Consider the following 111,789-nt stretch of genomic DNA (forward strand, 5'->3'; position numbering starts at 1 on the left):
ATCGCGGCCGTCGCCGCCGACGACCTCAGCGCCGACTACATCGTGCCCAGCCCGCTGGACCCGCGGGTGGCGCCCGAGGTCAGCGCGGCCGTCGCGAAGGCGGCGCGGGCCGACGGAGTCGCGAAGGCATGAGCAATAGAAGCTGTTGCCACCTGACCGGACGGCGGTAGGTTCGGTTGGCGTGCAGCGGGGCCGGGGGAGCCAGCAGCGGCTCCCCCGGCCCCGTCGCATCGGCGGCGGCAAACGGATTTCGGTTGTCGGCGTCATCATGTCGGGCGACGGCTGTCACCACTCCAGGGAACCGGTCAGATGCCCCGGCACCATGGCGTTACCGCGGGTGCATAGACCGGTAAGGTCGGCCGCACGGATCGCTGTGTCTCACGTCACTCGTCAGTGGCGGATCCGGCGTCCGGAATAGGCGGCCGCGCGGCCGCCACGCAGGAGGGGTGCAGTTGACCGAGCGGAGCGAGCGGAACCGGACGGCCTCCGGTGGTCTCGGGCTGGCCGGCGCCTGCGCCGAAACGTTCGAACTCGTCCCGCTGCCGGCCGCACCGGCCCTGCTGAGCACCGCGGACGGCATCGTGGTGCGGGCGACGGAACAGGCCGCGACACTCGCCGGCGAGACCGGCCCCGACGCGCTGATCGGCTGCCGCCTCGCGGACCTCGTGTCCCGCGATGGCGTGGTGTCGATGCTGCGGACGCGCACCGGCCGGATCCCGGTCCGCCCGCTGAGCTGGCCGCACGCCGACGACGAGCAGCTGCGCGTCACGGTGCTGACGGACGTCTCCGACCTCACCGAGGCGGCACCGGCGGCGGCCGACGCCGCCAACTCCAACGAGCGGCGCTGGCTGATCGAGGCGCAGCGCATCGCCAAGGTCGGCAGCTGGGTGTTCTACCCGGAAACCGGTGAGCTCTACCGCAGCCCGGTGCTCGCCGAGTTCCTCGGCGGCTCGGGCGCCGAGAACGCCACCGACGCCGGCTCGATGATCTCGGCGACCCATCCCGAGGACGTGGACCGCGCCGCCCAGTTCTACGCCGACGTGCTCTCCGCGCCCGAGGGCGAACTGCTGGAGGTCGAGCTCCGCGACCTGCCCGGCAAACGGATCTACTTGTGCACCGGCCGCGCCGAGTACAACCGCTCCGGCCGGATCGAGCGGGTGCAGGGCACCGTCCAGGACGTCACCGAGCACCGGGCGCTGGAACGCCAGCTCCGCGACGAGCGGCGCAAGCTGCAGGACGCGCAGCGGATCGCCCGGCTCGGCACCTGGGAGTGGGATCCGCGGGCCGACGCCATGCGGCTGTCCCGGATGCTGCACGAGATCATCGGCAAGCCGACCACCGCGCACGTCACCTTCGACACCTACCTGGAGCGGGTGCACCCGGACGACAAGGACTGGGTCCGGCAGGCGTGGGAACCGCTGATCGACCGGCGCGAACCGATCGAGGTCGAGCACCGCTACGTGCGGATCGACGGCACGATGCGGATCCTGCGGCTGCACGGCACCGCGATCAAGGACGCCGACGGCGAAGTCGTCATGGTCGGCACCGTGCAGGACGTCACCGAGCAGCGCGCGGTGGTGACCCGCATGGAGCGGTCCAGCCAGCGCTTCAGCGACCTGGTCAACATCACGCCGGTCGGGATCGGGCTGTTCGACCGGGCCGAGCGGCTGGTCGACGCCAACGACGCGCTGTGCGACCTGCTCGGCTACCGGCTGGAGCAGCTGCGCGGCATGTCCGTGCCCCAGATCACCCACCCCGACGAGCGGCAGACAGGCCTGCCCACGCCGAGCGAGCGGCCCGGCCTCCGACGCCGGGTGCCGCAGCGGGTGCTGGTGCGCTCCGACGGCGAGCCGGTGTATTGCGAGCTGCACACGTCTTCGTCGGTGCAGGACGACGGCACCCAGTTCTGGCTGGTGGTCTTCCAGGACATCACCGAGCGGCGGCGCGCGGCCGAGGCCCTGCGCTACCAGGCCACCCACGACGACCTGACCGGGCTGCCGAACCGCGCGGCGGTGAAGGACCTGCTGCTCGGGTTGCTCGGGCGCGCCGACTCGCACCGCGTCGCGGTGCTGTTCTGCGACATCGACAACTTCAAACGGGTAAACGATTCACTGGGCCACGACGCCGGGGACGAACTGCTGGTCGCGCTGGCCCGGCGGCTCGAAGGCGGGCTGCCAGACGGCTGCACGGCGGCCCGGTTGTCCGGCGACGAATTCGTGATCATCTGCCAGGACATCGAGGCCGTCGGCGGCGTCGACTCGCTGGCGACCCGGGTGTCCGGGCTGCTGCGCACCGCGGTGCCGGTGCACGGCCAGCTGATCCGGGTCTCGTCGTCGATCGGCGCCGCGGTGCCCAACGGATCGGGGGCCGGCGGCGAGGACCTGCTGCGGTTCGCCGACGCGGCGATGTTCGAGGCGAAGCGCCGCGGCACCGGCAAGGTCTCGCTGGCCAGCCCCGCGCTGATGGCCTCGGCGGACCGGCAGCTGCAGCTGGAGGGCCAGCTGCGGGAGGCGCTGAACAACGACGGGCTCGTCCTGCACTACCAGCCGGTGGTGAACTCCGAAGGCGTGGTGGTCACCGCCGAGGCGCTGGTGCGCTGGCCGCACCCGGATCGCGGGATGCTCGCGCCGGACGCGTTCCTGCCGGTCGCGGAGCAGGGCGACCTCCTCCGCGAGCTGGACCGCTGGGTGCTGCGGACCGCGCTCCGGGAGGCGGCGACGTGGCCGGCCCGCAACGGCCGCCCGGTCGGCGTCGCGGTGAACCTGGCGGGCCTGGTGCCGGGCGGCCCGGAGTTCGTCGACGGGGTCGCCGACATCGTCGCCGAGACCGGCATCGCCTGGAACCGGGTGATCCTGGAGCTGGTGGAGACGGCGCTGGTGGACCTGCCGTCGCGGACCCGGCACGAGATGGGCGAGCTGGTGGCGCGCGGCGTGCGGTTCGCCGTCGACGATTTCGGCACCGGCTACTCGTCGCTGGCCCGGCTGAAGGACCTGCCGGCGCAGATCATCAAGGTGGACCGCCGGTTCGTCGCCGGCGTCGGCGGCGACGCCTCGGACTTCGCGGTGGCGCGGGCGGTCGTGGACATGGCGCGCGCGATGGGCCGCCAGTGCGTCGCCGAGGGCGTGGAGACCGCGACGCAGTTCCACGTGCTCTGCGGCGTCGGCGTGGACGCCTACCAGGGCTGGCTGTTCTCGAAGGCGATCCCGGCCCGCGAGTTCCGCGATCTCCTCGAACGCGGCCCCGTGCCGATCCCGGGAGCCTGACCGCAGCAGCGTTTCCGCAGGTCCGGGGTCGTGAGCGTGTTGGATCGCGATAGCGGTCCAACACGCTCACGACCCCCGTTACCAGCGGAAACGCTGAACGTCCTGGTGTCCCAGGGGATGCAGGGCCGTTACGGTGTCGCGGCGCGGAGCAGGTCGGCGATCCGGTGGCGGGGCAGGTCGATCAGGCGCAGTTCGAGGTCGGCCGCGTTCGGGGCGAGCGCGGCGACCCGTTCCCTGGCTTCGCGCTTGGTCAGGTCCGCCTCGGAGCGCGCGATCAGCGCCTCCCGCCAGACGTTGCCGACCTTGCCATGCGCCCGGGTCAGCAGGTGGTGCGCCACCGTCGGGGTGTCGACCAGGTCCGCCACCAGGATCGCGTGCTTCGAGTCCGGGCTGCTGCGGTGGAACCGCAGCCGGTACTTCCCCGCGACCAGCTCGGAAATGGCGTGCTGGGCGCGTTCGCTGGTGATGTCCGGGTGGTTGTTCGGCACCACAAATCCGGCGCGTTCGGCGTTGCAGGCCAACAACATCCGCAGCAGCCACGGCCCCGGATCGGCCCGCAGGTCGAACACCGGCGCGCCCTGCTGCTGCCGGATCGGCCGGGGCCAGCCGGGGTCTCGCAGCGACGTGACCGGGCCGCCGACCCGCTCGCCGATCGCTTCCAGGAACTCCGCGGGCGCGGAGGCTTCCAGCGCCTCCACCGACTGCGGGCCGTGCGTGTAGATCCCCGGCGCCTGGCGCAGCGCCAGCTTGCGGGTGTGCGCGGTCGGCTGGCACACGTACAGGTCGCTGGCGCTGCCGATGGCCTGCGCGCCGAAGTACCGGTGGAACCGGGGCAGGATCGCCTCGAACACCATGCCCAGCCGCAGCAGTTCCTGCTGCACCTTGTGCCCCAGCGCCGGCGTCCGCGGGCTGTAGCCGTAGGCGATCAGCAGCCGGCTGTTCGGGCCGGCCAGGCACTCGGCGGCCCGGGTGGCGAACAACCCGATGCCCTCCGGGGTGTAGGGCGGATCGGTGAACACCAGGTCCGCGCTGCTCTCCAGCACCGGCGGCACCCCGAACCGCAGGTCGGCGTGCATCGTGCGGACGGCGAAGCCGTGCTCGGCCGAGACCGAGTCGATGTGCTCCAGGATGCGCTCGTCGACGTCCACCACGGTCACCGACGCCGACGGCACGACGATGCTCAACGCCAGCGAAGTCAGGTCGTGGTCGCCCAGGCAGAGCACCTGCGCGCCGCGCAGGTCGTAGGTGTCGCGCAGCCATTCGGCGCGGCGCAGCGCCGTTTCCGGCGTAGCGGTCACGTGGTCGAGCGCCGCCGTAGGCGCCGGCCCGCTCTCGACGAACTCGCGCATCTTCGCCAGCTGCTCGGCGCCGGTGGGCGCGGCGGGGCGCAGCTCGTCCAGCGCGAAGCGCTGCCGGTAGCGGTCGCGGGCCTCCGGCGTCAGCCGGTACGTCTCGCCGGAGGCTTCGACGTCGGGGCCGGCGGTGGCGATCAGGTCTTCGACCGTGCGCCGCGTGACGGCCGTCCGGCGGATCAGCTCGTCGAGCGGCAGCGCGCCTTCGGCGAGCTGGGCGAGGACTTCGCGCAGCCGTCGGGCGAGGACTCCGGCTTCGGCGAGCACCGCTTGCACGGCGTCGACGGGCTCGGGAGTTGCGGGGTGCTGAGCAGTGTTCATCGGGTTCTCAACCTTACGGCGTGCCCCGCGCGGCCGCTGCCGCGCAGGTTCCCAGAGCGTGGGAGCGCGCTGTCGAGAAGATCACGCGATGGTCTCAGCCGATCGCACGATTCGGCCGATCGAGCTAGGGTCGGCCAGGTTTGGGGGACCGCGACGATCTACGAGGGGGCTCGGTTGATCGAGTTCCAGGCCGTGCGCAAGCAGTACGACAACGGCACTGTCGCCGTCCAAGAGCTGAGCCTGTCGGTGGGGGCTGGCACGATCACCGTCCTGGTGGGGCCGTCCGGGTGCGGCAAGACCACCCTGATGCGGATGGTGAACCGGATGATCGAGCCGTCGTCGGGAACGGTGCTGGTGGGCGGCGAAGACGTCCGCCGGCGCGATCCCGCGCAGCTGCGCCGCGGCATCGGCTACGTGATCCAGCAGGCCGGGCTGTTCCCGCACCGCAACGTCCTCGACAACGTGGCGACGGTGCCCGTGCTGGACGGTCGCAGCAAGCAGGAGGCGCGGCGGCGCGCGAGCGAGCTGCTGGAGCTGGTGGGGCTGTCGCAGGAGCTGGGCAAGCGCTACCCGGCGCAGCTCTCCGGTGGTCAGCAGCAGCGCGTCGGGGTGGCCCGGGCGCTGGCCGCCGATCCGCCGGTGCTGCTGATGGACGAGCCGTTCAGCGCCGTGGACCCGGTCGTGCGCGAGGGCCTGCAGGACGAGCTGCTGCGGTTGCAGGACGAGCTGGACAAGACGGTCCTGTTCGTCACGCACGACATCGACGAGGCCGTGAAGCTGGGCGAGAAGGTCGCGGTGCTGCGCCAGGGCGGGCACCTCGTCCAGTACGCCGCGCCCGACGACCTGCTCGCGGAGCCGGCCGACGACTTCGTGACCTCCTTCGTCGGCAAGGACCGCGGCTACCGCCGACTGTCCTTCGTGGACTCCGACGGGCTGAGCCCGAAACCGGTGGCCACGGTCGAGGTGGGGACGCGGGTGGCGCCGGAGCAGCGCTGGCGGCTCGCGCTGGACGGCGACGGCCGGCCGCGCGGCTGGCTCCCGCCGGGCTCCACTGTGGATGGTGAGCTGGCCGAGGAGCAGCTGGTCGCCGGCGGCTCGCTGCACACCCGGCACACCCCGCTGCGCGGAGCGCTGGACGCGGCGTTGTCCACGCCGTCGGGTCTCGGCGTCGTCGTCGACGGCGACGGCCGGTACGTCGGCGTGATCACCGCCGACCACGTGCTCGGCCTGATCGAGCAGCACCGCCGCGCGGACGGCGAAGGGCTGACATGATCGACTTCTTCGGCAGCCCCAGCAACCGGGAGATGGTGCTCGAACAACTCGGCCAGCACATCTACCTCTCGCTGCTGCCGCTGCTGCTCGGCGTCCTGGTGGCGCTGCCGCTGGGCCGCCTCGCGCAGCAGGTGCGCTGGCTGCGCGGCCTGTTGCAGGGCAGCGCCAACATCTTCTACACGATCCCGTCGCTGGCCCTGTTCGTGATCATCCCCGGGCTGCTGGGCACGCCGCTGCTGTCCTCGATCAACGTGATCATCGCCCTGACGCTCTACACCGCGGCGCTGCTGGTGCGGCCGGTCCGGGACGCCCTGGAATCGGTGCCCGCGCACATCGTCACCGCCGCGACCGCGATGGGCTACCGCTCCGGCCGGCGGTTCCTGGCCGTGGAGCTGCCGCTGGCGGTGCCGGTGCTGGCGTCCGCCGTCCGGGTCGCGTCGGTCAGCAACATCAGCCTGGTCAGCGTGGGCGCGCTGGTCGGAATCGGCGGCCTCGGGCGGCTGTTCACCGCCGGGTTCCAGCTGGACTACCCGGAGCAGATCATCGTGGGCATCGTGCTGACCGTGCTGCTGGCGCTGGTGGTCGACCTGCTGCTGGTGGCGTTGTGGCGGCTGCTGACGCCGTGGGCGCGGGCGGGGGTGAGCGGCGCATGATCGGCTCGCTGATCGCCTGGCTGACCGACCCGGCGCACTGGACGGGGCCGGGCGGAATCGCGGCGCAAACGCTGCTGCACCTGTACTACTGCGTGCTCTCGGTCGCCGTCGCGTCCGTGGTGGCCGTCCCGCTGGGTGTCTACATCGGACACACCGGGCGCGGCGCGGTGTTCGTGGTGGGGATCAGCAACGCGATGCGTGCGCTGCCGACGCTGGGCGTGGTGACGCTGCTGGTGCTGGGATTCGGGCTAGGGGAAGGCCCGGCGCTGGCCGGGCTGGTCATCCTCGCCATCCCGGCGATCCTCTCCGGCGCCTACGCCGGGGTCCGCAACGCGCCCGCCGACGCGGTCGACGCGGCCAAGGGCATGGGCATGACGCCGATGCAGCGGCTGTGGCAGGTGGAGCTGCCGACCGCGCTGCCGCTGCTGCTCGGCGGGGTGCGCAGCGCGATGCTGCAGGTGGTCGCCACCGCGGCCGTCGCCGCCTACGTCGGGCTCGGCGGGCTGGGGCGGATCCTGCTGGACGGCCTGAAGATCAGCAACTACGCGCAGATGGCCTCGGCCGCGATCGTCATCGCGGTGCTCGCGGTCCTGCTCGACCTGGTGTTGGCCGGCGCGACCCGGCTGTTGGTGCCGCGCGGTCTGGTGCTGGCCGCCCGACGAGGAGGTAAGGATTGATGAAGCGGTTGCTGGTGTGCGCCGCCGCGGCGGCGCTGCTGCTGACCGGCTGCGGTTCGCAGGACCCGTTGCAGGCCAACCGGGACGCCGCCGGTGGCGCGCTGGTGGTCGGCTCGGCGGACTTCGCCGAGAGCGAGCTGCTGATGCACGTCTACGCCGAGGCGCTGAAGACCACCGGCGCCGAGGTGGAGACCCGGCCGCGCATCGGCGCCCGGGAGTTCTACGTGAACGCGGTGCGCAACGGCGAGCTGGCGGTGGTTCCCGACTACACCGGCAACCTGCTGCAGTACCTGGACCCGCAGTCGCCGGCGACCGAGACCCAGCAGGTCTACGACCAGCTGAAGAAGGTCGTGCCGGGCGAGATGGAGCTGCTGGAGCAGTCCCCGGCGGAGGACTCCGACGTGCTGACGGTCACCGCGGCCACCGCCGGTACCGGGGTGCGCTCGATGGCCGACCTCGGGCCGCGCTGCGGCGAGTTCGTGCTCGGCGCGCCCGCGGAGTGGAAGTCCCGCTGGGAGACCAAGATCGCGGAGGACTACGGCTGCCGGTTCAAGGAGATCCGCCCCGTGGAGGCGGGCACCATCACGGTGAACGCGTTGACCGCCGGGCAGATCCAGGTGGCGAACCTGTTCACCACCTCGTCGCAGATCGCGGCGAACAACCTGGTGAAGCTGGACGACCCGAAGAACATGTTCCCGGCGCAGAACGTGGTTCCGCTGGTGCACAAGGGGAAGCTGACCCCGCAGCACGCGGAAGCGCTGAACAAGGTGTCCAAGGCCCTCGACACGGACAAGCTCACGGAGCTCAACCGCAAGCTGGAGGTCGAGAAGGCCAACCCGGCGGACGTCGCCAAGGAATTCGTCGCCTCGGCCGGCCTCTGACATTTCAGGTGTGCCAGGCTCGCTTTGCGTGGCGGTGCGGGTGGCGGCCCCCCTGCGGGAATTACAGGGGCCTTCTCGCTGTGGGATCCCCGACTCATGAATGCCAAGTCGGGGCTGTCCTCGCGAGAAGGCCCCTGAGAACCCGCGGCGGTGCAAGCTGCGAGGGTGGGCTAAGCGGCTGCGCCGCTTCGAAGGCGGAGATCAACGCCGCCCAGGCGGTGCGGCCGCTGATCCTGGTGGCTGCGAAAGTGGGTCCAGATCGCTTTCGCACTCATGACCGGTCAAACGGCTTGGATCGCGCAGCGCACGAGTCCGGCCTGCGCGAGCAGGCCCTTGTCCCGCGTGAGGAGAGGGGCGCCGAGATGTTCCGCTGTCGCGACGTAGGCGGCGTCGTAAGCCGTGAGGTTGCCGCGGAGCTCCCACGCCCTCGGTAGCAGGTCGGCCGTGGGAACGACTTCGATCGCCATTTCCCGGATGACGTTGAGCACCGCCGATGCCTGGACGTCGCTGAGGTCGTTCCGCGCATGACGGCGCAGGACGTTTGCGATTTCCAAGCGCAGGTGTTCAGGCGCGGCGAGTTTCGTGTACGACTCGAGCGCTGCTCGCGCCGCCGCGCGGCGTTCGCCGGGCAGCAGCGCGTCGCACCAGACGCTGGCGTCGATCACAGCGGTGCTCATGAGTGCCCCTCGGCGCGGTCGGCGTCGCGCGCGTCTTGTTCGTCCCGAAGCTCGCGGACTGCTTCTGCGGCGTCCTTGGTCAGCATCGGCTCGTCGCCGAGAACCGCGTCGAGCTGAGCGAACATGTTCCGCATCCGGGTTCGCGCCGTGTGCTCTTCCAGCACGGAAAGCAGATGCTGCTGGAGCGACAGCCCGTGTTCCTCGGCTTCAGCGCGCAGCGCGTCCATGACGTCGTCGGGAACATTTCTGACCTGCACGCTAGTCATGCGTCCACGCTAGCATGCATTTGCTGCATGCATCCGTGCCGTCAGGCGGTGCGGCCGCTGATCCTGGTGGTCAGCTCCGTTGCCGCGTGGTGGACCTGGGCGGCCAGGTCCGGCCAGGTCTCGGCGCAGGGTCCGCCACCCGGGGTGTCGCAGAAGTGGCGGAACGTCACGCTGATCGCCGCGATGGGACGTGCGCCGTGGTCGAACACCGCGCACGCCACCGAGGCGAAGCCCGCCGTCACGAAGCCGTCCTCGACCGCCCAGCCGCGGCGGCGCTCCGCCGAGAGCAGCCGGCGCAGTTCGGGCAGGTTCCGCGGGCCGCGGTCGGTGCGCAGCACGAACCGCTCGCTGGACGGCAGGAGTGCGCGCACGTGCGCGGCGGGCAGGTGCGCGAGCATCGCGCGCCCGGACGCCGTCAGCTGCGCGGGTAGCCGGACGCCCACGTCGGTGACCAGCGTCTGCGGCTGCGACGGCCGCTCCTTGATCAGGTACAGCGACTCGCCGCCGTGCAGGACGCCCAGGTGCGCGGTGCGGCCGACCTGGTCCACCAGCCGCCGCAGCAGCGGCCCGGCGAGGCGTTCCAGCGGGTCGTGGCGCAGGTAGGCGGAGCCGAGCTCGAAGGCCGCCATGCCCAGCCCGTAGCGCCGCTCCTCCGGCAGGTGGGTCACGAAGCCGGCGGCGACCAGCTCGGCCAGCAGGTGGTAGGTCGTCGACCTGGGCAGGTCCAGGTCGCGGGCGATGACCCCGGCCGACACCGGCCCGGCGCGGCCCGCGAGGACCCGCAGGATGGCCAGCCCGCGCCGCAGCGCCGGCACGTCGCTGCTACCGCCCACGACCGCCTCCATTCGGGTTCCGGTCTCGTATTCCAGACATTCTCACCCCATCCGGGCTTCTGCCGGTAGCGCCGTCGCGCTGGTATGGAGATATGCAGGACGACATGCTGAATGTTGGTCCGGAGCCGTTGCACCGCGAGCAGGTCGTGGCCGTCGCGCGCGCCGCGACGCGGGTGGAACTGACCCAGCTCGCCGAACAGGGCATCGTCGCGACGCGCAAGCACATCGAGGCCCTCGCCGCCGAGAAGCGCCCCACCTACGGGGTGTCGACCGGCTTCGGGGCGCTGGCCGTGCGGCACATCCCGGCCGATCGGCGTGCGGCCCTGCAGCAGTCCTTCGTCCGGTCGCACGCGGCCGGCGCCGGTCCGGCGGTGGAGCCGGAGGTGGTGCGGGCGCAGATGCTGCTGCGGCTGCACACGATCGCCACCGGGCGCACCGGCGTCCGGCTGGAAACCGCGCACGCGCTGGCGGCGATGCTCAACGAGGGCATCGTGCCGGTGGTGCACGAGCACGGCTCCCTCGGCTGCTCCGGCGACCTCGCGCCGCTGGCGTCCGTCGCGCTCGCGCTCACCGGCGAGGGCGACGTCTTCGACGCTTCGGGGCGGCTCCGCCCGGCCGCCGAAGCGCTGGCCGACGCCGGGATCGAGCAGGTCGTGCTGGTGGAGAAGGAAGGCCTGGCGCTGACCAACGGCACCGACGGCATGCTCGGCATGCTGGTGCTCGCGCTGCACGACCTGTCCGCGCTGCTGGACGTGGCCGATGTGACCGCGGCGATGAGCGTGGAGGCGCTGCTGGGCACCGACCGGGTGTTCGCCGCCGACCTCCAGCGCCTGCGCCCGCACCCGGGGCAGGCGGTGTCCGCGGCGCGGATGTCGGCGCTGCTGGCGGACTCGCCGATCGTGGCGAGCCACCAGGGCCCCGACTGCACGCGCGTGCAGGACGCGTACTCGCTGCGGTGCGCGCCGCAGGTGCACGGCGGGGCGAGGGACACCGTCGCCCATGCCGAGGCCGTGGCCGACCGGGAGCTCGCGGCAGCCATCGACAACCCGGTGGTCCTCGACGACGGCCGGGTCGAGTCCAACGGCAACTTCCACGGCGCGCCGCTGGCCTATGCGCTGGACTTCCTGGCCATCCCGCTGGCCGACGTCGCCAGCATGTCCGACCGCCGCACCGACCGGATGCTCGACGTCGCGCGCTCGCACGGGCTGCCCGCGTTCCTCGCCGACGACCCGGGCGTGGACTCCGGGCACATGATCGCCCACTACACGCAGGCGAGCCTGGTCGCCGAGCTGAAGCGGCTCGCCGCGCCCGCGTCGGTCGACTCCATCCCGACGAGCGCGATGCAGGAGGACCACGTGTCGATGGGCTGGTCGGCGGCCCGCAAGCTCCGCCGCGCCATCGACGGCCTGACGACCGTGCTCGCCGTCGAGCTGCTCACCGCCGCCCGCGCCCTCGACCTGCGCGCGCCGCTGCAGCCGGGCCCGGCCACCGGCGCCGTGCGGGACCTGCTGCGCACCCGCGTCCCGGGCCCCGGCCCCGATCGCCACATCGCGCCGGAGATCGCGGCGGCCGAAGCGCTGATCCGTTCCGGCGCGGTGCGCGACACCGCCGCCGGCTTCACGAACTCCACAGTGGACCGGAGGTTGCCATGAGCGAAGCCCGACCCGTGCGCGCTCCGCGCGGGAGCACGCTGACCGCGCGGAGCTGGAGCACCGAAGCACCCTTGCGGATGCTGCAGAACAACCTCGACCCGGAGGTCGCCGAGCGGCCCGACGACCTCGTCGTCTACGGCGGCACCGGCAAGGCGGCGCGGAACTGGGCGTCGTTCGACGCGATCGTCCGGGAACTGACGACGCTGCGCGAGGACGAGACGCTGCTCGTGCAGTCCGGCAAGCCGGTCGGCGTGCTGCAGACCCACGAGTGGGCGCCGCGGGTGCTGATCGCCAACTCCAACCTCGTCGGCGACTGGGCGAACTGGCCGGAGTTCCGGCGCCTCGACGCGCTCGGCCTGATGATGTACGGCCAGATGACCGCCGGATCGTGGATCTACATCGGCACGCAGGGCATCCTGCAGGGCACCTACGAGACGTTCGGCGCGATCGCGGCCCGCCGCTTCGGCGGCAGCCTAGCGGGCACGCTGACCATCACCGCCGGGCTCGGCGGCATGGGCGGCGCGCAGCCGCTGGCCGTGACGATGAACGAGGGCGTCGCGCTCGTCGTCGAATGCGACGCCGAACGCGCGCACCGCCGCGTCCGGCACGGCGGCTACCTCGACGAGGTCGCCGACAGCCTCGACGACGCCATCGAGAAGGCCGTGGCGGCCAAGGAAGCGCGGCGCGCGTACTCGGTCGCGGTGATCGGCAACGCCGCCGAGCTGCTGCCCGAGATGCTGCGGCGCGGCGTGCCCGCCGACATCGTGACCGACCAGACCTCCGCGCACGACCCGCTGTCCTACCTGCCGCTGGGCGTCGACGTGGACGACTGGGCCGACTACGCGGCGAAGAAGCCCGACGAGTTCACCGAGCGGGCGCGCGACTCGATGGCCAAGCACGTGGAAGCGATGGTCGGATTCCTCGACGGCGGCGCGGAGGTCTTCGACTACGGCAACTCGCTGCGCGGCGAGGCCCAGCTCGGCGGCTACGAGCGGGCGTTCGCCTACCCGGGTTTCGTGCCCGCCTACATCCGGCCGCTGTTCTGCGAGGGCAAGGGCCCGTTCCGGTGGGCGGCGCTGTCCGGCGACCCGGCCGACATCGCCAAGACCGACCAGGCGATCCTCGACCTCTTCGGCGAGGACGAGCACCTGGCGCGGTGGATCCGGCTGGCCGGCGAGCGGGTGTCCTTCCAGGGGCTGCCCGCGCGGATCTGCTGGCTCGGCTACGGCGAACGCGCCGAGGCGGGCCTGCGGTTCAACGAGATGGTGGCCTCCGGCGAGCTCGCGGCGCCGGTGGTGCTCGGCCGCGACCACCTGGACTGCGGATCGGTGGCCTCGCCGTACCGGGAGACCGAGGCGATGGCCGACACCTCGGACGCGGTCGCGGACTGGCCGCTGCTGAACGCGCTGGTCAACACGGCCTCCGGCGCGACGTGGGTGTCGCTGCACCACGGCGGCGGCGTCGGCATGGGGCGGTCGCTGCACGCGGGTCAGGTGACGGTCGCCGACGGCACCGAACTCGCGGCGCAGAAGCTGGCGCGGGTGCTGACCAACGACCCGGGCATGGGCGTGATCCGGCACGTCGACGCGGGCTACGACCGGGCGGAGCAGGTCGCCGCCGAGCGCGGCGTCCGCACGCCCCTGGTCGGCTGAGCACTCGTGAGCGTTTTCGTCGCAACGCTCACGAGCTCTGGAACTGACGGGTTGCTGCCCGGGACGCGGGTGTTCGGGAAGGAGCGGGTGTGGCGGGACCGAACGAGTTGATGGCGGCCATCGCCGATGTCGGCGCGGACCGGCGCCGGGGCGGGTACTCCCGGCACGTCTTCGACGACGCCGAGCGGGAGCTGCGCGAGTGGTTCGTCGAGCAGGCCGAGGCTCGCGGCCTGCGCGTCACCACCGACCAGAACGCGAACATCTGGGCGTGGTGGGGCGAGCCGGGCGATGACGCGGTGGTGACCGGCAGCCACCTGGACTCGGTGCCCGGCGGCGGCGCGTTCGACGGCCCGCTCGGCGTGGTCAGCGCACTGAGCGCGGTGGATCTGTTGCGGGCCAAGGGTTTCACGCCCCGGAAGCCGCTCGCGATGGTCGTCTTCGCCGAGGAGGAAGGCGGCCGGTTCGGCGTGCCGTGCCTGGGCTCCAGGCTGCTGGCCGGGACCATCGACGCGGACCGGGCCCGCGCGCTCCGCGACCCGAACGGCGTGACGTTCGCCGAGGCCATGCGGTCCTTCGGCGCGGACCCGGCCAGGCTGGGGCGCGACGACGCGGCGCTGCGGAGCATCGGGCAGTTCGTCGAGCTGCACGTGGAGCAGGGCCGGGGGCTGATCGACCTGGACCGCCCGGTGGCGGTCGCGTCGTCGATCCTGGCGCACGGCAGGTGGCGGTTCCGGTTCAGCGGCCAGGGGAACCACGCCGGCGCGACGCTGATCGCCGACCGCCACGACCCGATGCTGCCCGCGTCGCGGCTGGTCCTCGAAGCCCGCCGGATCGCGGCGGGCGTCGACGGCGGCCGGGCGACGGTGGGCAGGCTGGTCCCGAACCCCGGCGGCACCAACGTCATCGCGTCTACTGTGGACATCTGGCTGGACGCGCGGTCGCCGGACGACCGGTCGACGCGGTCCATGGTCGAGGACCTGTCCGGGGCGGCCGCGGAATTCGCCGCATCCGAGGGCTGCCAGGTCGAGGTGACGGAGGAGTCTTACGGCGACACCGTGCACTTCGACGCCGCGTTCCGCGACCGGCTCGCAGGCCTGCTCGGCGACGCCCCGGCGCTGCCGACCGGAGCCGGGCACGACGCGGGAATCCTCGCCGCCGAGGTGCCGACGGCGATGCTCTTCGTGCGCAACCCGACCGGCATCAGCCACGCCCCGGAGGAACACGCCGAGCCCGGCGACTGCGATTCCGGCGCGCACGCGCTCGCCCAGGTCCTGGAAGACCTGGCCGGGTGAGGCGGTTGACCACCTACTGGTGCGAATGGGCCTGGCTGCCGAGCGGACCGCAGCGGGGCGTGCTCTTCGAAGTCGACGCCGGCCGCATCGCCGCCGTCGGCTCCGCGCAGAACCCGCCGGAGCACGCCGAACAACTCCCGGGCATGACGCTGCCCGGCATCGCCAACGCGCACTCCCACGCGTTCCACCGCGCGCTCCGCGGCGGGGACGACGGCGCGCGCGGCACCTTCTGGACCTGGCGCGAACAGATGTACCGGGTGGCGGAGGTGCTGGACCCGGACAGCTACTACCGGCTCGCCCGCGGCGTATACGCCGAGATGGCGCTGGCCGGGATCACCTGCGTCGGCGAATTCCACTACCTGCACCACGCCGCGAACGGCACCCGGTACGACGACCCGAACGCGATGGGCCAGGCCCTCGCGCAGGCCGCGAGGGACGCGGGGATCCGGCTCACCCTGCTGGACACGTGCTACCTGGCGGGCGGTTTCGGGCGGCCGCTGGACGGCGTGCAGCTGCGCTTCTCGGACGGTTCGGCGACGAGCTGGATCGACCGGATCGACCGGTGCACTGTGGACGATGGCCGGGTTCGCCTTGGTGCGGCGCTGCATTCGGTTCGCGCGGTGCCCGCGGAAGAGATCCCGGAAGTGGCCGGCTGGGCGCGCGAGAACGAAGCACCGCTGCACGTGCACCTGTCCGAACAGCGCGCCGAGAACGAAGCGTGCCTGGCGGCGCACGGCTGCACGCCGACCCAGCTGCTGGACTCGCGCGGCGCGCTGGGGCCCGGCGTGACGGCGGTGCACGCCACGCACCTGGCCGCGTCCGACGTGGCGCTGCTGGGCGGTAGCGCGACCGGGGTGTGCCTGTGCCCGACGACCGAAGCCGACCTGGCCGACGGGATCGGCCCGGCGGCGGCGCTGGCCGTCGCGGGGAGCCCGCTTTCCGTCGGCAGCGACGGGCACTCCGTGATCGACCCGTTCGCGGAGGTGCAGGCCGTCGAGTCCTACCTGCGGCTGGACACCGAGACCCGCGGGCACTTCGCGGCCGCCGAGCTGCTGGCAATGGCCACCGAGACCGCGCACCGGTCCCTGGGCTGGGCCGACGCGGGCCGGCTCGAAGCCGGTGCCCGCGCCGACTTCGTGGCGGTGGACCTCGGCTCGACCCGGCTGGCCGGAGTCGTGCCCGAGGCCGTCCCGGCGGTCGCGCGGGCCGACGACGTCCGGGTGGTGATCGCCGACGGGCGCAGGATCGTGCAGGACGGCAAGCACGAAGCGATCGACGCGGCGGGCGAGCTCGGCGAAGCGATCGCCGCGCTGCGCGCATGAGTACTACGAACGAGGATCAGGAAGCGATGACAAGCACTGTTATTACTGGAATCGGCGAGCTGACGACGAACGACGACGAGCTCGGCACGCTCACCGATGCCGCGCTGGTCATCGACGGTGACCGGGTCGTCTGGGCCGGCCCCGCGGCCGCCGCGCCGGAAGCCGACGAGCGGTTCGACGCGGCCGGGCGAGCGGTCCTGCCCGGCTGGGTCGACAGCCACACGCACCTGGTGTTCGCCGGCGACCGCACCGCGGAGTTCGCCGCCCGGATGGCCGGGCAGTCCTACCAGGCGGGCGGGATCGCCGTCACAGTGGAAGCGACGCGGGCCGCCACCGATGAGGAGCTGGCCGCCAACCTGCGCAAGCACATCGCCGAAGCCGCCGCGCAGGGCACGACGTGCATGGAGACCAAGACCGGCTACGGGCTGACGGTCGCCGAGGAGCTGCGCGCCGCGAAGATCGCCGCCGAAGCCGACGAGGTGACGTTCCTCGGCGCGCACCTGGTGCCGCCGGGCGAGGACGCGGACACCTACGCGGACCTGGTGCGCGGGGAGATGCTCGACGCCGTGGCACCGCACGTCGGCTGGTGCGACGTGTTCTGCGAGCAGGGCGCGTTCGACGCCGACCAGTCAAGGCGAATCCTGGTGGCGGCGAAGGAACGCGGGCTGGGGCTGCGCGTGCACGGCAACCAGCTCGGCCCCGGGCCGGGCGTTCAGCTGGCCGTCGAACTCGGCGCCGCGAGCGTCGACCACTGCACCTACCTCACGGAGTCCGATGTGGACGCGTTGGCGGGTTCGGGCACCGTGGCGACGCTGCTGCCCGCCTGCGACCTGTCCACGCGGCAGCCGCTGCCGGACGCCCGAGCGCTCATCGAGGCCGGTGCCACGGTCGCCTTGGCGTCCAACTGCAACCCCGGCTCGTCCTACACGTCGTCGATGGCGTTCTGCGTGGCGACGGCAGTGCTGCAGATGCGGATGACCATCGAAGAGGCGGTGCGGGCGGCGACCTGGGGCGGCGCGCGGGCGCTGCGCCGGGAGACCGGCGACGGCGCGGTCGGCGTGCTCCGGCCCGGCGCGCGTGCGGACGTCCACGTCCTCGATGCCCCGAGCACGACCTGGCTCGCCTACCGGCCGGGCGTGCCCCTCACCCACGCCGTCTGGCGCAAGGGCGCGCGCGTCGGCTGACGCGCGCGAGCAAGGGAACTTTCCTGTCACCGGCCTTTGCTCACACCTCCAGGAGGCGTGAGCAAGGGCACTTTCCTGTCGCCGCGCCGGCGTGTTGACCTCCAGTTAAGTCGAAGTCGGAGGCTGTTGGCAGTCAACGGAGGAGAGCGATATGCGCGTGGTGCAGGTGAAGGAATTCGGTGGGCCGGAAGTGCTGGCAGTGGCGGATGTCGCGGATCCCGAACCCGGCGCGGGGCAGGTGCTCGTGCGAGCGTCCGCAGTGGACATCCTGTTCCTGGACACCCAGCTTCGCGAGGGGTGGGGCAAGGAGTTCTTCGGTCAGGCGCCGCCGTACGTGCCCGGTGACGGCGTGGCCGGAGAAGTGGTGTCGGTCGGCGAATCCGTCGACCTGAGCTGGATCGGGCGGTCGGTGGTCGCCAGCACGAGCAACGGCGGCACCTACGCTGAGCTGGTCGTCGTCGACGAGTCCGAGCTGCTCCCGGTGCCGGATGGGCTGGGCGAGCGCGAAGCGGTCGCGCTGCTGCACGACGCCACCACGGCTTTGTTCCTCGCCGAGCACGCCCGGATCCAGCCCGGCGAACGCGTCCTGGTCAACGCCGCCGCCGGGGGAGCGGCCTCGGTGCTGGTCCAGCTGGCGCGGGCGGCCGGTGCCCACGTCATCGGCGCGGCGCGCGGCGACGCGAAGCTGAACCTGGTTCGCGAGTTGGGCGGCGAGCCGGTCGACTACGCGAAGCCGGACTGGGAACAGCGGGTGCGGGAGCTGACCGGTGGCGTCGACGTGGTCTTCGACGGTGTCGGCGGCGCACTCGGGCGCGCGGCGTTCGAGACGACGAACAACGGTGCGCGGTTCTACTCGTACGGCGCGGCCAGCGGCGACTTCACCGAGATCGACCCGGCGGAAGCGCAGCGGCGCGACGTGGCCGTGGTGGGGCTGCTGGACGTCCAGCCTTCCCCGGAGCAGAAGAAGCGGGTGACCGAACGCGCGCTGGCGGAGGCTGCGGCAGGGCGGATCAAACCGACCATCGGCCAGACCTTCCCGCTGGAACGGGCCGCCGAAGCACACGCGGCGATCGCAGCCCGCACCACACCGGGCCGAACCCTGCTCCTGCCCTGACGCGTCGGTGACAGGAAGGTTCCCATGCTCGCGTCGCGTCGGTGACAGGAAAGTTCCCATCCTCGCGTCGCGTCGGTGACAGGAAAGTTCCCATGCTCGCATCGCGTCTCTCGAAGCCCGCTGATCCCCAGGGCCGAGCAGCGCCGCCCGCAGCGTGAGCATGGGAACCTTCCTGTCATCCCAGGTCTGGATCGCAGCATGGGAACTTTCCTGTCACCCCTGGCGCAGGTGCGCAAGCATGGGAACCTTCCTGTCATCCCAGGTCTGGATCGCAGCATGGGAACTTTCCTGTCACCCCAGGCGTGACGAAGGTTCGGAAGGTGGGTGGGCCTAGCGGTCCTTGCTCGTCAGCAGCGCGTTCAGCACGACGCGGACCAGCGGGTGCTCCTCCCGTCCGCACTGGACGGCGGCGAAGACCCGGCGGGTCGGCGGCTTGCCCGCGACCGGCAGTGCGACCACGTCCAGGCCGGCCGCGATGGCGGTGCGGGGCACCAGTGCGACACCGGTGCCCGCCGCGACCAGCGCCACCACCGCGTGGAAGTCGTCCGAGGTGTGCGTGATGTTCGGGACGAACCCTGCGTTCTCGCAGGACACCTGGGCCACCGCGCGGCACGGGTTGCCCGGCAGCGGCGCGATCCAGTCGTCGTCGCGCAGCGCGTCGAGCGCGATCTCCGCGGCAGAACCGAGCGGGTGGTTCGGCGGCAGCACCACGTCGAACGGCTCGGCGTACAGCGGGAACCGGCTCACCCGGCGAGCATCCGCCTGCAGCGTCGACGTGTACTCCATCGAGATCGCGATGTCGATCTCCCCGGCCAGCAGCATCATCAGGCTGTTGTGCGCCTCGGCGTCGCGCACCAGCACCCGCACGTCCGGCGCCTGCTGTCGCAACGCGACGATCGACGGCGCCACGACCTGCGTGATCGCCGAGGCGAACGATGCCACCTCGACCGTGCCGACGGTGCCCGCCGCGCACGCCGCCAAGCTAGCCTCCGCGCGCTCCAGCTCCGCCAGCACCGCCTTGGCGTGTTCGACCAGCAGCTCACCGGCCGCGGTCAGCCGCACCCGGCGGCCCTGCCGGACCAGCAGCGGCTGCCCGACCTCGTTCTCCAGCGCGGTGAGCTGCTGCGACACCGCCGACGGCGTCAGGTAGAGCTTCTCCGCCGCCGCGCGCACGGTGCCGTGGTCGGCGAGCGCGCGGAGCACCTGGAGCCGCCGGGGGTCTATCACCGGGCGATGGTACCCATCCGATCGCGGGCCGCCACGAACGCCGACACCGCCCGCTCCACGTCCTCGGTGCTGTGCGCGGCCGACATCTGGGTGCGGATGCGGGCCTTGCCCTTGGGCACCACCGGGTACGAGAAGCCGATGACGTAGATGCCCTCCTCCAGCAGCAGGTCCGCCATCCGCGCCGCCTCCGCCGCGTCGCCGATCATCACCGGGATGATCGGGTGCTCGCCGGGCAGCAGGTCGAAGCCCTCTTCGGCCATCCGGCGGCGGAACAGCGAGCTGTTGTCCCGCAGCCGCTCCCGCAGCTCCGGTTGCGCGGCGACCAGGTCCAGCGCGGCCAGCGAAGCGGCCACGATCGACGGCGCGAGGGAGTTCGAGAACAGGTACGGCCGGGAACGCTGCCGCAGCAGCTCGACGATCTCGGCGCGCCCGGACACGTAGCCGCCGCTGGCGCCGCCGAGCGCCTTGCCGAGCGTGCCGGTGATGATGTCGACCCGGTCGGCGACGCCGAACAGGTCCGGCGTGCCCGCCCCCTTCGGGCCCGTGAACCCGACCGCGTGCGAGTCGTCGACCATCACCATCGCGTCGTACTTCTCGGCGAGCGCGCAGATCTCGTCCAGCGGCGCCAGGTAGCCGTCCATCGAGAACACGCCATCGGTGACGACGAGCTTGCGCCGCGCGTCGGAGTTCTCCTTGAGCAGCCGTTCGAGATCGGCCATGTCCCGGTTCCGGTACCGGCCGCGGCGGGCCTTGGACAGCCGGATGCCGTCGATGATGCTCGCGTGGTTGAGCTCGTCGGAGATCACCGCGTCCCGGTCGTCGAGCAGCGTCTCGAAAACCCCGCCGTTGGCGTCGAAGCACGAGCTGTACAGGATCGTGTCATCGGTGCCCAGGAACTCCGCGAGCCGCCGCTCCAACTCCTTGTGCGGGGCCTGCGTGCCGCAGATGAACCGCACCGACGCCATCCCGAAACCCCACTTCGCCAGCGCCTCCTCGGCGGCGGCGAGCAGCGCGGGGTGATCGGCCAGCCCCAGGTAGTTGTTAGCGCAGAAGTTCAGCAGCTCGGCACCGCCGACGCCCACCCTCGCGCTCTGCGGCGAGTCCAGCACCCGCTCGTCCTTGTACAGCCCGGCGGCGCGGATCTCGGCCAGCTCGGCGCGGACGTCGTCAGCGATCGTGTACATCAGGCGGACCCCTTCGTTGTCCAGTCGAGGATGACCTTGCCGCAGCGGCCGCTGCGGGCCGTCTCGAACGCCTCGGCGTGCTGCGTGTACGGGAAGCGGTGCGTGATCACCGGGCTCAGGTCCAGCCCGGACTCCAGCAGCACCGACATCGAGTACCAGGTCTCGAACATCTCGCGGCCGTAGATGCCCTTGACGGTGAGCATCTTGAACACCACCGCGCTCCAGTCGAGCGGGAAGTCCTCGGCGGGCAGGCCCAGCATCGCGATCCGGCCGCCGTGCGCCATGTTCGCCACGGCCTCCCGCAACGCCTCGGGCTTCCCGGAGACCTCCATCGCCACGTCGAAGCCCTCGCTCATGCCCAGCTGCTGCTGCGCGTCGGCGACCCGGGTCTGCGAAACGTCCACGGCCAGATCCACCCCGACGCGGCGGGCCAGCTCCAGCCGGTGCTCGCTGACGTCGGTGATCACCACGTGCCGGGCGCCCGCGTGCTTGGCCACCCCCGCGGCCATCAGCCCGATCGGCCCGGCACCGGTGATCAGCACGTCCTCGCCGACGACGGGGAAGCTGAGCGCGGTGTGCACCGCGTTGCCGAACGGGTCGAAGATCGCCGCCACGTCCGGATCGACGTCGCCGCGGTGCACCCAGACGTTCTGCTCGGGCAGCACCGCGAACTCGGCGAACGCGCCGTTGCGGTGCACCCCGAGACCCTGCGTGTGCGCGCACAGGTGGCGGCGGCCGGCGAGGCAGTTGCGGCAGCGGCCGCACACCAGGTGCCCCTCGCCGCTGACGAAGTCGCCGACCGATGCCCGCGTGACCGCGGCGCCGATGGCCACCACCTCACCGGCGAACTCGTGGCCGACCACCAGCGGCGTCGGCACGGTGCGGGCGGCCCACTCATCCCACGACGCGATGTGCAGGTCCGTACCGCAGATCCCGGTGCGCATCACCCGCACCACGACTTCGTCGGGGCCCGGGGTCGGGTCGGGGAGCTCGGCCAGTTCCAGGCCGGGCGCGGGTGAGGTCTTCACCAGAGCGCGCAAGGTTCCTCCGCTCTCGATGCTTGTCGCAGTGGAGTCTGGCCCGGTGCCGCAGCGCAGGTCCATCGCGACTTTCTGCACTGGCTGGTTAGCGGTGCTGCACAGCGCACGGCGCCCCACCCGCCTTCGACGAATGGGGCGCGGCGTTGGCGGCTGGTCAACCGTTCGACGACTGCTCGTGCGTGTGGGAGAAGCCCTGCTGCCCATGCGGGGAAGAGGTCTTCACGTGGTGCTGGTTCACGTGGTGGTGCTTGTGCTGCTCGTTGTGGCTCACCTGGGTTTGCTGGTTCGGCCCCTGCGGGCTACCGACGATCGCGGCGAGGAACGGGTCCGACGCCGACGGTTGGGGGCCATCGGCGGCAGCGGCCGTTCCGGCGGCGCCCAGCACGGCGAGACCGGTGAGCAGGGTGCTGGCAAGCAGACGTCGCATCGATTCCTCCGTAGTGCGGTGGCATTGCCAGCGCAGAGGCGATCACACATCGGCCTCGGGCGCCGCGCACGTCACTCCGTGGGGGATCACCCCGCATCCCCGGCCACCCGGCCAGGGGAGCCGCCCAGAACACCCCGCCGAGCCCCGGGCGAGAGGACGGGAACCTTCCTGTCACCAGCGGTCGCGGCGGTGGTGCGAGCAAGGGAACTTTCCTGTCACGACGAAGCCCGCACCAGCCGTTGTGAGGTGTGGAAGGGAACCTTCCTGTCACCCCGGGCGCCGCGGAGCGGGGCTGCGAGCAAGGGAACCTTTCTGTCACCAGCCGTCGTGGAGGGCTGCGAGCATGGGAACTTTCCTGTCACGCGCGGCGGCCGGTGGGCTCGCGGCGGCGAGGACTTGACTTCTACCTAGGTGGAGGTTCGAGGATCGTGTCGAAGCCGATGATCACGAGGAGGCCCGATGACGACCGGCCACACCGAAATGCCCGACATCACCCGATCCGACGTCGGCACGATCCTGGTCAGCCCGTGGCTCGTGGGCACCCCGCAGCGGCAGCGCGACGCGGTGGACTCGACGATCGCGGAATGGCGCGTCGCGCCGTGGCCGCCGGCATTCCTGTCCTTGAACTGCTTCATGAGCGACGACGGCACCACGGTGCTGAACTACGCGCAGTGGACCGACGACGACGCCCACCGCGAATTCGTCCGGACCTACCGGCCGACGCTGGTCCGCGGCATCGACGAGGCCGTGCCGGGCATCGAACGCCCCGGCCTCGTCAGGTACCGCCTGCACAGCAGCGTCGTCGCACCAGAGCCCGGACGCGGCGATCTGGTCGCGGTTTTCACCTACGACACCGAGGACATCGAGCAGGCGCGGCAGCTGGCCGACGATGCGCGCGGCCGGATCACGCCCGAGCTGCCGCCGGGGCTCATCGCCGCGCACTTCCACATCAGCGTCGACGGCACCCGGGTGCTGATCTACGAGGAATGGGCCGACGAGGCCGCAGTCGCCAGCAGCACCCACCACCCGGAAACCGTTGCCGCCGGCGACCTCTACCGGCTGCACCGCAGCCTGACCCGCTACCGGGCCTGACGGGGAGAGCAAGGGAACCTTCCTGTCACCAACGTGCGGGACGTGCGGTGGGGTGGCAGGAAGGGAACCTTTCGATCATCCGCCGGCCCGACGGCCGTGGCAGGAAGGGAACTTTCCTGTCACCGGCAGGCCGGCGCTTGCCTCTGGAACGGCCCGGGGCGAGGGGATGGGAACCTTCCTGTCACCAACCGGTCGCCCCGGTGCTGGTCGAACCTCGGGGCTGGTTACTCGTCGTCGGCGTCGTCGCGGGCGAGGAACGTGGCGAGGCGTTCGGTGGCGTCCTCGAAGTCGGGGTTGAGGTCGACGAACGCCCGCATTCGGTCGGCGACCCAGGCCAGCGTGACCTCGTCGTCACCGCGACGATCTTCGAGTTCCTCAATGCCGCGGTCGGTGAAGTACACCGTGTCCTCCTAGTTGTTTCCGTCCGTGACCGGTGCGATCGGGGTTGGCAGAACAGCAGAGTACGAAACGCAATTCCGGCGGCGACGGGAACCGCCCCGAACGGCGGGAAGGTCGTTGTGCTTGCGAAGCTCCGGGGCTGAACGCCACAAGGCCGGAGCAGGACTCTAATCCGACGCGGCCAACCGCATCGAGCCGGGGCCGTGGAGCATGGGAACCTTCCTGTCACCGTTCCACGTCGCGGTGCGGGTCAGGCGGTCCCGGCCTCCGAGAGGCCGTCGAGCGCCGTGGACCAGCTGTCGGGGGAGTGGAAGGCGCGCGGGTCCTGCAGGCGAGCGGAAAGCGCGTCGGTTTCCGCCCGGGAGTTCTCCGGTGAGTCGAAGCGCACCGCGTACCAGTAGAGGAACTCCAGGAAGTCGCGCAGCGAACTGTTCACGACCTCCGCCTCGCCGCCGCCGGAGGTCAGCGCCATGAGCACCACGAATCCGTCGCGCTCGTCGAGGAAGAACCGGGCCTGAAGTCGTCCTCCGGCCCGCCGATGAAGATGACCCTGTTTCGCCACGCCGTTCGCCGTGAATTCCTCGACGTCGAAGAGCCGGGGCCGGCCGACGACCTCGGTGGTGAACAGCTCACCGGCGAAACGCGGCAGGCCGACCTGGGTGAGGATCTGCCGGTCGGCATCGGAGAAACCGGCGGCCGCGGACACGTCCAGGCGGACGAGGTTCTCCTCCTCGAAGACCTCGGCGAGGTCCTCACGTGCGATCATCCGGCGGGCTCCCCCGAAGCAAGCTTTGCGGCAACCGGATCCGACGGTATCCAGCGCAGCGTTTCCGGAAATCCGCTGCAGCCGCAAAAAACGGGCCGCCGGTTCCGGGAGGGAACCGGCGGCCCGCTTCAGCCGTGATCAGGCGAAGGCGTTGCGCACGACCTCGGCCTGCTCGACCTCGTGGACCTTGGCCATACCGGTGGCCGGGGCGGCCATCGGACGGCGCGAGACCCGCTGGAGCTTGCCGACCAGCTGCGGGAACAGCTCAGGCAGGGCCAGGCCGAGGAACGGCCACGCACCCTGGTTGGCCGGTTCCTCCTGCGTCCACCGGATCGAGGTGGCGTTCGGGTACCGCTCGAACAGCGCGCCCAGCTTGCGGTGGGGCAGCGGGTAGAGCTGCTCCAGCCGGACGATCGCGGTGTCGGTGATGCCCTCCTTGTCGCGGTGCGCGGCCAGCTCGTAGTAGAGCTTGCCGGTGCACAGCACGATGTTGCGCACGTTGGCCGGGTCCGGCTGCGCCGGGTCGTCGATCACCGAGGTGAACTTGCTGCCGTTGGTGAAGTCCTCGACCGGGCTGGTCGCGGCCTTCAACCGCAGCATCGACTTCGGCGTGAACACCACCAGCGGGCGGTGGATGTTGTCCAGCGCGTGCCGCCGCAGCAGGTGGAAGTAGTTCGCCGGCGTCGACGGCATCGCGACGGTCATCGAACCCTCGGCGCACAGCTGCAGCCACCGCTCGATGCGGGCCGAGCTGTGGTCCGGGCCCTGGCCCTCGTGGCCGTGCGGCAGCAGCATGACCACGTCGGACCGCTGGCCCCACTTGGCCTCACCGGACGAGATGAACTCGTCGATCACCGACTGGGCGCCGTTGAAGAAGTCACCGAACTGCGCTTCCCACAACACCAGGGAATCCGGGTTGCCGACCGAGTAGCCGTACTCGAAGCCCAGGGCCGCGTACTCCGACAGCGCCGAGTCGTAGACCAGGAACTTCGCCTGGTCGTCCGACAAGTTCTGCAGCGGCGTGTACTCGGCGTTCTCCTTGCGGTCGATGAGCACCGAGTGCCGCTGTCCGAACGTGCCGCGCCGGCTGTCCTGACCGGTCAGGCGGACCTGGCGGCCCTCCATGACCAGCGAACCGAACGCCAGCAGCTCGCCGAACGCCCAGTCGATGCCGCCCTCGCGACCCATCTTGGCGCGACGCTCCAGCACCGGCTTGACGCGCGGGTGCGGGGTGAAGCCCTCCGGCAGGTTGATCTGCGCCTCGGCGATGTGCTCCAAGGTCTCCTGCGAGATCGCGGTCGCCAGTCCGCGCGGCACCTGCTGCTCGGACTCCACCGACGGGCTCGGCGACGGCGGGTGCTTCTCCAGCTCGCGGACCTCGTTGAACACGTGCTCCAACTGGGCCGCGTAGTCCTTCAGCGCCTTCTCCGCCTCTTCGACGGTGATGTCGCCGCGGCCGATCAGGGCCTCGGTGTAGACCTTGCGGACGCTGCGCATCTTGTCGATCGCGTCGTACATCTTCGGCTGCGTCATCGACGGGTCGTCGCCCTCGTTGTGACCGCGGCGGCGGTAGCACACCATGTCGATCACGACGTCCTTGCCGAACGCCTGGCGGTACGCCACGGCCAGCTTCGCGACCCAGACGCAGGCCTCGGGGTCGTCGCCGTTGACGTGGAACACCGGGGCGCCGATCATCTTCGCCACGTCGGTGCAGTACTTGCTGGAGCGCGAGTGCTCCGGCGCGGTGGTGTAACCGACCTGGTTGTTGACGATCACGTGCACCGTGCCGCCCGTGCGGTAGCCCCGCAGCAGCGACAGGTTCAGCGTCTCGGCGACCACGCCCTGACCGGCGAACGCGGCGTCGCCGTGCAGCAGCACCGGCAGAACGGTGAAGCCCTCCTGGCCCTTGTCCAGGATGTCCTGCTTGGCGCGGACGATGCCCTCGAGCACCGGGTCGACGGCTTCCAGGTGCGACGGGTTCGACGTCAGCGACACCTTGGTCTCGCCGTCACCGAACATCCGGAAGTACTTGCCCTCGGCGCCGAGGTGGTACTTGACGTCGCCGGAACCGTGCGCCTGGCCCGGGTCCAGGTTGCCCTCGAACTCCCGGAAGATCTGCGAGATCGGCTTGCCGACGATGTTGGCCAGCACGTTGAGGCGGCCGCGGTGCGGCATGCCGATGACGACCTCGTCGAGCTCGTGCGCCGCCGAGGTGTCCAGCACCGCGTCCAGCAGCGGCACCACGGTCTCGGCGCCCTCCAGCGAGAAGCGCTTCTGCCCGACGTACTTGGTCTGCAGGAACGTCTCGAACGCCTCGGCCGCGTTGAGCTTCGACAGGATGTACTTCTGCTCCGACGGCTCCGGCTTGGTGTGCGGCTTCTCGACCCGCTGCTGCAGCCACTCGCGCTCGTCGGGCTCGAGGATGTGCATGTACTCGACGCCGACGGTCCGGCAGTACGAGTCGCGCAGCACGCCCAGCACGTCGCGGAGCTTCATGTGCTCCTTGCCGGCGAAACCGCCGACCGCGAACTCCCGGTCCAGGTCCCAGAGGGTGAGGCTGTGCGACAGGACGTCGAGGTCCTCGTGCCGCCGCTGCCGGTAGTTCAGCGGGTCGATGTCGGCCATCAGGTGGCCGCGGGTGCGGTAGGCGTCGATCAGCTCGAGCACGCGGGCGGTCTTGTCCACCGCGCCCTCGGGGATGTCCTGCGTCCAGCGCACCGGCTCGTACGGGATCCGCAGCGACGCGAAGATGTCGTCGAAGAACCCGTCCTCGCCCAGCAGCAGCTGGTGCATCTTGCGCAGGAAGTCACCGGACTCGGCGCCCTGGATGACCCGGTGGTCGTAGGTGGACGTCAGCGTCACGATCTTGCTGATGCCCATGTCGACCCGCGCCTTTTCGCTGGCGCCCTGGAACTCCGCCGGGTAGTCCATCGCGCCGACGCCGATGATCGCGCTCTGGCCCTTGGTCAGCCGCGGCACCGAGTGGTTGGTGCCGGACGGGCCGGGGTTGGTCAGCGAGATCGTGGTGCCGGCGAAGTCGTCGGCGGTCAGCGCGTTGTTGCGGGCCTTGCGGATGATGTCCTCGTAGGCCTGCCAGAACTGCTGGAACGTCATGTCCTCGCAGCCCTTGATGGAGGCGACCACGAGGTTGCGCGACCCGTCCTTGCCCGGCAGGTCGATGGCCAGGCCCAGGTTGATGTGCTCCGGCGTGACGGCCGCGGGCTTGCCCTTGGCGTCCTCGCCGTAGTGGCGGTTCATGTTCGGGTAGTCCCGGACCGCCCGGACCAGCGCGTAGCCGATCAGGTGCGTGAAGGAGACCTTCCCGCCCTTGTTCCGCTTGAGGTGGTTGTTGATGACGATGCGGTTGTCGAACAGCAGCTTGGCCGGCACCGCGCGCACGCTCGTCGCGGTCGGCACGGTCAGCGACTGATCCATGTTCTTGGCGATCGCAGCCGCGGCCCCGCGGAGCGTCTTCACATCGCCACCGGCCTGGGGCTCCTTCACCGGAGCGGCCTTGGCGGCTTGCTGCGGGGACGGCTTGGGTGCGGCGGCGGGCTTGCTCGCCGGGGGCGCGGTCGCAGCGGCGGCCGGCGGGACCTGACCATTGGTCTCACTCGGGCGCGTCGCGGTGGCCGTGGTCGTCGGGGCCGCTGCAGCGGCGGCAGCAGCGGTGTTCTCGGTGGCTGCCTGGCCCGGCTTGTAGTCGGCGAAGAATTCGTGCCACGCCGAGTCTACGGAAGTGGGATCGTTGAGGAACTGCTCGTACATCTCCTCGATCAACCACTCGTTGGGGCCGAACTGTGACGCAGGGCTGCTGGACACGGCTGGCGTTCGCCTCGATCCATATGCTCGTGATTTACAGACACACTCAGGTACCAGGCTAGCGGTCCGATTCGCGCGGTTGACACACAGGACGGCCGTTCGGCCGACGAGCTCGGTCACAAAATCGATCAGGAAAGCCCAGCTCGCGGGGAACGGGCCCCGTCCGGCTCGGACGAACGATCATCGACCGCACTTCGGCATGCACCACTCAAGATCGGCGTTGCTCGGTACTACTCCATCCGGGTTGTCGTCCGACACCAGTATGACGTTTCATCGACACGCTGTGTTCCCTCTCCGTAAATGGACATTCGCGGAGTTCGGGCCTCGGCGACACTCCGGCCCCACTCGTCCCGAGCAGGTGTGACGACAGGCGGCCGCGGTTGCGGAGCGTGTCTGAAATGTTCCTTTCCGTGTACGCGAGTGGGCGGCGTTGTGCGGTTCGGTGGCAGAAAGGTTCCCTTGCTCCGCCCTCCGACCAGGGCGTCTGCCAGGAAGGTTCCCTTCCTCACACCGCAGGGCCCGGCGATGACAGGAAAGTTCCCTTCCTCTCAATCCGCGGCGGCACGGCAGGCCGGGGGATGACAGAAAGGTTCCCTTCCTCACGTCACAGGGCTCGGTGGTGACAGGAAGGTTCCCTTGCTCACATCGGTCAGGCGATGTTGGTCGCGTCGATGTCCCGCTCCCGCTCGCCCGGCGCGCCGTCCGCTGCCCGCCACAGGCGTGCGTAGTGGCCGTCGTCCGCGAGCAGTTCGGCGTGGCTGCCCTGCTCGACGATCCGGCCGTCGTCGATGACCACGATGCGATCGGCGCGCGCCGCCGTCGCCAGCCGGTGCGCGACGACGAACGTCGTGCGCTGCGCCGCCACCCGGTCGCTGGCCGCGACCACCATCGACTCCGTCGCCGGGTCGAGCGCGGCGGTCGCCTCGTCGAGCAGCAGCACATCGGGGTCCACCAACTCGGCGCGCGCCAGCGCGACCAGCTGCCGCTGACCCGCCGAGAGGCCCCGCCCGCGCTCTCCCACCTGCTGCCGGAAGCCGCGCGGCAGCATGGCGATCCCCGGCAGCGCCCCGACCGCCCGGGCCGCGGCCTCGACCTCCGTCGGATCGGCGTCCGGCTGCGCGTAGGCGACGTTGCTGGCGATGTCCCCGGTGAACAGGTGGCCTTCCTGCGGGACGACGGCGAGCCGCCGGTGGAACGCCGCGAGGTCGTAGCGGCGGATGTCCTGCCCGTCGATCAGCACGGCGCCGTCGGTGGCGTCGTAGAACCGCGCGATCAACTTGATCAGCGTCGACTTCCCGGCACCGGTCGCCCCGACCAGCGCCACGGTCTCGCCGGGCCGCACCCGCAGCGCGATGTCGCGCAGCGCGAACTGCTCCGTGCCCGGGTAGCGGAACGACACCGACCGGAGCTCGACGCCCCCTTCGAACCGCTCCGGCACGGGAGCGGGATCGGCTGCGGCGGGCACCGAGGTGGGCGTCCGCAGCAGGTCCCCGATCCGCTGCAGCCCCACCTTCGCCTGCTGGTAGCCGTCGAACACGCCGGACAGCTGCTGCACGGGAGAGAAGAACAGGCCGAGGTAGAGCAGGAACGCGACCAGCACGCCGGCGGTCAGATCGCCCGACGCGACTCGCGCCGCGCCGACGCCCAGCACCGCCGCCTGCGCGATCTCCGACAGCAGCGCGACGAACGGGAAGTAGGTGGCGATGTAGCGCTGGGCGCGCAGCCTCGACCGCCGGTAGGCGTCGCTGCGCTGCGCGAACACCTTCGCGGCGTGCCCCTCGCGGCGGTGCGCCTGCGCCACCCGCATCCCGGAGACGTTCTCCTGCAGGTCCGCGTTGACCGTGCTCACCCGCTCGCGCGCTTCGGCGTAAGCGGTCGACGAGACCTTGCGGAAGATCACGGTGGCCACCAGCAGGAACGGCAGCACCGCCATCGCCACGAGCGCCAGCGACACGTCCGTGACCAGCAGCGCGCCCGCGATGCCGAACAGCGTCAGCACGCTGACCACGAACGTCGCCAGCCCGGTCTGCAGGAACGTCGACAGCGCGTCGACGTCCGTGGTCATCCGGGTCATGATCCGGCCGGCGAGCTCCCGTTCGTAGTAGTCCAGCCCGAGCCGTTGCAGGTGCGCGAAGCTGCGCAAGCGCAGCAGGTAGAGCAGCGTCTCGCCGGTGCGCGCGGTGATGACGGTCTGCAACCTGACCACGAGCCAGCCCGCCACGACGACCACGACGCCCAGGCCGGTGGCGACCCACAGCGCGTCGGTGTGGCCCGAGCTCACCCCGCCGTCGATGCCGTGGCGCACCAGCGACGGCAGCGAGATCGACGTCAGCGCATCCCCGGCCACCAGCAGCACGGTCAGCAGCAGGCCCCAGCGGATCGGCCGCAGCAGCCGGGACAGCTTGAAATCGGGGTCGGGCGCCGTGGCGTCTTCGCCCCGCAGATCGGGCTGATCGGTCGCGGGCGGGAGCTTCCGGATGCCTTCGGCCAACTCGGGTGTCGGCGGCATCGTCATGCCGCCCATGCCGCGCGACCCGGGCATCGTCGCCGCGTCGACGGCTGCCGATTCGGCGTCGTCCACCGGCGGCCAGAGCTCCGGGGTGATGCCGTCCGGCCCGGCCACGACATGGCCGTCGCTGCGGTTGTCGATCGACTCCCCGGGACCGGCCAGCAGCGACCGGAACAGCTCGCACCGCTGGTTCAGCTCGTCCTCGGTGCCGACGTCGACGACGCGCCCCTCGTCGAGCACCGCGATCCGGTCGGCCAGCGCCAGCGTCGACCGGCGGTGCGCGATCAGCAGGGTGGTGCGCTGCGCGGTCACCGACCGGAGGGTGTCGTGGATGGCGGCCTCGGTCGCCGGGTCCACCGCCGACGTCGCGTCGTCGAGCACCAGGATCCGCGGGTCCGAGAGCAGCGCCCGCGCGAGCGCCACGCGCTGGCGCTGCCCGCCCGACAGCGTCAGGCCGCGCTCGCCGACCGTCGTGTCGTAGCCGTCGGGGAGGCTGGTGATGAACTCGTGCGCTTCCGCGGCTTTCGCCGCGGCGATCACGTCGGCCTCCGAAGCGTCGGGGCGGCCGTACGCGATGTTGCCGCGAATGGTGTCGGAGAACAGGAACGCCTCCTCGAACACCACCCCGACCGCGGCGCGCAGCGAATCCAGCCGCAGGTCGCGGATGTCGTGGCTCGCGTCGCCGTCCTCGGCCGGCCCGATCCGGATGCTCCCCGCGTGCACGTCGTAGAAGCGCGGCAGGAGCAGCGAAACCGTCGATTTTCCCGAACCCGCCGGGCCCACCAGCGCCACGGTCTCGCCGGGGCTGACGAGCAGCGACGCATCGCGCAGCACCGGCTGATCGCGGGTGTAGCCGAAGCTCGCGTCGTCGAGCCGGACCTCCAGCGGCCCGTCGGGCAGGGTCGCCGCGCCGGGCTTCTCCTGCACCTCGGGCTGGGAGTCGATCAGCTCGTGGATGCGCTCGACACCGGCGCGGGCGAGCTGCGCCTGGATCATCACGCTCGACAACATCCGGGCCGGACCGGCCAGCATCGCCACGTACCCGGCGAAGGCGACGAACGTCCCGAGGCTCACCTGGTCCTGCAGCACCATCCAGCCGCCGAGGCCGAGCACCCCGACCTGCCCGGCGGAGGGCAGCGCGGCCAGGCTCGCCGCCGGTTTCGACGTCATCCTGGCGGCGCGCAGCCGCTCGGCGAACAGCCGCCGCGCGCGGCCCTCCAGCCGCCCGACCTCGCGGTCCTCCTGGCCGAAGCCCTTCACGACCCGGACACCGGTGACGGTTTCCTCGACGTGCTGCGCGATGTCCGCGGCGCGCTGCTGAGCCGACCACGTCGCGGGGAACAAGCTCTTCTTGCTGCGCGCCGAAATCACCGCGATCAGCGGCGCGACGATCAGCGAAACCACCGTGAGCAGCGGTGACAGCCACAACATCACCACGATCGCGAACAGCGCGAGCACCGCAGTACCGGCCGCCAGCGGCAGCATCGACAGCAGCGAGTTCACCATCTGCAGATCGCTGATGGAGCGGGACACGACCTGGCCGGTGCGCAGCGCGTCCTGCTTCCCGCCGTCCAGCCGCTGCATCGCGGCGAACACCGCCCGGCGCAGGTCGTGCTGCACGTCGAGGGCCAGCCGCCCGGCGCTGTAGCGGCGGACGAACGCCGACGCGAACCGGAACACGCCGAGCCCGAGCAGCGCGATCACGATCCACCACAGGCGGTCGGTGCTGCGCGCGACGGCGTCGTCCACCGCCAGCTTGGTCAGCAGCGGAACCAGCGCCTCCAACCCGACCGCCGTGACGGACGCACCCATCGCCAACGTCAGGGCCACGGGGTGCCGGCGACAGGCGGCGAAGAGGCGACGGATCCAACCGCCGGAAGTCGGGCGGGGATTACCGGAGTCGCTCACCTCGCCAGGTTATGCCGCCCCACCGACGGCGCAGCCCGGCCGGACGGTCGCTGTGACCCCCGCCAAACCGGGGAGGCAGTGCGAGCATGGGAACTTTCCTGTCACCACGACGGCCCAGACCGAGGCCGGACTGACAGGAAGGTTCCCATGCTCACGTCATCGAGGGCCTCCGCTGCGTGGGATGACAGGAAGGTTCCCATGCACCACCCATCGGTTCCTGGGGTCGGGCTGCGGGCCTGCCGGGAGGCGCGATGGCAGGAAGGGAACCTTTCTGTCACCGGCGCCGCAGTGACAGGAAGGTTCCCTTCCGCAGGTGGTGCGCGTCAGGCGATGTCGCGCCGGCGGCCGGCCAGCCAGCCACCGGCGATGAACACGGCGGCGTAGCCGACGAAGGTGAGCAGGCTCGCCCACCACGGATGGCCGTAGCTGCCGCCGAAGAAGAAGTGCAGGATCTCGAAGATCGCCCGCGGCGTGTCCGGCTCGTCGGGCCCGGCGACCGCGGAGACGAACAGCGGCACCGCCATGTTCGCCACGATGCCGTTGCCGGCCGTCCCGGGCAGGTACGGGCTGACGCCGGAGATCGGCGATCCGATCAGGACCAGCGACAGGATGAATTCGACCATGAATTTGTAGATCAGCGGCAGGATGATCGCGAGCACGGCGTTCGCGACCAGCGCGCCGAACCCGACGCCCAGCACCGTCCACAGCACCATCGTCAGCACACCGGCCGCGCCGACGCTGAGCCAGTCGGCCAGGCTGCCGAAGGTGCCGAAGTCCATGCCCGCGCCCACCAGGCTGCCGAGGCTCGCGGACAGCACGTTCGTCACGCCGTAGATCAGGCCGATGCCCGAGTAGGCGAGCAGCTTCGCCGCCAGCACCGCACCGCGCGGGTTGCCGGTGAGGTACGTCGTCGAGATGGTCCTGTTCCGGTGCTCGCCGGCGAACGCCATGGCCCCGAACAGCCCCGCGAAGATGGTGCTGAAGTTCGTCGACATCGAAAGCGACAGCAGGCCCAGCGGGACCGGCCGGTCGAGCTCCTTCACCGAGTCGATGAGCGCCGCCATGGGGCCGCCCAGCGAGCCCGCGCCGAAGCCGAGCAGCACCACCGGCGCGAGCATCCCCCACCACAGGCTCGTGGTGAAGATCTTGCGGAATTCCGCCTTGACGAGCGCGACCATCATGCGGTCCCCCCGAATCCGCGGGCGTCCGGCGCGGCCTGCGCGCCGTGCTGCTGGATGCCGGTGTACTGGCCGTGGGTGAGCTGGAAGAACAGCTGTTCCAGGCCGATCCGCTCGTCCTGCATCGCGTACAACGCGATCCCGGCCTCCAGCGCCAGGTCCGCGACCGTGCGGGAGTCGGCGCCGGTCACCGCGAGCCGGCCGTCCGGGATGTAGTCGACGCTCAATCCGGCCGCGTGCAGCTTCTCGATCAGCTTGCGGGGGTCGGCGGCCTGCACGAGCGTCCGCGATCGTTGCGCGGCGCGCAGCTCGTCGAGGTGGCCGTCGAAGACGCAGCGCCCGCGGCTGATGATCACCAGCTGGTCGACGGTGTGCTCGATCTCCCGGAGGAAGTGGCTGGACATCAGGACCGTCCGGCCGCTCGCGGCGAAGGCCTTCAGGAAGTTCCGCAGCCAGGCGATGCCCTCCGGGTCCAGCCCGTTGGCCGGCTCGTCCAGCACCAGCACCTGCGGGTCGCCGAGCAGCGCGGTGGCCAGCGCCAGGCGCTGCCGCATGCCCAGCGAGAACGTGCCCGCTTTGCGCTTCCCCGCGGAGCCCAGCCCGACGAGTTCGAGGGCCCGGTCGACCTGCGTGTCCGGCACGTTCATCGCGGCGGCGTAGCACCGCAGGTGGTGGCGGGCGGTGCGACCGGGGTGGAAGCTCTGCGCGTCGAGCACGGCGCCGACCACGCTCGCCGGGTTCGGCAGCTGGTGGAACGGCAGGCCGTTGATGGTGGCCGTGCCCGAGGTGGGCATGACCAGGCCGAGGAGCATCCGCAGCGTCGTCGTCTTGCCGGACCCGTTGGGGCCGAGGAAGCCGGTCACCGCCCCGGGGCGGACCGTGAAGCTCAGGTCCTGCACCGCGCTGACCGGGCCGAAGCTCTTGCTGAGACCCTCAACGACGAGCCGGCCACTGCCGTCGTGCACACGCCCTCCATCATCACCCGTTCAACCGACGGGGCCCATCCTGCCGGACAGGCCCGGGTGGTCAGGTGCGAAGGAGCGTTTTCCCAGCTTGTTCTCAGCGCCGGGCGTGTTCGCGGCCCTGCGGTGTGACGGACATCGCCACGTGCGGGCCCTAGGGCCAGCGGATGGACCGGTCGATCACGGCGGCCCGGTAGATCGTGCCGCGATCCGCATCGAGGTGACCGGTCGCCAGCGGCGGGGTCGGGTCCGTGGTCAGGTCGGGGCGGAGGAATTCGTTGGTGTCCCAGTCGCTGGGCCCGGGGCCGGTCGAGGAGATGATCGGCTCGGGTATGACCGCGATGTCCTTCGCCTCGTCGTCCCGCCTGCGCCGCAGCCTCCGGCGCAGCGCGTCCAGACCGCTGCCGCGGGCGTGCGCGGGCTCGCCGGTGTGGTCCCCGATCAGCAGCCGGTGCGCGGTCACCCAGATCGTGCACGGCCACGGTCGGCTGCGGAGCGTGCCCTGGCAGGACCGGCACCTGCCGTCCTCGGCCGGTTCGTGTTCGTCGAGCAGGGCGCGCAGGCCCTCGGTGAGCCGGTAGAGCTCGGAGCGGGCGAGCGGCAACAGCACCTCGGGTGCGTTGTCTTCGGATGCCAGATCCACCCTGTCGAGTCGGTCGAGGACAGCTTTCCGCAGCGCCGTGTCCGTCACTTCGTCTCCCACCGTCGAACGTTGCGAGTGCGTCGGTGTTGCCGGTGGAGATCGCGGAGCGGAGCACTCCGACGACTCCCATCGGGTGACATCGGCAGTCGAGGCGCACGCCTGCACATCCACCACTCGAGGCTCACTCCATCGAGTGGTTATCGATTCGGTCCGAAATTGGCGGTCGAGCGGGGGCTCGCTGCTTCGGCAAATGGGCGATCGTGGCCTACACTAAAAGTGGCGGCCTGCTCCCGGTGACCCCCAGGCTGGTTGAGCGGGCCGCCCCGTTCGGCTGTGTGAGCGCATCACCTGTTCGGTGCATCCGCGGCGACGATCCGAGAACACGTCCCAGAACGGGCTCCCGCATGCGAAAACGCCGCGAGCGGGGGAACCGCCCTGCCGCGCGGTGACAGGAAGGTTCCCCCGCTCGCAGGCGAGATCAGGCGAGCACGCTGCTGATCGGGGTGCTGGTCAGCCCGTGCGCCTCGGCGACCGGCTCGTTGACCAGCTTGCCGTCGTGGGTGTTGAGGCCACCGGCGAGCGCGTCGTCCGCGCGGCAGGCCTGCTGCCAGCCCTGGTCGGCGATGCGCAGCACGTACGGCAACGTGACGTTGGTGAGCGCGTGCGTCGAGGTGTTCGGGACCGCGCCCGGCATGTTCGCCACGCAGTAGAACACCGAGTTGTGCACCCGGTACGTCGGGTCGTCGTGCGTGGTCGGGCGGGAGTCGGCGAAGCAACCGCCCTGGTCGATGGCGATGTCGACCAGCACGCTGCCCGGCTTCATCTCGGAGACCAGGTGGTTGGAGACCAGCTTCGGGGCCTTCGCGCCCGGGATCAGCACGGCGCCGATGACCAGGTCGGCGGCCCGCACGGCCTGCTCGACCGAGTAGCGGTTGGACGTCACGGTGCGGATCTGGCCGTGGAAGTCGCGGTCGATCTCGCGGAGCTTGTCGACGTTGGTGTCGAGCAGCTCGACGTCGGCGCCCATGCCCAGCGCGACGCGCGCGGCGTTGAGGCCCGCGACGCCACCGCCGATCACCACGACCCGCGCCGGGTGCACGCCGGGAACACCGCCCGGCAGCACGCCGCGGCCGCCGCAGGGACGCATCAGCGAGTAGGCGCCCACCTGCGGGGCGAGGCGCCCGGCGACCTCGCTCATCGGCGCGAGCAGCGGCAGAGCGCCGTTGGCCGTCTGCACCGTCTCGTAGGCGATGCCGGTGACGCCGGACTTCAGCATCGCGTCGGTCAGCTCGGCGGAGGCCGCCAGGTGCAGGTAGGTGAACAGCACCTGGTTCCGGCGCAACCGCGGGTACTCCTCGGCGATCGGCTCCTTGACCTTGAGGACCAGCTGGCCCTCGCCCCACACCTCTTCGGCGGTGGGCAGCACCTTCGCCCCGGCGGCGAGGTAGTCCTCGTCGGGGATGGAGGAACCGGCGCCGGCGTTCGTCTCGACGAAGACGTCGTGACCGCGGGTGGTCAGCTCGTGCACGCCCGCAGGTGTGATCGCGACCCGGTACTCGTTGTTCTTGATCTCGCGCGGCACTGCGATCTTCACGGCGGAATCCTTTCGTCTCCTGTTGCGCACCACGATCCGCTGCCGCCGAAAGGGGCGCATCATTCCCGCGGGATGAGATTGCCCCGCGCGCCTTGTGCCCGCAGCACAAAGCCCGCGGCGGCGAAGTCAACGCGTCGGCAGGGGCCGAAACGGCGCGGTGAGGACGCCGGGGTGACAGGAAGGTTCCCTTGCTCGCGGCCACCCGAGCGGCCGGTGAAAGCAAGGGAACTTTCCTGTCATGCGGTGGCAGGAAGGTTCCCTTCCGCACGTCACCGGGGGTGCGTCACGGGCCTGGTGGTGACAGGAAGGTTCCCTTGCTCGCAGCCGGCGGGGGCGCGGCTCGGCGGGGGCGGGGTGACAGGAAAGTTCCCTTGCTGTCAGCCGTGCTGGGCCCAGCGGTCGGCGAGCAGTTGCACGAACAGCGCTGCGCGGACGTTGGGGCTCTCCAGGTCGATGTCCACGAGTTGGGTGAGCCGCTTCATCCGGTAGCGGAAGGTGTTCGGGTGCACGCGCAGCTCTCGGCTCGCCTGCCGCGGGTCGCCCGGGTGGCGCAGCCACGCGTGGAGGGTTGCCAGGTATTCGGTGCCCTGCGTTCGGTCGTGCTCGCGCAGCACCGGCAGCGGGCCCAGGGAGCCGACGCCCGCGTCGGTCGACGCACCGGCCATCCGGCTGAGCACCACCAGGTGCCAGTTGTCCTCGTACACCGCCACCCGGTCGCGCAGCTGGCCGGTGCGCAGCAGGCCGACCAGCTCCTCGGCCTGCGCGCGCGACTGGGGCAGGTCGGCGACCGCCACCGCATTGCCCACCGCGATCAGCGGGCGCGGCGAAGCGTCGTGGGACATGAGCGCTTCTCGCAGGTCCGGCCAGCCGCCCGCGCCCGCCCGGTCCGGCACCAGGGCGTAGAGCATGGTGCCGATCTCGGTGACCAGCGGGCGCCGCCCGATCCCGCGCGTGATCCACTCCCACATCGCCAGCCGGTGCCCCTCCGCGGGCCCGGCGGACGACGGCATTTCGATCGCGACGACCCGATGCGCCTCGTTGGGCACGGCGAGCTCGTTCACGGCCACCCGCCAGCCCTCGCCCCCCTCCAGCAGCAGCCGCACCTGCTCGGCGGACCGGCGGCGCTCCGCGTCCGCCACCGCCCGCCACCGCAGCAGTTGCAGCGCGACCAGCGGCGCGGTGTCGGCGAACGCGGTGGAGCGCTCCTCGGAGACCTCCCCGGGCACCACGGCCCACATCGAGCCGAGCAGCTCGCCGCCCATCCGGATCGGCACCACCAGGCGGGGCAGGGTGCCGTCCTGCTGGGCGGGCACGAAGATCGCCGAACTGCCCTTGCTGAGCTGGCGGAACGTGCCGCGGGCCCGGAACTTGGCGAGCACCTCGTCGGGCTGCTTCCGGCCCATGATCGTCGACACCCGCGCCGGGTCGGTCAGGTCCTGCCGGGCGGAGTAGGCCAGGACCTGGGAGTGCGCGTCCTCGATCGTGACCGGCGCGTCCACCACGTCGGCGACCGCGTCGGCGAGGCGGAACAGGTCGCCGACCCCGGTGCCGCGCGCGTCGGCCTCCTCGATGCCGGTCCCGGCCAGCGCCGCCCGGATCAGCCACACCAACTGCGCCCAGCCGGTACCCGGCCGGACCTCCACCAACGCCACTCCGGCTTCCTCGGCCGCCGCGGCCACCGCGTCGTCCGCCGAGATCGGCGGCTTGAGCAGCACCGCTGCCGCGCCCTGCGCGCCGCAGGCCCTCGCCAGCCGCTTCGCCTGCTCGCGATCCGCGACGGCCACGCCCAGCACGAGGTCGCCGCCCGCCGCGGTCGGCGGCTCATCGGGTTCGGCGATGACGACGTCCCCTACGCAGACCGTCGGCTCTGGGCTGACCACGGTGCGCAGCAGTGTGGGGCCGACCCGTTCGACCAGCGCCCGGATGTCCAGCATCACCGGCCTCCTGAGTGCTTCGGGCCGCCGCCGGTCAGGTGGGGGAGGGCATTGACACCAGGGCTGGCCCGTTTATCGTTGCTGAGCACATCGACAATCGCATACCGGCCGTCGACCCCGTGCGGGAGAGACCTTGAGGGCTCACGCCGAGCCGTCAGGGCGCCGAAGGAGCAAGACTCCCCACAAACTCTCAGGCACCCATGACCGTTCGGGCGAGGCAACTCTGGAAAGCGCGCGTCATCCCTGACGCTCCACCCACGGTGCAAGCCGCGAGAAACCGCGGCGAAGCTCTCAGGTTCCGAAACAGAGGGGGAGGCCCAGCCCCGCTCGGGCATCCCTGCCCCCGAAAGCCTTGGAGCCTCCCGCCATGTCCCTGCCTGCGAACCTGCGCTATACCGAAGAGCACGAGTGGATCGAGGACCGCGACGAGCTGGTCCGGATCGGCATCACCCAGCACGCCGCGGACGCGCTCGGCGACATCGTCTTCGTGCAGCTGCCCGAGGTGGGGGAGCAGATCGAGGCGGGCCAGGCCTGCGGCGAGCTGGAGTCCACGAAGTCCGTCAGCGACCTGTTCGCGCCGGTCACCGGCGAGGTCGTGGCGATCAACGAGTCCGTCGTGGACGATCCGGCGCTGGTCAACTCCGAGCCCTACGGCGAGGGCTGGCTGCTGGAGGTGCGCACCTCCGACACCGGTGCTCTGCTCACCGCCGAGCAGTACGCCGCGGTGATCGCGGAGTAGCGGGGATTAGGCGAGGGAGGAGACGGTCAATGGCGATCAGCGTCTTCGACCTGTTCTCGGTCGGTATCGGGCCGTCCAGTTCGCACACGGTCGGCCCGATGCGCGCGGCCCGGCTGTTCGTGCAGCGGTTGCACGGCGAGGGACGGTTGCCGCAGGTCAAGCGGATCAAGGCGGAACTGTTCGGGTCGCTCGGCGCGACCGGGCACGGGCATGGCAGCCCGAAGGCGGTGCTGCTCGGCCTCGAGGGGCACAGCCCGGAGACCGTCGACCCGGCGGCGGTGGAGGGCCGGGTCGCCGAGATCCGGGAGACCGGGCGGCTGCGGCTCGACGGCGTGCAGGAGATCCGGTTCACCGTGGACCGCGACCTGGTGATGCACCGGCGCAAGTCGCTGCCGCTGCACCCCAACGGGATGCGGTTCACCGCGACCGGCACCGACGGGGTCGAGCTGGAGAGCGCGGTCTACTACTCGGTCGGCGGCGGTTTCGTCGTCGACGAGGACGCCACCGGCACCGATCGGATCAAGCCCGACGCGACCGCGGTGCGGTACCCGTTCCGGACCGGCGCGGAACTGCTCGCCCGCACCGAGGAGTCCGGGCTGCCGATCAGCGGCGTCATGCTGGCCAACGAGCTGTCCTGGCGCGGCGAGGACGCCGTGCACAAGGAGCTGCTGGGCATCTGGCAGGTCATGCGCGAATGCGTGGACAACGGATGCCGGAACTCCGGTGAACTGCCCGGCGGGCTCAAGGTCCGGCGGCGGGCGGCGGAGCTGGCCGCTTCGCTGACCGAGCACGACGATGCGCTGGAGTGGGTGACGCTCTTCGCGCTCGCGGTGAACGAGGAGAACGCGGCCGGCGGGCGCGTGGTGACCGCGCCGACCAACGGCGCGGCCGGGATCGTCCCCGCGGTGCTGCACTACTACATGCGGTTCGTGCCGGGCGCCGACGACGCCGGCGTGGTGCGCTTCCTGCTCGCGGCCGGTGCGGTCGGCGTGCTGTTCAAGGAGAACGCATCGATCTCCGGTGCCGAGGTCGGCTGCCAGGGCGAGGTCGGGTCGGCGTGCTCGATGGCGGCCGCCGGGCTCGCCGAGGTGCTCGGCGGGACCCCGAGCCAGGTGGAGAACGCCGCGGAGATCGCGATGGAGCACAACCTCGGGCTCACCTGCGACCCGATCGGCGGTCTCGTGCAGATCCCGTGCATCGAGCGCAACGCGGTCGCGTCGGTGAAGGCGATCACGGCGGCGCGGATGGCGCTGCGCGGCGACGGCACCCACTTCGTCTCGCTGGACAAGGTCATCAAGACCATGCGCGAGACCGGCCGGGACATGAAGGTCAAGTACAAGGAGACGGCTCGCGGCGGCCTCGCCGTCAACGTCATCGAGTGCTGACCCGCCGCACGCCCGGTGAGTGCATGGGAACTTTCCTGTCACCACCGGGCCGTGTGGTGCGTGCATGGGAACTTTCCTGTCACCACTAGGCCGTGCGGTGCGAGCTCGGGAACTTTCCTGTCAACAGGCCGGTTCCTGCGGTGCGTGCATGGGAACTTTCCTGTCACCACCGGGCCGTGCGGTGCGTGCATGGGAACTTTCCTGTCAACAGGCCGGTTCCTGCGGTGCGTGCATGGGAACTTTCCTGTCACCGATGACCCACCGGGCGCCTTTGTGGAGCCGTTCCGGCCGTCGGCTCCGGTGCGAGGATGGGAACCTTCCTGTCACCGCTCCCCGCCGCGCACCGGCCAGATGCCGTGCACCGGGGACCAGTCGAGGAGGCGCCGCGCCGCTTCGCTGCTCACGCGGTGCGATGGTTCGGCGGCCTCGTCCGGGGCCTGCCCAGGGGCCGGGCTGCCGTCCGCGCGGGCCAGCTCGCGGTAGTAGTCCGCGACCCGGACGGGCTCGTCGGCGATGTTCAGCGTCTCTCCCGCGCAGCCGCGCTCCAGCGCGCCGACCACCGCCTCCGCGTAGTCCCGCGCGTGCACCATCGCCGCCCACGACCGCCCGTCGCCCGGGATGGGCAGCTGCCCGGCGCGCAGCCGGGCCCGCTGCTGGTCCTGCACCGTCGCGGGGCCCACGAAGCGTCCGCCGCGCAGGATGCTCCACGCGATCTCGTCGGCGGGCAGTTCGCGGACCGCGGCTTCCATCGCCTGGACCGGGGCGACGATGGTCGTCCGTTCCGGCCGGTGGTCGAACGGCGCCGTCTCGGTCAGCGGGGTGTCGCCGCCGTCCGCGTAGGCCATCGTGATGCTCATCTGGACGAAGCGCCCCACCCCGGCTTCCTGCAGCGCGTCGGTCACCACCGCGGTTCCGGTGCTGCGCAGCGCCGTGTTCAGCGCCCAGCTGCCCGCGGTCGGCGGGACCGCGGTGGCCGCGTTGACCACCGCGTCGACGTCCTTGAACTCCGTCGCCAGCAGTCGCCCGGCGACCGGGTCGAGCAGCGACGCCCGGATTCGGCGGGCTTCTTCCGGCAGGCGGTCGAGGCGGTCTCCGGGCGCCATGGCGGTCACGTCGTGTCCGCGGCGCAGCAGCATCGGGACGAGGTGGCGCCCCAGGACCCCGCTGGCCCCGATGGCGAATACGTGCATCGGTTCCCCCTTCAGTTCCGCAGTTGCTCGGCGAGTCCGGCGGCGAACGACCGGTAGTCGCGCGGCGGTCGGCCGGTGATGTCGGCGACCGCCGTCGTCACCACCTCCGCCTCGCCTGCCCGGTAGGTGGCGTAGAGCTGGAGGCGCGCCGCCACCGCCCAGTCCGGCACTCCCGCCGATCGCATGGCTGCCGCGACCTCGGCGGGTGCGGCGTCCACGTGCCGGATCGGGCGTCCGGCCACTTCGGACAGGATCTCGGCCACCTCCCGGTACCCGAGGGCTTCCGGCCCGGTGAGGTCGTAGTCCCCGGCCGCGACGTCCGCGGTCAGCAGGCTCACCGCCGCGAGGGCGATGTCCTCGACGTCGATCATGCTGACCCGTGCCGCCCCGACCGGCAGCACGATCGCGTCGCGCGCCCGGATGGTCGGCAGCCACTGCAATGCGTTCTGCATGAAAGCGTTGGGGCGCAGCACCGCGTGCGGAATGCCCGCGGCGCGCAGCGCATCGTCGCCGACACCGTGCTGGTGGTGGATGCTCGACTCGGCCCCGGGCTGTGCTCCGAGCGCGGACAGCTTCACCACCCGGCTCACCCCCGCCTCGCCGCTGGTCTCGATGAGATTCCGTTGCAGCACAAGCTGTTCCGGGTGGAACGGGGTGAGCATGAACAACCGGTCCACGCCGCGCAGCGCGTTCAGGGTCGACGTGCGGTCGGTGAGGTCGCACTCGACGACCTCCGCGTCGGGCGCGCGGTTCGGCGAGCCGGGGCGCACCAGCGTGCGCGGGCGGTGGCCGAGCCGCACGAGTTCCCGCGTCACCGCGCGCCCGACGGCGCCCGATGCGCCCGCGACGGCGATGACCGGCCTGCTCACGCCGCCCCCAGCGCGTGTGCCCCGGCGAGCTCCAGGTCCGCCGGGAGCCGGTCGTGCACCGCCGAGTCCGCGAGCAGCTCGCCCAGCTCCGGGGCGAACTTGAACAGGTTGTGCCCGGCGATCGCGGTGACGCCGGGGGCGTGCCAGGCGCGGAGCGCGTCGCTGCCCGCGGGCAGCTTGCTCATGATGCACACCCGCACCCCGATCGGCTCCGGGATCAGCCCCGGCAGGGCGCGCTCGACGTAGCCGGTGACCCGGCGGACGTGATCCTCCATGCCTTCCTCGCCGGTCAGCGCGCCGCGGGCGTCGAACGGCACGTCGACGCCGTCGCCGATGAGGCCCAGCACGTACTGGTCGGTGTAGGGGATCACCGAGCCGTACACCATCTCGCCGAACTGGCCGGACTTGTCCACCCAGCACGGCGTCGGCGCGCCGCGCAGCTCCTCGCGGATCCGGTAGTGCGGCCGGGCGTGCAGCGCGCAGTCCAGGGGGATGTCCCAGCCGAGGCGGGCGGCCAGGCGCGGCGTGTCGACGCCGGCGCAGAGCACGACGTGCCGCGCGTGGTAGATCGCGTCGGCGGTCTGGAACTCGACCTTCCCGTTGTCGAGCACCAGGAGGCTGTGGATGTCGTTGGCGATGATGTGGTCGCCGACCCAGCCGGTCAGCGTCTCGATCACGTGGTTGACGCGCAGCGCCCCGGCGGTCGGGTCGACCAGCAGCGGGCCCTCGATGGGCCCGAGTGCGCCGAACACCTCCGCGCGGTCGGCCGCCGGCGCGTAGTGGTGCGGCACCTGGTGGATCTTCAGGCCGGTGGTGTCGGCGGGGGTGGTGCCCAGGTACGCGCAGCCCTCGGTGCCCACCATCTCGACGCCGGAGCGGCGCTCCCACTCGCGGTAGCCGGCCAGGCCGCGCGCGGCCAGGTCGACGATGTGCGGATCGTCGTGCCGGTGCCGGAAGGTGCGGGACAGCCCGCCCGACTGGCCCGACCCGGGCCGGCGGCCGTCGAAGCACTTCACGTTCGCGCCCCGCCGCAGCAGGGCCTCCGTGGTGGACAACCCGAGTACCCCGGCGCCGATCACCGCGATGTCCAGTTCCCTCTTGTGCTCAGCCATCTTTCCGCTCCTCCAGCCGTTTGCCGGCGTCTGGTTCTCCTTGCGGCAGCCGGACCCCAGCATGCTTCGCCCGGCCCGGCCGCGACATCACGTGTTCTCGGGAGCCGGTCGCGAAGCGAAGATGCCGCCTCGCTCGGGCGAGGCGGCATCTTCCGGGGAAGGAAAGGAAATCGGATCGTCTACAGTGGCCTGTCAACCCTCCACGAATTTCAGGCCGGCGATGCCGACCACGATCAGTGCCAAGAAGGCCAGTCTCGAGAAGGTCACCGGCTCGCTCAGGAAGATCATCCCCACCGCAGCGACTCCGACGGTGCCGATGCCGACCCAGATCGCGTAGGCGCTGCCCACGGGAAGGTCCTTCAGCGCCACCGAAAGCATGCCGAGGCTGATCATGGCGACGCCGATGCCCAGCACCGCCGGCCACAACCGCGTCATGCCCTCGGCGTGCTTCAGCGCCAGCGACCAGATGATCTCGAGCAGGCCCGCTGCGACGAGGATGACCCAAGCCATTGCTGTTTCCCTTGTTCCAGGAGGTCGGAGCAACGCCGTCAGGCGTTGGCGCCGCCGTCGACGAGGATGCCGGTGCCGGTGATGTTGCGGCCGCCCTCGCCGGCCAGGAACGCGACCGCGGCCGCGATGTCCGCCGGGTCGTTGTAGCGGCCCAGGGCGGTCAGGGCGCGCTCGCCGTCGGCCTCTTCGCCGTCGGCCGGGTTCATCTCGGTGTCGGTGGAGCCCGGGTTCACCAGGTTGACCGTGATGCCGCGCGGACCGAGGTCGCGGGCGAGGCCCCGGGTGAAGCCGGTCAGCGCCGACTTGCTCAGCGAGTACAGGCTCAGGCCGGGGCCGGGGGTCCGGTCGGCGAGGTTGCTGCCGACGCTGATGATCCGGCCGCCCTCGGGCAGGTGCTTGACCGCGGCCTGCACGGCGACGAACACCGCGCGCACGTGGATGCCGACGGTCTCGTCGAACTGCTCCAGGGTCAGCTCGTCGATGGGGGCCCACGGGAAGATCCCGGCGTTGTTGACCAGGATGTCCAGCCGGCCGAACTCGGCGACCGTCTGCTCAACAGCGCTGGTCACCGCCGCGGCGTCGGTGGCGGGGGCCGCGAACGCGGCACCGCGCCGGCCCGCCTCCTTGATCTTGTCGACCACGCCGTTGGCACGGTCGGCCGAGGTGTTGTACGTGATCGCGACGTCGGCGCCGTCCGCGGCCAGTCGCTCGGCGACCGCCGCACCGATGCCGCGTCCGCCACCGGTGACCAGCGCGACCTTGCCGTCCAGACCTGTCATGAGCCCCTCGCTTTTCTGTGTCGAACGATATATAAATGGCTATCATCGCTACTCTCGGGTGTCAACAGGGGAAGGCCCGGTGCGAACCGGCGCCATCCGGGGAGGAGGGAAGACGATGTCGCCACGCGGACGTCCGCGCAGCTTCGACCGGGAAGCCGCCCTGCGGACCGCCATGGAGCTGTTCTGGGAACGCGGCTACGAGGCCACGTCGCTGAGCGACCTCACCGGCGCGATGGGCATCAGCTCGCCGAGCCTTTACGCGGCGTTCGGGTCCAAAGAGGATCTTTTCCGGGAGGCCGTCGCGCTCTACAACAGCGCCGATGAGGCGGTCGGCGACCGGTCGCTGCAGAGCCAGCCGACGGCGCGGCGCGCGATCGAGGCGATGCTGCGCGACAACGCCGACGCCTATGTGGATCCGGACACGCCGCGCGGCTGCATGGTGGTGCTCGCGGCCACCAACTGCACGCCGGAGAACGAGCGGATCTGGGATTTCCTCGCGGAGTGCCGGAAGGACGACTTCCGGGCGGTGCTCGCGCGACTGGAGCGCGGCGTCGCCGACGGCGACGTGCCCGCCGGCGCGGACCTGGAGAAGATCGCCTCGTTCTGCCTGACCGTCCTGCAAGGACTGTCCATTCAGGCCAGGGATGGGAGCTCCCGCGAGGCCGTGCACGCGGTCATCGACTGCGCGATGCTGGCCTGGGACGGGATGATGGCCGCGCCGGAGGTGCGTCGCGATGACGCCGTGCCCGCCTGATCCGGGCGCGTCGACCGGGCACCGGCGCAGGCCGGTGCCCGGGGTGCGCGCCCGCCGCGGTGGGGCGGCCGGACTATTCGATGCCGTACTTCTCCGACGCGATCCGCATGGACCGTTCCACATCGGCCTCGAATTGGCTCGGCGGCGGCGCCGGCTGACCGGGCACCGCCTCCACGCCGACCTCCAGGAAGAATTTCTCGAACCCGCTCGGAACGAAAAGCATGAGCATTCTCGCGGGCGTATCGGAAATATTCTTGAACCTGTGCGCCGAACCGCGCGGAAGATAAATGAAAGAACCCGGTTCGGCGGTGAATTCACGGTCCCCGTCGAACACCTGGAGGCTTCCTTCGACGAGGTAGAAAGCCTCGTCCTCGTACTGGTGGACGTGCAGCGGCGGGCCGCTGCCCGGCGGGATCTCGCCCTCCATGACCCCGATCATTCCGTCCGTGTCCTCGGCTCCGACCTTCAGCGTGTAGCGGTCGCCGCTGAAGGCCCAGACGCTTTGGCCCGCGCCGGGCGGGACGTGGATCACCCGGCGGGTGACCTCCGGTGCGCTCATGTTCAGACTCCTCTCGACCAGCGGGTGCGCGCTGTCGAGCCTCGGCGATCGGGCCGGGTGCGGGCATCACGTCATCGCGGGATTCCCATTGACCGGCCGTTCCCAGCCGACCACCCCGCGAGATGTGGCCAAGATCACTCAATTCTGGGGTGTCCGCGCCGCGCTGGGCCGAACGGTGGCGCACGATTCCGCCGACGGGAATTCACCGGATGCTTCGCGGCGGATATGTCGTGAAAAGGAAATGGACGGGGGGTTACGGACTTTGATACCAAAAAAGCCTCGCGCGGTAAAGATCTACCGGCGGCTTCCTCCTGCGACACTCGGGTGAATGCATTCCCTTTGACGCTTTTGGAACAACCCGCCTCCTGCTGATTGTTCGGGTACTGTCGCGTCAGCTATCTGCGTTCGTCTGATGCTGCTCACCGAGGGGAACACACGATGGACACTGATGCGTTACCGCTGATCGGCCGGGAACGTGTCTTAGGTGAATCGCGCGAGTTATTGCTGCAGGTCGCCGAGGGAGCCGGGAACTGCGTCGTCGTGGAGGGGTCGGCCGGCATCGGCAAGAGCCGACTGCTGCAGGAAGTGGAGGCCGAAAGCCACGCACTGGGTCTCGGAGTCATCTCTTCGCAGGCCGTGAAGCTGGACAAGAACACGCCGTTGATCACATTGCGTTCGTTGTTCAGATCTTGCCATCTGCTCGGACCGCAGATCCCGGCGGGCCCCGAGCTGAACACCTCCACCCTGTGGGCCGTGGACCAGGTCGGCGAGATGATCGCGCAACAGGCCCGGAAGCAGCCGATGCTGATCGCCCTCGACGACGCGCACTGGGCCGACGAAGCGACCGCGCTGGCACTGCGCGTGCTCGTGCCCGCCCTCCGCTCGGAAGCCGTGCTCTGGTACTTCACCCGCCGCCCCTACCCCATTCGCAGCTGCGCGCAGGAAGCGCTGGACTGGCTGATCGGCGACGGGGCCCAGAAGCGGCAGCTCGAACCGCTTTCCGACGGCGCGGTCGCGCAGCTGTGCGCCGAGGTGCTCGGCGTCGAACCGGACGAGGCGACCCTGGCCTACGCGGCGCGCAGCGGCGGAAATCCCTTCCTGCTGCGGGAGATGCTGCGCGGGCTGACGGGCGACGGCCCGCAGGAGCCGCCCGCGGCGATGACGCCGACGTTCTTCGACGCCGTCGGCGAGCGGATGCAGGACCTGCCGGAGGACACCCGCCGCGCGCTGGACGCGATGACGGTGTTCGGCCGGCCCTTCGGGGTGCACGAGGTCGCCGCGCTGCTCGGGCGCCCGGCGGTGGACCTGCTGGGCACCGTCGCGATGCTCGTCGACGCCGAGGTGCTGGTCGAGCAGGGCGCGAAGCTGAGCTTCCGGCACGAGCTGATCCGCGAGGCGCTCTACCACCGGATGCCGGAGCCGACCCGGGCGACGCTGCACCAGGAGGCCGCGTCGGTGCTCGCCCAGCACGGCCGGTCGGCCACCGAGCAGGTCAAGCACCTGCTGCTCAGCGGCGGCGGCTGGGTGGACGTGGCGACCGTGGTGAAGCGCGCGGTGCAGGAGATCGCCCCGGCGGCGCCGAACACCGGCGCCGACCTGATCCTCCGCAGCCTGCCGCTGATCGCCGAGCGCAGCCCGATCCGCGCGGAACTGGCCGCCGAGGCGGTGCGGCTGCTGGTGCTGGCGGGCCGCCCGGCCGAGGCGATCGAGCTCGGCCAGCGCTTCCGCGGCAGTGGGCTGCCGCCGAACACCGAGGCGATGTTGCTGCTCGGCCTGACCGAAGCGCTGCACACCGTCGGCGAGCACGCAGCGGTCATCGAGCACACGGTGCTCGCCCTGCCCCGCGCCAAATCGGATTCGATGGTGCGCGCCGAACTGCTGGCGATGCACGCGCACGGGCTGGTCGCGGTCGGCGACATCGAACCGGCGGCGGCCGCGGCGACCAACACCGTGCACGTCGCCAACCGGGCCCGCACGCACGGCGCGCTGGTGTGCGGAACCGGCGCGCGGAGCCGGGTTTCCCTCGCGCAGGGCGATATCGCATCGGCCATCCGGTACGCGGCCGAAGCGGTGCGGCTCGGCGACCGCGCGGGTGACATCGGGCGCACCCGGCACCCCCGGCTGCACCTGGCCGCCGCGCTGACGGCCGCGGACCGCCTCGGCGAGGCGGAGGAAGAGCTGTGCCGGGACGAGCAGGACGTCGCCGAGCTGGAGACGGTGTGGTCGCAGCCGCCGCGCTACCTGTGCCGGGCCGAGCTGCTGTTCGCCACCGGCCGGCTCAACGACGCCGCGGCCGAAGCGGAAGCCGGAATCCTGCTCACCGAACAGCTTTCCGCGGAAGCGCTGGCCGTTCCGCTGCTCGCGCTCCGGGCCGTGGTGGCGCTGCGGGCCGACGGCGTGTCGGCCGCGTGGCGGCACCTCAACCGTGCCCAGGAGATCGTGGAGACCGGGCGGCGGAGGATGCCGGACCTGCTGGTCTGGGCGCGGCTGCTCGCCGAAGGGGTGGAGGGCGATCCGGACCGGATCCGGCTGGAGCTGGTGGAAGTCCTCGACCGGCTCAAGCGCAGCAGGTCGCTGCTGGTCGGCTCGCCCGAACGAGTCCCGGTGCTGGTGCGGCTGGCCATGCGGGTCGGCGCCGACGACGCGGCGGCCCAGGTGATCGCCGCGGCGGTCGAGCTGGGCCGCCGCAACCCCGACGTGCACGTGTTCCTCGGCGCCGCGGCGCACGGTGCCGGCCTGCACCGCCGGGACGTGCGGTCGCTGCGCACCGCCGTCGAGCACTACCGGGCGGGCTCGCAGCCGGTGCTGCTGGCGCACGGGCTGGAAGACCTGGCGGCCGCCGAGGCGGACCTCGGCAACCTCGACCAGGCCACCGAGCTGCTCATCGAGGCCGAATCCGGGTACGCGCGGTGCGACGCGTTGCTGGACGCCGCCCGGATGCGCGGGCTGCTGGCCCGGACCCCGAACCTGCCGGAGCCGCGGCGGCAGAGCACCCGCAAGACGGGCTGGGGCAGCCTGACCCGCGCGGAGCTGCGCGTGGTGCGGCTGGTCGCCGAGGGGCTCACCAACCGGGAAGTCGCGAACCGGCTGTACCTGTCACCGCACACTGTGGACAGCCACCTCCGGCACAGCTTCGCGAAACTGGGCATCACCAGCCGCGTCGAGCTGGCGCGACGCGTGATGACGCACGACCAGCCGGCAACTCACGCGAACACGTGATGACCGTCGGCGGCCCGGGCGGGGATGCTGGTTGCGAGCCGGTCGGAGACCCGCCGAAGAAGGCGGAAGTCCTTTCCACCGGCCCCAATCACCCGATTCCCGTTAGGAGCTGTGGTGTCCACAAACGTAGTCGGACCGGACTTCCTGACCCTGCAGGTGCGCGACCTGGAGCGGGCGCGGCGGTTCTACACCGAGGTCGTCGGATTCTCCACTGTGGAATCCAAGGTGCCCAACGCGGCGGTGCTGGCCGCCGCGCCCATCCGAATCGCGCTGCGCCAGGCCACGATCGACCTCGACGAGGTCGCCAAGGTCGGGCACGGCGTCGTCGTCTGGATCAAGGCGGAGAACCCCGACAAGCTGCACGAGCAGCTCACCGCCGCCGGCGTGCCGATCAGCAAGCCGATCTGCGACGGTTCCTGCGGCCGTGAGTTCATCTTCGAGGACCCCGACGGCTACCTGATCACCGTCTACGAAGGTCAGCCCGGCTAGCAGGCTCGTCCTGCGCGGCGGTGCGGGTGGCCGAACCTCAGGGGCCTTCTCGCCGCGGCTTCGCGAGAAGCCCTCTGAGAGATTGTTTCCAAACTCGTTCTGCGTAGCTGTGTGGGTGGCGGAACCTCAGACGCCGCCTGGCTGTGGGATCCCCGACTTGTCCAATACGCGGCTTCGGGGCTGTCCTCGCCAGGCGACGTCTGAGAACCCGCGGCGGTGCGAGTTGCGCAGGCGGGCCGAGCGGCTTCGCCGCTTCGAAGAACAAAGCCTGCGGTACCACACCCGACTGCACCACTTCCAGAACAGCCTCTGAGAACCCGCGGCGGTGCAGGCCTGGTCCCGCGCCGCCGAAGAAGCAAGGCATTGTCCCCTGTGGACGATTGTGCCCGTCGGCGCGGCCCCGTTCGCGGTGCGCCGTGCCGTTTCCTCCTGCCGTCCGCCCTGGCCGGTTCGCGCCCCGGGCGGTCCCCGAAGGAGCACCAGCATGATCGCACTCGAGAACATCCGTCCCGACGCGCGCCTTCCATTACCCGCGCGGCTGAAGTTGCTGCTGGACCGGGAACTGGGGATGGGCAACTTCCTGGACCGCGCGGCGGCGCACAACCCCGCCCCGGACCGGGCGTTCCTGTTCGCCCAGCGGCCGGAAGGCGAGATCGAGGCCTACAGCCTCGCCCGGCTGGTGGAGGTGCGCAACGCCTACGCGGCCTGGTACCACGCGCACGGCGTCGGCAAGGGCGACGTGGTGGGCGTGCACGTCCCGGAAGGCGTCGACTCGTTCCTGCACTTCCTGGCGTTGACCTCGCTCGGCGCGATCGCCGCGCTGGTCAACGGCCGGATGAAGCCGGAGGTCGCGGCCGAGTACCTCGGCCGCATCGGCGCGCTCGGCGTCGTGGCCGACGGGCCTCGCCTCGAGCGGCTGCGCGACGCCGGCCTGGACACCGAGCGGCTCGCGTTCCACACCGAGCCGGCCGCGTTGCCCACCACGCCCGCCGCAGACGCCACCCATCCCGGCGTCTTCCCGTACGTCCACGCCGACGACGACCTGGTGATGGTCTGCCACACCTCCGGCACCACCGGCCCGCCGAAGGCCGCCAGCTTCGGCCACCGCCAGTTCTTCCTCGGCAAGCGCGGGCGGCTGTGGAACTTCCCGCCGGCGGCCCGCAACCGCCTGCTCACCGCGCTGCCCCAGTCGCACTCGGCGGGCATCAGCTACCTGATGACCGCGACCCTGCTCGGCCTGCCGACGCTGGTGATGGCCGACACCGGGGGCCCGGCGGTGCGGGCGGCGATGCGCCGGTTCCGGCCGACCATCATCGCCGCGTTCCCGCAAACCTGGGCCGACCTGGCCGAAATCGGCCTGGACGCGGCCGACGCCCGGCACGTGCACACGTGGATCAACACCGGCGACGCCGCGCACGAGGCGCACATCAAGGCGCTCATCCAGCACGGCCGCCGCCCCGGCCTGCTCCGGTCCCGGCCGGGCAGCCGGTTCATCGACGGGCTCGGCTCGTCGGAGATGGGCATGGCGCTGTTCCGCAAGGTCAGCGAGCTCGGCAGCACCGACTACGGCCGCTGCGTGGGCACGCCGATCAAGGTGGTGCGCCGCGCCGTGGTCCTGGACGACGACGGCCGCGAGCTCGGGCCGGGCCGCGCCGGGCGGCTGGGCGTGCTGACCCCGACCCGGACCCCCGGCTACTGGAACAACACCGAGCAGACCGTGAAGTCGTCGTTCGCCGGCTACTGGCTGACCGGCGACGTCGTCTACCGCGACGAACGCGGCCGGTTCATCCACCTCGACCGGGTGCCCGACGTGATCCGCACCTCCGGCGGCCCGGTCTACAGCCTGCCGCTGGAGGAGGCGATCCTCATCGGCTGCCGGTTCGCGGCGGACTGCTCGGTGATCGGGGTCAGCGATCCCCGCTCGCCCGGCGCGCAGGTGCCGCTGGCCGTGGTGCGCCTGCACCCCGACGCCGTGCCGGTGGCGGACCTGACCGCGTCGATCAACGCGGCGCTCACCGCCGCCGGACTGTCCGAAGTGCACGGTGCGGTGGTCGCCCGCGACGACGCGGACTTCCCGACCGGCGCCACCGGCAAGGTCCTCAAGCGGCAACTCCGCGAACGCTTCGCCGACCACCTGATCACCACCAACGTCTGACGCCCGTTCTACGAGCGGCGCAAACCGTTTCTCGATCACTGCGCCCGGGCGTGCCTGCGCCCGGATGGGGAAGGGGAGTCATGAACGAACCCGGCTCGGCGACGCCCTACGGCGTGCTCTCGGAGGGAACGCAGGCGCCGCCCGCGGTCCGCATGTACGAAATGCTCTACAGCTCGCTGGTCAGCCAGCTGCTGATCGCGGTGGCCGAGCTCGGCGTCGCCGACGCGATCCACGGCGAGCCGACGCACGTCGACGACATCGCCGCGCGCGTCGAGGCGGACGCCGACAGCCTCTACCGGGGCCTGCGGGCGCTGGCCAGCGTCGGGGTGTTCACCGAGGTCGAGCACCGGGTGTTCGACCTGACGCCGCTCGCGGCCACGCTGCGCAGCGACGGCGAGGGCTCCATGCGCGCCCTGGCCCGCTACGTCGGGCTGCCGGAGCGGCAGCGCTCCTTCGGCGCGCTCGCCTACAGCCTGCGCAGCGGCCGCCCGGCCTTCGAGCACGTGCACGGCCGCGGGTGGTGGGCGCACTTCGCCGACCACCCGGAGCTGGCGAAGCTGTTCAACGACGCGATGGGCAGCATGGCCCGGATGGTGAACTCGGCGATGCTGGAGGCCTACGACCTGACCGGCGTGCGGCACCTCGTCGACGTCGCGGGCGGGCAGGGGCACCTGGTGGCCACCATCCTGGCGCGCTACCCGGAGATGACGGCGGAGGTCTTCGACCTGCCGCGGGTGGTGCCGGAGGCCGAGGAGGTGCTGCGGGCTGCGGGCCTGTCCGACCGCGCGAAGTGCGTCGGCGGCGACTTCTTCGACTCGGTGCCGACCGGCGGCGACGTGTACGTGCTGTCCTGGACCATCCACGACTGGAAGGACGAGGACGCGATCAGCATCCTGCGCAACATCCGGGCGGCGATGTCGCCGGAGAGCAAGCTGCTGGTGATCGACGAGGTGCTGCCGCCCGGCGACACCCCGCACTTCGGCAAGTTCGAGGACATCGTGATGCTGAGCCTGCTGTCGGGCCACGTCCGGACGGAGCCGGAGCTGACGGCGCTGTTCGAGAAGGCGGGCCTGCGCCACGAGGAGACGCGGGCGACGAGCTCCCCGACCAGCGTGCTGGTGGCGTCCCCCGCCTGACCGTTCGCGAGGACCGTGCCCGGCCGGGCACGGTCCCCGCTCGGTCATGTGTCCTATGTGGATTGCCCGCACCGGATCGCACATTCGGCTTCCTGGCGGTACTTGCTAGGGCTGACGCCGTGGAACCGCTTGAAAGCCGCGCTGAAGCCGAAGGCGTCCGCGTATCCGACCCGATGCGCTATCGCGGCGACCGGGTCGGTGGATTCGGCCAGCAGGTCGGCGGCCAACGTCATCCGCCAGTCCGTCAGGTACGTCAGCGGCGGCTCGCCCACCAGCTTGGCGAACCGGCCGGCCAGCGTCGTGCGCGACACCCCCGCCTCGCGGGCCAGGGCGGCGAGCGTCCAGGGCTTCTCCGGTGCGGCGTGCATCGCCCGCAGCGCCGAGCCGATCGCGGCGTCGCCCAACGCCCGGATCAGGCCGGGGGCAACGGATTCCGGCCGGTCGAACCAACCCCGCAGCGTGCACACCAGCAGCCAGTCGAGCAGCCGGTCGAGCACCACCTGCCGTCCCGGCGGGCTCGCGGCGATCTGCGAGTCCAGGAAACCGCGGATCGACGCGCAACCGTCCCCGTCGGGCACCACCAGACGGGCGGCAGCACGCCCAGCAGCCGTTGCGACACCTTGCCCCGCACGCGGTAAGTCGCGGTCAGCAGCACCGTGCGATCGGCTGACGCCGCGCGCCCCGGTTCGGGCCGGTCGGAGATGGCGAAGGGCCCCGGGCCGCGCGCGATCGCGGCGTCACCGGCCCGCACCAGCCGCGGTTTCCTGCCGTCCCCGAAGGAAATCCAGCCTGCGGCCCGCAGCGGCGCCACCAGCGTCAGGGATTCCGCGTCCCCGAACCGCAGCGCCCACGGCGGGGAGAGCTCCGTTCGGCTGAAACCGGCGCCGTCCGCGCGGACGCCCCGCAACAGGTCGTCGAACGGGTCCATGAACTCCACGATAGCGGCGGACGATCGGACATGTTCCGCGTACGACGAGCCATGGCCGCCCCGCGCCGCCGCCGGTTGACTGCTTCCCATGACGACACAAGCAGATTCGATCCTGGTGCTGGGAGCGACGGGCAAGACCGGACGACGGCTGGTGAGCACGTTGCGCGCGGCGGGCGAACACGTCCGGGCCGCGTCCCGCTCCGGCGAGGTGCGGTTCGACTGGGCCGACCGGGGAACCTGGCCGGTCGCGCTGGACGGGGCCTCGGCGGTCTACCTCGTGGCTTCCGAGAACCCTGCGCTGACAAGGCTTTTCGTCGAAAATGCGGTCGCGGCGGGTGTCCGCCGCTTCGTGGCCCTGTCCGGGCGCGGCATCGGGCTGGTTCCCCCGGAACCCTTCAAGAACGTGGTCGCGGCGGAAGAGGCAGTGCGCGACTCCGGCGCGCAATGGTCGATCATCCGGCCGAACAACTTCAACCAGAACTTCGACGAGGGCCTGTGGCGCGCGCCGCTGCGAGCAGGTCTGCTGGCCCTGCCCATCGGCCCCGCACCGGAGCCGTTCATCGACGTCCAGGACGTCGCCGACGTCGCGGCGGCCCTGCTGACATCGGACGGCCACCACGGGAAGGTGTACGAGCTCTCGGGGTCTCGGGCGCTCACCTTCGGGGAGGCCGTCGAGATGATGGCCGATGCCGCGGGGCGGTCCATCCGCTACGCGGAGCTCACGCCCGAGGAGTACCGGGCCGAGCTCGTGGCCGGGGGAGCGTCGGAGGACGAGGTCGAGGAGGTCGACGCGATGTTCGCCGCGATGCGCGCCGGGCACCTCGCCGAGCCCACCGACGCGGTTCGGCAGGTGCTCGGGCGCGCACCGGTCGACTTCGGCGACTACGTCGCCCGGGCCGCCGCGGCGGGCGCGTGGTCGTAGTCGCGAGGCCGGGTCCCGTTGTCCGGGGAGGCCGAACGGAGCAGCCACCGAGAGTGAGTCAATCACGTGATCACGTGATGTCTTTTGGCGCAGGGATCTACACGATTGGGTGTAGCCGCCCGTGATCGACGCTGCGGCCGCGACTCTGCGTCATCCGTCCTTTGCTCCATGAGGTCGATGCCGGTCCGGCCTGTCCGCGGATCGCGACGGCGCAGGGGACCAAGTCACTCTCGGAGGAGTTCGCATGAGCGCGTTATCGCGCCGCAACCTGCTCACCTGGACTGCGGCGCTCGGCGGCTCGGCCGCCGTCCTCTCCACCACCGAAGCACTCGCAGCACCAACCGTCCCGCAGCAGGTGGGACCGGCCGCCAACCCGGCCATCACCGTCGGCCCCACGGACGTCCGCTTCGCCGGCCTGACCCGGGGCCAGAACCAGCGATTCGTGAGCAACCCCGAAAGCGTGTGCCTGCCGTCCACGACGGAGCAGGTGGTCGCGGCCGTCAGCGACGCGGCGCGGCGCGGCAAGCGCATCGGCGTGCGCAGCGGCGGGCACTGCTACGAGAACTTCGTCGACAACCCCGACGTGCGGGTCCTCATCGACATGACGCAGATGAACGCGATCGCCCACGACACCAAGATGAACGCGATCATGGTCGAGGCGGGCGCGGAGCTGGGCGACGTCTACGACACGCTCTACAAGCGGTGGGGCGTCTGCCTGCCCGGCGGCTCCTGCTACACCGTCGGCGTCGGCGGGCACGTCACCGGCAGCGGCTACGGGCCGCTGAGCCGCCGGCACGGCTACATCAGCGACCACGTGTACGCGGTGGAGGTCGTGGTGGTCGACGCCGGCGGGAACGCGCGGGCGATCGTCGCGACCCGGGAGGCCAACGACCCCAACCGCGAGCTGTGGTGGGCGCACACCGGCGGCGGCGGTGGCGCTTTCGGCGTGGCCACGCGGTTCTGGTTCCGCGCCCCGAACGCGACCGGCACCGACCCGGCGAAGCTGCTGCCGGTCCCGCCGCGGGAGGCGTGGATCCACCGCCGCGAGTGGGCCTGGGACCAGATGACGCCCGAGCGGTTCGCCCGGCTGCTGCGCAACTACGGCACCTGGATGGAGCGCAACAGCGGCCCGGACAGCCCCTACACCGGGCTGTTCTCCCGGCTGGAGCTGACGACCCGCGCGTACGGCCCGTTCCACCTGGTCGTGCAGATCGACGCGGGCCTGCCCAACGCGGCGCGGCTGCTCAACGACTTCCTCAACGCGGTCGGCGAAGGTGTCGGCGTGACGCCCACCGTCACCGACCACCGGAAGCTGCCGTGGCTGCACGCGACCGGCTGGCCCGGGATGTGGATGAGCAACCCGACCGACCGCTACAAGTACAAGTCCAGCTACCACCGCAAGGGCTTCACCGACGCGCAGATCGCCGCGCTGTACGAGCAGCTGACCAACACCGACTACGCGCAGCTGCCGTTCGTGGTGTCGATCGCGTCCTTCGGCGGCAAGGTCAACACCGTCGCGCCCGACGCGACCGCCAACCCGCACCGCGACTCGGTGATGAAGCTGCTGTGGGGCACCGCCTGGCAGGGCGCCGCGGACGACGACCGCCACGTGGGCTGGCACCAGCGGTTCTACCAGGCCGTCTACCGGGACACCGGCGGCGTGCCGGTGCCCAACGACGTCACCGACGGCTGCTTCATCAACTACTGCGACATCGACATCAGCGACCCGGCGTGGAACGCCTCGGGCGTCCCGTGGCACGACCTGTACTTCAAGGGGAACTACCGGCGCCTGCAGCAGGCGAAGAAGGCCTACGACCCGAGGGACGTGTTCAAGCACGCCCAGTCGATCAGGCTGCCCTGACCGATGCGGCGCGGCCGCGAGTGGCGCCACCACCCGCGGCCGCGCCGTCGTTTTCAGCGTTCACGGCCTGTCGTCTGCTCGTGCTGGACCGGCTGGGGCAGGACGCCCGTGGTGGATTGGAAGTCGGTGGCGTGGTCGATCACCCATTGCCGGAACGTCCGAGCCGGTGTGCCGGTCACCGCCTCGATCGTGGTGGTGATTTCCGGTACGGGCCACGTGATCATCGTGGCGTAGGCGTCGAGCAGAACGTCCACGAAGGACGGTGGGAAGCCGTCGGCGACCAGTTGCTGCCGGGCGTCCTGCGGGGACAGTTCCTCCCAGCGCAGCGGGCGGCCGATCGCCTCGCCGATGATCCGCACCTGCTCGGCTTGGGAGAGCACCTGGGGTCCGGTCAGGCGGTAGGTCGCCCCGTCGTGCCCGTCGCTGGTCAGGGCCTGCACCGCCACGGCGGCGATGTCCGCTTCGTGCAGCATCGCCAGGGGGAGCTCGCCATATGCGCCGCGCACGACGTCGCCGGCCCGGATCTGCTTGGCCCACCACAGCGCGTTCACCGCGAACGTGCTCGGCCGGATGACCGTCGACTCCAGACCGCGCTGCTCGATCAGCTGCTGTTGCTGGTCCATGGTGAGGTCGCCGACACCGCCCGAGCCGAGGAACACCACGCGGCGGGCCTGCGTCGCGATCACCTCCAGCACCGCTGGCAGCACCTCGCCGGTGTGCAGCGGCCACATGAGGAACACCGCGTCCACCCCGCGCAGGCAGCCGTGCAGGGACTCCGGCTCGGCCAAGTTCCCGCGTACCACCTCGACGCCGTCCGGCAGGTCGGCCATCGCCGGGGTGCGGACCATCGCGCGAATGGCGACATCGGGCTTGGCGAGCAGGTGGGCGAGTATCTGCCGCCCCACATTGCCGGTCGCCCCAGTAACCAGAATCGTGGCTCGTGCTGTCATGACGTACTCCTCTCGTCGTCACGACAACGATCGCCACAGGTGCGATCCTCCGTCGTCTATCAGGCATTTCGCGGCGGTTTCCGTCGTGAACTAGCGTGATCAGATGGAATCCGTCACCCTTGACGACGTCGATCGCGGAGTGGTGCACGCGTTGCAGATCGACGGACGGGCCCCGTTCAGTGCGATCGCCGGTGTGCTCGGAGTATCGGAGAACACCATCGCCCGCCGTTACCGACGCCTCCGCTCGGCTGGCGTGCTCCGGGTCGTCGGCTCCGCGAACGGGTTCCTGCTCGGGTACACCTCGTGGACCATCCGCGTGCGGTGCACCCCGGATGCCGCCGGCGCGATCGCTGCCGCTCTTGCCCGGCGCCCGGACACTTTCTGGATCCACATCCTCTCCGGCGGCACCGAGATCTCCTGCAACGTGCAAGCACGCAGTGACTCAGACCGCGACACCCTCCTGCTGGACAAGCTGCCGCGCACCAGCCGCGTGCTCGATGTCAGCGCTCACGCTCTGCTCGGTGGCGGTTCCCGGCCGGGCGAGTGGACTGGTGCGCACGCGCTCACCGCAGACCAGGTCGCCCGGCTCCGGCCCATGCCACCCGCACGCACCCAGGACGCGGGCACGCTCGACGCGGGCGACCACGCCCTTCTGACGGCCTTGTCCCATGACGGCCGCGCCCCCTATGCCGAGCTCGCCGCCGCCACCGGCTGGTCGGAGTCCACCGCGAAGCGCCGCCTGAACCACCTCCGCCGCACCGGAATCCTCGTGCTCGACCTCGACATCGCGCCCGCCGCGCTCGGCTACCGCGCGGAGGCCCGGCTCTGGATGACCGTGCGGCCCGCCGCACTCGTGCGAGTGGCCGACGCCATCGCCGGCCACCCCGAGACCTCGTTCGTCGCCGTCACGACCGGCCGGACCAACCTCGTCGCTGCCACCATCTGCCGAGACAGCCGCCATCTCTACCGCTACCTGACCGAACAAATCGGATCACTGGACGACATCCACACCGTGGAAACCGCCCCGCTGATCCGCACCGTGAAACGCGCGGGCGCGGTCCTGCCCCTCTAGCGGACGACGTCGGGGCACCTGCGTCCTCGTAGGTCGAACGCGCAGTTGTTGAGCAAGCTCCAGCGCCCGACCACCCCCCGCGGCGCATGGTCGCGGTGTGCTAACAGGACGGTCGTAAAGGGCGATCGCCCTGGAGGAGGAGTGCGATGACCTCTCCGTGCTCCTGCATCGCGGGCTGGAAACAGACCGGGACCCGGGTCCACGGCGGCCGTGCTGCGCAGGCTTGTCAGCTGACTCCAGTGGCGGCGTGGGCCGTTCCGAGCGAGGAGCGAATCATGGAGATCGCCAAGAAGGTGCGACCGCCGAAAGGACTGAGCCGACTGCTGTTCCGGCTGCCGATCCACCTCTACCGGTGGGGTCTCGGGTGGCTGTTCGGTAGTCGCCTCGTGCTCGTCAACCACGTCGGCCGGGTCACCGGCAAGCCACGCCAGGTCGTCCTCGAAGTCGTCTCCCGGGATCGGGCCGCAGCTGGCAGGTCATCGTGGTGACCCGCCTGTAGCAACGCTTGCCCGGGCTGCTGCTCGCCGAAGTCCATGCGGCGCTCGCTGGTCGTCGGTGGCATCCCAGCCCTCAAGCGGGCGGCCCGTATTCGTCGAGCGCCCGTTGCACGAACCAGGACGCGGCGCCGAGGTAGTTCTGCGGGGCGAGCAGCTCCCGCACCGCCTCTGCGTCCACATCGGACTCCCGGAGCTCGGGTGCGTCCGCGAGCAGCTGGTCGAACGTGCCGCGCCCGGCGGCGGCCTCGGCCGAGATGCGGGCCAGCACCTGCTTCGCGCGGGCCTTGCCGAGCACCGGGGCCAGCGCGACGTTGACCCGCTCGGCGACGATCGCGCCACCGGTCTGGTGCAGGTTCTCCAGCATCCTGGCGGGGAACACCGCGAGGCCCTCGGCCAGTTCGGCGGCCGTGTGCGCCGCGCCGCCCGCCGCGCGCAGGCAATCCCGCAACGGCTGCCACTCGGCGTGCCAGGCCCCCGCCGGACGTTCGTCCTCGGCGAGCATGCACTGGGCCAGCACCCCCGCCGCCGGGGCGACCTGCCGGGCGGCGGCCACGACCAGCGTCGACAGCACGGGATTGCGCTTCTGCGGCATCGCCGACGAGGCCCCGCGCCCGGCCGGGCCCGGCTCGACGGCCTCGCCGACCTCGGTGCGGCACATCACCTGCACGTCCGCGCCGAACTTGCCCAGCACCCCGGCGACGACGCTGAGCGCCCAGCCGAGATCCGCCAGCGGCACCCGCTGCGTGTGCCACGGCACGGCCTGCATCGCGAGCCCGAGTTCGCCCGCCATGCCCTCGACGAGCTCGCCCACGAGATCGGCGCCGGTGGCAGCCTGCGCATATGCCGCGTAGGCGGCGGCGGTGCCGCCCGCGCCGCCGATCGACACCGGTAGCCCCTCGGTGCGCAGCCGGTGCACCCGGCGGCGCGCCTCGCCGACCCCGGCCAGCCAGCCGGCCGCCTTGAGCCCGAACGTCGTCGGCACGGCGTGCTGCGTCAGCGTCCGGCCCGCCATCGGCGTGTCCCGATGCCGCTTCGCCAGCTCGGCGAAGGCGGCCGCGCAACGGTCCAAACAGGACTCGATCTCGGCGAGCGCCCGCCTGGCGACCAGCATGGACGCGGTGTCCAGCACGTCCTGGCTGGTGCAGCCGCGGTGCACGTGGTCGGCGGCCGCCGGGCTTTCCGCGGCCACCAGCGAGGTCAGCGTCGACACGAGCGGCACCACCGGGTTGGCGGCCTCGCGCGCCCGCACGGCCAGCTCGCCGAGGTCGAACCGCTCCGGCCGGGCCACCGACTCGATCACCGCGACCGCGGATTCCGGGAGCACCCCGAGCCGCGCCTGCACCCGCGCCAGCGCCACCTCCACCCGCAGCATCGCCGCCAGCCACGCGCCGTCGGAGGTCGCGGCGTGCACGGGAGTGCCCGCCCACACAGGGGAAAGCAGGCCCGCATCCACCCCGGGTCTCATCGGGCCGCCCCCTCACGCGCTCGCCGCGGCGCGCTGGTCGGCAACCAGGCGAGCGGATTGTGGTAGTCGGCGTACAACGCGGCCCGCCGCGGGCCGGGCTCGCTGCGCGGCACCGACAGGCACGCCCGCGCGACGCTGTCCGCGTCGGCCAGGCTCACGGAGTTCACGCCGGGCCGCGCCCCGGCCGCGGTCACCCAGTGCACGGCCTCGGTCGGCACCCCGAACGCGAAGCGCCGCGGATGCGGGCGACCGGCGGCGTCGATCAGGTGGTACGGGCGGCGCGTCACCGCCAGCCCACCGGTCCGGAAAGCGCCGTCCGGATCGGCGATCCGGTACGCCACGCACTGCCCGGTCCGGCGCAGCCAGCTCAGCAGCGGATCGGCAGAACGCCCCAGGTCCGGCTCCGGCAACCGGGCCTCGATCAGCGTCGTCACCGGCACCGGCGGCGCCGCCACGCCGCGCGCGGAGACCACGAACGACGCATCCACGGCCGACACCCGCATGCCGGGGCCGAGCACGTGCACCACGCCCGCCTCGACCAGCGCGATCAGCTCGGCGATCCGCCGCGCCGGCGGGCCGATCGACAGGAACGCGTTCTCCCCGGTGTACCAGCGCTGCACCTCGTCCCGGTAGGAGCCGCCTGCGATCCCGCCGTGGTCGATGACCAGCCGGATCTCGTTGCGCAGATCCCGCAGCACGTCCAGCGCCGCCTTCAGCGGCCCGGCGACGTTGCCCAGCTCGGCCTCGACCAGATCGCGTTCCAGGTGCTCCAGCAGCCAGCCGTGGAACTCGTCGCGATCGGCGAAGACCCGCCCGGCGCAGGGGCGCGTCACCCGGTCCCAGTCCCACCACTCGCCCGGCGGCACGCCGTAGCGGCGCAGCACCCAGCGCTCGGCGATCTCGTCGTCGATCGCGCGCAGGTAGTCCCGGCGGAAGACCCGGGCGGTGCTCGCGCTGCGGTGCTGCCCGATCCAGGTCGTGTAGTACACCGCGCGGACCTCTTTGGACACCAGCGGCCACACGTCGTCCAGGAAGCCCGGCGCAGCGCCCTCGGCGGCCCGCTGCTGAAGCCCGGCGATCACCTCCGGTGTCAGGAACAGCGGTTCATGCCGCCCCGACACGCCCTTCTGGTTCCGCCCGCGCGCGTGGTACGGCACGCCCCGGCGCGAACCGGCGTACAGCACCGGCTCGCGGCCGGAAGGGATGTAGCGCAGCTTCCCGCTGGCCGGCACGAACCGGCCCCCGCGCCCGGCGGTCAGCAGCGCCAGGTAGTCGAAGAAGTTCAAGCCCAGACCGCGAAGCCCGACCGGTTCGCCAGGGACGATCGACGAAAGGTCCACTTCGGACGGATTGCTCGGCGGCACGTAGCGCAACCGGTACCGCCGCGCGAACTCCGCGAGATCGCGCGGCGCACCGGCGGACTCGGCGTCGACGTGCCCCTGCGCGAGCACCACGGCATCCGCGGTCAGCACGCTGCCGTCGGCGAGCCGGACCCGCTGGTGCTGCGCGTCGTCCTGCAGCGCAACGGCGGTCTCGGCGTGCAGCCGGACGGTCACGTTGGGCGGCGCGGTCGCGATCACGTGGTCCAGGAACCACGCCAGGTAGCGGCCGAAGGAGGCGCGCGTCGGGTAGTCGTCCGGCCCGAGCGGCACCTCGTCCGGATCGGCGCGCGCCCACTCGTGCAGGCTCGGCCCGGGCCGGATCGGCCCCTCGCACTCCACGCTGTCGTCGGTGAACACGGTGACCTGCGAGGCGACCGTGTTCATCAGCAGCAGCGAGCTCTGCCCGGTCCACCACACCCGGCCACCCGCACCCACGTGCGGATCCACCAGGTGGACCTCGACCGGCTCCGCCGGGCCGACGAGTTCGCGGCTGTTGGCACAGATCCGCTCCAGCACCATCAGGCCCCGCGGGCCCGCACCGATCACGCAGATCCGCATCGGAGTTCCCCTCGATCGCACGGCATCCTCGAATCTCCCGGCCGACAACGCACCGCCCGATTCAACGCCCGCGAGCACGCCCCGCGCAGCACGTCTTTCCGTGATATCGCGCGGCAAATCAGCCCGTCACCACGACAATCACGTGTTCCCGCGATGCCCCTCGACGAAGCGGTCGATTAGAAAGATGTTGCACGACAGAACGTTTCGTCCCGGCGTCGGCTGCGGCGCGCCCCCGCGATGAGGTGTCGATGAAACCATTGGTGCAGAAGTACGGCGGCACCTCGCTGAGCACCGCCGAACACGTTCGCCGGGTGGCCGAGCGCATCGACGCCGCCCGGCAGACCGGTCGCCCGACGGTCGCGGTCGTCTCGGCCCGCGGCGACACCACCGACCGCCTGCTGGCCGACGCCAAGCAGCTACACCCGCACCCCGCACCGCGGGAAACCGACCAACTGCTGGCCACCGGCGAGGTGGCCTCGGCCGCCCTGGTGGCCACCGCCCTGCACCGCCGGGGCACCCGAGCCGTCTCGCTCACCGGCGCGCAGGCGGGCATCCGGACCACCGGGCCGCACGGCGCCGCCCTGATCGACACCATCGACACCCGGGCGGTGCGCGCCCACCTCGAACGCGGCTCCGTCGTGGTCGTCGCCGGCTTCCAGGGCATCGACCCGGCGGGGGAGCTGTTCACGCTGGGCCGCGGCGGCTCCGACACGACCGCGGTGGCGCTCGCCGCCGCGCTCGACGCCCGGTGCGAGATCTACACGGACGTCGACGCCGTCTACACCGCCGACCCCAGGCTGGTTCCGCAGGCGCGTCCGCTGCCGGAGATCGCGGCGCCGCTGATGGCCGAGATGGCCTTCGCCGGAGCGCGGGTGCTGCACGCGCGAGCCGTGGAACTCGCCGCGGTCCGCAACGTGCCGCTGCTGGTGGCGAGCGCCATGCACGACCGCCCCGGCACCACGATCACCGGAGGGAGCCCCATCGGCATGCTGGAGAAGGAAGGCTTCGTCGCCGCGATCACCCACGACGCGGACATCGCCCGGTTCACCATCCGGCTCGACCCCGACGACCCGGAACGACCGCACCGCGCACTGCGCGCCATCGCCGACCAGATCATCCCGGTCGACCTGGTGACCTGGGCGGACGACCGGCCGGCGCTGAGCTTCACGGTCGCCGGCGCCGCCGTCCACCAGGCGCGGCGGCAGGTGGAACTGGCCGTGCCGAACGCCGGCCGCGACGTGGCGGTGCAGCGCGAACTCGGCAAGATCTCCTTGCTGGGCACCGGAATGCTCACCCGGCCGGAATACGCCGTGCGGGTGCTGCGCACCCTCGAAGAGCTGGGCGTGACCGCGAACTCCTTGCACACCAACCAGTTGCGCGTCTCGGTGCTGGTACCGGCCGAGCACACCGCGGCGGCGGTGGCCGCGCTGCACGACGAATTCGAACTGGACCGACCCCGCCCCGATCCCGTCCCCACCTCGTGAACAGGAGGACCCGGTGTCCACCACCCGATCGTTCGGCGCGCAGCTGAGGCTCCGGCGGATGTCGCGAAACGGCGACGACCGCCTGCTCCTGGTGCCGATGGACCACTCCGTCACCGACGGCCCGTTACCGACGCCCGGCGGCCCGGCGAACCTCACGCCGCAACTGGCCGCCAACGGCGTCGACGCGATCGTGCTGCACAAGGGCGCGCTGCGCTACATCGACCCGGCGGCGTTCGTGAACATGTCGCTGATCGTGCACCTCAGCGCCAGCACGGCGCACGCGCCGGACCCCGACGCCAAGTACCTCGTCGCCAGCGTGGAAACCGCGCTGCGGCTGGGCGCCGACGCGGTGAGCGTGCACGTCAACCTGGGCTCGACGGAGGAACGCCGCCAGGTCGCCGACCTCGCCGCCGTCGCGGAGGCGTGCGACGCCTGGAACCTGCCGCTGATGGCGATGATCTACCCGCGCGGCCCGCAGATCACCGACCCGCGCGACGTGCGGCTCGTCGCGCACGCCGCCACCCTCGCTGCCGACCTGGGCGCGGACCTGGTCAAGACCGTCTACCCGGGAACGGTCGAGGCCATGGCCGAAGTGGTGGACTCCTGCCCCGCGCCGATCGTCGCGGCGGGCGGCCCGCGCGTCGACGACGAAGCGAAGGTCCTCGCCCACGTCGAGGGAGTGCTGCGCGCAGGCGCGGCAGGCGTGGCGATGGGGCGCAACATCTTCGAGGCCCCGGACCCCGGGGAGCGGGCCCGCCGGGTGGCGGCGCTGATCCACCCCGCCCGCGAGTTCACCGACGACCTGGTGCCGGAACTGGCCTCCTGACCAGCCCGGCCCCACCCAGCGCGGGGGACCGCCTGCGCGAACCGAGTTCCGCCAACAGTCACCGAGACCTGACCGAGGAGCGCGTGATGAGACTGACGTGGTTGGACATCCGAGGTGTCGACGCCGAGATCAAGACCGCCATCGTCGAGGAGGCGGTGCACCAGCGGGTGAGCGCCATCGTGGCCGACGAGCCCGGCGAGCTGGTCGACCTGCCGCCGACGGTGCGCAAGGTGCTGCTTCCCCGCGGCCCGCTGCCCGACGACCTGGGACCGGCGGACGTGGACGTGGTGATCGTCGACCCGGAGCGCCACGGAGACCCGGCGGTGCTGGCGGCCCGCCACCCGGGCGTCGAGTTCGGGCCGTTCGTGGAGATCGTCGACGCGCCGACGCTGGAGGTCGCCTGCGAGGCGGCGCGCACCCAGCGGTGGAGCGTGCTGTGGTTCCGCGACCCGACGAAGATCCCGCTGGAGATCGTGCTCGCCGCCGCGGCCGGCGCCTCCGGCAGCATCGTCACGGTCGTCGAAGACGTGGAAGAGGCCGAGATCGTCTTCGGCGTCCTGGAGCACGGCTCGGACGGCGTGCTGCTCAAGCCGCAGCGCGTCGGCGACGCCACCGACCTGGTCGCGGCATCTGCGGGCGGTTCGGCCGACCTGGAGCTGACCGAGCTGGAGGTGGTGCGCACCGAGCACGTCGGCATGGGCGAGCGGGCGTGCGTGGACACCTGCACCTACTTCCGCGAGGACGAGGGCATCCTCGTCGGCTCCCACTCCAAGGGCATGATCCTCTGCGTCAGCGAAACGCACCCGCTGCCGTACATGCCGACCCGTCCGTTCCGGGTCAACGCCGGGGCGATCCACTCCTACACCGTGTCCCACCAGGGCCGCACCAACTACCTGAGCGAGCTGAAGTCGGGCAGCAAGGTGCTCGCGGTGGACACCAAGGGCCGCACCCGTGTGGTCACGGTCGGCCGCGTCAAGATCGAGAGCCGGCCGCTGATCTCGATCGAGGCGGTCAGCACGACGGGCCAGCAGGTGAACCTGATCCTGCAGGACGACTGGCACGTCCGGGTGCTGGGGCCGGGCGGCGTGGTCCTCAACAGCACGGAGCTCAAGCCGGGCGACCGGCTGCTCGGCTACCTGCCGGCGGAGGACCGCCACGTCGGCTACCCGATCAAGGAGTTCTGCCTGGAGAAGTGACCTGACGCAGGTGAAGGGCCCTCGCCGCCGGCTCCCGGCGGCGAGGGCCCTTCGCTGCGCGGGGTGGGGTGACAGGAAAGTTCCCATGCTGTCAGCCAGGCCGCGGGTGGGTCCGGTGACAGGAAAGTTCCCATGCTCACAATCGGTGGTGCACAACTGAGTTGTGCACAACTAAATTTCGCGCTACCTTGTCGATGTGGATGAGTCGAGGTTGGCGTTGGACCGGCAGGTCTGCTTCGCGCTGTACAGCGCTTCGCGGGCGTTCACCGGCCTGTACCGGCCGGTCCTGGAAGAGCTCGGGCTCACCTACCCGCAGTACCTCGTGATGCTGGTGCTGTGGGAGCACGAGTCGGTGACGGTCAAGGAGCTCGGCGCCGCCCTGCGGCTCGACTCCGGCACCTTGTCGCCGCTGCTGAAGCGGCTGGAGGCGCGCGGCCTGATCACGCGTCAACGCAGCTTCGCGGACGAGCGGTCCGTGGCGGTCGCGCTGACGGCGGACGGTGCGGAAATGCGGGCGCAGGCCCGGTGCATCCCGGACCGGATGGTGGCCGCGACCGGACTGCAGGTCGACGAGCTCGTCCAACTCAAGTCCACATTGGAACGCCTGACGGCCGCCCTGGATTCGGCGGCGCAACAACAGGCGGAAGACAAGCGGGAGGGTCAGCGATGACAGTGCTCTACACGGCCGAAGCGACGGCGACCGGCGCGGGCCGGGACGGCCGGACCCGGTCCTCGGACGGCGTCCTGGACCTCGACCTCGCGGTGCCGAAGGAGATGGGCGGCCCGGGCGGTGCGGCGACCAACCCCGAACAGCTCTTCGCCGCCGGGTACGCGGCGTGCTTCCACGGCGCGCTCCAGGTGGTGGCGCGCCGCGCCAAGGCCGACATCGCCGATTCGTCGGTCACCGCCCAGGTCGGCATCGGCCGCAACGACGCCGGCGGATTCGGCCTCAGCGTCGGTCTGGTCGTCGACCTGCCGGGCGTGCCGCGCGAGCAGGCGCAAGAACTCGTCGCCGCGGCGGACCAGGTCTGCCCGTACTCGAACGCGATCCGCGGCAACGTCGAGATCGAACTGCGGGTCGCCTGACTCAGGAGAACAGCACGTAGATCAGGCCGGAGCTGCCGGCGAGCACCGCCAAGACGGCGACCGCCGCCGGCAGCGCCCCGCCGGGCAGCGGGGTCTCGGCGTGCAGCCTGCGTTCGCCCCGGAGGTGCCGGTGCCAGACGAGCCAGCTGATGGCAAGCCCGAGCGGCAGGGTGAGCGCGGCGCAAACCGCTGCCGCGATGACGCTCTCGTGTGCGAGGAGCCGCAGGAGCACCAGCATTCCGACGACGAACGCGAGCGCGGTGCGAAGCCACGCGAGGGTGGTCCGCTCGACCTGCAGCCCCGGATCCCAGGGCCCGTCGGGGCGCGCCACGTCAGAACCCGGTCACGAACAGGAGCACGCAGGCGGCCACGCCGATCGCGCCGAGTCCGTAGCCGAGGACCGGCGCCAGCCGCGGCGCAGGCAGCGGTCGGCCGCAACGCAGCGCCCGCTCGGTGGTCCACCAGCGCGTGAAAGCCGTTGCACTGCAAAGCACCCCGGCGAGCAGCAGCAGGACCGCCAACGCGGTCCGCAGTGGACTCGGCTGACCGGTGGCCGCACTCAGCGCCTCGACGCCGACGCCACCGGCCATCAGCGCCAGCGCGGTGCGGATCCACGCCAGGAAGGTGCGCTCGTTGGCCAGGGTGAACCTCGGGTCGGGATCGGAGCCGTCCCGGTACAGCCGCCGCGGCCAGCGGGAATCGCAGTCTTCTCGATCGGTCGCCATGGGGTCACGGTAACCCGAACGGCGGTAGGGCGAGAGCGCGTGTTCCGCAGGTCACGGCACGCGTCGGGCCCCGCACGCAGCGGGGCCCGACAGCAGCCTCAGAACGAGAACACCTTGCCGGTCGCGGCTCCGGCGACGCATTCGTTCGAGTAGGTCTTCTCGAAGGTGACCGGCTTGCCCTGCCACCTGCCCTGCGCGGTGAGCGTCACCGGTCGGTACACCAGCGGACACGTGGAGTTACCGGTGCTGAGCAGGTTGAAGTCACCGTTGACGTCTCTGAGCGCCGAACACGCGTCTTGCGCGTGCGGATGCGAGCCGCCGGCCGGCTCGCACATCAGGAACGCGCTCCGGAGGTCGTCGCGGCCTTCGCCGCGGACCGAGAGGTTCATCATGCTGCCGTGCGCGGCCGACGCGGGTTCTGCGTGGGCGAGCGCCGGGGCCAGCGCGGTGCCGGCCAGCGTGGCGGCGGCGAGCAAGGTTCGGCCGATGAGCCGTTTTGCAGCCATTTCGTCAATCCTCCTGGGTTGGTGAAGCAGACGATTCGCTTCTCTTTATCGCCGAGGTCGAGCGAAATGCGGCAGATGCGACGGCGGATCACTGAAACGTGGTTCGCCCGAACCGGTTTCCATCACGACCCGTCACGAAAAGGCGATGCCCCACAGGGCGGGAAGTCGCCCACAAGCGGTGCGCTGCTCAATAAGGTGGTGGACCTTTTGTCGATCACTGGTCATTGTGGTGCGGAACCACGTGACGCCGGGCGGCTCTCCGGTGTCCGCAACAGACGGGAGGCCTGATGGCGACGGTACCTGCGGGGCCGGACACCGCCACGGTGCGCAAGGCGGCGTTCGCCAGCGCGGTGGGCAACACCATCGAGCTCTACGACTTTCTGATCTACGGCACCGCCGCGGCCGTGGTGTTCAACAAGCTGTTCTTCCCGGCGGGAGATCCCTGGGTGGGGGCGTTGCTCGCGTTCGCCACCTTCGGCGCGGGCTTCCTCGCGCGACCCCTCGGTGCGGCGGTCATCGGGCATTTCGGCGACGTGGTGGGCCGCAAGCTGATGCTGGTCATCACGCTGAGCGTGACCGGCGTGTGCACGGCGGCGATCGGGTTGCTTCCGACCTACCAGCAGGTCGGGGTCTGGGCGCCGGTGATGCTCGTGGTGCTGCGGCTCGTGCAGGGCTTCTTCCTCGGCGGCGAGCAGGGCGGTGCGGTGCTGATGGCCGTCGAGCACGCGCCGCCGCACCGCCACGGCTGGTACGGCGGGTGGACCTTCCTGGGCTCCCCGAGCGGCATGTTCCTGGCGACCGGGGCGTTCGCCGGCGCGACCGCGATCTCCGGCGACGCGTTCCTGACCTGGGGCTGGCGGATCCCGTTCCTGGTGAGCTTGGTGCTCGTGGGCGTCGGCCTGTACGTGCGGCTGCGGCTGGCCGAAAGCCCGGAGTTCGCGAAGATCCGGGAACGCGGACAGCGGGCCCGCCTGCCGGTCGCCGAGGCGTTCTCCAGCTCCTGGCGGCAGATCCTGCTGTCGGCGGGTGTCAACCTCGGCTTCAACACGTTCATCTTCATCCTGACCACGTTCCTGCTGACCTACGGAACGGAGAAGCTCGGCGTCACCCGCGACGTGATGCTGCTCGGCAGCCTGTGCGGATCGGCGGCGCAGATCGCCGGAATCCTGCTGTTCTCGCACCTGTCCGACCGGCTCGGCCGCACCAAGGTGATGCTCGGCGGCGGCATTTTCCTGGCGCTGTACGCGTTCCCGATGTTCTGGCTGCTGGACAGCGCGAACCCGGCGCTGATCGTGCTGGCGATGACGCTGGGATACGCGGGCTCGGCGGCGGTCTTCGGCCCGATGGCGGCGTTCTGCGCGGAACTGTTCGCCACGAAGGTCCGCTACACCGGCGTGTCCCTGGGCTACCAGAGCGGCTCGGTGCTGGGCGGCGGGCTGTCGCCGGTGGTGGCGACGGCACTGCTGACCGCCTCCGGCGGAGCGTCCTGGCCGATCGCGGTCTACCTGGTGATCGGCGCGCTGATCACGGTGACGTGCTTGGTCATCACCGGCGAACCGACCCGCTGGGCCCGTGAAGCGGAACCCGCAACGGCCTGACCGGCCGCCGCCGGGCGGCTGGTGCGGAACCAGCCGCCCGGCGGCGTCAAGACAGGCGCCGGAGGTGCCGGTGACTGAACCCGGGCTTGTCGTCACGGTGACGGAAGGTGTCCACCCCGGACCGCCACGGGCCTTGGTGACAGAAAGGTTCCCATGCTGCCAAGCCACAGGGCCGGATGACAGGAAGGTTCCCATCCTCGCGGCCGTCATGAGCCGTGGTGACAGAAAGGTTCCCTTGCTGTCAGGCGACAGGAAGGGAACCTTTCTGCCAAGTGGCCGGGCTGGAAGTGACAGGAAGGTTCCCGTGCTCGCACCGCAGGGACCGGGGTGACAGGAAAGTTCCCATGCTTTCGCTGCCGGGTCAGTCGCCGTAGAGCTGGTCGATGATGTCGGCGTACTTGTCGTGGATCACCCGGCGCTTGAGCTTCAGCGTCGGGGTCAGCTCGCCGCCTTCGATGCCCCACTGCTGGCCGAGGATCCGGTAGCGCTTGACCTGTTCGGGCCGGTTCAGCCGTTCGTTCGCGGCCCGCACCGCGGCCTCCACTTCGGACCGGACCGCGGGATGCGCGGCGAGGTCGGCGCGGTCCCGGAAGGCGATGCCGCGCTCGCGCGCCCACTTCGGCGCGGTGTCCTCGTCGAGCACCAGCAGCGCGACGAGGTACGGGCGGCCATCCCCGAACGCCAGCGCGTGCCCGATCAGTGGATGTGCCGTGAGCGCGTTCTCCACCGCTGTGGGCGCGATGTTCTTGCCGCCGGCCGAGATGATCAACTCCTTCTTCCGGCCGGTGATCGTGAGGAAACCGTCGGCGTCCAACACGCCGACGTCGCCGGTGCGCAGCCAGCCGTCGGCGTCGGCGGCCGGCCGGATCACCCCGTCGGGCTGCAGATATCCCGCGCACACCAACGGGCCGCGCACCAGCACCTCGCCGTCGGGCGTGGTGCGGATCTCCACACCGGGCACGGCGCGGCCCACGGTGCCGGGGCGGCGCGCGCCGGCCGAGTTGGTGGTGACGCAGCCGGTGGTTTCGGTCATGCCCCAGAGCTCGAAGATGTCCAAGCCGATCGTGCTGAAGAACTCCAGCAGGCCGGTGTCGATCGGGGCGGCGCCGCTGGACGGCCACAGGGCGCGGTCCAAGCCGATGCGGGCGCGCAGCGCCTGCTGGTTGGCGCGCTGTTCGGCCGGGATCTTCTGGAGCGCTGCGGCGAGCTTCTCCCAAATCCGGGGAACGCCGAAGAAGAGCGCAGGTCGTGCGTGGGTCAGCGCGGCCAGGATCCGGCTTTGATCGGCGCAGAAGTGCACGTGCGCGGCGTCGTGGATCGCGGCGTAGAGCCCTACCATCCGCTCCGCGATGTGCGCCAGCGGCAGGTAGCACAGGCGCGGCGCGTGCCGCTCGGGCTGCGTGATCTGGTGCAGCGCTGCGGCCGCGAAGCAGATGTTCCGGTGCGTGAGCACCACGCCCTTCTGCTCGCCGGTGGTACCGGATGTGTAGAGGATCGCGGCCGGGTGGTCCGGCGCGATCGCCGCCGCCGTCCGCTGCACCAGGTCCGGATCATCGCGCAAGCGCTGTTCGCCGAGCACCCGCAAGCGCTCCCAGGTGCGGAACCGGTGATCCGCGGACACCATCGCCGCCTCGTCCAGCACCACGACGTGCTCGATGGTGGACACGTTGCGCAGCACTTTGGACCAGCGCCGCAACTGGTCGGCGCCGTCGAGCACGACGACCCGGGCCCTGCTGTGCTGGGCGATGTAATGCACCTGGTCCTGGCTGAGCGTGGGGTAGAGGGTGCTCGGCACCGCGCCGATGTGGGTCGCCGCGACATCGATCAGCCAGTGCTCGGCGCGGTTCGCCATCATGATCAGCATCGTTTGGCCTGCTTGCAAGCCCAATGCCGCGAGCCCGGCGGCCAGCTCGTGGACCTCGTGGCGCGCTTCGGCCCAGGTCCAGGCGCGCGGCTCGCGCCCGTTGTCGGTGAGCGCAGGGCGCTGCGGGAACTCCGCGGCGTTGCGCGAGAACAGCTGCGGGATGGTCGTCTCCGACGCGGCCGTGGCCCAGGCTTCCGAGGCGCTCATCGCATCCGGTCTCCCCTCCGCGCATGCTCGGGTGTGGCATGCGTCACGACGAGATGAAACCTCATGGGAGGTGTCGTTGGCCAGCGCCGAAAGCCGGAATCGGTTGCCCGATCCGGTCAATTCAGACGTGGTCGCGGATCACGTCGTTGACGGCGCGCTGGAATCCGTTGACCAGGACCTGGATGGTCAGCGGTCGCAACTGGTCGGTCGCCGCGCGGACCCGCTCGCGCTCATCTTCCGGTCGGCCGCGCTCGACGTAGGGGCGGAGCACGTTCGCGGCGAACAGTTCGCGCAGCTCGGTCGCGATCTGCGCGGTGTGCTGCTCCACGATTCCCTTGGCCTGCAACAGCATTTCCAGCGGCAGGTCGAGGTCCAGGATCTGCAGGCCGACGCCCAGCATCGCCGGGCTGGGCAGCCGGAGCCGCGTCGAATCCGGAATCCGTTGCAGCATTCCGAGTTCGATGAGCTGCTCGACCAGCCGGTCGTCGAGGTGCCGGCCGGCGCGGCGATCGAGCTCGTGGCGCTCCAGGTCCTCGGCGTGGTCGTCCGTCCACGGCGCGATCAGCGCGCGCTGCAGCGCGAGCTCGTCCGGCGAGGCATCGGCCGGGATGCGCTCCAGGTGGCGCTCGATCGCCGACAGCGTGAAGCCGAGTGCCTGCAGTTCGCGGATCAGGTCGAGCCGGGCCAAGTGGTCGCCGCCGTAGAGGCCGAGCCGGCCGCGCAGCCTCGGCGGCGGCAGCAGGCCGCGAGAGGAGTAGAACCGGACGGTGCGCACGGTGACTCCGGCGCGGGCGGCCAGTTCGTCGATGGTGAGCTCTTCGTCCGCAGTTCGGAGCATGGCCGCAACGTTACTCCTTGACCGCTGTAACACCAACGGTGTCTCATCGACGCTGTGATCCCGGCTGTCCGGGTTCAAGCAGGTCGGACTACGTTCTTGCGGGTTCTGATCGCGGTGTCCGAAGGTGCCTGCCGCCTGCTGTCCGCCTCCGGATCTTGGTCGATCGTCATGCGGATGGCCTGTTCTCGCGTCTGCGAGAGCGGGCCATCCGCATGAACGGGCCACCGGCAGTCCTAGCCGACCCGCAGCGTCGGGGCCTCGCGTCCTCGTTCGATGTCCGGGCCGCGGTAGAACCCTTCCGGGATCTGCGCGAGCCTGGACGGGTGCACCTGCGGTCCGAGCCCGTAGAACTTCTGGAAGCTCATGATCAGCGGTCGCCACGCGTCCGGGTCGATGCGGTCGCTGGTTCCCTCCATGCGGATCTGCTCGTGCACGTGCACGCGCTGGATGCGCACCTCGAGGGCCACGATCCCGCCCCGCTGCGCCTCGTCGTCCTCGGCCACCGGGTGCTCTGCCTCGACGACGGCTTCCATCGCCACCGGGCACTCGGCCACTCGCGGCGGCGACACCGTTTCGGAGACGACCGGCGTGAGTCCCGCGCGGCCGAACTTGTCGTGCTCGGACCGGTATCCGCGTTCGTACTTGTAGGGCGGAACCGGATCCGAACCCGTCGTCAACGCCAGCCGGTCAACGGTGGACGCGAGCGAATCGGACGGCAGGTTCAGGACGCATTCGCCGGTCCGCCGCATGTTCTGCATGGTCTTCGAGTGGGCGCTCATCCCGAGCATGCCCCGCCAGCCGAGCCAGAAGGCCGATGACATCGGGGCGAGGTTGGCGGATCCGTCTTCGTTCAGCGTGGAGATCAGCACTACCGGTGTCCCGAAGTAGAGGATGCCGGGTTCGATCCGGGTATGCGTCGAGGTTGTTGCCGTCATGCGATCCATCCTTGTGGCGGGAGGGCCACCGGGCTGGCGGCAAACGGACCTCTCGTTCCGCGTGCCGACGGCACCGCTGCGGGCGCTGCGTGGGAGCCGAGTGCATGTTTCGTGTGCTGTGATGCATGTCTGCTCGAACCTGCCCGAACGCAGGGCTTTCGGGGCAGGTCAAGGCCTTGACCGCTGTAACACCAACGGTGTAACACTAAATGCGTCGCGATACTTGTGGTGCGTGACACAGGCTGCGGAGAGGTGTGGCGTGACGGGAACAGGCGGGCCGCTGGCAGGGATCAAAGTCGTCGAACTCGCCGGGATCGGGCCGGCGCCATTCTGCGCGATGCTGCTGGCCGATCTCGGTGCCGACGTGGTGAGAGTGGACCGGCCCACTGCCGCCGGAGGCAAGACCGACCTGCTCAACCGCGGCAAGCGATCGGTGCAGGTGGATCTCAAGCACGAACGCGGGGCGGAGGCGGTGCTGGCGCTGGCCGAGCGGGCGGACGTGCTGCTGGAAGGACTGCGCCCCGGGGTCACCGAACGCCTGGGCGTGGGGCCGGAGCAGTGCTGGGCGGTCAACCCGAAGCTGGTCTACGGGCGGATGACCGGCTGGGGCCAGCACGGGCCGCTGGCGCCGACCGCAGGGCACGACATCGACTACATCTCCCTCGGCGGCATGCTGCACGCCATCGGCCGCGAAGGCGGGCCACCGCAAGTTCCCGCGAACCTGCTCGGCGACTTCGGCGGCGGCGCGATGTACCTGGCGGTCGGTGTGCTGGCGGCGCTGCTCGAAGCGCGCACCAGCGGCCGCGGGCAGGTCGTCGACGCGGCCATTGTGGACGGTGCCGCGCACCTGGGCACCATGCTGTTCAGCTTCCTGGCGACCGGCGGCTGGAAGACCGACCGCGGCACCAACCTGCTGGACACCGGTGCGCCCTACTACGACGTCTACGAAACCTCCGACGGCGAATACGTCTCGGTCGGTGCGCTGGAGCCGCAGTTCTACGCCGAACTGCTGGACCGGCTGGGGCTGGCGGGCGAGGTGCCCGACCGCGACGACCCCGCGAACTGGCCGGCACTGCGCGAACGGTTCGCCGCAACCTTCCGGCAGCGCACCAGGCAGGAGTGGGCCGAGCTGTTCGCCGGCTCCGACGCGTGCGTCGCGCCGGTCCTGTCCATGACAGAAGCCGAAACCCACCCCCACGTCGCGGCCCGGGAAACCCTGGTGCGACGCGACGGTGTCTTGCAGCCGGCACCGGCACCGCGCTTCAGCCGAACCCCGAACCCGCCGCCCGGGCCGGTTGCCGAGGCGGGCGCGGACACCGAGGAGGTGCTGCGGGACTGGAAGGTCCCGCCGGAACTGCTCGAATCCGGCGCGTACGGCTCGAGGGGCCGATGAGCGGCGCCGCCGTGACCGCTCGCCGCGTGGGCGGAGGATGGCAGAAAGGTTCCCATCCTCGCACCCGCCGGCAACCGGCGCCCGGGCCCGAAACCGCGACCCGCCCCCGCCGGTCGGTGACAGGAAGGTTCCCATCCTTCCGTCCAGCTGGGGCTGTGGTGACAGGAAAGTTCCCATGCTGTCGTCCCGCCAGGGCCGTGGTGACAGGAAAGTTCCCTTCCTCCCACGCCCGGCGTGAACATCGAAAGGAGGCGTGAACCGATGCGCAGGGAGTTGTTCGAGCCCGAGCACGAGGCGTTCCGCGAGACGGTGCGCACCTTCGTCAACAAGGAGCTCGTGCCGCACGTCGAGGAGTGGGAGGCTGCCGGGGTCGTCAGCCGCGAGTCGTGGTTGGCCGCCGGAGCGCAGGGGCTGCTCGGCTTCGCCGTCGACGAGCAGTACGGCGGCGGTGGCGTCGACGACTTCCGGTTCAACGTGGTGTTCGACGAGGAACTCGTCGGCGCGGGCATTTCCGGCTTCGGCTCGCCGCTGCACAACGACATCATCGCGCCGTACCTGATCAGGCTGGCCACCGACGAGCAGAAGCAGCGCTGGCTGCCCGGGTTCTGCAGCGGCGAGCTCATCACCGCCATCGCCATGACGGAGCCGGGTGCGGGCAGCGACCTGCAGGGCATCCGCACCACCGCGGTGCGCGACGGCGACGACTTCGTCCTCAACGGGCAGAAGACGTTCATCAGCAACGGCATCCTCGCCGACCTGGTGATCGTGGTGGCCCGCACCGACCCGGACGCCGGGTACGAAGGCATCAGCCTGCTGGTCGTGGAGCGCGGCATGCCCGGCTTCGAACGCGGCCGCAACCTCGACAAGATCGGCCAGAAGTCGCAGGACACCGCGGAGCTGTTCTTCAACGACGTGCGGGTGCCGGCGCGCAACCTGCTCGGCGAGGAAGGGCAGGGCTTCATCTACCTGATGCAGAACCTGCCGCAGGAGCGGCTGTCGATCGCGGTCGCCTCGGCCGCCACCGCCGAGAAGGTCCTGGCCATCACCAAGGACTACTGCCGAGACCGCACGGCGTTCGGCCGCCCGATCGGCAAGTTCCAGCACATCCGGTTCGAGCTGGCGGAGATGGCCACCGAGGTCGAGATCGGCCGGGTGTTCACCGATCGTTGCGTCATGGACCACGTTCGCGGTGAACTGGACAACGAGCACGCCTCGATGGCCAAGTGGTGGCTCAGCGAACTGAACAAGCGGGTCGTGGACCGCTGCCTGCAACTGCACGGCGGCTACGGATACATGACGGAATACCCGGTCGCCAAGGCGTACCTGGATTCCCGGATCCAGACGATCTACGGCGGCACCACCGAGATCATGAAGGAAGTCATCGGGCGGTCGATGGGATTCTGACGGCCGTGGGCGCACACGCCCACGAGAGAGGCAGGGCGCCATGGACTGGATCGTCGCTCCCGACGACGACGGGCGCGCACTGCCCGACGTCCTCCCGTCGCTGCTCGGTGCGATGGGCGTGGCCGGGTTCTCCGACACCATCGGGTTCCCGGCCTGCCGCACCGCGGGCGTGTTGCTGATCGACGGGCTCGGCCGGGACCTGCTGCGCGAACACGCGGTAGACGCGCCGTTCATGGCCGGCCTGCTGACGTTGCCGCCGCTGAAGGCCGGTTTCCCGACGACGACGGTCACCAGCATCACCTCGCTGGGCACCGGCCGGTGCGCGGGTGAGCACGGTCTCGTCGGCTACAGCTTCGCCGAGCCCTCGGGCGGCCTGCTGCACCCGCTGAGCTGGGGAACCCACGGCACGACGCGCGATTCCGCCGGAGGCCGTCGGAGCCTGCTCGACCAGTGGCCGCCGGAACAAGTCCAACCGACGCCGACGGTGCTGGAACGAGCGGCCGCAGCGGGCGTCGACGTCCGGACCGTCGTGCCCGCGGAATTCGCGAACACCGGGCTGACCAGGGCCGCGTTTCGCGGCGCGGATTTCCGGGGCCTGCGCGCCCTGGGCGATCTCGCCGCCGAACTGCTCGCCGCGCTGGGCGCCGACGGCCCGGCGCTGTGCTACGGCTACCACGGTCACCTCGACTTCCTCGGGCACGTCCACGGCCCCGGCTCGTTGCCGTGGCGCCTGCAGCTGACGGTCATCGATCGCCTGGTGGCGATGCTGGCCGAGCGCCTCCCGCGCGATGCGGTGCTGACCGTGATCGCCGATCACGGCATGGTCGAGATCGACCCCGGCGAGGCGGTCGACGCCGACACCGACCCGGCATTGCGAGCCGGTGTCCGGCTCCTCGGCGGCGAGGTCCGCGCCCGCCACATCTACGTCGAACCCGGTGCGCTGGCCGATGTGCACGCCGCCTGGCGGGAGACGATCGGCGATCGCGGCATGGTGCTCACCGGCGAGCAGGCGATCGACGAGGGCTGGTTCGGCCCGGTGGTCGCCGATTCGGTGCGACCGCGCATCGGCGACGTGCTGGCGATCATGCGTGATTCCGGGGTGATCCGGTCGGTGGTCGAGCCGGGGGAGTCCGCGCTGCGCGGTCACCACGGCTCGCTCACCTCGGCCGAACAACTGGTTCCGGTGCTGATGTTGGGCGGGTGACGGGCGGATGCGCGACGAGGGGTTGTTCGGGCCGCAGACCGTGACCTGGCAGCTGCACGCCGACCCGGCGATGTGGATCGCCGGGATCTGCAGCCTCTACCTGCAGGCGTTGCACCCGCGCGCGGTGGCGGCCGTCGTGCAGAACTCCCGGTTCCGGGAAGACCCGCTGGGACGCCTGATGCGCACCGGGAACTTCGTCGCCACGACGACCTACGGCACGACGGCCGAAGCCGAATCCGCGGGCGAACGGGTCCGCCGGGTGCACCGCATGCTCAGCGCGACCGATCGGAGAACCGGCGCCGAGATCCGCTTGGACGACCCGGACCTGCTGCGCTGGGTGCATTGCGCCGAAGTCGCATCGTTCGCCGGTGTCGTGCGGCGCGCGGGATTCCCGCTCACCGAGGCGCAGCTCGACCGGTACTTCGACGAACAGCGCCGGGCGGCCGCCCTCGTCGGGCTCGACCCGGCGGAGGTGCCCGGCTCGACCCGCGCGATGGCGGAGTACTTCGAGCAGATCCGGCCCGAACTGCAGCGGACGGCCGACTCCGACCTGGTCTACGACTTCCTGCACCGGCCGTTCGCGCCGTGGTGGCTGCTGCCGGTGAACCTCGGCTACCTGCCCCTCGGACACCTCGCGTACTCGGTGCTGCCGGGGTGGGCGCGGAAGCTGCACGGCCGCCCGGCGTACCCGGCGCCAGTGGTCGCGGTCGGGCTGTGCGGGTTCCGGACGACCGGCCTGGCGGTGCCGGACCAACTGCGCTTCCGCTACCCGGGCGATCACGTCCAGCGCGCGGTGGACCGCCTGGGCAAGACGGCCATGCCGTCGATCAAAACCCTCGCCCGGCTGTGACACGGCGAAAGCATGGGAACTTTCCTGTCACCACGGCGGCGGCCGGAGTGCAGTACGGGAACCTTTCTGTCACTCCGCCCGCATAGCAGCGCAGCATGGGAACTTTCCTACCATTGCCGACGGCGTGAAGCATGGGAACCTTCCGGTCACCACGGCCCGACTGGCGCCGCAGCATGGGAACCTTCCTGTCAGCCGCGACGCCTGCGGCGAAGGGTCACTGCCGGAGCAGGAGGTTGGAGCCGTCGGCGAAGTCGATGGAGGCGAACGGCGCTCCGAAGAACGCTCGCCCCAACAACACGTCGCGGACGCCGCGCACCGCGTTCGAGGGCTGCTCCCACCAGGTGACCAGGGGCGCTGCCGGTTGGTCGACGAATTGGGCCGGGATGACCACGGCCACGCGGTGCGTGGTGGCGACCAACCAGGCGTAGCCGTTGCCTGCCGTCAACATGTCGGCGACCTGCACGGCGAGCTGGTGTCCGACAGCGGCCCTCGCCCACCCGCGAACCCCGCGGTCATGCACCCACTCGTCGCCGAGGTGCTCGCCTCGCGCTACGAGCTCCGACGGTTTGAGGTAGTCCTCCGGCACTGCTTGGGCGCACTTCGGTACCGAGTTGACCGGAACGTGCGGTGCCTTCGCATTGCCGGCCACTGTGGATGCTAGAAAGCCGGGTCGCCGTTCGAAGACCCGGTGCAACGACTCGCCCTGGCGCAGCCAGCCCTGCGCAGCCAACTGTGCGAGTTCGTTTGGTGTTGCTACCAACTGCTGCCCCCATTGCCGCGCACCAGCCCGAGAACCCGGTTCGGATCGGTCTTCACCGGGATCCGCAGATCGAGCAGAGAACCATCGATGAAGTTGATTCGCAGGTAGGGGCGGTGGCGGTGTTCCTTCTCGTATCCGAGCCAGCGGAACTCGCGTTGCACGACGTCGCAGTTGACGATCTGGTCCGTTTTTACGCAAGCCCGTTCGACGATTTCAAGGGCGCGGGTCTGCCCCTTGTGGTCGAAGGCGCGTCCTTTGCCGTTGATGGTGGAGTTCATGGTTCCCGCGAAGTCGTCCGCGAGCCTGCCGACCGGACCAGTGACCTTCATGACCGTGTCCATGGCTTTGTCCAGGACGTCCAGCGAGCCCTCGGGGTATTCAGGAAGCTCGAGCAGCGCCAACCGCTGTGGTGTGGCGATGAGGACTCCCGGTAGCGCCCCGGGGATGGCATCTCCTGCGGTACCTGTCATCCGGACGGCCAGCGTGTCGGCACTCCGTGCTGACACCACAGCCGAGGGTTGACTGCGGTCGTCGGCGGGTTCGTCACCCCAGCTGATCAGCGCATTGACACGGAACGGCAGAGCTCCCACTTGGAACGCGGCGCGAGTGAGGATGCTGCGACGCTTCTTGCCGTGTTCGTCGAGGCCACCGACCTCGAACAGCGGAATGTGGTACGGGTCGGGCATCGCCCAGAGGATGGGTTCACCCGGCTCGCACCACCACGACCGCGCGCTGAGGATCAGGTGTTCTTGGTTCATTCAGCTCGCGGCTCCCGCCAGGTCACGAGAATCCCTTCTCCTGCGCAGCCTTGCTCTCCTCCGGTGAGAGCTGCCCGCTGATCCGCTGGTTGGCCTGGTCGTACATCTGCTTGGGGATTTCTTTGATCGCTTGCCCTTCGACGGTTTCCACAACGCCGGACAGTGCAGCCTTGCCCAGGCTGGGTTTTCCGCCGAGCACCTCGCCGATCACCTTACCGCCGATGTTGGCGGCCAAGGCTTCCTCGCCGGTCTTCCCCATCCCGTGGCGGCCCATGAACAAGTTGCTGGTCTTGGAGGTGAAGCCCGTCGTGCCATCCGGGTTGGTGATCTCCTTGCTCTTGGACACTCGGTTGGCCAGGAACTTCTGCAACCCGCCCTTGCCTCGCATCTTGTTGAGCAGTTCTTCCAGCTTCTTCAGCCACTTGAAGAGCTGGGCCTGGACCTTGGCGACCTGCGTCGCAATTCGGCCACCGGTGATGCCGACCGACGCGGTGGTGGTCGCACCGGCCGCGCCCACCGAGGCGCCTGCGGTGATCCACGACGCGGCGAGCGCGGCGAGCCACTGGATGATCAGGCTGATGATCAGCTCGGTGAGGATGTTGATGACCATCTCGACGAACATGTCGAACATGTCCGCAATGCCGTCCAGGGTTTCCTTCAGCCCGCGGACGTCCTGCGCCAGGGCCTTGGTCCCGTCGCCGAACTCGGTCATCTGCTTGCGGAAGGCGTCGCCGTCCTGACCGACCCACGTCCCGGCGGTCGCCTCGGCGCGCTGGGGCTCCTGCTCGGCGACCGAGTCGAGCCACTTCGCGACGTCTTCCCAGCCCTTGCCGGTGGCACGCATCTGCTCGGGGTCGCCGATGGCCTGTTCGGCGATCTCGATCAGCGGCGTCATCACGATTGACACCAGGAAGCCGAGGCCGTTGTCCAGCAGCGCCTGGCCGGGATTGGACAGCAGGTCCATCTGCTCCTGGCGTGCCGCGATGACCGCGGAGGTCCACTCGGGCGCGGCGGAGCCGTCGGCGAGGCTGCCGCCGTTGGTGTTGGCGGCCGCGTCCTTCAGGTCGGAGGTGGCGCCGGCGATAGAGGAGCCGCGGGTCAGGGTCTGCTCGGCCCAGTTCTTGCGAGTGGAGTCGCCCTGGTTGAGCTCGGTGAAAGTTCCCGGGCCGGTCATCCCGCGAGCCCCTCTCCGGCCTTGTTCAGCATCTCGATGATCTGCTGCTCGGTCTCGTCGTAGTCCTTGATGGTGTCTTCGAGGGCCTGCTTGGTCTCGGTGAGGAACTGCTGGGCCTTCTGGGCACTCTCCTGGCAGCCCTGCAGCGTTTCGAAGTACTTGTCGCTGATGCCGACGGCGTTTCCGATCGGACCGAAGCACTGGTCGTCGGTGCGCGCCTGCTCCAGAAGCTGAGCGAGCTGCCCGAACTTGTCGGCGAGGCTCTCGCAGCCGGAGCCGTGCTCGGTCAGCGTCCCGGGCGTCATCTGCAGATTGCCACCCACTGCGGCACTTCCCCTCAGCGTGATTTGACTGGTTGTCGACCCTACGTCGTGTTTGACGTTGATGAGAAGTATTCGGTTCCGCTCGTTTTGAGACGTCTTCCGCTTTCGTCCCGTTGACCGCGGCGCTCGCCTCCGGACCTCGGCATTCGCGGCGGTGCGAGCATGGGAACTTTCCTGTCATCCGGCGGCCCGGAGGGCGTGAGGATGGGAACCTTCCTGTCATTTCTCGCCCGGCGGCGGCTCGTCTTGCGGTGGGAGTGACAGGAAGGTTCCCTTGCTCTGGTCACGGCGGGAGCCGAGCGCGATCCTGGTGCTGTGCGCGGCGGCGGAACATCTTGTCCACCTCTTGTATCTATGTTGTGAACAACCTAGGGTTCCCGATGACCGGAAGGGGCATTCCGTAAAACGGAAGTAACCGGGAGGCTGAGCATGCAGTCGACCAGCACCGCGACCGAGCCGGCGCTCGACCAGGTCGTGCAGCGGTTCCACGCGGCACTGCCGCCCAATGCGGTGATCACCGACCCGCAGCGGCTGCGCACCTACGAATGCGACGGGCTGGCGAGCTACCGGGTCGTGCCGGCCGTGGTGGTGCTGCCGGAAACCGCCGAGCAGGTCCAGGAGATCGTCCGGATCTGCGCCGAGCACCAGGTCCCGTTCGTGGCCCGAGGTTCCGGCACCGGACTGTCGGGTGGGGCGCTCCCGCACGCTTCCGGCGTGCTCGTGGTGACCTCGAAGATGCGGCGGATCCTGGAGATCGACCTGGCCAACGAGCGGGCCGTCGTCGAACCGGGCGTGATCAACCTCGACGTCACCAAGGCCGTCGCCGCGCAGGGCTACTACTTCGCGCCGGACCCGTCCAGCCAGCAGGTCTGCTCGGTGGGCGGCAACGTCGCGGAGAACTCCGGCGGCGCGCACTGCCTGAAGTACGGCTTCACCACCAACCACATCCTCGCCCTCGAGGTCGTCACCCCGGACGGTGACATCGTCGAACTCGGCGGCAACGCGCGGGAAACCCCGGGCTACGACCTGCTGGGCGCCTTCATCGGCAGCGAAGGCACGCTCGGCGTGGTCACCAAGATCACCGTGCGGCTGCTGCGCAAACCCGAGGCGGTGCAGACCCTGCTGGCCGGGTTCCCGTCCACCGACGAGGCGGGCGCGGCTGTGTCGGCGATCATCGCCGACGGCGTCACCCCAGCGGCGATCGAGATGATGGACGCGCTGGCCATCGAAGCCGCCGAACAAGCTGTCCAGTGCGGCTACCCGGAAGGCGCCGGCGCGGTGCTGGTCGTCGAACTCGACGGCCCCGCGGCCGACGTCGAGCACACCTTCACCGAGGTGAAGCGGCACTGCGAGGCGCACGGCGCGTTCGAGATCCGGGTCGCCGCCGATGATCACGAACGCGCGATGATCTGGAAGGGCCGCAAGTCCGCGTTCGCCGCGGTGGGCCGCATCAGCCCCGACTACATCGTGCAGGACGGGGTGATCCCGCGGACCGCGCTGCCCGAGGTGCTCGGCCGGATCGCCAGGCTGTCCGCCGAATCGGGCGTGCGGGTCGCCAACGTCTTCCACGCCGGAGACGGGAACCTGCACCCGCTGGTGCTCTTCGACGATGCCGAGCCGGGCGCGAACGAGCGCGCCGAAGCGGTCTCCGGCGCGATCCTCGACCTGTGCATCGAGCACGGGGGCTCCATCACCGGCGAGCACGGGGTCGGCGCGGACAAGGTCAAGTACATGGGCCGGATGTTCACCGCCGACGACCTGGACACCATGCAACGCGTGCGCTGCGCCTTCGACCCGGTCGGAATCTGCAACCCGGGCAAGGTCTTCCCGACGCCGAGGCTCTGCGGCGAAGTGCCCGGGCCCCGGCGCGGCGTGCACCCACTGACCGAAGCGGGATTGGCGGACCAGTTCTGATGCCCACTACGACCAAGGACGCCGCGCACGGAGCACTAGTGGCCGCGCTGGGCGCCGAATGCGTGCGGGAAGCGACGGAGGCCGACGCCGTGTCCGGCGTCCGCCCGCACTGGGTGGCCACTGTGGACGGAACGGAACGGACATCGGTGGCGATGAAGATCGCCGCCGAGCACGGCCTGCGGGTGGTGCCCAGGGGATCGGGCAGCAAGCTCAGCTGGGGCTGCGCGCCGGACGCCGTGGACCTGCTGCTCGACGTGTCCGCCGCGAGCGGCATCGTCGACCACGCCGCGGGCGACCTCGTGGTGCACGCCCTGGCCGGAACGCCGATCGCCGAGATCAACAGCGCTGCTCGCGCCGCCGGGCAGCAGTTGGCGATCGACCAGCCGCTGCCGACGGCGACGCTGGGCGGCATCATCGCGACCGGAACCGCAGGGCCGTCCCGGCACCTCTTCGGCGGCGTGCGCGACCTGCTGATCGGAATCACGGTCGTGCGGGCCGACGGCACGGTGACCACGGCGGGCGGCAAGGTCGTGAAGAACGTCGCGGGCTACGACCTCGGCAAGCTCTACACCGGCTCCTTCGGCACGCTCGGGGTGATCACCGAAGCCGTGTTCCGGCTGCACCCGGTCGCCGCCGAGCACCGCTGGATCACGGTCACCGCCGACGACCCGGAAAGCGCCGCGGCCGCCGCCGACATCGTCCGGCACTCCCAGGCGATGCCCACCGCGATCGAACTCGACCGGGCCGAACCCGGCAGGCCGATCACGGTCTGCGCGCAGCTCGAAGGCAGGCCCACAGCCACGCACGACCGTGCGGTCGAGCTGGCCGCCGCCATTGGGCACGGCGCCCAAGTGCTGGAGCAGGCCCCTTCGTGGTGGGGGCAATACCCGTTCGACCCGGCCGGCGGGATCGGTCTGCGCTTCGGCGCGGAGCCGACCGCGCTGCCCCGACTGCTCAACGCCGCGCAAGACGCCGCCGCGGCGAACGGCCTGCCGCTGTCGATCCGCGGCGCCGCCGGACTCGGCGTGCTGAACGCCGGGCTGCCCGGCGACGCGGACGCCGCCGCCGTCGCCGAGTTCGTCAAAGCGCTGCGCGCCAGCTGCGACTACGCGGTACTGCTCCGCACGCCGCAGGACGCCGCGATCGACCCGTGGGGGCCGATCGCGCCCGGGCTGCTGGCGCTGATGCGTCGCACCAAGGACCAGTTCGATCCGGAACACCGGCTCGCCCCCGGCCGGTTCGTGGGAGGAATCTGATGACCGAGACCCCGGCCCGCCCGGGCGCCTTCGACGCGCTGCACCCGCCGCAGCGCGAGCTCGTCGACGACTGCGTCCACTGTGGATTCTGCCTGCCCAGCTGCCCCACCTACGACCTGTGGGGCGAGGAGATGGACTCGCCGCGCGGGCGCATCTACCTGATGAAGGAAGGGCTCGAAGGCGAGCCCATGACCGACACGATGGCCGGTCACTTCGACGCATGCCTCGGCTGCATGGCCTGCGTGACCGCCTGCCCGTCCGGGGTGCAGTACGGCACGCTCATCACCGAGACGCGAGCCCAGGTCGAACGAAACCACCAGCGCGGACGCTGGGAACGACTCCTGCGCACGGCGATCTTCACGCTGTTCCCGTACCCACGTCGTCTCAAGGCGATGCGCGGACCGCTCGCGCTGTACCAGCGGCTCGGCATCGGCAAGCTGCTCAAGCGGTCCGGGCTGCTGGCGAAGCTGCCGGACGGACTGCAGGTGATGGAATCCCTGGCGCCACCGATCAGTCGCGCGCCGAAGCTGGGAAACCGGATCCCGGCGCGCGGCAAGCGACGCGCGACCGTCGGCATGATCACCGGCTGCGTGCAGAGCGCGTTCTTCCCCGACGTCAACGCGGCAACGGCGCGCATCCTCTCCGCAGAAGGCTGCGACGTCGTCATCCCGCCGGCGCAGGGCTGTTGCGGCGCGCTCAGCGAGCACTCTGGGCGCGAACCCGAAGCGGTGAAGTTCGCCCGCCAACTGCTGGACACCTTCGAAGAATCCGGCGTGGACTACGTCGTCATCAACTCGGCCGGCTGCGGCTCCACGCTGAAGGAATACCCGCGACTGCTGCAGGACGACCCGGAATACGCCGAGCGCGCGGAACGCTTCTCCGCGCGGGTGCGCGACATCTCCGAACTGCTCGCTGAGCTGGGCCCGGTCGCCGAGCGCCACCCGCTGCCGGTGCAGATCGCCTACCACGATGCCTGCCACCTCGCGCACGGCCAGGGCATCCGGTCGCAACCACGCGAACTCCTGCGCGCGATCCCCGGACTGGAGCTCAAGGAGATCAACCGGGGCGAACTGTGCTGCGGTTCCGCAGGCGTCTACAACCTGCTCCAGCCGGAGGCCGCGCGCGAACTGGGAGATCGCAAGGCCGAGAACGTCCTCGCTACCGGTGCGAAGCTGCTGGTGACGGCGAACCCGGGGTGTTCGATGCAGATCCGCACGGCGCTCGAGCGCTGCGGTGAGCGCCTGGCGATGGCGCACACCGTGCAGGTGCTCGACGCATCCATCCGCGGCCAGGGCGTCGAAACGCTCCTGCGCGGCTGAAACGGCACTATCGCGAGGTCGGCGACCTGGTCGCCGACCTCGCGACCATTTCGCCACCACCAGCCGGGTGCCGAGCCGAGGTGCGTCGGGCGCGAGCATGGGAACCTTCCTGTCATTCCGGGCGCGAGCATGGGAACCTTCCTGTCACCGGATTCCAGGAGGTCGGGTCTTGATTGCGAAGGCGGGCCGGTGTCTGGCCTGTGATCTCTCCAGCGGCGCAGTCCCCCTCCCGGGCGGGAGAATCCACGAGACGGCTTCCTGGGTGGTGGAGCACTGCGTGGGTCCGTTGGGCATTGGCACGCTGCTGGTCAAGCCGTTCCGCCACGTGCTGCACATCGCGGAGCTGACCGAAGAGGAGAGCGCCGAGCTCGGTCCGCTGCTGCGGCGCGTGTCTGCAGCGGTCGAAGACGTCGTGCGCCCGGAGCAGGTCTACGTCTGCCTGTGGTCGCATTCCGGAGGCGTGCCGGGACACATCCACTTCGTCGTGCAGCCCGCCACCTGCGACCTGATGGAACGGTTCGGCGGCTACGGGCCCGCGCTGCAGATGGCGATGTTCGCCGAAGGCGACATCCCGGACGAAGCAGAGGTGGGAGCGATCTGCGCTCAGCTCAGAGCGGCGCTGCACCCTTCGGCTTCCTGACGCAGGCCCTTGCTGCCGGCTGCGCAGCCAGATGGGTCCGCCCGGGCCTGGAGTGGCAGGAAGGTTCCCTTGCTCCAGTCGGGCGGGCCGTTTCGGTTCCTGCGGTGACAGGAAGGTTCCCTTGCACCGCTCCCGTGGCCGGCGGGAGCGGGCCGCGACCGAGCGTCTGATTTCACCCCCACTTCACTTTTGCGAGCGTTTACTTGCATTCGAAAAATGCGAGTGTTTGCTCGCATGTTCTTCCGGGTCGGCAACGACACCGCCAGCAGCCAAGAGAGGGACTTTTCGCGATGCTTGATTCGGGCAACAGCCCGCCCCCCGAACCCGCGTTGGCGTGCCTCGGCCGATTCGTGATCCGGCGCCGGTGGTGGACCCTCGCGGTCAGCCTGGTCATGTTCGCCGTGGCACTGGTCGGTGCCTCCGGCGCGATGAGCGCGCTTTCACTGTCCCGCTTCGAATCGCCGGGCAGCGAGTCGCTGGTCGCCGCCGACGTGCTGGACCGCGAGTTCGGCACCGGCGGGCCGAACATGTCACTGCTGGTCACCGCCAAGAACGGAAACGTGGACGATCCGGCCGTCGCCGCGGCCGGTCGGGCGCTGACCGACGAACTGGCCGCCCGTCCGGAAGTGGCCGAGGCCGACTCCTACTGGTCCCGCGGGGCCAGTCCGTCGCTGCGGAGCGCCGACGGACGGCACGCCCTGGTGCTGGCGCGGGTTCCGGGCGACGCGACGCAGACCCGCGGCATCCTCCGCAACCTCTCACCGCAGTTCACCCGCGACACCGTGGACATCGCGGTCGAGGTCGGTGGCCGAGAGGAGGTCTTCCGGCAGGTCGGCGCGCAGGCTGGGCAGGACTTCATCCGGGCCGAAGCGCTGATCTTCCCGCTCGTGTTCGTGCTGCTGGTGCTGGTGTTCCGCGGATTCGTCGCGGCTCTGCTGACGCTCGGAATCGGAGTGTTCGCGATGGTCGCCACCATGGCGGCGTTGCGCGTCACGGCCGCCTTCACCGAAGTCTCCACGTTCGCGCTCAACATCACCCTCGCGATGGGCTTGGGGCTGGGAGTCGACTACTGCCTGTTCGTGATCAACCGGTTCCGGGAACGTCTCAGCAGCGGCGACACCCAGCACGACGCGATCATCCACAGTGTGCAGACCGCCGGGCGAACGGTGCTGTTCAGCGGGCTGACCGTCGCGATCTCGCTGCTGGGGCTGCTGTTGTTCCCGTTCCCCTTCCTGCGGTCCTTCGCCTACGCGGGATTCTTCGTCGTGCTGTTCAGCGCCATCGGGGTGCTCTTCACCCTCCCGGCAGCGCTGGCCCTTGTCGGACGTGCGGTAGGCGGAGGCGTGCTGCGGCGTCGCCGCCCCCGGCCGAGTCGCGCCGGCTTCTGGCACCGCACGGCCCTGATCGTGATGCGCCGACCAGTCGCCTTCGGCGGCGCCGTCATCGTCATCCTGCTGGTGCTGGGATCACCGATCCTCGGACTGCGGTTCGGCCTGCCGGACGACCGGGTGCTGCCGCCCAGCGCATCGAGCCGGCAGGTATCCGAGCGAATCCGGGCCAACTTCGGGGTCGAGGAGTCCGACGCCATCCACCTCGTCGCCCCGTCCGCCGGTGACCCGAGTGGACTGCGGCCGCAGGTCGAGGGTTATGCGACCGCGCTGTCCCGGCTGGAAGGCGTGGTGCAGGTCGATACCATGGTCGGCCGGTTCGTCGACGGGCAGCGCGCGGCCGGTGTGCCGGCCGAATTCGACCGGTTCACCAGCGGCACCGGAACGTGGCTTTCAGTCGTGCCCAGCACCGCGATCCTGGAGGCAGATCCGCTGGGCTTCGTGCAGGACGTCCGCGACGTCCCCGCGCCGTTCGCCGTGCAGGTGGGCGGTTATCCCGCCGAACTCGCGGACTTCCGGGCGGCGCTGCTCGACAGGTTGCCGCTGGCGTTGCTGGTGATCTTCGGGATCACGTTCATCATCCTGTTCCTGATGACCGGCAGCCTGGTGCTGCCGCTGAAGGCGACAGTGCTGAACCTGCTGAGCCTGTCGGTCATGTTCGGTGCGCTGGTCTGGATGTTCCAGGAAGGGAACCTGTCCGACGTCTTCGGTTTCACCGCCACCGGAACGCTCGAAACCAGCATTCCGATCCTGATGTTCTGCATCGCGTACGGGCTGTCCATGGACTACGAGGTGTTCATGATGTCCCGGATCAAGGAGGAGTACGACCGGACTGGTGACAACGAATCGGCTGTCGCGGTGGCGATCGAACGCAGCGCACCGCTGATCACCGCTGCCGCAGCGATCTTGGCGGTGTCCTTCGCGATGTACGCGTCTTCGGGCGTGCTCTTCCTGAAAACGCTCGGGCTCGGCCTGGCGTTGGCGGTGCTGGTCGATGCCACGTTGATCCGAGCTGTCCTGGTGCCCGCGTTCATGCGGCTCGCCGGAGACGCCAACTGGTGGGCCCCCGCACCGCTGAAGCGAATCCACGCCCGGTTCGGCATCAGCGAAGCAAGCCCATCGCAGTCGCCGACCGCGCAATCCCTGGCCGGAACTCGCTAGCTCCCGACCAACGGCGCTCGCTCCACAGCTGTGCGGGGCGGGCGCCGTGACAGGAAGGTTCCCTTCCTGTCACGGGTTCAGCAGCGCATGACCGGCGAAATCTCCGCGCGACGTTTTGAAAGCTGGAGTGGTGGCCCGGGGCAGATCAGTCGCCGACCAGCGGTGCCAGGGAGGCGTGGAAGATCCGCTTGAGTTCGCGGACGACCGATGCTCGCTCGTCTCCGGTCGACGTGATGATCAGGGGCAGGACGCCGCGGAACGCTCCGGTCAGCACCCGCGCGGCGCGTACCCTCTGGTCCTCCGGCAGCTCCGGGGCGCGCGCGGCGAAGATCGTGCTCAGCCGGTCGATCACCGCTTCGCGGATGTGCAGGGGTTTCGTCGCCACCTCGTCCGGGGTGTTGAACAGGGCTTGGAAGCCCGGGTTCGACAAGTTGAAATCGATCATCGGGTCCAGCATCGCGTCGATCAGCTCGGTGAGCGGGAGGCCGGCGTTCTCCACGGTCAAGGCGGTGCGGTGCGCCTCCTGCAACTGGCGGAGGTACCGCTCGGCAAGGGCGCGGGCGATCTCCTCCTTGTTCGGGAAGAACTGATAGAGCGACCCGGGGGAGGATCCGGCGCGAGCCGCGATCGCGTTCGTGGTCGCGGCGGCGAAGCCGACCTCGCTGAACACCTCGGCGGCGGCGTCCAACAGCAACTCGATGCGCCGTTCGCCCCTTGCTTGCCTGCGACGCTGCGGCGGCCGATCCGCCATCCCTGCCACCTCCTCCGCGCGGCCGCCACCAGCCCCGGCGAAGATGCGACCGTTTGTTCACATTCTCCGCGGACGGTATCCGGTCCGCGGTGGTAGGGGCGGCTGGGAACCTTCCTGCCACTCCTCGGGCGCTGGATGCGAGGAAGGGAACCTTCCTGTCATGCGGCCCCCGTGCGTGGAGGTGACAGGAAGGTTCCCATGCTCGCACCGCCCCAGCCCCCATCCGGGCGCAAGTGATCGTTCGGCAAGCCCCACACCCATTGACTGTGACAGTGTTGGTGTCGCTTGAGTGCTCTGACCTGCGGGTTTACGGCTTGCGGTGGTTGAAGGTGGATTACGGCGTCTGACTGCGAACTAGCAGGTCAGCCTGCGTTTTGGTCGGGTTCGATCGAGTCCGATGAAGACGGCTGTTGGTCGACGTCTGCCCCATGACTTGCCCCATCTGCCCCACCACGGATTACGGTCAGCGTCGGCGCCTGGCCGAGGGCTGCGATCAGGCGCTGTCGAGCGGCGGCTGTCTGCTGTACGTACTCCTTGGTCTGTCGGATATCAGCGTGTCCCATGGCGTCAGCAAGTGCGAACACATCGAGCCCGCCATCCGCCGCGCGTGTGGCGAATCCCCGGCGACTCGCGTACAGCGACACCGATGGAACGCTCGCCTTCTTCGCAGCCCGGCGCATCCAATCCCCAACCCGATCGGATCGCAGCGGGTGTCCCCGCTTGGTGAGAAAGACCAGCGCACCAGTGCATTCGGTCCCATCGGTGTGTTCGACTCCGCAGCCGCCGGCGAGGCTACGTCCGTCGAGCTGGCGGTCTAGGATTTCGATCGCCTTGGGTGTCAGAGGGACCGCCCGCATGTCCTCGTCCTTCGGATAGGGTCGGATGACGCGACGTCGCGCTACCAAGACCTCGCACACCACCACCCAGCCGCGCTTTAAGTCAACGTTGTGCGCATGCAGCCCACACAGTTCGCCAGGGCGGAGACCGGTCTCGAGGCTGAAATCCACAACGTCGCGGTAGTTCCGTAGGTGCTCGCCCATCTTCTCGGCGTTGTCCCGTGCGAGATAGGGCTTTGCCCGTTTGGTCTTTTTGGGCAGCTTGATACCAACGCAGGGTGAGGCCGTCAGGATGCCCTTGTCCTTGGCTGTCGTCATCGATGCTTGGAACACCGCGTAGATCCGCCGGACGTAGGCGGGGGAGGGCTGCCGTTCGTACTTCCAGGCGTCAACGCGGCCGGCCGTCAGGTCGTCTACCCATTCCTGAACGCCGGTGTCAGCACTGCCCTTGCTGGTGATCTTGTTGAGGTGAACGTCGCCCCATTTTGGACGGATGTACTTCTCAACGAGGCAGTGTTCGGTGACGTAGGTGTCGGACGGCCGTGCGTCCCGAGCGCCGGAGATGCGGTCCCACAATTCGCCCCACGGGATCCTTGCGGATTGCTTTCCGGTGTCGACCGCGGCTTGTCGGCTGGCGCTGATTTCTTCCTCGGTCGCGGCGTCGCGCGCGTCTTTCTTCCGTGTGAACTTCCGCGTCCGGCCTGTTGCAGCGTCCTTGACGTACTTCTTCGTTCCGGCTGAGTCGCGGTATCCACCGCGGAAACCGCCACCCGGTAACGGGTCAGCCCATGCCATATCGCCTCCCTAGATCGTTGCTTGCAACACCTCACCTACAGCGGACAGGCAGGCGTGCGGGTCTACTCCGAGGTGTGGTCGCACCCGTAGACAGCGGTCCTTGTCGTGTGGTTTGCCCTGGTCGTGCTTGTTGTCGTCGGGGCGCTCCGTCTCGCCGTTGTCGTTGGGGCGCTCCGCCGGGCTTGGTTCTGTCGTGCTGGTCGGGGTGGTGCTCGGCTGATCTCGCGTGCTCGACGTGGCCGGCGCGCTCGTGGCTGAATCGGGGGGCGCTGATGGCGGCTCGGGCTCGCTGCTCAACGTGGCAGGCGTGCTCGTCGTGGTGTCCGGCGTGCTCGATTGCTGGGGCGCCGTCGGCGCGAGCGTCGTGACTTCGGTCTCGCGTGGTCCTGGCGTCAGCAGGACCCGTGTCCTGTGCGGCTGGGGCGGCGACTCGCCGCGGGCATCTCGATCGGTCGCCGGAACCAGCACGATGGCCATGACCACCACGCCGGTGGATGCCGTCGCCGCCGTCAACGCAAAGGCTGTCGTGTGGTCCCGCAGCTGCCGCAGCGCCCAGACCGCGCCGCTGAGGGTCAGCAATACAACGGTGAGCAAGCCACCTCTGATGAGCTGCCAGCTGTGCTTGCGTTCATCGCGGGATCGTTGCTCCTGCTCGATTCGGGAGATCTCCGCGTCGATGCGGTCGCGCATCTGCTTCAGCTCGACCAGCCAACGCTGATCATCAACTCGGGTCATTCGACGTCCTTTTAGGCGTAATGGTCTACGCCCGGTAGTCGAACAACTACGGCAAATCGTTGCAAAATCCTCGATCGGCCCTAAGCGAACGGTTGTCCGAAGTGGTCACTTACCCGGAGCGCCGCTGCTGCTCGATGAACTGGTCGACGCGCGCCATGAGCTCGTTGAAGTCCCGTCGCAGGTTCTCGCGGAACTCCTCCGCCGCCTCTGCTGGATCAACGGGCGCCGGCGCCGACTGCGATGCCTGCTCGTTCGGCTCGGCGCCTTCGAGCACGGCCCGAACGCTACCGGGGGACCAGTCGAGCCCGCGTTCGATGGACGCCTGCACGGTCGGGCTGACGGGCTCGTGCTTCAACTCCAGCCGCTGGAGCGTCTTGTCCGACACGCCGATGTGTTCGGCGAAACTGCGCCGCGCCCGGAATCCGGCGTCGACGCGCGCACGGGTGACGTAGTCCGCAAGTCTCTTCCAGTCTCTTCCGGGCATGTCCGAAGCATGCCTCATTGGTCTAGTGCTGTCCACTCGGCAGGGGGGTCGAGGGCGCTTCTGTCTCGTCAGGTACCGCACCTGTCCTCCTCTGGTGGGTTCTTCTGGGTTCTTTGTACCTCTTCTAGCTTCTCCTTTTCAACCCGGTACGCAGAACTGTCCTTTAATTTCTTGCTGTGTCTCCTTTAGTGTCCTATGTTGTCCCCATGGCCGACCCCCGAGGAACCAACATCCGGACCCTGCGCGAGCAGCGCGGCGTCAACCGGAGCGACTTCGCCGCCGCTGTCGGCGTCTCCTACAAGCACCTGTACGGAATCGAGACCGGCACCAACACGGCCGCCGTCGAGACCCTGTACCGGATCGCCAACCACCTGGGCGTCGACATCGACCAGGTGATGAGCGCGTCCAAGGTCGGCGCGGCATGACCGGCGACGCCCACCCGAACAAGGGACCGGTGCCGACGCACCCGATCCCGCCGCCCCGGCCGACCAAACCGCGCGTCGACGGCGCCGCCGCAGTCCCCTCGCCGTGGATGACCGTTCGCGAGACGGCCGACTACACCCGCCGCCACAAGGACACCGTGTTGCGCGCGCTCCGCGAGTACCAGCGCACCGACGGCCGCAGCGGACTGCGAGGCGCCCAGCCGAAACCGCACGCCTGCTACCGCGTGCGCCGCGACGACGCCGACCGGTGGATGGCCGGTGAGCCGCCCGCTCGCACGCGGCGACTCGCCCACGCCTGACCTCCCAACACAAACGCGGGCCGTCGCTCCCCGCCAAGAGACGCGACGCCCCGCTCACCACGAGAGAACGGAACTCTCAATGGCTGCAACAAAGCTACCGCCGGAAACCGACGCCGAACGCACCGACGTGTCGCCGACCTTCCTTGAGGCGCTGGGCATGCACACCGAATCCCGTGCCCGCGCCGACCACGACTTGGTCGAGCAGGACAACCGCGCCTGGCTCGCACTGCCCGGTCGGCACTGCAACGGCGGCGCCTGGTATCCGTGCGCCACGCCCGGGGTGTGGGAGCTGCGCGGCTACGTCGGCCGCGCGTTCTGCACCTACCACGCGGCGCGGCTGCTGATCGCCGACCAGCTCGCGGCGGTGACCCGATGATCGACCACCGCGCCAAGGCCGAACAGCTGCTCACCGACGGGAACCGGACGGACCGGTGGGTCACCGAGGCGCACGTGCACGCCACGATCGCGCTCGTTGACGCCCTCCGCCAGCTCGGCTCCGCCGAGACTGACCGAGCCGAGGAGACCGGCGTCGAGCGGCTGACGCCGGAGCAGAACGCCAACCGGCAGGCCCTCGCCGGCCGACTGCGTGCCGCTGGCGACCACGCCGAGACTGTCCACTCCGGACAGTACGGGCGCAGCCTGCGCGTGCTGCTCGGGTTCCTCGCGCACCACATCGACGACCCCGCGCACCCGCAGCTCGGGCTCATGCCGCGCCACGCCGCGCTCGTCGCCGACCACCTCGCCGAGCAGGCCCAGCGTGCCGCCGAGTCGGAGGTATCCCAGTGACCGCCCCCGCGCCTGCCCCGGTGCTGCTGCCGCTGCTGGGCACCCCGTGCGCCGTCTGCGCCCACGCCGCCCGCTACGTCGACGGCGACCGCCACGTGATCCACAACGACCTGCGGTTGCGCCCCTGCCAGCTGCCGCCGAACCCCACCGCGCCCGCTGTGACCACCGATCTTGCCGAGGTGACCAAGTGACCGACATCGACACGCTCGCCCAGCAGCAGGCCGCCGGACTGCGCGCCCTCGCCGACATGATCGAGACCAACCCCGAACTCGCCAAAAACTTCAGCTCCACCCTGAACCGGGTTGGTATCAACGTTCATCTCAGTTGGAAAGACCGAGTCGCCGAGCTGGCCCGCATCGCCCGGATCGCCAAGCGCCACGGCGCAACGGTCACCAAGGACATCAACGAGACGTTCCACAACCTCGTGCTCGACTTCGGCGGCACCAAGGCCCAAGTGCTCGCCTACCGATCCGAAGTCTGCGAGCGGGTTGTCACCGGTACCGAGACCGTCACGAAGCGGGTCAAGGACCCGACCGCGCTCGCCGCGGTGCCCGAGGTCGAGGTGACCGAGACGGTCGAAAAGTTCGAGTGGGTGTGCCGCCCGCTGCTGGCCGCCGACGCCGAGGCGGTGTCGGCATGAGCAACCGACTCGCCGAGATCAAGGCCCGAGCGGAGAAGGCCGCCCCCGGCCCCTGGCACTGGGCAGGGAACACCGACACCGGAGACCCTTACCTGGCCAACTGGCGGCCCGGTTACGGCCGATGCGACGTCATGAGCCGCGTGCGCGTCGAGCGCACCGAGAAAGACCGCGCGCTGGTCAACTCGCTCGAAGACGTTCCCGAGGAAGACGTGCGGGACGTCATCGACAACTACCTGTACGACGGGTTCGGCGGACTACGCCACGACGAGCGGCTGGCATTCAGCACCGACATGCGCATGAAGCCCGCCCGCGACATGGCCGTGTACGAGGTCGCACCGCAGGCCACCAGCCGCGATGACCAGCGGGTCTACCGCGCCGACGTGATCGGCATTCGGCACCCCGACGCGACGTTCATCGAGCACAGTCGGGCCGACGTCGACTGGCTCGTGGCCGAGGTCGACCGGCTGCGCGCCGCGATCACGGCAGTGCGTCGGACCCACCAGCCCGACGGCGACGGCGACTGCACCGCGTGCGGGGTCGACGCCCACGAGGACCCGATCCCGTGGCCCTGCGCCACCGTGCGGGCCCTCGACGAGACCCCGGCGGCTGCCCTGTGACCGCGCTGATCGTGACCTTCGCGCAGCCTCCCGCCTGCCCGCTGTGCGAGGGCCGCCGGGCCGTCGAGGTGCAGCCCCTCGACGGCCGGCCCACGGCCCGGATCGTCTGCCCGCTGTGCACCACCCCCGAACCCCTCCACTGCTGCCTCGCGCCGCGAAAGGACTCCCGAGCATGACCAAGCACAACCCCCGCAAGGGAATCGTGCGGGTGGACTACCCGAACTACCACCGGTACCGCATCGACGGCAGATGGGCGATCGGCGTCACCACCGCGTTGAAGGGCATCCCGAAGGACGACGCGTTGAAGCGCTGGGCTGCCCGGCTCGTTGCCGAGCACGCGGTGGAACACATCTACGACGTCAAGCGGATGATCGACAACGGGGGCAACGGTCCCGCAATCCACTTCCTTCGCGAGCTGCCGAACCAGCGGCGCAAAGAGGCTGCGGTGCGCGGCACCGAGGTTCACAAGCTGGCCGAGCCCTACATCAAGGGCGACGCGATCGAGGTGCCCGAACACCTCGCACCGTACGTGCGCGGATATGCCGCCTACATCGAGGACTTCAACCCCACGACCGTCCACGAAGAACTCACCGTGGCCAATCGGACGCACGGTTACGCGGGCACCCTCGACTCGATCCAGGACATACCCGGCATCGGTCGGGCGCTGGTGGACTACAAGACCAGCAACGGCGTGTTCGGTGAGTACGCGTTGCAGGTCGCCGCCTATCGCCACGCCGAGGTTTTCCTTGACGCCGACGGCAACGAACAGCCGATGATCCCCGTGGATGTCGCCTACATCCTGCACATCCAACCGGATGACTACCAGCTGATTCCGGTGCAGGCCGACGCCGAGGCGTTCGCGAAGTACCTCGCGGCGCAGGCCAACTACGTCGCCAACGTGCAGGGTAAGAAGCTCGAAAAGCTGTTGGGTGCCCCCGTGGTGCCGCCGGTGGGTGATGCCGCGTGAACGTCCACGAAGCCATCACCGCGGTCATGGAAGACGTGCGCACGATCGAGAAGGGCGACCACAACGACTTCCACAACTTCGCATTCCGCGGCATCGACCGTGTCCTGAACCGGGTTGGCCCGGCGCTGCGCGCTCACGGGTTGGTGGTGACCCCGGAGCTGCGATCGCTGGACTCGCGGGACATCACCACCTCGAAGGGCAAGCGCGAACGCGAGGTCACCGTCACCGTGGCCTACCACTTCCGGGGCCCGGAAGGCGACTCGCTCGAACCCCCGGTCGTCGTGCCGGGTGAAGCCTCCGATTCGGGCGACAAGGCCGTGGCCAAGGCCATGAGCGTCGCGCAGCGCACCGCCTACATCCAGGCGTTCAACATCCCCACCGGCGAGACCGACCCCGACCAGCACAACATCACCCGCGCCGTCGATCCCCTGGTGAAGGTCAAGACCGAAATCTGGGCAGAGGCCGAGCAACGCGGCTGGATCACTGACAACGACGGATATCAGAAGTTGACCGAGGACTTCGCCCAGTGGAGCCAAGGCGGCGATATCGGCGAGGCCAACGAGAAGACCCTGCGCGACTACCTCGCGCACATCCGCCCGAAGCGCACCATGCGCCGCAGCAACGGAGGGCAGCGGTGAAAGCCTCGCCGAACACGCCGAGCGCGATCATCGGGGATTTCCTGCGCGCCGGGACGAAAGCCCTTGATCTCCACTACGCCGAGAACGTCTCGTTGGAAACCGCCCGCGACCTGCTGCGGGCCCTGGTTCCGGTGAACGCGCTGGGCATCTGCGCGCTCATGGCCGAGTTGGAGCAGGTCGCACCGGACCGCGCACACCGGATCGCTGAACGGCTCGGCCGTGCGTGGGACGCAGGCGACGACGTGTGGGAACTCCTGCACGACTGGCACGACCAGCACGCACGCGGCATTCCGGTCGGTTTCGAGCCGCCCGCCACGCTCGATGTGGAGGTGCGACGGTGACCGCCGTACAGCTCGCACTCGGCCTGGCCGACCGGCACGAGGGGCAGGCCGCCGCACTCGCGGCGGCCACCGCCGGCCACCGCGACTACCGGCACCGGCTCGAAACCGCGCTCGCCGAATTCGTCGCCGCCCGCGCACCGTTCACCGCTGACGATCTGCGCGCCGCCGCAGGGGATCCCGACGGCGACCGGCCGAACCTGCTGCCGTCGGTGATCGGTGTCGCCGCCGCGCAGCGGGTGATCGTGCCCGCTGGGGAGTACCGCAGTTGCCGCCGTGAACGCCGCGCGTCCCGCAACCGCGTGTGGATCGCCTGCCCGAGCGACGGAGGTGCAGTGTGACCGTGTCGTACGAATCGCTGACGCCGGTGCAGATCGAGCAGAAACTGCGGCAGTGCGTCACCGACCTCACCAAGGCCGAGCAGGCCTTGCGCGCAGCCCGTGACGCCGAAACCCACGCCGAGATCACCTACCGCTCGGCCTACCGGCGGGCGATGCTCTCGCCGGACTGCCCGAAGGTCACCCGTGGCGGCTACACCACCAGCGAGCGGGACGCCTGGGTAGACGACCAGTGCTCCGAGCAGTGGGAGGCGTACCGGCTCGCCCAAACACAGCGTGAGGCCGCGCAGGACCACATCCGCACCGTGCGGGACGTCGCGACCGCGGTGCAGTCAATCGGCGCGCTGGTACGCACCGCCTACGCCATGGCCGGGACGTCATGAGCCCGGCCCCAACCGCCCGCACCCGCGCCATCGTCAAGCACCGCGCCGAGCGGGGCGGTTGGCCGCTGTGCGAGCGCTGCGGCACCGCCCTCGGCACCAACGTGCACCACCGGCGGCCCCGCGGCGCGGGCGGCAGCAAGGACCCGGCGACCAACCTCCCGTCGAACCTCCTGCTGCTGTGCGGCAGCGGCACCACCGGATGCCACGGCTGGATCGAATCCCACCGCACCATCGCCTACCGGCACGGCTGGCTCCTGCACTCCTGGCAGACGCCGATCGAGACGCCAGTGCGCATCCACGACCGCGGTCTGGTCCTGCTCGACGACATCGGCTGTTTGTCATCGTTTGTCATCTAGCGGGCGCCAGATCACGTCCGATTTGATCTCCGTTATGGAATCCCGTTTCCCAGAAATGCTCCAACCATCACGAGAGGAGGCGACCGTCTGATGGCCGGTTTCGCAGCGATCAAATGGGCGCGCGAAGTGCCGACGCTGCTGCACAACCTCGGCTGGACCGATCCCCAGATCGCCGCGCACTGCCGCATGACCACCTACACCACCGGCCGGATCCGGGAAAGACTCAAGCTCAGGCCGAATGACCCCACTGAAACGAAGGAAAACCGCTGATGGCTGTGAGCAAGCGCCTGCGCTACGAAGTCCTGCGGCGCGATGGCCACACGTGCCGGTACTGCGGCCGAACGGCGCCCGAAGTCACGTTGACCGTGGATCACGTGGTTCCGGTCGCGCTGGGTGGCACTGACGAACCGAGCAACCTCGTGGCCGCCTGCCGGGACTGCAACTCCGGGAAGTCCGCAAGCAGTCCCGACGCGCAGCTCGTCGATGACGTCGCCGAGGACGCGCTGCGCTGGTCCCAAGCGCTGCAAGCGGCTGCCGAGCGCATGTCGGCGGACCTGACGAGCCGTGACGCCCGGCGGGCCGAGTTCCGCGCAGCGTGGGACCGGTGGCACTTCGAGTCGGACGGCGGGGCGGTTCCGCTGCCTGCCGACTGGGCTACGTCCATCGACGGATTCCTGAGAGCTGGGCTACCGATGTCTGTGCTCGTTGACTGCATCCAGATCGCGATGCACGCGCCGAGGGTCGCCCCCGAGAACGTGTTCCGCTACCTGTGCGGCATCGCTTGGAAACGAGTCGGCGAGCTGCACGAGGCTACGCGGGAAACCCTCGTCGACTCGGCTGTACGAACACCGCATGCGCCGGTTCTCGCTTCTGAGTTCGTCGGTGAACTGTGGGGGTACATGCCCTACAAGCTGAGCAATCAGGTGATCGCCGAGCGCGCCGAGCAGTTCGAGCAGGACCGGGCGGAAGACGACGATTTTGAGCGCTGGGCCCACTGGACCACCGAGGAACGCGCGGCGCTTCAGATGATTTCCGACCTGTCGGACGAATTCAGCGCCGCCGACATCGCCTATCGGTTGTTGCAGAAGCTCACCGAGTCCGCACGGGACGAATGGATGACCAAGTCCCGCGAGGTGTTCCTTGCCAACGGCGAAGAGACCCCGGACATTGAAGAGGTCGGCCGATTCGCTGCGGTCATGGCGTTCGACTTCTACGCCCGCCTCGCTGACGACCACCGCGACAGCGAAGGAAAGAATTTCTGATGGCACGTTCGTATGCCCGCATTATGACCGCGATCTGGCGCAACCGGGAGTTCCGCGCTCTCCCGGCCGACGCCCAGCGGGTCTACCTGCTGCTGGTCACCCAGCCGGACATCAGCGCGACCGGCACCTTGCCGCTGACCCTGCGCCGGTGGGCCGACATGGCGTCGGACACCACTGTGGATGGCGTCACCGGGGCACTGCAGGTGCTCAGCGACAAGAAGTTCATCGTGGTCGACTACGACACCGAGGAACTGCTCGTGCGGTCGTTCGTCAAGTGGGATGGCGGGCACACCAACAGCAAGCGTCGCCCGGTGATCCTGCGCGCGGCCGAGGAGATCGTCTCCACCCTGCTACGGCGAGTGCTGCGCTTCGAGTTCCAACGCCTGGATCTGCCTACCGATGCGCTACGCGATGCCGTATCCGATAGCCCATCCGATACGGCTTCACCCCAACCTGAGCCGGAACCGCTGGAAACCGCTCATGATCCCGCATTTTCGCAGGTGGATAGTCCATCCGATACGGCATCCGATGCGACATCGGCTTACGACGGGGTTGTGGTTACTCAAGTAAGTACAGGAGAACCCACAACCCACAACCCACAACCGATTCCGCCTTCGGCGGGCGACGCCGCGCCGGCCAACGCGCAGCAGATCCTCGGCGACTGGCTACAGACCTGCCGCAAGCGACCGCCGAAGAACGTCGTCGGACAGATCGGCCGCAACGTCAAAGCGCTGCTGGAGGAAGGCATCGACCCCAGCGACGTGCACGACGGGCTCATGGAGTGGGCGCGCAAATCCCTGCACCCATCGACTCTGCCGAGCGTCGTCAACGAAGTCATGAACCGGCCACACCGGACCGAGAACCGACCACGCCGGACTGACACCAAAGCAGACCGCATCGACGCGTTGGACGCATTTCTGGTGCCCGATGAGCCTCACCTGCGCGCGTTGCCGGGCGGTGCGGCATGAGCCTCACGCAGAACGAGATCGTCGGGGTGCTCAAGGTTGCTACGGCCTACGACGGCCGCCAGCGCGGCGAGGCCGACGTGGTCGCGTGGATGGACTCGGCCGCCCGCGCCGAGTGGACCTACCCCGAAGCGCTGGAAGCGGTGAAGGACCACTTCGCGTTCGACGGCAGCTGGATCGGCCCCGCGGTGGTGACCAAGCGGATCCAGGCCCGCCGCGACGCCGCCGAGCGGGCCCGGCTCGCCGAGCTCGGCGCAGCCAAGCGGGCCGAGCTCGAAGCCGGCACCACCGGGCCCGCCGACTCCGAGCGCGTCCGGTCCGCTGTCGAGGCTGTGGCCAACCGGCTCGGCTGGCAGCGCAAGCCGAAGAAGACCCACGCGGCGCTCGCCGTCGCCTGCCCTCACTGCCAGGCCGCTCCCGGCCGCCCCTGCGCCCGCGTCATCCGCCGCGGCCACCGCGCAGGCGAATTCGTACCGCTGGCAGGCGTCCATGTCTCCCGCGTGGAGGCCCTCACGAACGGAGACCGCTGACCATGTCCCTGCCCAAGATCAACGGAGAAGTCGCCCGGCTGTGGGCCGCCCCCGAATTGCGCTGGACCCCCGGCGGCAAGGCCGTGGTGACCGTGCCGCTGGTGTTCAACAAGCGCAAGCGCACCGACGCCGGGGAATGGGAAGACGCCGGCTCGATGTTCGTCCGCGCCCAGGCGTGGGAGCTGTTCGCCGAGAACATCTCCGAGAGCCTGTCCAAGGGTGACGAGGTGATCGTGTCCGGTGAGCTGTCGTTGCGCGACTACGACCGCAAGGACGGCAGCAAGGGCCAGTCCATCGAGCTCGCCCTGTACGCCATCGGCCCGAACCTCAAGCGGCACATGGCCAAGACGTTGCGCATCGACCGCCAAGGCGTGTCCGAGTCCGCGCCCACCGCCGACCCGTGGGCAAACGCGCCCCGCGGCGGCAACTCCACCGACGAACCCCCGTTCTGACCCTGAACCCCGGCCCTCAAACGGCCGCACAACCCCGAAACCGAACCGGAGAACCCCATGGACACCCGAACCGGCAGAAACGACGCGCAGCGGCGCGACGCATGTCCGGTGACCGCCCACTGGCCGCGGTTCTACCGCTACCAAGTCGCCGAACCCGGCGTGCGTTTCAAAACCAACCGCTACCCCGGGGCATGGATCGGGGTAGCGGTCGTGATCGGCCGCTACGCCTACTGCATCAAGTGGGCTGATGCCCGATGACCGACTCCCGCAAGCGCACCCGCAGCTCAGCCAAGGCCGCCGGCGCCCGCTTCGAACGCACCATCGCGGACTACCTCGCCGAGCAAGTCGACGACCGCATCGACCGACGCACGAAGAACGGCGCCAAGGACCGCGGCGACATCGGCGGCGTCCGCCTCTCGCCCGCCCTGCGCGGCGGCCGGATCGTCGTCGAATGCAAGGACAGCGCCCGCGTGCAGCTCGCCGCGTGGGCAGCCGAAGCGGAGACCGAACGCGGCAACGACGACGCCGTGGCCGCCGTCATCGTCCACAAACGACACGGCATCGCCGACCCCGGAAAGCAGTGGGTGACCTGCACTGTCGCCGACCTGGTCGCCCTGCTCACCGGCGAACGCCCGCGAACCGCAGACGAGGCCGCGGCCGACGAGTGGGTGCAGCGCATGGCCAACCTGCCCGCCGCAGAGGTGCGTGCGCTGCTGGTCGACGCCGGATGGTGGCCAGCCGACAAGCCGTTCAACGCCCCGGAGGTGACCGCGTGATCCGCGACGTCTACACCGCCACCTGCAGCATCGACCGCTGCCAGCGTGCCGCCGAACCCGGCCGCTACACCTGCGAGCCCTGCGCCGAGCGAATGCGCTGCTGGCTCCGCGAGATCGACGACTACGCCGCCACCCTCACCGCTGCGCCCGGCCGCGGTGGCGATGGCGGCCGGCGCTCGGCTGGCTACGGCAGCAGGCCACCCGCCCGACTCGACGTGATCGCCGCACTCGACCCGCGCAGCGTCGGCCACGCGATCGGCCCCGACGACACCGACGGCGCCACCCGATCCATCATCGGCACCGTGAACCGCTTGTGCGGCTGGGTGCACTCCGAGTTGCTGCGGCTGGACGCTGACCACCGGCCGCCGTCGCGAGACTTGACGATCACCAGGGGTACCGGGTGGCTGCGCGGATACATCGACTGGTGCACCCGGCAGCCGTGGGCCGACGATCTCGCCGACGATCTCCGCGAGCTGCATGCCCAGGTGCGACGGTTGGCCGACGACTCCACCCGGCCACTCGCGCCCTGCCCGGACTGCATTGGCTCGCTGTGGCCCGTCGGCGACACCGACACCCTCGCCGTCCGGTGCAGTGAATGCGGCGACACCTACGACGGGCTCGACCTGCTGAACATCGGGCAGCAGCTCGCGTTCAAGATGACGGGGGCCGCATGATCGGGCGACCTCACGACGCACCCGCCGTGTCGCACTGGAGCGGCACCGCCAGCAGCTGCAAGATCCTGACCATGATCACCCCTGACCGTGACCAGCTGCGCGCCGCCGCGGAAACCGGCAAGGCCGCCGAAGCTCGATTCTGGGACCGCATGACCGAACTCGGCATCCCGGACGGCGAAGCCTGGGACGCCCTTCGGGTCGCCCTTGCGGAAATCCAGGACGGCATCCACCACACCGATCCGTGGGCCGTCGCCGCGGACCGACTGGCCACCAGTACACAGTGGAGCTCGCCAACGTGAACGCCCGAACGCCGATCGTCCGCTACACCAACGGCCGCACCCTGGTTGACCGGGCGAGCCTCGCCCGGCTCACCGGCCGCTCGGTGCACACCATCCGCGGCGCCTGCCCCATCGCCGACCGCGACCGCAGCACCGGGCGGCCGCTCTACGACGCCCAGCAGTGCGCGCAGATCCTCGCCCTCACCGCCACCCGCGCCCGGCGTCCCGGTTGCCCAGCATCCGGCGCCGCTGCTTAGATCACCTTCCAGCGGAGAGAAGTCTCTCTACACCCATCCGCCGGGCACACGATCGCTTGACTAGTTAGGCCGCCATCACTTGACTATGTACGGCCGCTGTATGGTGTGCGCGGTTCGCATCGTGTTCTGATCACAATCATTACTTGATGTAGAACGAAAACGGACGGCAGCAGCCAGGCCGCACGCAGTCGAGGCTGGACCCTCGGTGCGCCGCCTAGCCGCCGCCCGTCATTCAATGGATCTGCCTGCTGTCAGGCCGGTTTCACGCCCGACCTGACAGCAGGTAGGCAAAAGCCAGCCATCCGATCACCAGAACCCAGATGGTCACGGCCACCACGACGACGCGCGTCGTTCGACGGCGGTCGCCACACCCGCCGCAGTCACCAGAGCCGCCAACAGGCGGTATCACCACGGTATACAAACATCCTCCAGCTTGAACAACATCGAACACTAGCGGTTGACAACACGGGAGTTGGTAACCAGCGAGTCACCCTCCGTGTCCGACGGAGACTACACGCCTCCTAAGACCGGGCGATCATCGGCTCGCGTTTCACCTCGGAAAGTCCACTATGGACATCGTGAGTTCGCGAGAAGGAAGCCTGCCGCTGCGCCACAGTGTCCATGACCAGCATGTTTTGCGCAAAACAGGCATTGCTCTACCACTATTAGACCGACTCAAGAAATCGACCGACAGCAGCCGAACAATACACATCAAACACAACCAAAGAACATCGGAAAACAGGGATGTTCCGCTATCCGGTTTATGGGTTAAAGAGTGAACGAAGCTGCCTGGCGATCGGCCAACACCAAAAACGAGCCGTTGAAACCACAAAGTTTCTCCCCAGGGATCGCGCCACTACCCCTGGTCCAGCGCAGACGCGCCAGGCGCCACGTCGAGACCTAAACGCGGGATCAAAGTGGAGCCCGACGCCGTGACCCGCACCTCGGTTGTCCGCTACCGCGACAGCCGCCTGCGCCGTGTGATCCTCGCCCGCAGCCGTCAACCCAAGTTGACCGCCTCTGCGTGATCATGCTTAAATCACCCTTCAGCGGGTAGAAGTGTGCCCGCATCCTTCCGGGAACAATCTGGTTCGGTCGAACCAGCGCGGCCGGATGTCGCTCCCCGCGCCGGACACGAACCCACTGGCGAAGCGCCACGTAGCAGGGCATGGCCCGATCACCAACGAATCCAGTCGGTAGCACCCCCTTGCTTGTGGCACAACGTCATCCGCCAAGCGTCAACTGCGTCATCCCCGCTCGGGCCGTCGCCTCATCGGTTGGCACCTTGCCCCGGTGCGACACCTCGACCTGGTAGAACTCATGGTCACTGGGAACGTCGGGGACCATGAACCGAAACCGGCACGTGAGGGTTGAGCTCAACCATGCCGAGTTCCCGAGTTCGCCCACCGCGAGCACCTCGCCGGCTGCCGACGAAACGGTGACCTGCGTGCCTTCGGTGATGTCCTCGTAGCCGTTGCCGCCCTTGCAGCCAACCGGGCCGTTGCGGACATGCGCGGCCGGACCCAACGTGAACTCGCCGCGAAGGTTGAACGGCTTAGGCGACAAGGCAGCCACCACGGACCACGCGCCGATCGGCAGCGCGACCACGCCCACCGCGATCGTCCAAACCCACCACCGTGCCCACCAATGCGAACGCGACTTGCTCGGCTTCGACTGCAGCATCGGCACTCCCTGTGGTGGTAACGCGTGACAGTACGCGCACTGTCAGCCATCGCCGCAGCGCACAAGGGTGTTACGCGGAACGAGCGGGAGGTGCGCCGTGGCACCACCAGGCATGAGCGGGCACCGCTGGCGACAGCTCGTAGCAAGCCTGCGCAAGCCCGGCGCCGTGTGCTGGATCTGTGGCCACGGCATCGATATCGAGCTGACGTTTCCAGATCCGGGGAGCTTCACCGTCCACCACCGGGTACCGCGATCGAAGGGCGGGGATGTGCTGGATCGGGGCAACGCTGTTCCCGCGCACCTGCGGTGCAACAGCAGCCTTGGCAACCGGCCGCTTGTGCGACGTCGCCGAACCTCGCGCCGCTGGTGACCACGGCTCCACCCGGCACCCCCGTGGGTGCACGCCCCACCACCATGCAGCACGGACCACCACTGCACATGGCCACACCGCAACACGCACGAACGACGCGCCACTACAGCAGGACACCACTGCACACGGCCCACGGCCGAGCACCCGCACACGCCCCGCGCCAGCGCAGGACATCGCGTCGAGCTCCGACATCGAGCACACCGCGACCAAACGCAACGATCGATCACGACCAGTGATGACCACACCACCAGGGCAGCGGGGAGGGGCACGGGGGCAGGGGGTCCGCGAGGTTACCTGCGGATAGGTGACCCCACACCTCCCGTCTCCCTTTCTCCCCCCGCGCGAAATCTTGGAGGGGCGATGCCCGAATCGGCCGCCGAGAGGCAACGGCGCTACCGCCGTCACAAGGCCGGTGACCACGGACTTTGCATCCCCGGTCGGTGTCCGGCCGTGACGCCGGCCGTGACGCGTGACAACGAGCCGGATCGCGTGACGCTGGGCCCTTCCGGACAACGGTTGTGGGCGGCGATGACCGACGGCGGGACGCTGCCGGCCATGCAGGCGGTGTTGCTGTTGGAGGCGTGCCGCATCGCCGACCGGCTCGACAAGCTCGATGCGCAGTTGCGCGGTGAGGACTGGGTGCGGTTCGACGTCGACGAGACCGGCGCAGAGGTGACGGTGATCGTCGACCGCGTGCTGTCCGAGGCTCGGCAGCAGGCCACCGCGTTGAAGCAGATCGTCGCCGAACTTCGGCAGACCGCCGTCCGCGGAACGCAGAAACCAGACGCAGCACAGAAGGGGGCGACGGGTATTGCTGACCTCACCGCCCGAATTGCTGCGCGGCGCGCGTCACCCGCGGGTTGAAGTCGTCCCGCTGTACGTCGACACCTACGGGCCCGAGGCGATCGAGCTTTCGCGTCGGGCTGGGCTGGTGCTGGATTTCTGGCAGCAGCAAGCCATCACGCTGATGCTGGCCACTCGCGAGGATGGCCGCTGGGCGTGTTTCGAGTTCGCCGAGCTCGTCGCACGCCAGAACGGCAAGGGCGGCATCCTCGAAGCTCGGGTACTCGCTGGCCTGTTCCTCTTGGGCGAGCGGCTGATCATGTGGTCGGCGCACGAATACAAGACCGCGATGGAGGCCTTTCTACGCGTTCGCATGCTCGTCAAGAACTTGATCCGTGAGGGCCTGGTCAGCGATGACGCCGTGAAGGTCAACAACACCAACGGTGAAGAGGGCTTCGAACTGCTCGACTCCGGGCAGCGGTTGAAGTTCATCGCCCGGTCGAAGTCGTCCGGCCGTGGTTTCTCCGGTGACCTGAACATTATCGATGAAGCGTTCGCCTACACCCCGGCGCAGCACGCGGCGTTGATGCCGACCATGTCGGCACGCCCGAATCCGCAGATCATCTACACGTCGTCGCCGCCGCTCGACGGTGCATCCGGCGATGTGCTGTTCGGTCTGCGGGCGCGCGCCGAGGCCGGCGGGGATGACTCGCTCGGCTACCGGGATTGGGGCGCCGCCGGCGACCTCGACCACCTCGACGCGCTCGACCTCGACGACCGCAAGCTGTGGGCAGCAACCAACCCCGCGCTCGGGGTGCGCATCACCGAAGAGACCATCGCGCGCGAACGCCGGTCGATGGGTGCCACCGAGTTCGCCCGCGAACGGCTGGGCGTGTGGCCGCGGCGCGTCGAGGGCGGCGGCGCGATCGACGTCCAGCAGTGGGCGACGCTCGCCGACCCCAACTCGCAAGCCGGCGACGACGTGGTGTTCGCCGTCGAGGTCGCCTACGACCGCAGTTCATCGAGCATCGCAGCATGGTCGGCGCGCGCCGATGGTCTCGGCCACGCCGAGGTGATCGACCAACGGCCCGGCACTGATTGGCTGGTTGGCCGTTTGGTCGAGCTGCGCGACCGGTGGAACCCGGTGGCCTTCGGCGTCGACGGCAAGGGCCCAGCGCTGTCGTTGGTGTTCGACCTGGAAGCCGCCGGGATCAAGCGCCCGGACGACCCGGAGAAACCGGGCCGCGGTGATCTCGCGGTGTTGTCGCTGCCGGAGATGGCCGCGGCGTGCGGGCAGCTGCTCGATGCGATCGCACAAGGAACATTCCGCCACCTCGACGACCCGGACCTGAATGCCGCCGCTGCTGGCGCTGCCACGCGCCCGGTGGGAGATGTCGAGGTGTGGGGCCGCCGCAACGCCACCGCCGAGATCAGCCCGCTGACCGCGGTGACCGTGGCGCGGCGGGTGTACGTGACCCGAATCGACGCGATCAAGAAGCCCAAGCGCAAGCCCCTAGCGGCATGGGCGTGAAAGGAGGCGAGGTGTCCCAGACGGAAATCATGCTGCTCGTCGTGCTCGTCGTGGCGTGCGCGCTGGTCGTGACCGGCGTCGCGCTGCTCGCAGTGCCCGCGGCATTCATCCTCGCCGGCTTGTTCACTGCCGCGCTGGGCTTCTTGTTTCTGACTGAGGTAGGCCGCCGATGAGGCTTTCGCAGCGGCTCACACGTGGCCGCAAAGCATGGTCGGAACCGCCGTTCTGGTCGCTGGATCGGTTGCCGATGCTCGGTTCCGCTGGTGTGCTGGCCGACCGGGAGAAGATCGGCAACGACTACGAGGGATACGTCCGGGGCGCCTACAAGTCCAACGGAATCGTGTTCGCCTGCATCCTCGCCCGGCAGCTGGTGTTTTCCGAGGCGCGGTTCCAGTGGCAGCGGATGAGTTCCGGGCGACCCGGTGACCTGTTCGGCACGCCAGATCTGGCGCTGCTTGAAACACCGTGGCCCAACGGCACCACCGGCGAACTGCTGGCATGGATGGAAGCGGACGTTTCGCTGGCGGGCAACTTCTACGCCACCACCGCCGACGACAGCGGCGCCTACGGGCGCGCGGCGACCGGTCCGGGCCGGCGGATCACACGGATGCGGCCGGACTGGGTGACGATCGTGCTCGACTCGCAGTCGGGTGACCCGTACGCGCTCGATACGAAGATCGTCGGCTACATCTACGAACCGCCGGTCACGGCCGGGCTGCGGTCCGAGCCGGTGACTCTGCTCGCCGATGAGGTGTGCCACTACTCGCCGATCCCGGACCCGGAAGCACGGTTCCGCGGGATGTCGTGGTTGACGCCGGTGCTGCGGGAAATCGAGGCGGACAAGGCCACCACGCACCACAAGAAGCGGTTCTTCGAAAACGGTGCGACGCCGCAGGTGATCGTCAGCCTCGACACCGACGACGACGACACGTTTCAGCAGTTCGTCGAGATGTTCCGCCGCAACCACCGCGGCCCGGACAAGGCCGGCGAAACCTTGTTCCTGGCCAACGGCGCGGACGCGAAAGTCGTGGGCGCCGACCTGAAGCAGCTGGATTTCAAGAACACGCAAGGCGCCGGCGAAACCCGGATCGCCGCGGCGGCGAGCGTGCCACCGGTGATCGCGGGATTCTCCGAGGGGCTGCAAGCCGCCACGTATTCGAACTACGGGCAGGCCCGCCGGCGGTTCGCTGACGGCACGATCTACCCGCTGTGGCGTTCGGCCGCGGGAAGCCTGCAAACGCTGCTGCCCCCGCCGGACGGGGCGCGGCTGTGGTTCGACCCCTCCGACGTCGCGTTCCTGCGGGAGGACCGGCGCGACGTCGCCGAGATCCAGCAGGCGCAGGCAATGACCATTCGGCAGCTCGTCGATGCCGGCTTCGACGCCGCGAGCGTGGCCGCCGCCGTCAAGGCCGAGGACTTCGGGCTGCTCACGCACACCGGCCTGTTCTCCGTGCAGCTGCAACCGCCCGGCAGCGGGCAGACCACCAACGAACCTGGACAGGAGGCGACGTGATGGATACCAAGCGCCTGCACGTCGAGGTGAAAGACGCCGATGAGGACAGCGGCGAAGTGACCGCCGTTTTCTCGACGTTCAACGTGAAGGACTCCGACCAGGACGTGACGCTGCCTGGCGCGTTCGAGAACGGCGCCCCGGCACTGATCTCCGCCTACGGCCACACGTCATGGTCTGGTCTACTGCCCGTCGGCAAGGGCACGATCACCAGCACCAAGACCGAGGCCGTGTTCACCGGCCAGTTCTTCATGGACACCACGCACGGCGCGGATACCTTCCGCACTGTCAAGCACACCGGCGAATTGCAGGAGTGGTCCTACGGGTACGACCCCGTCGAGTTCACCTACGGCGACCACGACGGCGAACGCGTCCGCTTCCTCAAGCGGTTGAAGGTGCACGAAGTGTCGCCGGTGATGCTGGGCGCCGGCGTGGGTACCCGCACGCTCGCGGCGAAGTCCGCGGGCGGCATGAAGTTTTCCGATGAGGCCGAGGCGGTCATGGCCGCGGTGAAGGCACTCACGGATCGAGCCGCGGACGTCTTGGCGAAGCGGCAGGAAAAGGGCAAGGGGCTGGGCGTCGAATCCGTGGCGCTCCTGGCGGGCATCGACGCCGAGTTGAAGCGCCTCGCCGAACTCGTCGGCCCCGACCCGACCCCGGACGCCACATCCGACGCGCGCCGCGAGTTCCTGCGGTTCCTGCGCGCCACCCGGGGCTGACCGATCACCCATCGTCCAAGGAGGACAAGACCGTGGCATTCCCCGCGCTCAAGGAGGCGGAAGACCGCCTTTCGGCCAAGCAGTCCGAGCTGGCCAAGATCTTCGCCGAGGCCGGCGACGACCTGAACATGGACAACGTCAAGTCGATCGACGGCGA

110 protein-coding genes, 2 pseudogenes and 1 riboswitch (1 of these 113 only partly in view) are annotated in these 111,789 nt (G+C 70.1%); of the genes and pseudogenes, 69 read left to right on the forward strand and 43 right to left on the reverse strand.

The genetic code is table 11. From position 1 onward, the window contains the following. Both AB0H93_RS19890 and AB0H93_RS19895 read left to right on the forward strand, forming a co-directional pair. Positions 1 to 132 (forward strand): annotated as a pseudogene (locus AB0H93_RS19890) (NAD-dependent malic enzyme); the annotation flags it as partial. 314 nt (positions 133 to 446) lie between these two features. Further along, positions 447 to 3,263: an EAL domain-containing protein gene (locus AB0H93_RS19895; protein WP_358574359.1), complete on the forward strand. Its 2,817-nt coding sequence runs from the start codon at positions 447 to 449 to the stop codon at positions 3,261 to 3,263. Positions 3,264 to 3,391: 128 nt separating this feature from the next. On the opposite strand, the gene AB0H93_RS19900 is transcribed toward AB0H93_RS19895, so the two are convergent. Continuing rightward, positions 3,392 to 4,936, reverse strand: coding sequence for a bis-aminopropyl spermidine synthase family protein (locus AB0H93_RS19900; protein ID WP_358574360.1), 1,545 nt, complete (start codon positions 4,934 to 4,936; stop codon positions 3,392 to 3,394). 174 nt (positions 4,937 to 5,110) lie between these two features. Here AB0H93_RS19900 and AB0H93_RS19905 point away from each other — a divergent pair, with 174 nt between their 5' ends. Genes AB0H93_RS19905 through AB0H93_RS19920 form a run of 4 tightly spaced genes read left to right on the forward strand, consistent with a single transcriptional unit; the run spans position 5,111 to position 8,419 of the window. Then, complete coding sequence (locus AB0H93_RS19905) at positions 5,111 to 6,208, forward strand: ABC transporter ATP-binding protein (RefSeq protein ID WP_358574361.1); 1,098 nt, start codon at positions 5,111 to 5,113, stop codon at positions 6,206 to 6,208. Beyond that, positions 6,205 to 6,861, forward strand: coding sequence for an ABC transporter permease subunit (locus tag AB0H93_RS19910; protein ID WP_358574362.1), 657 nt, complete (start codon positions 6,205 to 6,207; stop codon positions 6,859 to 6,861). Before AB0H93_RS19905 ends, AB0H93_RS19910 begins: the two co-directional genes overlap by 4 nt. Next, entirely contained in the window at positions 6,858 to 7,538 is a 681-nt protein-coding gene (locus AB0H93_RS19915) for an ABC transporter permease subunit (protein WP_358574364.1), read from the forward strand. The genes AB0H93_RS19910 and AB0H93_RS19915 overlap by 4 nt, the downstream gene beginning before the upstream one ends. Then, a complete protein-coding gene (locus tag AB0H93_RS19920) occupies positions 7,538 to 8,419 on the forward strand; it encodes an ABC transporter substrate-binding protein (protein WP_358574365.1) in 882 nt (293 codons plus the stop codon). Before AB0H93_RS19915 ends, AB0H93_RS19920 begins: the two co-directional genes overlap by 1 nt. Positions 8,420 to 8,700: 281 nt before the next feature. On the opposite strand, the gene AB0H93_RS19925 is transcribed toward AB0H93_RS19920, so the two are convergent. From AB0H93_RS19925 to AB0H93_RS19935, 3 genes are read right to left on the reverse strand one after another with little or no spacing between them, the layout of a single operon-like run. Beyond that, positions 8,701 to 9,084 (reverse strand): type II toxin-antitoxin system VapC family toxin, encoded by a 384-nt coding sequence (locus AB0H93_RS19925; RefSeq protein ID WP_358574366.1) that lies wholly within the window; start codon positions 9,082 to 9,084, stop codon positions 8,701 to 8,703. 8 nt (positions 9,085 to 9,092) lie between these two features. Next, a complete protein-coding gene (locus tag AB0H93_RS19930) occupies positions 9,093 to 9,362 on the reverse strand; it encodes a hypothetical protein (protein ID WP_358574368.1) in 270 nt (89 codons plus the stop codon). Between the two features lie 41 nt (positions 9,363 to 9,403). Further along, the gene (locus tag AB0H93_RS19935; RefSeq protein ID WP_358574369.1) at positions 9,404 to 10,195 is read right to left on the reverse strand and encodes an IclR family transcriptional regulator; all 792 of its coding nucleotides are present in this window, start codon (positions 10,193 to 10,195) and stop codon (positions 9,404 to 9,406) included. A gap of 92 nt (positions 10,196 to 10,287) precedes the next feature. On the opposite strand from AB0H93_RS19935, the gene hutH reads away from it, so the two are divergent. From hutH to AB0H93_RS19965, 6 genes are all read left to right on the forward strand, one after another. Continuing rightward, positions 10,288 to 11,847, forward strand: a complete 1,560-nt coding sequence (gene hutH, locus AB0H93_RS19940; RefSeq protein ID WP_358574370.1) for a histidine ammonia-lyase — start codon at positions 10,288 to 10,290, stop codon at positions 11,845 to 11,847. Then, positions 11,844 to 13,499, forward strand: coding sequence for a urocanate hydratase (gene hutU, locus AB0H93_RS19945; RefSeq protein WP_358574372.1), 1,656 nt, complete (start codon positions 11,844 to 11,846; stop codon positions 13,497 to 13,499). Before hutH ends, hutU begins: the two co-directional genes overlap by 4 nt. A 110-nt stretch (positions 13,500 to 13,609) precedes the next feature. After that, positions 13,610 to 14,791, forward strand: a complete 1,182-nt coding sequence (locus tag AB0H93_RS19950) for an allantoate amidohydrolase (protein ID WP_358574626.1) — start codon at positions 13,610 to 13,612, stop codon at positions 14,789 to 14,791. Between the two features lie 5 nt (positions 14,792 to 14,796). Next, positions 14,797 to 16,113 carry a formimidoylglutamate deiminase gene (locus tag AB0H93_RS19955; RefSeq protein ID WP_358574373.1) on the forward strand — a complete coding sequence of 439 codons (1,317 nt, stop codon included), beginning with the start codon at positions 14,797 to 14,799 and terminating at the stop codon, positions 16,111 to 16,113. A 26-nt stretch (positions 16,114 to 16,139) separates the two neighbouring features. Next, positions 16,140 to 17,297 (forward strand): imidazolonepropionase, encoded by a 1,158-nt coding sequence (hutI, locus tag AB0H93_RS19960; protein ID WP_358574374.1) that lies wholly within the window; start codon positions 16,140 to 16,142, stop codon positions 17,295 to 17,297. A 151-nt stretch (positions 17,298 to 17,448) separates the two neighbouring features. Further along, complete coding sequence (locus tag AB0H93_RS19965) at positions 17,449 to 18,411, forward strand: zinc-binding dehydrogenase (protein ID WP_358574375.1); 963 nt, start codon at positions 17,449 to 17,451, stop codon at positions 18,409 to 18,411. Between the two features lie 330 nt (positions 18,412 to 18,741). Here the strand turns inward: AB0H93_RS19965 and AB0H93_RS19970 are convergent, their stop codons facing one another. The 4 genes from AB0H93_RS19970 to AB0H93_RS19985 all read right to left on the reverse strand — a co-directional run bounded on the left by AB0H93_RS19970 (position 18,742) and on the right by AB0H93_RS19985 (position 22,289). After that, positions 18,742 to 19,638 carry a LysR family transcriptional regulator gene (locus AB0H93_RS19970; protein ID WP_358574377.1) on the reverse strand — a complete coding sequence of 299 codons (897 nt, stop codon included), beginning with the start codon at positions 19,636 to 19,638 and terminating at the stop codon, positions 18,742 to 18,744. Then, positions 19,635 to 20,822 (reverse strand): glycine C-acetyltransferase, encoded by a 1,188-nt coding sequence (locus AB0H93_RS19975; RefSeq protein ID WP_358574378.1) that lies wholly within the window; start codon positions 20,820 to 20,822, stop codon positions 19,635 to 19,637. Before AB0H93_RS19975 ends, AB0H93_RS19970 begins: the two co-directional genes overlap by 4 nt. After that, a complete protein-coding gene (tdh, locus tag AB0H93_RS19980; RefSeq protein ID WP_132489744.1) occupies positions 20,822 to 21,862 on the reverse strand; it encodes an L-threonine 3-dehydrogenase in 1,041 nt (346 codons plus the stop codon). The genes AB0H93_RS19975 and tdh overlap by 1 nt, the downstream gene beginning before the upstream one ends. A 154-nt stretch (positions 21,863 to 22,016) precedes the next feature. After that, the gene (locus tag AB0H93_RS19985; RefSeq protein WP_358574379.1) at positions 22,017 to 22,289 is read right to left on the reverse strand and encodes a hypothetical protein; all 273 of its coding nucleotides are present in this window, start codon (positions 22,287 to 22,289) and stop codon (positions 22,017 to 22,019) included. A gap of 459 nt (positions 22,290 to 22,748) precedes the next feature. Here AB0H93_RS19985 and AB0H93_RS19990 point away from each other — a divergent pair, with 459 nt between their 5' ends. Then, on the forward strand, positions 22,749 to 23,381 hold the full coding sequence (locus AB0H93_RS19990) for an antibiotic biosynthesis monooxygenase (protein ID WP_358574381.1): 633 nt from the start codon (positions 22,749 to 22,751) through the stop codon (positions 23,379 to 23,381). Between the two features lie 224 nt (positions 23,382 to 23,605). Here AB0H93_RS19990 and AB0H93_RS19995 read toward each other — a convergent pair whose 3' ends face one another. The 9 genes from AB0H93_RS19995 to AB0H93_RS20035 all read right to left on the reverse strand — a co-directional run bounded on the left by AB0H93_RS19995 (position 23,606) and on the right by AB0H93_RS20035 (position 39,096). Next, on the reverse strand, positions 23,606 to 23,782 hold the full coding sequence (locus tag AB0H93_RS19995) for a DUF6104 family protein (protein ID WP_010304877.1): 177 nt from the start codon (positions 23,780 to 23,782) through the stop codon (positions 23,606 to 23,608). A 248-nt stretch (positions 23,783 to 24,030) separates the two neighbouring features. Continuing rightward, positions 24,031 to 24,546, reverse strand: coding sequence for an SUKH-4 family immunity protein (locus AB0H93_RS20000; protein WP_358574383.1), 516 nt, complete (start codon positions 24,544 to 24,546; stop codon positions 24,031 to 24,033). Positions 24,547 to 24,684: 138 nt separating this feature from the next. Then, a complete protein-coding gene (locus AB0H93_RS20005) occupies positions 24,685 to 28,368 on the reverse strand; it encodes a multifunctional oxoglutarate decarboxylase/oxoglutarate dehydrogenase thiamine pyrophosphate-binding subunit/dihydrolipoyllysine-residue succinyltransferase subunit (RefSeq protein WP_132489736.1) in 3,684 nt (1,227 codons plus the stop codon). A 649-nt stretch (positions 28,369 to 29,017) separates the two neighbouring features. After that, complete coding sequence (locus AB0H93_RS20010) at positions 29,018 to 32,689, reverse strand: ABC transporter ATP-binding protein (RefSeq protein WP_358574385.1); 3,672 nt, start codon at positions 32,687 to 32,689, stop codon at positions 29,018 to 29,020. A 419-nt stretch (positions 32,690 to 33,108) separates the two neighbouring features. Next, a complete protein-coding gene (locus AB0H93_RS20015; RefSeq protein ID WP_358574386.1) occupies positions 33,109 to 33,966 on the reverse strand; it encodes an ABC transporter permease in 858 nt (285 codons plus the stop codon). Next, complete coding sequence (locus AB0H93_RS20020; RefSeq protein WP_358574387.1) at positions 33,963 to 34,928, reverse strand: ATP-binding cassette domain-containing protein; 966 nt, start codon at positions 34,926 to 34,928, stop codon at positions 33,963 to 33,965. The genes AB0H93_RS20015 and AB0H93_RS20020 overlap by 4 nt, the downstream gene beginning before the upstream one ends. A gap of 151 nt (positions 34,929 to 35,079) precedes the next feature. Continuing rightward, on the reverse strand, positions 35,080 to 35,628 hold the full coding sequence (locus tag AB0H93_RS20025; RefSeq protein ID WP_358574388.1) for a hypothetical protein: 549 nt from the start codon (positions 35,626 to 35,628) through the stop codon (positions 35,080 to 35,082). Positions 35,629 to 36,046: 418 nt separating this feature from the next. Beyond that, positions 36,047 to 37,162, reverse strand: coding sequence for an alanine dehydrogenase (gene ald, locus AB0H93_RS20030; RefSeq protein ID WP_358574389.1), 1,116 nt, complete (start codon positions 37,160 to 37,162; stop codon positions 36,047 to 36,049). A 377-nt stretch (positions 37,163 to 37,539) separates the two neighbouring features. After that, positions 37,540 to 39,096 carry a helix-turn-helix domain-containing protein gene (locus tag AB0H93_RS20035; RefSeq protein ID WP_358574390.1) on the reverse strand — a complete coding sequence of 519 codons (1,557 nt, stop codon included), beginning with the start codon at positions 39,094 to 39,096 and terminating at the stop codon, positions 37,540 to 37,542. A gap of 112 nt (positions 39,097 to 39,208) precedes the next feature. After that, positions 39,209 to 39,313, forward strand: a riboswitch (glycine riboswitch). 150 nt (positions 39,314 to 39,463) lie between these two features. On the opposite strand from AB0H93_RS20035, the gene gcvH reads away from it, so the two are divergent. Together gcvH and AB0H93_RS20045 are read left to right on the forward strand one after the other, a co-directional pair. Continuing rightward, positions 39,464 to 39,835, forward strand: a complete 372-nt coding sequence (gene gcvH, locus AB0H93_RS20040) for a glycine cleavage system protein GcvH (RefSeq protein WP_132489726.1) — start codon at positions 39,464 to 39,466, stop codon at positions 39,833 to 39,835. A 29-nt stretch (positions 39,836 to 39,864) separates the two neighbouring features. Next, on the forward strand, positions 39,865 to 41,220 hold the full coding sequence (locus AB0H93_RS20045; RefSeq protein ID WP_358574391.1) for an L-serine ammonia-lyase: 1,356 nt from the start codon (positions 39,865 to 39,867) through the stop codon (positions 41,218 to 41,220). A 323-nt stretch (positions 41,221 to 41,543) separates the two neighbouring features. On the opposite strand, the gene AB0H93_RS20050 is transcribed toward AB0H93_RS20045, so the two are convergent. From AB0H93_RS20050 to AB0H93_RS20070, 5 genes are all read right to left on the reverse strand, one after another. Then, positions 41,544 to 42,410, reverse strand: a complete 867-nt coding sequence (locus AB0H93_RS20050) for an NAD-dependent epimerase/dehydratase family protein (protein ID WP_358574392.1) — start codon at positions 42,408 to 42,410, stop codon at positions 41,544 to 41,546. Positions 42,411 to 42,421: 11 nt separating this feature from the next. Next, positions 42,422 to 43,279: an SDR family oxidoreductase gene (locus AB0H93_RS20055; RefSeq protein WP_358574393.1), complete on the reverse strand. Its 858-nt coding sequence runs from the start codon at positions 43,277 to 43,279 to the stop codon at positions 42,422 to 42,424. Continuing rightward, positions 43,276 to 44,391, reverse strand: coding sequence for an FAD-binding oxidoreductase (locus AB0H93_RS20060; RefSeq protein WP_358574394.1), 1,116 nt, complete (start codon positions 44,389 to 44,391; stop codon positions 43,276 to 43,278). Before AB0H93_RS20060 ends, AB0H93_RS20055 begins: the two co-directional genes overlap by 4 nt. Before the next feature lie 192 nt (positions 44,392 to 44,583). Then, positions 44,584 to 44,901 carry a multidrug efflux SMR transporter gene (locus tag AB0H93_RS20065; RefSeq protein WP_358574395.1) on the reverse strand — a complete coding sequence of 106 codons (318 nt, stop codon included), beginning with the start codon at positions 44,899 to 44,901 and terminating at the stop codon, positions 44,584 to 44,586. Positions 44,902 to 44,939: 38 nt separating this feature from the next. Next, positions 44,940 to 45,680, reverse strand: a complete 741-nt coding sequence (locus tag AB0H93_RS20070) for an SDR family oxidoreductase (RefSeq protein WP_132489714.1) — start codon at positions 45,678 to 45,680, stop codon at positions 44,940 to 44,942. A 115-nt stretch (positions 45,681 to 45,795) separates the two neighbouring features. Between AB0H93_RS20070 and AB0H93_RS20075 the strand changes: the two genes are divergently transcribed. Continuing rightward, entirely contained in the window at positions 45,796 to 46,434 is a 639-nt protein-coding gene (locus AB0H93_RS20075) for a TetR/AcrR family transcriptional regulator (RefSeq protein ID WP_358574396.1), read from the forward strand. Between the two features lie 73 nt (positions 46,435 to 46,507). Here AB0H93_RS20075 and AB0H93_RS20080 read toward each other — a convergent pair whose 3' ends face one another. After that, positions 46,508 to 46,993 carry a cupin domain-containing protein gene (locus AB0H93_RS20080; protein ID WP_358574397.1) on the reverse strand — a complete coding sequence of 162 codons (486 nt, stop codon included), beginning with the start codon at positions 46,991 to 46,993 and terminating at the stop codon, positions 46,508 to 46,510. 438 nt (positions 46,994 to 47,431) lie between these two features. Here AB0H93_RS20080 and AB0H93_RS20085 point away from each other — a divergent pair, with 438 nt between their 5' ends. The 4 genes from AB0H93_RS20085 (at position 47,432) to AB0H93_RS20100 (ending at position 53,992) form a co-directional block, all read left to right on the forward strand. Then, positions 47,432 to 50,212, forward strand: coding sequence for an AAA family ATPase (locus AB0H93_RS20085; RefSeq protein WP_358574398.1), 2,781 nt, complete (start codon positions 47,432 to 47,434; stop codon positions 50,210 to 50,212). A gap of 114 nt (positions 50,213 to 50,326) precedes the next feature. Further along, positions 50,327 to 50,701, forward strand: a complete 375-nt coding sequence (locus tag AB0H93_RS20090) for a VOC family protein (protein ID WP_358574399.1) — start codon at positions 50,327 to 50,329, stop codon at positions 50,699 to 50,701. 484 nt (positions 50,702 to 51,185) lie between these two features. Beyond that, a complete protein-coding gene (locus AB0H93_RS20095; protein ID WP_358574400.1) occupies positions 51,186 to 52,856 on the forward strand; it encodes a class I adenylate-forming enzyme family protein in 1,671 nt (556 codons plus the stop codon). Positions 52,857 to 52,936: 80 nt separating this feature from the next. Beyond that, positions 52,937 to 53,992 (forward strand): methyltransferase, encoded by a 1,056-nt coding sequence (locus AB0H93_RS20100; RefSeq protein WP_358574402.1) that lies wholly within the window; start codon positions 52,937 to 52,939, stop codon positions 53,990 to 53,992. A 53-nt stretch (positions 53,993 to 54,045) separates the two neighbouring features. Here the strand turns inward: AB0H93_RS20100 and AB0H93_RS20105 are convergent, their stop codons facing one another. Both AB0H93_RS20105 and AB0H93_RS20110 read right to left on the reverse strand, forming a co-directional pair. Continuing rightward, positions 54,046 to 54,360 (reverse strand): helix-turn-helix transcriptional regulator, encoded by a 315-nt coding sequence (locus AB0H93_RS20105; protein WP_358574627.1) that lies wholly within the window; start codon positions 54,358 to 54,360, stop codon positions 54,046 to 54,048. A gap of 132 nt (positions 54,361 to 54,492) precedes the next feature. Further along, positions 54,493 to 55,010: pseudogene (locus AB0H93_RS20110) on the reverse strand (cupin domain-containing protein); the annotation flags it as partial. On the opposite strand from AB0H93_RS20110, the gene AB0H93_RS20115 reads away from it, so the two are divergent. Both AB0H93_RS20115 and AB0H93_RS20120 read left to right on the forward strand, forming a co-directional pair. Next, a complete protein-coding gene (locus AB0H93_RS20115; protein ID WP_358574403.1) occupies positions 55,009 to 55,842 on the forward strand; it encodes an NAD(P)H-binding protein in 834 nt (277 codons plus the stop codon). The pseudogene AB0H93_RS20110 and the gene AB0H93_RS20115 sit on opposite strands and share 2 nt — an antisense overlap. Positions 55,843 to 56,086: 244 nt before the next feature. Further along, positions 56,087 to 57,703, forward strand: coding sequence for an FAD-binding oxidoreductase (locus AB0H93_RS20120; RefSeq protein ID WP_358574404.1), 1,617 nt, complete (start codon positions 56,087 to 56,089; stop codon positions 57,701 to 57,703). 53 nt (positions 57,704 to 57,756) lie between these two features. On the opposite strand, the gene AB0H93_RS20125 is transcribed toward AB0H93_RS20120, so the two are convergent. Then, positions 57,757 to 58,653 carry an NAD(P)H-binding protein gene (locus AB0H93_RS20125; RefSeq protein WP_358574405.1) on the reverse strand — a complete coding sequence of 299 codons (897 nt, stop codon included), beginning with the start codon at positions 58,651 to 58,653 and terminating at the stop codon, positions 57,757 to 57,759. Between the two features lie 103 nt (positions 58,654 to 58,756). Between AB0H93_RS20125 and AB0H93_RS20130 the strand changes: the two genes are divergently transcribed. Together AB0H93_RS20130 and AB0H93_RS20135 are read left to right on the forward strand one after the other, a co-directional pair. Continuing rightward, entirely contained in the window at positions 58,757 to 59,725 is a 969-nt protein-coding gene (locus tag AB0H93_RS20130) for an Lrp/AsnC family transcriptional regulator (RefSeq protein ID WP_358574407.1), read from the forward strand. A 275-nt stretch (positions 59,726 to 60,000) separates the two neighbouring features. Next, on the forward strand, positions 60,001 to 60,213 hold the full coding sequence (locus AB0H93_RS20135) for a hypothetical protein (protein ID WP_358574408.1): 213 nt from the start codon (positions 60,001 to 60,003) through the stop codon (positions 60,211 to 60,213). Positions 60,214 to 60,295: 82 nt separating this feature from the next. Here the strand turns inward: AB0H93_RS20135 and pcaB are convergent, their stop codons facing one another. Together pcaB and AB0H93_RS20145 are read right to left on the reverse strand one after the other, a co-directional pair. Beyond that, positions 60,296 to 61,687 carry a 3-carboxy-cis,cis-muconate cycloisomerase gene (pcaB, locus tag AB0H93_RS20140; protein WP_358574409.1) on the reverse strand — a complete coding sequence of 464 codons (1,392 nt, stop codon included), beginning with the start codon at positions 61,685 to 61,687 and terminating at the stop codon, positions 60,296 to 60,298. Continuing rightward, positions 61,684 to 63,627: an FAD/NAD(P)-binding protein gene (locus tag AB0H93_RS20145; protein WP_358574410.1), complete on the reverse strand. Its 1,944-nt coding sequence runs from the start codon at positions 63,625 to 63,627 to the stop codon at positions 61,684 to 61,686. Before AB0H93_RS20145 ends, pcaB begins: the two co-directional genes overlap by 4 nt. Before the next feature lie 248 nt (positions 63,628 to 63,875). Between AB0H93_RS20145 and AB0H93_RS20150 the strand changes: the two genes are divergently transcribed. The 5 genes from AB0H93_RS20150 (at position 63,876) to AB0H93_RS20170 (ending at position 68,219) form a co-directional block, all read left to right on the forward strand. Then, positions 63,876 to 65,111 carry an aspartate kinase gene (locus tag AB0H93_RS20150; RefSeq protein WP_358574411.1) on the forward strand — a complete coding sequence of 412 codons (1,236 nt, stop codon included), beginning with the start codon at positions 63,876 to 63,878 and terminating at the stop codon, positions 65,109 to 65,111. A 13-nt stretch (positions 65,112 to 65,124) separates the two neighbouring features. Beyond that, positions 65,125 to 65,937, forward strand: coding sequence for a 2-amino-3,7-dideoxy-D-threo-hept-6-ulosonate synthase (locus AB0H93_RS20155; RefSeq protein WP_358305957.1), 813 nt, complete (start codon positions 65,125 to 65,127; stop codon positions 65,935 to 65,937). Between the two features lie 86 nt (positions 65,938 to 66,023). After that, positions 66,024 to 67,133 (forward strand): 3-dehydroquinate synthase II, encoded by a 1,110-nt coding sequence (locus AB0H93_RS20160; protein ID WP_358574412.1) that lies wholly within the window; start codon positions 66,024 to 66,026, stop codon positions 67,131 to 67,133. Between the two features lie 196 nt (positions 67,134 to 67,329). After that, positions 67,330 to 67,803: a MarR family transcriptional regulator gene (locus AB0H93_RS20165; RefSeq protein ID WP_358574414.1), complete on the forward strand. Its 474-nt coding sequence runs from the start codon at positions 67,330 to 67,332 to the stop codon at positions 67,801 to 67,803. After that, on the forward strand, positions 67,800 to 68,219 hold the full coding sequence (locus AB0H93_RS20170; protein ID WP_358574415.1) for an organic hydroperoxide resistance protein: 420 nt from the start codon (positions 67,800 to 67,802) through the stop codon (positions 68,217 to 68,219). The genes AB0H93_RS20165 and AB0H93_RS20170 overlap by 4 nt, the downstream gene beginning before the upstream one ends. Position 68,220: 1 nt before the next feature. On the opposite strand, the gene AB0H93_RS20175 is transcribed toward AB0H93_RS20170, so the two are convergent. The 3 genes from AB0H93_RS20175 to AB0H93_RS20185 form a co-directional block, all read right to left on the reverse strand. Further along, the gene (locus AB0H93_RS20175; protein WP_358574416.1) at positions 68,221 to 68,550 is read right to left on the reverse strand and encodes a DUF202 domain-containing protein; all 330 of its coding nucleotides are present in this window, start codon (positions 68,548 to 68,550) and stop codon (positions 68,221 to 68,223) included. A 1-nt stretch (position 68,551) separates the two neighbouring features. Beyond that, positions 68,552 to 68,944 (reverse strand): DUF202 domain-containing protein, encoded by a 393-nt coding sequence (locus AB0H93_RS20180; RefSeq protein ID WP_358574417.1) that lies wholly within the window; start codon positions 68,942 to 68,944, stop codon positions 68,552 to 68,554. 98 nt (positions 68,945 to 69,042) lie between these two features. Then, entirely contained in the window at positions 69,043 to 69,450 is a 408-nt protein-coding gene (locus AB0H93_RS20185) for an SSI family serine proteinase inhibitor (protein WP_358574419.1), read from the reverse strand. A 287-nt stretch (positions 69,451 to 69,737) separates the two neighbouring features. On the opposite strand from AB0H93_RS20185, the gene AB0H93_RS20190 reads away from it, so the two are divergent. Beyond that, complete coding sequence (locus tag AB0H93_RS20190) at positions 69,738 to 71,048, forward strand: MFS transporter (RefSeq protein WP_358574420.1); 1,311 nt, start codon at positions 69,738 to 69,740, stop codon at positions 71,046 to 71,048. Between the two features lie 361 nt (positions 71,049 to 71,409). Here AB0H93_RS20190 and AB0H93_RS20195 read toward each other — a convergent pair whose 3' ends face one another. The 3 genes from AB0H93_RS20195 to AB0H93_RS20205 all read right to left on the reverse strand — a co-directional run bounded on the left by AB0H93_RS20195 (position 71,410) and on the right by AB0H93_RS20205 (position 74,892). Further along, entirely contained in the window at positions 71,410 to 73,119 is a 1,710-nt protein-coding gene (locus tag AB0H93_RS20195) for a long-chain fatty acid--CoA ligase (protein ID WP_358574421.1), read from the reverse strand. 121 nt (positions 73,120 to 73,240) lie between these two features. Beyond that, positions 73,241 to 73,957, reverse strand: coding sequence for a MerR family transcriptional regulator (locus AB0H93_RS20200; RefSeq protein WP_132491174.1), 717 nt, complete (start codon positions 73,955 to 73,957; stop codon positions 73,241 to 73,243). 233 nt (positions 73,958 to 74,190) lie between these two features. Next, positions 74,191 to 74,892 (reverse strand): flavin reductase family protein, encoded by a 702-nt coding sequence (locus AB0H93_RS20205; protein WP_358574422.1) that lies wholly within the window; start codon positions 74,890 to 74,892, stop codon positions 74,191 to 74,193. Between the two features lie 259 nt (positions 74,893 to 75,151). Here AB0H93_RS20205 and AB0H93_RS20210 point away from each other — a divergent pair, with 259 nt between their 5' ends. The 4 genes from AB0H93_RS20210 to AB0H93_RS20225 all read left to right on the forward strand — a co-directional run bounded on the left by AB0H93_RS20210 (position 75,152) and on the right by AB0H93_RS20225 (position 79,743). Further along, on the forward strand, positions 75,152 to 76,285 hold the full coding sequence (locus tag AB0H93_RS20210; protein WP_358574423.1) for a CaiB/BaiF CoA-transferase family protein: 1,134 nt from the start codon (positions 75,152 to 75,154) through the stop codon (positions 76,283 to 76,285). 261 nt (positions 76,286 to 76,546) lie between these two features. Further along, entirely contained in the window at positions 76,547 to 77,689 is a 1,143-nt protein-coding gene (locus AB0H93_RS20215; RefSeq protein ID WP_358574424.1) for an acyl-CoA dehydrogenase family protein, read from the forward strand. A 40-nt stretch (positions 77,690 to 77,729) separates the two neighbouring features. Further along, entirely contained in the window at positions 77,730 to 78,893 is a 1,164-nt protein-coding gene (locus AB0H93_RS20220; RefSeq protein ID WP_358574425.1) for an alkaline phosphatase family protein, read from the forward strand. 7 nt (positions 78,894 to 78,900) lie between these two features. Further along, the gene (locus AB0H93_RS20225) at positions 78,901 to 79,743 is read left to right on the forward strand and encodes an oxygenase MpaB family protein (RefSeq protein WP_358574426.1); all 843 of its coding nucleotides are present in this window, start codon (positions 78,901 to 78,903) and stop codon (positions 79,741 to 79,743) included. A 214-nt stretch (positions 79,744 to 79,957) separates the two neighbouring features. Here the strand turns inward: AB0H93_RS20225 and AB0H93_RS20230 are convergent, their stop codons facing one another. Genes AB0H93_RS20230 through AB0H93_RS20245 form a run of 4 tightly spaced genes read right to left on the reverse strand, consistent with a single transcriptional unit; the run spans position 79,958 to position 82,758 of the window. Further along, positions 79,958 to 80,473, reverse strand: coding sequence for a hypothetical protein (locus tag AB0H93_RS20230; RefSeq protein WP_358574427.1), 516 nt, complete (start codon positions 80,471 to 80,473; stop codon positions 79,958 to 79,960). 23 nt (positions 80,474 to 80,496) lie between these two features. Further along, positions 80,497 to 81,261 (reverse strand): hypothetical protein, encoded by a 765-nt coding sequence (locus AB0H93_RS20235; protein WP_358574428.1) that lies wholly within the window; start codon positions 81,259 to 81,261, stop codon positions 80,497 to 80,499. 22 nt (positions 81,262 to 81,283) lie between these two features. Further along, entirely contained in the window at positions 81,284 to 82,435 is a 1,152-nt protein-coding gene (locus AB0H93_RS20240) for a hypothetical protein (RefSeq protein ID WP_358574429.1), read from the reverse strand. Next, the gene (locus AB0H93_RS20245; protein ID WP_358574431.1) at positions 82,432 to 82,758 is read right to left on the reverse strand and encodes a hypothetical protein; all 327 of its coding nucleotides are present in this window, start codon (positions 82,756 to 82,758) and stop codon (positions 82,432 to 82,434) included. Before AB0H93_RS20245 ends, AB0H93_RS20240 begins: the two co-directional genes overlap by 4 nt. A gap of 429 nt (positions 82,759 to 83,187) precedes the next feature. On the opposite strand from AB0H93_RS20245, the gene AB0H93_RS20250 reads away from it, so the two are divergent. The 5 genes from AB0H93_RS20250 to AB0H93_RS20270 all read left to right on the forward strand — a co-directional run bounded on the left by AB0H93_RS20250 (position 83,188) and on the right by AB0H93_RS20270 (position 90,436). Further along, entirely contained in the window at positions 83,188 to 84,672 is a 1,485-nt protein-coding gene (locus AB0H93_RS20250; protein WP_358574432.1) for an FAD-linked oxidase C-terminal domain-containing protein, read from the forward strand. Beyond that, the gene (locus AB0H93_RS20255) at positions 84,672 to 85,928 is read left to right on the forward strand and encodes an FAD-binding oxidoreductase (protein WP_358574433.1); all 1,257 of its coding nucleotides are present in this window, start codon (positions 84,672 to 84,674) and stop codon (positions 85,926 to 85,928) included. The genes AB0H93_RS20250 and AB0H93_RS20255 overlap by 1 nt, the downstream gene beginning before the upstream one ends. Further along, on the forward strand, positions 85,928 to 87,247 hold the full coding sequence (gene glcF / locus AB0H93_RS20260) for a glycolate oxidase subunit GlcF (protein ID WP_358574434.1): 1,320 nt from the start codon (positions 85,928 to 85,930) through the stop codon (positions 87,245 to 87,247). Before AB0H93_RS20255 ends, glcF begins: the two co-directional genes overlap by 1 nt. Before the next feature lie 277 nt (positions 87,248 to 87,524). Next, entirely contained in the window at positions 87,525 to 87,887 is a 363-nt protein-coding gene (locus AB0H93_RS20265; protein ID WP_358495880.1) for a hypothetical protein, read from the forward strand. Positions 87,888 to 88,177: 290 nt separating this feature from the next. Then, positions 88,178 to 90,436, forward strand: a complete 2,259-nt coding sequence (locus tag AB0H93_RS20270; protein WP_358574435.1) for an MMPL family transporter — start codon at positions 88,178 to 88,180, stop codon at positions 90,434 to 90,436. Between the two features lie 145 nt (positions 90,437 to 90,581). On the opposite strand, the gene AB0H93_RS20275 is transcribed toward AB0H93_RS20270, so the two are convergent. The 4 genes from AB0H93_RS20275 to AB0H93_RS20290 all read right to left on the reverse strand — a co-directional run bounded on the left by AB0H93_RS20275 (position 90,582) and on the right by AB0H93_RS20290 (position 94,037). Continuing rightward, complete coding sequence (locus AB0H93_RS20275; protein WP_358574437.1) at positions 90,582 to 91,187, reverse strand: TetR/AcrR family transcriptional regulator; 606 nt, start codon at positions 91,185 to 91,187, stop codon at positions 90,582 to 90,584. Between the two features lie 362 nt (positions 91,188 to 91,549). After that, on the reverse strand, positions 91,550 to 92,818 hold the full coding sequence (locus AB0H93_RS20280; RefSeq protein WP_358574438.1) for a tyrosine-type recombinase/integrase: 1,269 nt from the start codon (positions 92,816 to 92,818) through the stop codon (positions 91,550 to 91,552). Positions 92,819 to 92,827: 9 nt separating this feature from the next. Then, positions 92,828 to 93,508: a hypothetical protein gene (locus AB0H93_RS20285; protein WP_358574439.1), complete on the reverse strand. Its 681-nt coding sequence runs from the start codon at positions 93,506 to 93,508 to the stop codon at positions 92,828 to 92,830. A gap of 154 nt (positions 93,509 to 93,662) precedes the next feature. Beyond that, entirely contained in the window at positions 93,663 to 94,037 is a 375-nt protein-coding gene (locus tag AB0H93_RS20290) for a hypothetical protein (protein ID WP_358574440.1), read from the reverse strand. Positions 94,038 to 94,243: 206 nt separating this feature from the next. Between AB0H93_RS20290 and AB0H93_RS20295 the strand changes: the two genes are divergently transcribed. From AB0H93_RS20295 to AB0H93_RS20405, 23 genes are all read left to right on the forward strand, one after another. Next, positions 94,244 to 94,462, forward strand: a complete 219-nt coding sequence (locus tag AB0H93_RS20295) for a helix-turn-helix transcriptional regulator (RefSeq protein WP_358574442.1) — start codon at positions 94,244 to 94,246, stop codon at positions 94,460 to 94,462. After that, entirely contained in the window at positions 94,459 to 94,779 is a 321-nt protein-coding gene (locus AB0H93_RS20300; RefSeq protein ID WP_358574444.1) for a hypothetical protein, read from the forward strand. Before AB0H93_RS20295 ends, AB0H93_RS20300 begins: the two co-directional genes overlap by 4 nt. A 79-nt stretch (positions 94,780 to 94,858) precedes the next feature. Further along, the gene (locus tag AB0H93_RS20305; protein WP_358574445.1) at positions 94,859 to 95,155 is read left to right on the forward strand and encodes a hypothetical protein; all 297 of its coding nucleotides are present in this window, start codon (positions 94,859 to 94,861) and stop codon (positions 95,153 to 95,155) included. After that, entirely contained in the window at positions 95,152 to 95,565 is a 414-nt protein-coding gene (locus AB0H93_RS20310) for a hypothetical protein (RefSeq protein ID WP_358574446.1), read from the forward strand. The genes AB0H93_RS20305 and AB0H93_RS20310 overlap by 4 nt, the downstream gene beginning before the upstream one ends. After that, entirely contained in the window at positions 95,562 to 95,756 is a 195-nt protein-coding gene (locus AB0H93_RS20315; RefSeq protein ID WP_358574448.1) for a hypothetical protein, read from the forward strand. Before AB0H93_RS20310 ends, AB0H93_RS20315 begins: the two co-directional genes overlap by 4 nt. Further along, positions 95,753 to 96,205, forward strand: a complete 453-nt coding sequence (locus AB0H93_RS20320; protein ID WP_358574449.1) for a hypothetical protein — start codon at positions 95,753 to 95,755, stop codon at positions 96,203 to 96,205. The genes AB0H93_RS20315 and AB0H93_RS20320 overlap by 4 nt, the downstream gene beginning before the upstream one ends. Then, the gene (locus AB0H93_RS20325) at positions 96,202 to 96,822 is read left to right on the forward strand and encodes a hypothetical protein (protein WP_358574450.1); all 621 of its coding nucleotides are present in this window, start codon (positions 96,202 to 96,204) and stop codon (positions 96,820 to 96,822) included. Before AB0H93_RS20320 ends, AB0H93_RS20325 begins: the two co-directional genes overlap by 4 nt. A gap of 172 nt (positions 96,823 to 96,994) precedes the next feature. Further along, positions 96,995 to 97,789 carry a hypothetical protein gene (locus AB0H93_RS20330; RefSeq protein WP_358574451.1) on the forward strand — a complete coding sequence of 265 codons (795 nt, stop codon included), beginning with the start codon at positions 96,995 to 96,997 and terminating at the stop codon, positions 97,787 to 97,789. Then, positions 97,786 to 98,427, forward strand: a complete 642-nt coding sequence (locus tag AB0H93_RS20335; protein WP_358574452.1) for an ERF family protein — start codon at positions 97,786 to 97,788, stop codon at positions 98,425 to 98,427. The genes AB0H93_RS20330 and AB0H93_RS20335 overlap by 4 nt, the downstream gene beginning before the upstream one ends. Then, complete coding sequence (locus tag AB0H93_RS20340) at positions 98,424 to 98,768, forward strand: hypothetical protein (RefSeq protein ID WP_358574453.1); 345 nt, start codon at positions 98,424 to 98,426, stop codon at positions 98,766 to 98,768. Before AB0H93_RS20335 ends, AB0H93_RS20340 begins: the two co-directional genes overlap by 4 nt. Then, positions 98,765 to 99,106 (forward strand): hypothetical protein, encoded by a 342-nt coding sequence (locus AB0H93_RS20345; protein WP_358574454.1) that lies wholly within the window; start codon positions 98,765 to 98,767, stop codon positions 99,104 to 99,106. The genes AB0H93_RS20340 and AB0H93_RS20345 overlap by 4 nt, the downstream gene beginning before the upstream one ends. Continuing rightward, positions 99,103 to 99,486: a hypothetical protein gene (locus AB0H93_RS20350; protein WP_358574455.1), complete on the forward strand. Its 384-nt coding sequence runs from the start codon at positions 99,103 to 99,105 to the stop codon at positions 99,484 to 99,486. Before AB0H93_RS20345 ends, AB0H93_RS20350 begins: the two co-directional genes overlap by 4 nt. Next, entirely contained in the window at positions 99,483 to 99,842 is a 360-nt protein-coding gene (locus AB0H93_RS20355; protein WP_358574456.1) for a hypothetical protein, read from the forward strand. The genes AB0H93_RS20350 and AB0H93_RS20355 overlap by 4 nt, the downstream gene beginning before the upstream one ends. A gap of 90 nt (positions 99,843 to 99,932) precedes the next feature. Further along, on the forward strand, positions 99,933 to 100,112 hold the full coding sequence (locus tag AB0H93_RS20360) for a hypothetical protein (protein ID WP_358574457.1): 180 nt from the start codon (positions 99,933 to 99,935) through the stop codon (positions 100,110 to 100,112). Further along, positions 100,112 to 101,104, forward strand: coding sequence for an HNH endonuclease (locus AB0H93_RS20365; protein ID WP_358574459.1), 993 nt, complete (start codon positions 100,112 to 100,114; stop codon positions 101,102 to 101,104). The genes AB0H93_RS20360 and AB0H93_RS20365 overlap by 1 nt, the downstream gene beginning before the upstream one ends. 23 nt (positions 101,105 to 101,127) lie before the next feature. Beyond that, complete coding sequence (locus AB0H93_RS20370; RefSeq protein ID WP_358574460.1) at positions 101,128 to 102,072, forward strand: hypothetical protein; 945 nt, start codon at positions 101,128 to 101,130, stop codon at positions 102,070 to 102,072. Further along, positions 102,069 to 102,599, forward strand: coding sequence for a hypothetical protein (locus AB0H93_RS20375; protein WP_358574462.1), 531 nt, complete (start codon positions 102,069 to 102,071; stop codon positions 102,597 to 102,599). The genes AB0H93_RS20370 and AB0H93_RS20375 overlap by 4 nt, the downstream gene beginning before the upstream one ends. 2 nt (positions 102,600 to 102,601) lie before the next feature. Further along, positions 102,602 to 103,051, forward strand: a complete 450-nt coding sequence (gene ssb, locus AB0H93_RS20380; RefSeq protein WP_358574463.1) for a single-stranded DNA-binding protein — start codon at positions 102,602 to 102,604, stop codon at positions 103,049 to 103,051. Positions 103,052 to 103,108: 57 nt separating this feature from the next. Beyond that, a complete protein-coding gene (locus AB0H93_RS20385) occupies positions 103,109 to 103,309 on the forward strand; it encodes a hypothetical protein (protein ID WP_358574464.1) in 201 nt (66 codons plus the stop codon). After that, positions 103,306 to 103,827 carry a hypothetical protein gene (locus AB0H93_RS20390; RefSeq protein WP_358574465.1) on the forward strand — a complete coding sequence of 174 codons (522 nt, stop codon included), beginning with the start codon at positions 103,306 to 103,308 and terminating at the stop codon, positions 103,825 to 103,827. The genes AB0H93_RS20385 and AB0H93_RS20390 overlap by 4 nt, the downstream gene beginning before the upstream one ends. Further along, the gene (locus tag AB0H93_RS20395; protein ID WP_358574467.1) at positions 103,824 to 104,501 is read left to right on the forward strand and encodes a hypothetical protein; all 678 of its coding nucleotides are present in this window, start codon (positions 103,824 to 103,826) and stop codon (positions 104,499 to 104,501) included. Before AB0H93_RS20390 ends, AB0H93_RS20395 begins: the two co-directional genes overlap by 4 nt. Positions 104,502 to 104,572: 71 nt before the next feature. Continuing rightward, the gene (locus tag AB0H93_RS20400; RefSeq protein WP_358574469.1) at positions 104,573 to 104,800 is read left to right on the forward strand and encodes a hypothetical protein; all 228 of its coding nucleotides are present in this window, start codon (positions 104,573 to 104,575) and stop codon (positions 104,798 to 104,800) included. Beyond that, a complete protein-coding gene (locus tag AB0H93_RS20405) occupies positions 104,797 to 105,036 on the forward strand; it encodes a hypothetical protein (RefSeq protein WP_358574471.1) in 240 nt (79 codons plus the stop codon). The genes AB0H93_RS20400 and AB0H93_RS20405 overlap by 4 nt, the downstream gene beginning before the upstream one ends. Positions 105,037 to 106,260: 1,224 nt before the next feature. On the opposite strand, the gene AB0H93_RS20410 is transcribed toward AB0H93_RS20405, so the two are convergent. Then, positions 106,261 to 106,719, reverse strand: coding sequence for a hypothetical protein (locus AB0H93_RS20410; RefSeq protein WP_358574472.1), 459 nt, complete (start codon positions 106,717 to 106,719; stop codon positions 106,261 to 106,263). Positions 106,720 to 106,831: 112 nt separating this feature from the next. On the opposite strand from AB0H93_RS20410, the gene AB0H93_RS20415 reads away from it, so the two are divergent. The 7 genes from AB0H93_RS20415 to AB0H93_RS20445 form a co-directional block, all read left to right on the forward strand. Then, entirely contained in the window at positions 106,832 to 107,089 is a 258-nt protein-coding gene (locus AB0H93_RS20415; protein ID WP_358574629.1) for an HNH endonuclease, read from the forward strand. Positions 107,090 to 107,449: 360 nt separating this feature from the next. Then, on the forward strand, positions 107,450 to 107,953 hold the full coding sequence (locus tag AB0H93_RS20420; protein ID WP_358574474.1) for a hypothetical protein: 504 nt from the start codon (positions 107,450 to 107,452) through the stop codon (positions 107,951 to 107,953). Beyond that, a complete protein-coding gene (locus AB0H93_RS20425; protein ID WP_358574476.1) occupies positions 107,901 to 109,403 on the forward strand; it encodes a hypothetical protein in 1,503 nt (500 codons plus the stop codon). The genes AB0H93_RS20420 and AB0H93_RS20425 overlap by 53 nt, the downstream gene beginning before the upstream one ends. An 11-nt stretch (positions 109,404 to 109,414) precedes the next feature. Continuing rightward, complete coding sequence (locus AB0H93_RS20430; RefSeq protein WP_358574478.1) at positions 109,415 to 109,576, forward strand: hypothetical protein; 162 nt, start codon at positions 109,415 to 109,417, stop codon at positions 109,574 to 109,576. Beyond that, positions 109,573 to 110,916: a phage portal protein gene (locus tag AB0H93_RS20435; protein WP_358574479.1), complete on the forward strand. Its 1,344-nt coding sequence runs from the start codon at positions 109,573 to 109,575 to the stop codon at positions 110,914 to 110,916. Before AB0H93_RS20430 ends, AB0H93_RS20435 begins: the two co-directional genes overlap by 4 nt. Continuing rightward, the gene (locus AB0H93_RS20440; protein WP_358574480.1) at positions 110,916 to 111,632 is read left to right on the forward strand and encodes an HK97 family phage prohead protease; all 717 of its coding nucleotides are present in this window, start codon (positions 110,916 to 110,918) and stop codon (positions 111,630 to 111,632) included. The genes AB0H93_RS20435 and AB0H93_RS20440 overlap by 1 nt, the downstream gene beginning before the upstream one ends. A 32-nt stretch (positions 111,633 to 111,664) precedes the next feature. Then, a protein-coding gene (locus AB0H93_RS20445; RefSeq protein ID WP_358574482.1) for a phage major capsid protein crosses the window boundary here: on the forward strand, positions 111,665 to 111,789 show its 5' end (the start). The gene runs 1,102 nt beyond the window's last position; the window shows 125 of its 1,227 coding nt (coding positions 1-125); it begins with the start codon at positions 111,665 to 111,667; its stop codon lies beyond the right edge, outside the window.

The organism is Saccharopolyspora sp. NPDC050642, assembly GCF_040654735.1.
Lineage (GTDB): Bacteria > Actinomycetota > Actinomycetes > Mycobacteriales > Pseudonocardiaceae > Saccharopolyspora > Saccharopolyspora elongata.

Excerpts from the sequence above, each read along its gene's own strand:
- AB0H93_RS19900 (WP_358574360.1), bottom strand. The coding sequence starts at position 4,936 with ATGAACACTGCTCAGCACCCCGCAACTCCCGAGCCCGTCGACGCCGTG.
- AB0H93_RS19910 (WP_358574362.1), top strand. The coding sequence starts at position 6,205 with ATGATCGACTTCTTCGGCAGCCCCAGCAACCGGGAGATGGTGCTCGAA.
- AB0H93_RS19915 (WP_358574364.1), top strand. The coding sequence starts at position 6,858 with ATGATCGGCTCGCTGATCGCCTGGCTGACCGACCCGGCGCACTGGACG.
- AB0H93_RS19920 (WP_358574365.1), top strand. The coding sequence starts at position 7,538 with ATGAAGCGGTTGCTGGTGTGCGCCGCCGCGGCGGCGCTGCTGCTGACC.
- AB0H93_RS19930 (WP_358574368.1), bottom strand. The coding sequence starts at position 9,362 with ATGACTAGCGTGCAGGTCAGAAATGTTCCCGACGACGTCATGGACGCG.
- hutH (WP_358574370.1), top strand. The coding sequence starts at position 10,288 with ATGCAGGACGACATGCTGAATGTTGGTCCGGAGCCGTTGCACCGCGAG.
- hutU (WP_358574372.1), top strand. The coding sequence starts at position 11,844 with ATGAGCGAAGCCCGACCCGTGCGCGCTCCGCGCGGGAGCACGCTGACC.
- AB0H93_RS19950 (WP_358574626.1), top strand. The coding sequence starts at position 13,610 with ATGGCGGCCATCGCCGATGTCGGCGCGGACCGGCGCCGGGGCGGGTAC.
- hutI (WP_358574374.1), top strand. The coding sequence starts at position 16,140 with ATGACAAGCACTGTTATTACTGGAATCGGCGAGCTGACGACGAACGAC.
- AB0H93_RS19965 (WP_358574375.1), top strand. The coding sequence starts at position 17,449 with ATGCGCGTGGTGCAGGTGAAGGAATTCGGTGGGCCGGAAGTGCTGGCA.
- AB0H93_RS19975 (WP_358574378.1), bottom strand. The coding sequence starts at position 20,822 with ATGTACACGATCGCTGACGACGTCCGCGCCGAGCTGGCCGAGATCCGC.
- AB0H93_RS19985 (WP_358574379.1), bottom strand. The coding sequence starts at position 22,289 with ATGCGACGTCTGCTTGCCAGCACCCTGCTCACCGGTCTCGCCGTGCTG.
- AB0H93_RS19990 (WP_358574381.1), top strand. The coding sequence starts at position 22,749 with ATGACGACCGGCCACACCGAAATGCCCGACATCACCCGATCCGACGTC.
- AB0H93_RS20000 (WP_358574383.1), bottom strand. The coding sequence starts at position 24,546 with ATGATCGCACGTGAGGACCTCGCCGAGGTCTTCGAGGAGGAGAACCTC.
- AB0H93_RS20010 (WP_358574385.1), bottom strand. The coding sequence starts at position 32,689 with ATGGGTGCGTCCGTCACGGCGGTCGGGTTGGAGGCGCTGGTTCCGCTG.
- AB0H93_RS20015 (WP_358574386.1), bottom strand. The coding sequence starts at position 33,966 with ATGATGGTCGCGCTCGTCAAGGCGGAATTCCGCAAGATCTTCACCACG.
- AB0H93_RS20035 (WP_358574390.1), bottom strand. The coding sequence starts at position 39,096 with ATGCTGGACATCCGGGCGCTGGTCGAACGGGTCGGCCCCACACTGCTG.
- gcvH (WP_132489726.1), top strand. The coding sequence starts at position 39,464 with ATGTCCCTGCCTGCGAACCTGCGCTATACCGAAGAGCACGAGTGGATC.
- AB0H93_RS20045 (WP_358574391.1), top strand. The coding sequence starts at position 39,865 with ATGGCGATCAGCGTCTTCGACCTGTTCTCGGTCGGTATCGGGCCGTCC.
- AB0H93_RS20050 (WP_358574392.1), bottom strand. The coding sequence starts at position 42,410 with ATGCACGTATTCGCCATCGGGGCCAGCGGGGTCCTGGGGCGCCACCTC.
- AB0H93_RS20060 (WP_358574394.1), bottom strand. The coding sequence starts at position 44,391 with ATGGCTGAGCACAAGAGGGAACTGGACATCGCGGTGATCGGCGCCGGG.
- AB0H93_RS20065 (WP_358574395.1), bottom strand. The coding sequence starts at position 44,901 with ATGGCTTGGGTCATCCTCGTCGCAGCGGGCCTGCTCGAGATCATCTGG.
- AB0H93_RS20070 (WP_132489714.1), bottom strand. The coding sequence starts at position 45,680 with ATGACAGGTCTGGACGGCAAGGTCGCGCTGGTCACCGGTGGCGGACGC.
- AB0H93_RS20075 (WP_358574396.1), top strand. The coding sequence starts at position 45,796 with ATGTCGCCACGCGGACGTCCGCGCAGCTTCGACCGGGAAGCCGCCCTG.
- AB0H93_RS20080 (WP_358574397.1), bottom strand. The coding sequence starts at position 46,993 with ATGAGCGCACCGGAGGTCACCCGCCGGGTGATCCACGTCCCGCCCGGC.
- AB0H93_RS20085 (WP_358574398.1), top strand. The coding sequence starts at position 47,432 with ATGGACACTGATGCGTTACCGCTGATCGGCCGGGAACGTGTCTTAGGT.
- AB0H93_RS20095 (WP_358574400.1), top strand. The coding sequence starts at position 51,186 with ATGATCGCACTCGAGAACATCCGTCCCGACGCGCGCCTTCCATTACCC.
- AB0H93_RS20100 (WP_358574402.1), top strand. The coding sequence starts at position 52,937 with ATGAACGAACCCGGCTCGGCGACGCCCTACGGCGTGCTCTCGGAGGGA.
- AB0H93_RS20105 (WP_358574627.1), bottom strand. The coding sequence starts at position 54,360 with ATGCACGCCGCACCGGAGAAGCCCTGGACGCTCGCCGCCCTGGCCCGC.
- AB0H93_RS20115 (WP_358574403.1), top strand. The coding sequence starts at position 55,009 with ATGACGACACAAGCAGATTCGATCCTGGTGCTGGGAGCGACGGGCAAG.
- AB0H93_RS20120 (WP_358574404.1), top strand. The coding sequence starts at position 56,087 with ATGAGCGCGTTATCGCGCCGCAACCTGCTCACCTGGACTGCGGCGCTC.
- AB0H93_RS20125 (WP_358574405.1), bottom strand. The coding sequence starts at position 58,653 with ATGACAGCACGAGCCACGATTCTGGTTACTGGGGCGACCGGCAATGTG.
- AB0H93_RS20130 (WP_358574407.1), top strand. The coding sequence starts at position 58,757 with ATGGAATCCGTCACCCTTGACGACGTCGATCGCGGAGTGGTGCACGCG.
- AB0H93_RS20135 (WP_358574408.1), top strand. The coding sequence starts at position 60,001 with ATGGAGATCGCCAAGAAGGTGCGACCGCCGAAAGGACTGAGCCGACTG.
- pcaB (WP_358574409.1), bottom strand. The coding sequence starts at position 61,687 with ATGAGACCCGGGGTGGATGCGGGCCTGCTTTCCCCTGTGTGGGCGGGC.
- AB0H93_RS20145 (WP_358574410.1), bottom strand. The coding sequence starts at position 63,627 with ATGCGGATCTGCGTGATCGGTGCGGGCCCGCGGGGCCTGATGGTGCTG.
- AB0H93_RS20150 (WP_358574411.1), top strand. The coding sequence starts at position 63,876 with ATGAAACCATTGGTGCAGAAGTACGGCGGCACCTCGCTGAGCACCGCC.
- AB0H93_RS20160 (WP_358574412.1), top strand. The coding sequence starts at position 66,024 with ATGAGACTGACGTGGTTGGACATCCGAGGTGTCGACGCCGAGATCAAG.
- AB0H93_RS20170 (WP_358574415.1), top strand. The coding sequence starts at position 67,800 with ATGACAGTGCTCTACACGGCCGAAGCGACGGCGACCGGCGCGGGCCGG.
- AB0H93_RS20180 (WP_358574417.1), bottom strand. The coding sequence starts at position 68,944 with ATGGCGACCGATCGAGAAGACTGCGATTCCCGCTGGCCGCGGCGGCTG.
- AB0H93_RS20185 (WP_358574419.1), bottom strand. The coding sequence starts at position 69,450 with ATGGCTGCAAAACGGCTCATCGGCCGAACCTTGCTCGCCGCCGCCACG.
- AB0H93_RS20190 (WP_358574420.1), top strand. The coding sequence starts at position 69,738 with ATGGCGACGGTACCTGCGGGGCCGGACACCGCCACGGTGCGCAAGGCG.
- AB0H93_RS20195 (WP_358574421.1), bottom strand. The coding sequence starts at position 73,119 with ATGAGCGCCTCGGAAGCCTGGGCCACGGCCGCGTCGGAGACGACCATC.
- AB0H93_RS20200 (WP_132491174.1), bottom strand. The coding sequence starts at position 73,957 with ATGCTCCGAACTGCGGACGAAGAGCTCACCATCGACGAACTGGCCGCC.
- AB0H93_RS20205 (WP_358574422.1), bottom strand. The coding sequence starts at position 74,892 with ATGACGGCAACAACCTCGACGCATACCCGGATCGAACCCGGCATCCTC.
- AB0H93_RS20215 (WP_358574424.1), top strand. The coding sequence starts at position 76,547 with ATGCGCAGGGAGTTGTTCGAGCCCGAGCACGAGGCGTTCCGCGAGACG.
- AB0H93_RS20220 (WP_358574425.1), top strand. The coding sequence starts at position 77,730 with ATGGACTGGATCGTCGCTCCCGACGACGACGGGCGCGCACTGCCCGAC.
- AB0H93_RS20225 (WP_358574426.1), top strand. The coding sequence starts at position 78,901 with ATGCGCGACGAGGGGTTGTTCGGGCCGCAGACCGTGACCTGGCAGCTG.
- AB0H93_RS20235 (WP_358574428.1), bottom strand. The coding sequence starts at position 81,261 with ATGAACCAAGAACACCTGATCCTCAGCGCGCGGTCGTGGTGGTGCGAG.
- AB0H93_RS20240 (WP_358574429.1), bottom strand. The coding sequence starts at position 82,435 with ATGACCGGCCCGGGAACTTTCACCGAGCTCAACCAGGGCGACTCCACT.
- AB0H93_RS20250 (WP_358574432.1), top strand. The coding sequence starts at position 83,188 with ATGCAGTCGACCAGCACCGCGACCGAGCCGGCGCTCGACCAGGTCGTG.
- AB0H93_RS20255 (WP_358574433.1), top strand. The coding sequence starts at position 84,672 with ATGCCCACTACGACCAAGGACGCCGCGCACGGAGCACTAGTGGCCGCG.
- glcF (WP_358574434.1), top strand. The coding sequence starts at position 85,928 with ATGACCGAGACCCCGGCCCGCCCGGGCGCCTTCGACGCGCTGCACCCG.
- AB0H93_RS20270 (WP_358574435.1), top strand. The coding sequence starts at position 88,178 with ATGCTTGATTCGGGCAACAGCCCGCCCCCCGAACCCGCGTTGGCGTGC.
- AB0H93_RS20275 (WP_358574437.1), bottom strand. The coding sequence starts at position 91,187 with ATGGCGGATCGGCCGCCGCAGCGTCGCAGGCAAGCAAGGGGCGAACGG.
- AB0H93_RS20280 (WP_358574438.1), bottom strand. The coding sequence starts at position 92,818 with ATGGCATGGGCTGACCCGTTACCGGGTGGCGGTTTCCGCGGTGGATAC.
- AB0H93_RS20285 (WP_358574439.1), bottom strand. The coding sequence starts at position 93,508 with ATGCGCGACCGCATCGACGCGGAGATCTCCCGAATCGAGCAGGAGCAA.
- AB0H93_RS20290 (WP_358574440.1), bottom strand. The coding sequence starts at position 94,037 with ATGCCCGGAAGAGACTGGAAGAGACTTGCGGACTACGTCACCCGTGCG.
- AB0H93_RS20295 (WP_358574442.1), top strand. The coding sequence starts at position 94,244 with ATGGCCGACCCCCGAGGAACCAACATCCGGACCCTGCGCGAGCAGCGC.
- AB0H93_RS20300 (WP_358574444.1), top strand. The coding sequence starts at position 94,459 with ATGACCGGCGACGCCCACCCGAACAAGGGACCGGTGCCGACGCACCCG.
- AB0H93_RS20305 (WP_358574445.1), top strand. The coding sequence starts at position 94,859 with ATGGCTGCAACAAAGCTACCGCCGGAAACCGACGCCGAACGCACCGAC.
- AB0H93_RS20310 (WP_358574446.1), top strand. The coding sequence starts at position 95,152 with ATGATCGACCACCGCGCCAAGGCCGAACAGCTGCTCACCGACGGGAAC.
- AB0H93_RS20325 (WP_358574450.1), top strand. The coding sequence starts at position 96,202 with ATGAGCAACCGACTCGCCGAGATCAAGGCCCGAGCGGAGAAGGCCGCC.
- AB0H93_RS20330 (WP_358574451.1), top strand. The coding sequence starts at position 96,995 with ATGACCAAGCACAACCCCCGCAAGGGAATCGTGCGGGTGGACTACCCG.
- AB0H93_RS20355 (WP_358574456.1), top strand. The coding sequence starts at position 99,483 with ATGAGCCCGGCCCCAACCGCCCGCACCCGCGCCATCGTCAAGCACCGC.
- AB0H93_RS20360 (WP_358574457.1), top strand. The coding sequence starts at position 99,933 with ATGGCCGGTTTCGCAGCGATCAAATGGGCGCGCGAAGTGCCGACGCTG.
- AB0H93_RS20365 (WP_358574459.1), top strand. The coding sequence starts at position 100,112 with ATGGCTGTGAGCAAGCGCCTGCGCTACGAAGTCCTGCGGCGCGATGGC.
- AB0H93_RS20370 (WP_358574460.1), top strand. The coding sequence starts at position 101,128 with ATGACCGCGATCTGGCGCAACCGGGAGTTCCGCGCTCTCCCGGCCGAC.
- AB0H93_RS20375 (WP_358574462.1), top strand. The coding sequence starts at position 102,069 with ATGAGCCTCACGCAGAACGAGATCGTCGGGGTGCTCAAGGTTGCTACG.
- ssb (WP_358574463.1), top strand. The coding sequence starts at position 102,602 with ATGTCCCTGCCCAAGATCAACGGAGAAGTCGCCCGGCTGTGGGCCGCC.
- AB0H93_RS20385 (WP_358574464.1), top strand. The coding sequence starts at position 103,109 with ATGGACACCCGAACCGGCAGAAACGACGCGCAGCGGCGCGACGCATGT.
- AB0H93_RS20390 (WP_358574465.1), top strand. The coding sequence starts at position 103,306 with ATGACCGACTCCCGCAAGCGCACCCGCAGCTCAGCCAAGGCCGCCGGC.
- AB0H93_RS20400 (WP_358574469.1), top strand. The coding sequence starts at position 104,573 with ATGATCACCCCTGACCGTGACCAGCTGCGCGCCGCCGCGGAAACCGGC.
- AB0H93_RS20410 (WP_358574472.1), bottom strand. The coding sequence starts at position 106,719 with ATGCTGCAGTCGAAGCCGAGCAAGTCGCGTTCGCATTGGTGGGCACGG.
- AB0H93_RS20415 (WP_358574629.1), top strand. The coding sequence starts at position 106,832 with ATGAGCGGGCACCGCTGGCGACAGCTCGTAGCAAGCCTGCGCAAGCCC.
- AB0H93_RS20420 (WP_358574474.1), top strand. The coding sequence starts at position 107,450 with ATGCCCGAATCGGCCGCCGAGAGGCAACGGCGCTACCGCCGTCACAAG.
- AB0H93_RS20435 (WP_358574479.1), top strand. The coding sequence starts at position 109,573 with ATGAGGCTTTCGCAGCGGCTCACACGTGGCCGCAAAGCATGGTCGGAA.
- AB0H93_RS20440 (WP_358574480.1), top strand. The coding sequence starts at position 110,916 with ATGGATACCAAGCGCCTGCACGTCGAGGTGAAAGACGCCGATGAGGAC.